This is a genomic window from Brevundimonas albigilva (assembly GCF_023573565.1).
GTDB lineage: Bacteria > Pseudomonadota > Alphaproteobacteria > Caulobacterales > Caulobacteraceae > Brevundimonas > Brevundimonas albigilva.
The window spans coordinates 1,968,529-2,077,430 of sequence record NZ_CP097649.1 but is presented as its reverse complement, the minus strand read 5'-3'; the positions used below and the strand labels follow the sequence as shown (position 1 = coordinate 2,077,430).

The following is a 108,902-nucleotide window of genomic DNA, read 5'->3' as shown; positions in this document are numbered from 1 at the left end:
CCGGGTCTCTGACCGCCTCATGGCGATGGGCGCGACCTCGCACCTGGTCGAGATCGGCGGCGAGCTGAAGGGAAGAGGCGTCAAGCCGGACGCCCAGCCCTGGTGGGCCGAGATCGAGCGGCTAGCGGACAGCCCCGCGCCGCGCACCGTGGTCGCCCTGCACGAACTGGCCGTGGCCACCAGCGGCGACTATCGCCGTGCGTTCGAGCATCAGGGTCGGCTCTATCCGCACACCATCGACGGCTCGACCGGCCAGCCGGTGGACAATGGCCTGGCCTCGGTCAGCGTGCTGCACGCCCAGGCGCTGAGAGCCGACGCCTACGCCACCGCCCTGACCGTCATGGGGCCCTACGACGGGCCCGAGTTCGCGGAAGGCCTCGGCCTGGCGGCGCATTTCGTCCAGCGCACCGACCGGGGACTGGTCGAGCGCATGACCCCGGCCTGGCGCGCCATGATGGACGACGACACGGCGTGACCCTCGATCCTGCCCGCTGGCTGTGGGCGGCCGGCGCGATCCTGCTCTGGCTGGCCCTGATCGCCCTGATCGTCTGGCGCGAAAGACGGGCCAGGGCCCGCGCCCGCGCCCGGTCCGAGGCGATGGCGGGAGACAGCGAGGCCGTTCTGGTCGCCTTCGCCAGCCAGACGGGCTTTGCGGAGGAGCTGGCCTGGATGACGGCCAAGGCCCTGGGACAGGGCGGCGTGGGCGCGCGGGTGCTGTCCTTCTCCGACATGGACATTGAGACGCTGAAGACGGCCGGCCGCGCCTTGCTGATCGTCTCGACCACGGGGGAGGGCGATCCGCCCGACGCCGCCGCGGGCTTCGTGCGCAGGGCGATGGGGTGCAACGCCGACCTGTCCGATCTTCGCTTCGGCCTGTTGGCCCTGGGGGACCGGTCCTACGACCGGTTTTGCGGCTTCGGTCACGCCGTGGACGGGTGGCTGCGGCGATCGGGCGCCGAGCCCCTGTTCGATCCGGTCGAGGTGGACGATGGCGACGCCGGCGCCATCCGCCACTGGCAGCACCAGCTGAACCAGATCGCGGGCGTCGCGTCCGCGCCGGACTGGACGCCGCCGGCCTACGAGCCGTGGCGGCTAGCGTCGCGAACCTTGGTCAATCCGGGTTCGCCAGGCGCTGAGGCCTATCACCTGGCGTTCGAGCCGGCGGGGCCCGCGCCCGATTGGTCGGCCGGCGACATAGCCGAGATCGGGGTCCCGGCTCGCGACGGCCAGCCCGCGCCCGGCGCGCGCGAATACTCCATCGCCTCCCTGCCGGAGGATGGACGGCTGGAGTTGCTGATCCGGCTGATGCGCCGCCCCGACGGCCAGCTCGGCTTGGCGTCGGGGTGGCTGACCCAGACCCTGGCCCTGGGCGACGAGGTCGGGATGCGGGTGCGGGTCAACCGGGGCTTCCACGGCCCCTCGGCCGAGACGCCCCTGATTCTGATCGGCAACGGCACCGGGATCGCGGGCTTGCGCGCACACCTGAAGGCGCGCGCCTCGGCCGGCGCCGGGGCCTGGCTGCTGTTCGGGGAACGGACGCGCGCGCACGACGCCTTCTTCGACGCCGAGCTTCAGGCCTGGCTCGCCTCGGGCGTGCTGACCCGGCTGGATCGAGCCTTTTCGCGGGACGCCGGCGGCGGCCGTTACGTGCAGGACCTGATCTCATCCGCCGCCGCCGACGTCCGCGCCTGGGTCGATCGTGGGGCCGCCGTCTATGTCTGCGGCAGCCTGGAGGGTATGTCGCAGGGGGTGAATTCGGCGTTGCAGCAGGCGCTGGGCGAGGCGCGTCTGCTGGAGCTGCTGGAAACCGGACGTTACCGCCGCGACGTCTATTAGGGTTTTCCACCCCGCCGACACCCTGTCATCAAGGGCGAAGGACGCTGGGAGGTCTGATCATGTTCATGCTCGCCGCCGCCTTGGCTATGGCGTCTCCGGACCCTGCGCCCCCCGGCCATGATCTGGTCTGGGCCGACGAGTTCGATCGCGACGGCGCGCCCGATGCGTCGAAGTGGACCTATGACACGCACGCCAATCGCGGCGGCTGGTACAACAACGAGGCCCAGTACTATTCCGCCGATCGCCTGGAGAACGCGCGGGTCGAGGACGGCGTGCTGGTCATCGAGGCGCGGCGCGAGCGCATGGAGCCGACGCCCGCCGACTGGGGCGGACAGGACTACACCTCGGCGCGGCTGATCTCGACGGCGGGCTGGCGGGGCGGCTTCGTGGAAACCCGCGCCAAGCTGCCGTGCGGACGTGGAAGCTGGCCCGCCATCTGGATGTTGCCCCAGTCGCCCTCGGGCTGGCCCATCGGCGGCGAGATCGACATCATGGAGCACGTCGGCCACCGGCCGGGCGTCGTTCACGCCTCGATCCATACGCAAGCCTACAACCACGTGCGCGGCACCCAGAGCACGGCGACCACCCAGGTCGCGGACGCCTGCGACGCCTTTCATCTCTATCAGGTGCGCTGGACGGCGGACGAGATCGTCTTCCTGATCGACGACGCGCCGATCCACCGCTTCGCCAACGACGGGCGCGGCGATCCGGAAACCTGGCCGTTCGACAAGCCCTTCCACCTGATCCTGAACATCGCCGTCGGCGGCGACTGGGGCGGCGAGGAGGGGGTGGACGACGCCGCCTTCCCGCAGCGGATGGAGGTCGACTACGTCCGCGTCTATCGACCGGCCGACTGATCCAGCCGGTTCAGCAGGTCGCGCGCGAAGTCCGACAGGGTGTCGTCGCGGGCCCCCATGACCACGATCCGGTCGCCGGGGCGGACCATGCTCATGATCCGGTCGCCGCAGGCCGCGCGGTCCGCCAGGGCCTCGGCGTTGCGTCCGGCGGCGCGCACGCCCGAGGCGATATCCTCTGATCCCACGCTGCGATCGGTGGTGCCGCCGTAATAGACGGGCTCGGGCATCACAAGCACGTCGTCGGGCCGCAGCAGGCCGGCGAACCCCTGGATGAACTCTTCCCTCATCAGCTTCAGCGGGCCGAACCCGTGCGGCTGGAACAGGATCAGCAACCGGCCATCGAAGGCGTGCAGCGTCTTCAGCGTGGCGGCGATCTTGTCGGGGTTGTGGGCGAAGTCGTCGATGACGGTGACGTCGCCGGCCGTCCCGACCACCTCCATCCGCCTTCGGATGCCGGCGAAGGTCTCCAGCGCGCGCACGGCCTCGGCCACCGGGACGCCCAGCGCCTGGACCGCGCCGATGGCCGCCAGGGCGTTGGCGACGTTGTGGGCGCCCGGCGCGTTCAGCACGACGTCGAACTCGGTCCAGCCCGCGATCAGTCGGAACTTCATGCCCGCCGGCAGCGGCTCCAGGTCGTGGGCGGACAGGTCGGCCGCCTCTTCGCCCAGGCCGAAGGTGATCGCCTTGCCGGGCGCCAGCGTCTGGGCCAGGGCGGCGGTTTCGGGGTTGTCCAGGTTCAGAACGGCCGTGCGGGCCCGGCCGACGAAGCCGCCGAACAGGTCGCGCAGCTCCTCCATCGACTTGTGGTCCAGCGAGATGTTGGACACCACCGCCACCGTCGGATCGTAGCGGGCGATGGAGCCGTCGGATTCGTCCACCTCGGCCACGAACAGCGCCGGGTCGCCGACCAGGGCGCTGGCGAACGGATGGTCCGCGTCGGCGAAGTTCTTCATCACCGCCCCGTTCATCACGGTCGGCGCCCGACCGGTCTGGTGCAGGATCCAGGCGATCATGCCGGTGATCGTGGACTTGCCGCTGGTGCCCGCCACGCCGACCGAGGTCTCGGCGGCGTTGAACAGTTCGCTTAGCAGCTGGGGGCGGGTCTTGATCGCCGCGCCGACGCGACGGGCTGCGCCGATGTCGGGCACCGTGTCCTCGACCGCTCCGGTGGCCACCACGATCTGGTCGGGCCGCGTCACCCCGGACCCGTCCTGGGGGTGCAGGGTCACGCCGTGCGCGCGCAGCCAGTCGAACTTCTCGGGCGTCCGGCCCTGGTCCAGGGCGCGATCCGAGCCCTCGATCCGTCCGCCGCGCGCCTGGACGATCAGGGCCAGGGGCAGCATCCCCGATCCGCCGATGCCGCAGAAGAAGTAGGAGGCGTCTTGATTCATGGAGGCGAAACCGGGAGGACTGGACCGCGCCTGACTAGCACGGGCGATGCCCGGGGCCAGACGGAACTTGTCATGAAGATCGGCGTCGTCGTCGCCAGTTCGCGCTTTTCCAAGGATCGGGCCAAGGCCGTCGACGCCTGGATGGCCGCCCACTTCCCCGATCGGTCGGTCTCGGTGGTGTTCCATCCGTCCTGCTTTCTGAAGCACGGCCACTTCGCCGGGGACGACGCGGCCCGGGCCGACGCCTTTGTGGACTTCGCCAACGATCCGCGCCTGGACGCCATCTGGTTCGGACGGGGCGGCTACGGCGCCTGCCGCATCGCCGAGGCGGTTCTGCCGCGCCTGACGGCGGTGGCGCGCAAGAAGAAATACATGGGTTATTCCGACGCCGGCAGCCTGTTGGCGATCCTGTACAAGGCCGGCTTTCCCCATCTGGCGCACGGGCCGATGGCGTCCGACGCCATCCGTCACGACGAGACGGCCTATCGCGCCCTCAACTGGTTCCTGCGGGACGATCCCGCCTCGCTGGAGCCGTCCCTGCTCAGCGACCCGCGCCCGGCGGTCGCCTTCAACCTGTCGATCATCGACCAGCTGGTCGGAACCGCGCTGGAGCCGGATCTGAGCGGCCACGTCCTGATGCTGGAGGAGGTGTCGGAGGCGCTCTATCGCGTCGACCGGATGATGTTCCACCTGACCGGTCAGGCCTCGATCCGACGGGTGGCGGGCATCCGTCTGGGGCGCGTCTCCGACGTGACCTTCAACGATCCCGATTTCGGCCAGACGCCCGAAAAGATCGTGCGCTTCTGGTGCGGTCGCGCGGGCATTCCCTATCTGGGCGCCGCCGACATCGGCCACGACGCGGCCAACAAGGTCGTGCCCTTCGGCCGCCGGTGAGCAGGCCTCTCGTTGCGGCGCGGCGCGGCGCGAAAGACACAGTCTCGCCCAATTCCTTGACGGGCCGGCGCATCCCCCTCGACAGCCGCCGCATCGCGACGTCAGATGCAGGTCCGCGAGGCGTTAGGACTTCGTTAGCCAAGGCGTTGGGGGACGCGGCGGCTACGCCTCCGCGATGCGGCGGTTCGTTCGGAGTCGGGGGATGACGGACGAACCGCCTGATCGCCTTCGCTTTCACTGATCCTGCGATGGGGCCGGCGTTCGCTCGCCGGCGGCCGCCACCGTGTCGCTGCTCGAGGATTCCGCGCGCGGCGGCAACAGGGGCGCGGCCCGGCCCTGCGCATCCATGACGGTGCGCCAGGCCTGCCCGGCCTGCATGGCCGCGCGGCCCGCCTGGAAGAGGCGATTCATGTTCTCGCGGCCGAAATCCAGGCTGTCCTCCTCGGTCTCGGGGCCGATCATGGCGACGTTCATGGTCATGCCGTTGACGCGGGCGAACTGCGCCGTATTGGCCAGGTCCGAGCGGGTGATCGCCTTCATCATGGTGTCGAAACTGCGCGCGGCGATCCGCGCCGGGCTGAGCGTCGCGACCTGAAACTTGGGCTCGGGCTTGCCGTTGACGAGCACCCAGATCCGCCCTTCGCCCCGCGCACCCAGATTGTCCGCCAGCAGCAGCGGTTCCGGCGCCACCAGGAAGTTGGCGACCGTGCCCCCGTCGACATGGATTTCGCTGACCTGCCGTCCGTCGTGATCATAGGTCAGCGGCACCGGCGGGAAGGCGCCGGGAATGCTGGCCGAGGCGATCAGCACGTTCACGAACAGCACCCTTGACGCGACATCGTCGCGGCTGGCCAGGGCGCCCATGTCCCACACGATCTGGGTCTGGGTGTCCAGGCTGGTCGTGGCGACATAGAGCCGGCGGCCCTTGGCGTGCTCCGCCGCGACGGCGCGCAACAGCGTCTCGTCGACATTGTCCAGCACCAGGTCGCGCAAGGGGGCCGGATCGAACACGCCCGGCAGGAACAGGGCCAGCAGCCCCCGCGACTTCAACAGACCGTCGGCCTGGCCCCCGGTGTAGGCCTGGGTCAGGGCGGGGTCGAACGATCGTCCGGCGAAGACGAACGGCGCGATCAGGGCGCCGGTCGACACCCCCGTCACCACCTCGAAGGTCGGCGGATCCGGCCAGGCCGTCATCACTCCGGCGCCCCACGCTCCGTTGGCGCCGCCGCCGGACAGGGCCAGCAGGTCGAACCGACCGTCGGCCGGCGCCTGGGCGGCGCGCCGGGTGTCCGCCTCGAACCGCGCCCGGGCCGTGTCGCTGGAGAAGTCGTAGCGATAAGGCGGGCTGGCGGCGGCCAGCTCGGCCTGGGTGAACCCCGGTCGCGGCAGCGTCTGGCAGGCGGCCGCCCCCAGGGCCGCGAGCATGAGGCAGGTCAGGGCGAAGCGGCGCGTTTCCATGCAAGACCTTTGGCCCGGCGCGGATCGCTCGACAAGTCCGCCCGCCGCTGGCGCGCGGCCCGGCCGGGGGCTAAGGATCGGCGGTGCGCTTCGACGAACGCTTCATCGACGAATTGAAGGCCCGCCTTCGCCCGTCCGACGTGATCGGGCGGACGGTGAAGCTCAAGCGCCAGGGGCGCGAGTTCGTCGGCCTGTCGCCCTTCACGAAGGAGAAGTCGCCCAGTTTTTTCGTCAATGACGACAAGGGCTTCTTCCACGACTTCAGCTCGGGCAAGCACGGCGACATCATCTCCTTCCTGCAGGAGACCGAGCGGCTGAGCTTCGTCGAGGCGGTGCAGCGCCTGGCCGGCGAGGCGGGGCTGCAGCTTCCGGCCGAGGATCCCCAGGCGGTCGAGCGCGAGCAGAAGCGCCAGGGCCTGTCGGACTGGATGGACCTGGCCCAGAAGTGGTTCGCCGCCAATCTGCGCCGCACGCCGGGCAAGGCGGCGCGCGAGTACCTGGACAGGCGCGGCCTGCCCGAGGACCAGTGGGAACGCTTCGGCCTGGGCTATGCGCCCAACGATCGCGAGGGGTTGAAGCAGGCGCTGATCCAGCGCGGGGCGCGCCCCGCCGATCTGGTCGAGGCCGGTCTGCTGATCGCGCCCGAGGGCGGCGGCCAGCCCTATGACCGGTTCCGCGACCGGCTGATGTTCCCGATCCTGGACGCGCGCGGGCGGATCGTCAGCTTCGGCGGCCGGGCGATGAATCCCGACGACCGGGCCAAATATCTGAACGGGCCGGAAAGCCCGCTGTTTCACAAGGGCGCGACCCTCTACGGCCTGCCCGAGGCGCGGCGCATCCTGGGCGCCGAGAGCCGCAGCGACCAGGCGATCATCGTGGTCGAGGGCTATATGGACGTCATCGCCTGCCAGCGGGCGGGCCTTCCCGCCGTCGCGCCGATGGGCACGGCCCTGACCGAAGAGCAGATGGAGCGGCTGTGGCGGGTCAGTCATGAACCCGTCCTGTGTTTCGACGGCGACGCGGCCGGCCTGCGCGCCGCCTATCGCGCCATCGAACGGTCGCTGCCGCTGTTGAAGGCCGGGCGGTCGTTCCGCTTCGCCCTGCTGAGCGGCGGACAGGATCCCGACGACATCCTGCGCGAAAAGGGCGCGCCGGCCCTGCGTCAGGCGTTGGGCGAGACCCACGCCTTTTCCGAGGTCCTGTTTCGTCGCGAGCAGGACGCCGAGCTTCTGGACACGCCCGAGCGCAAGGCCGGGTTCAAGGCGCGCCTGCGCCAGGCCGCCCAGGCGATCCAGGATCGCGACCTGGCCGAGCAGTATCGTCGCGACCTGTTCGATCGCTTCGACGCCCTGTTCCCGCGATCTCAACCTCGTGCGCCCTGGACGCCGGGGCAGGGGCGCGGCGGCCGGTTCGGTCCGCCGCCCAAGCAGGGCCAGACGGCCGAGGGCGCCCAGGCGATGCAGTCGCTGATCCGCGCCATCGAACCCGTGCCGGCGGCCCTCGCCCACGGGGCCATCGACGATCCCGAACGGATGGACGACCATCTGGAGGCGATCGCGGCCCACGGATTCGGCGACCGGGGCCTGGACGGGCTGGCGCAGGAGCTGGTCCGATTGCGTCTGTCGGGACAATCCCTTGACTCTGCGGCCATGCGTCGCCATCTGGCGCAATCGGGTCACGATGCCTTAGTGCGCGAGGTCGAGAAGGCGGCGGCGAAGTCCGGCGCGCCATTCCTGGCCGCAAATGCGCCCCTCGCCGAGGCAAGGGTCCGATGGTCGCAGGCGTTCGACGCTTCGACGCGCGTCGCCGCGTTGGAGGACGCCTTGGCCCAGGCGCGCGACGTGCCCGGGCAAGATGAGGCGTTCCGCCGGCTGAAGGCCGAGCGGGATGCGCTTCGCCGTGCGATCAAAGCCGGGACGATATGGGAAGACAACGCGGGCTCGTAACCTTACGGACCGCCGGGCATTGTATTTTCGTCGGGGGGCCTGATCACCGCCTCGACCGGAGACAGACTGAATATGAGCGCACAGACCGAAACGCAGGAAGCCGAAGTCTCGACCGACGGGCCCCTGCTCGATCTGACGGACGCCGGCGTCAAGAAGTTCATCAAGCAGGCCAAGGCCCGCGGCTATGTGACGATGGAGGAGCTGAACAAGGTTCTGCCCTCGGAAGAAGTGACGCCCGACGCCATCGAGGACACGCTGGCGATGCTGTCCGAAATGGGCGTGAACGTGGTGGAGGCCGAGGAGGACGCGCAGGAGCAGCAGTCCACCGACGTCGCCGCCGCCGCCGGAACCGCCGTCGCCGAGACGCCCGCCAAGGCCGCCTATGATCGCACCGACGACCCGGTGCGGATGTATCTGCGCGAGATGGGCTCGGTCGAACTGCTGAGCCGCGAGGGCGAGATCGCCATCGCCAAGCGCATCGAAGCCGGTCGCGACGCCATGATCTCGGGTCTGTGCGAAAGCGCCCTGACGTTCGAGGCCATCATGGTCTGGCGCGACGAGCTCGAGAACAACCGCATCCTGCTGCGCGAGGTCATCGACCTGGACGCCACCTACGGCGTGCTGAACCCCTCGTCCCTGCCGGGCGCCGCCCAGCCCGAGGGCGAAGAGGAAGACGAGCCCGAGGAAAAATCGGCGGAAGACAAGCCGGAGTCGGACGACGAGGACGAGGACGACTTCGACGACGGCGGCGGCATGTCGATCTCGGCGCTGGAGGCGGAGCTGAGGGATGGGGTGATGGAGGTGCTGAACGCCATCGCCGCCGACTTCGGCGAGTTCCGCGGGCTGCAGGACAAGCTGGTGCAGGCGCGGCTGAAGGGCGAGACCCTGAGCGCCAAGGACCAGAAGACCTACGAGGCGCTGACGACGGCCATTTCCGACCGTCTGAAGACGATGAAGCTGAACAACAACCGCATCGAGGCGCTGGTCGAGCAGCTGTATGCGATCAACAAGCGGCTGATCGGCCTGGAAGGCCGGCTGCTGCGCCTGGCCGACAGCTACGGCATCTCGCGGCCCGAGTTCCTGAAGGCCTATTTCGGCGCCGAGCTGGACCCCAACTGGACCGAGAACGTCAAGGACATGGGCGTGCGCTGGACCAAGTTCAGCGAGAACGAGGCCAGCCAGATCGCGACCATTCGCACCGACGTCGCCGCCGTGGCGCTGGAAGCCGGCCTGCCGATCGACGACTATCGCCGCATCGTCCAGACGGTGCAGAAGGGCGAACGCGAGGCGCGCCAGGCCAAGAAGGAGATGGTCGAGGCCAACCTGCGCCTGGTGATCTCCATCGCCAAGAAATACACCAACCGCGGCCTGCAGTTCCTGGACCTGATCCAGGAGGGCAACATCGGCCTGATGAAGGCGGTCGACAAGTTCGAGTACCGCCGCGGCTACAAGTTCTCGACCTACGCCACTTGGTGGATCCGTCAGGCGATCACCCGCTCGATCGCCGACCAGGCGCGGACCATCCGCATTCCGGTGCACATGATCGAGACGATCAACAAGATCGTCCGCACCAGCCGCCAGATGCTGCACGAGATCGGCCGCGAGCCGACGCCGGAGGAACTGGCCGAAAAGCTGGCCATGCCGCTGGAGAAGGTGCGCAAGGTCCTGAAGATCGCCAAGGAGCCGATCAGCCTGGAAACCCCCATCGGGGACGAGGAGGATTCGCACCTGGGCGACTTCATCGAGGACAAGAACGCCGTCCTGCCGATCGACGCCGCCATCCAGTCCAACCTGCGCGAGACCACGACCCGCGTGCTGGCGTCGCTGACGCCGCGCGAGGAGCGGGTGCTGCGGATGCGCTTCGGCATCGGCATGAACACCGATCACACGCTGGAAGAGGTCGGCCAGCAGTTCAGCGTGACCCGCGAACGCATCCGCCAGATCGAGGCCAAGGCGCTGCGCAAGCTGAAGCACCCCAGCCGGAGCCGCAAGCTGCGGTCCTTCCTGGACAGCTGAGACAAGGCAGGGGCGGCTCCGACGGGGCCGCCCCTTCGCTTTCGGCATGAGAGAATTGGACGACGGCGCGGGCACCACTTGGACGACGCAACGACGCCTACGTCCGATTTCGACGACGCGGGCGGCTACGCCGTCGTCATGGAACACTATCGCCTGAAGAAATATCGGGGGCCGGAGGTCTGGGCGCGGGTGCGCGCGGCCTATGAGGGCGGGGAGAGCGGGCCGTCGATCGCGCGCCGGTTCGACGTCGGCCTGTCCAATCTGAGGAAGAAGGCGCGGCTGGAGGGCTGGACCCGAAAGGACATCGCGCAAAAGCTGGATGGCGAACTGGAGCCGGCGCGCGAGACGGCGCCGCCGCCGGTCCCGCAGGGGCCGCCGGTCGATCCGCAGACGGCCGTGGAAACGGCGATGCAGCGCGCCAGCAGCCTGTTGGCGCAAGGACGTGGCGCGGAGGCCCAGACGCTGATCCGCTCGGCCGAGGCCCTGGCCAAGCTGGCGGAGCGCGCCGGAGAGGCCGCCGCCGCCGCCGCGGACCAACCGTCGGAGGAAGAGGCGATCGCGCGATACATGGCCGAGCGCGACGCCGATATCATCGACCAGGCGACGAAGCTGGCCTGGGCGATGCTGATGGACCAGCCGATGGGCGAGGCGGCGCGGTATTCCGCCTTCATGTACCACTGGCGCGCACGGCACCTGGGGCCGGAGGCGACGGCCTGCTATTTCGCCCATGCGGTCGACTGCGGCTGGGCGCGGCGCTATTTCGACGGGGAGGGGCGGTTGCGGCCCCTGCCGGAGCCGATCACGCCCCTGGCGATGATGGTCGATCAGCATCTTCGCCTCAGCGCGGAGCGGGACCAGAATTCCGCGCAAAAGGATCCATACAGCATGGACCTGGACTATCCGGGCCCGATCCGTTTCGCGCCATCGTCGGACGAGCCCGGAATCGGTTAGGCTGGGGCCATGACCGAGCGCGCCTTCGCACCCCGCCCGCCCGCCTTTCGCCTGGCGCAGACCGCCCTGATCCTGGGGCTGGCGGCGGCGCTGACGATGGCGGGGTGCGTGCGGCGCCCGCCGGAGCCGCTGCGGCCCCCGGCCTATCCCTATTCGCAGACGCCCGCGCCGCTGGTGGGCGCGCTGATCGACCGGCCGATCGACGGGGGCACGCAAGGGGCGGTCAAGCGCGCGGGCGCGGACCTGGGCCAGTGCATGGCCCAGCTGACGGCGGCGCGGGTGCGCTTCAGCCCCGTGCCGGATCGCCAGAACACCGCCGCCTGCGGCCTGAGCCAGGGCGGCGTGCTGGGCGCCGACATGGGCACGGTGGCGCGCATGGCGCCCGGCGAGGTGGAGATGACCTGCCAGACGGCGCTGGCGCTGAGCGTCTGGCGGCGGCAGTCGCTGGAGCCGGCGGCGCGCGAGATCCTGGGCTCGGACGTGGTCCAGATCGACCACATGGGCGCCTACGCCTGCCGCAACGTGAATAACGGCGTGGGCTCGAACCGGATCAGCGCCCACGCCCAGGCGGCGGCCCTGGACTTCGCCGGTGTGCGCCTGCGCGACGGACGCCGGATCAGCGTGGCGCGCGACTGGAACGGCGACGGGGCCGAGGCGCGCTTCCTGCGCCGCATCCGCGACGACGCCTGCCGCGTGTTCGGCACGACGCTGAGCCCCGACTACAACGCCGTCCACCACGACCATCTGCACCTGGAAGCGACCGACACCCGCTTCTGCCGCTGAGGCCGGCGCGACATCGCGTCCTTCGCAAATGCGAGATGAGGGTTGAACCCGAGCGGTCGCTCGGCTTTCTAGTCTGTCGGGCGGGGGCGTTCATGACGAGGTCGCGCATGATTCCCCGCCGTCGCGCCGTGCTTCAGGGCCTTGCCGGCCTGGGCGCCGCCTTCGCCCTGCCGCCGGGCCTGGCCCTGGCCCAGGAGGGCGAGGCCTTCAGCTTCGAAACCGTGAAGGCCCTGGCCCGCGACCTGGCCGCGCGCCCTCATGCGCCCCGGCCCGAGGCGGCGGGCGACCTGGACGCCATCACCTATGACGAGGGGTTCCGCGTCGTCTTCGATCCCGAGCGGACGGTGACGATGGGCGCCGACCAAGGCGCCGACTGGGGCCTGCAATTCATGTCGCTGGGCGTGCTGGCGCGACGGGCGGTGGAGATCAATCTGGTCGAGGGCGGCCGCAGCCGTCGGCTGACCTATGATCCCGCCTATTTCATCGTGCCCGAGGACAGTCCGTTCAGGGCCCTGCCGGACGACGTCGGCTTCGCGGGCTTCCGGGCCGTGGCCGGGCCGGGCCGGGCCGAATGGCTGTCGTTCCTGGGCGCCTCCTACTTCCGCTCGCCGGGGCCGTTCGGGCAGTACGGCCTGTCGGCGCGGGGGCTGGCGCTGGACACCTACGCCGAGGGACCGGAGGAGTTTCCCGACTTCACCCGCTTCTGGCTGGGGCCGGACGCCAGCGGGCGGTTGGTGATCCACGCCCTGATGGAGGGGGCGGGCGTCGTCGGCGCCTACCGTTTCGTCAACGATCGGGCGGGGGACGGCCTGGTGCAGGAGGTCGAGGCCATGCTGGTCTTCCGGCGCGGCTACGCCCAGCCGGGGTTCGCGCCCCTGACGAGCATGTTCTGGTACGGCGAGAACACGTCGGGCCCGCGCGAGGACTGGCGGCCCGAGATCCACGACTCGGACGGGCTGGCGATCTGGACGGGGGCGGGGGAGCGCATCTGGCGGCCGCTGTCCAATCCGCCGCGGGTCGTCACCAGCGCCTTCGCCGACGAGAATCCGCGCGGCTTCGGCCTGATCCAGCGCGACCGGGACTACGACAGCTATCAGGACAGCCAGGCGTATTACGACCGGCGGCCCAGCCTGTGGGTCGAGCCGGTCGGCGGCTGGGGCCGGGGGAGCGTGCGGCTGGTCGAGGTTCCGACGCGTAGCGAGACGCTGGACAACATCGTGGCCTTCTGGACGCCCGCCGCGAGACCGGCGGCGGGCCAGACGCGCACCCTGCGCTATCGGTTGACGTGGGACGGGGATGCGCCGGGCCTGGAGACCCTGGCCCGGGTGACGGCGACGCGATCCGGCCGGGCGGGACGGCCCGGCGCCCCGCCTGGAGAGGGGCGGCGCATGGCGGTGGAGTTTCGCGGGGCCGACCTGGCGCGGCTGCGGCCCGAGGACGCGCGGGCGGCCGTGAGCGCGGTGCGCGGCGCCGTGTCCAACATCGAACTGGTCGCCGCCGATCCGACCGAGACCGGCTTTGAGCGCACCTGGCGCCTCATTTTCGACGTGGCGCCGTCATCGGATGAACCGGCGGACGTGAAAGCCTGGCTTCGAACGCGGAACGGGCGGCGTCTCACCGAGACGTGGACGGCTCAGATTTTCGCGGAACGCGCAACCTGAACGGTGTTCGGTCGTTCCGTGGGTCGAGCCTCCCCGCTCCACAGACAATCAGGATCGACCATGGCGTCCGTTTCGGCGGCGCTCCGGGAGGCGGACGTGTCCGCGCCGGACGCCCGCAACCCTCTTTCCGATCTGCCCGCGGCCGCGCCGCTGGCGATGCCGGTGCAGGCGCTGGACCAGCCGCCCGTGCGCGATTTCGGCCGGACGATGGGGCAGCCGTGGGCGCGGCGGGCGGCGCTGATCGCCTTCACCGTGCTGACGACCGTGCTGGCGGTGGTGGTGCTTCATGACGCCTTCAGCGCCGATTTCCTGACGGGCGCCGAGGTGGTGCATCTGGTGCTGTTCGCCAGCCTGTTCGCCTGGACCGCCTTCGCCTTCGCCTCGGCCTTCGCCGGATTCGCGGTCAGCCTGGCGCCGCGCCGGGACGAGGGGACGACCCAGCCGCTGACGGCGCGCACGGCGATCCTGGCCCCGGTCTATAACGAGGCGCCCGGCCCGGTCTTCGCGCGGCTGGAGGCGATGATGCGCGACGTCGAGGCCGAGGGCCTGGCCGACCGCTTCGACCTGTTCATCCTCAGCGACACGCGCGCGCCCATGATCGCCGTGGCCGAGCAGGCGGCGTTCCGCCGGCTGCGCGAGGCCCTGGGCGGCGGCGTGCGGGTCTTCTATCGCCGCCGCGCCGAGAACATCGACCGCAAGGCGGGCAATATCGCCGACTGGGTCCGGACCTGGGGCGGCGCCTATGAGCACATGGTGGTCCTGGACGCCGACAGCCTGATGACCGGCGCCGTGCTGGGCCGTCTGTCGGGCCTGATGCAGGCCGATCCGCGCGCGGGCCTGATCCAGACGGTCCCGGCCGTGATCGGGGCCAGCACCCTGTTCGCGCGGCTGGAGCAGTTCGCCAGCCGCCTGTACGGGCCGATGTTCGCGCGCGGCATGGCCTGGTGGTGCGGCACGGAAGGCAACTATTGGGGCCATAACGCCATCATCCGCGTCCGCGCCTTCGCCGAACGCGCCGGCCTGCCGCACCTGAAGGGGCGAAAGCCCTTTGGCGGCCATATCCTGAGCCACGACTTCGTCGAGGCCGCCCTGATGCGACGCGCGGGGTGGCGGGTGCGGCTGGAGCCGGACCTGGGCGGATCGTGGGAAGAGGGGCCGCCCAGCCTGATCGACCAGATCGTGCGGGACCGCCGCTGGTGCCAGGGCAATCTGCAGCACCTGGGCGTGGTGACGGCGCGCGGGTTGAACCCCGTCAGCCGGTTCCACTTGGTGCGGGGCTTCTCGACCTATCTGGCCGCGCCGATGTGGATCGCGCTGCTGGCGCTGAGCGTCGGGCTGATGGTGTTCCCGGACGAGCTGGCGGGCGCGCGGATCGGCGCGGGCTCGCCGTCGGCGGCCGGCGCCCTGCTGGGCGTCATGGCGGTGTCGGCGGCCTTCCTGATCCTGCCCAAGTTCATGGCCCTGGTCGCGGCGACGGCGCGCGGAGAGCTGGACCGGTTCGGCGGGGCGGACGCGGCGGTCAGGAACATCCTGATCGAGACGGCGCTGTCGACCCTGCTGGCGCCGGCGGCCCAGTTCGCCCAGACGCGGGCGGTCGTGTCGGTGCTCTCGGGCCGGGATTCGGGCTGGGCGCCGCAGCGGCGCGACCTGGACGGCCTGTCCTGGAGCGAGGCCTTCGCCGCCCACCGGGCCGAGTTCGCCTTCGGCCTGGGGCTGGCGGGGCTGTGCCTGGCGCTGAACCCGGCCGCCCTGCTGTGGGCCGCGCCGCCGGCCCTGGGGCTGGCGGGGGCCTTCTGGCTGTCGGCGGTGACGGCGCGGGCGGTCGGCGACGACCTTTTGGCCACGCCCGAGGTGCTGGCGCCCCATCCGGTGATCGTCCAGGCCCAGGCCCTGACCCAGGCGCTGGCCGAGCCGGCGGAGACCCGGACGCCGGCGCCGAGCCGCTTCCTGACGATTCCCCGACCGACGCCAGCCCTGGCGGTCGCCGCCGCTTGATGCGGATCAGGCTTCGAAAACCGTTTCGAAGCCGCCGTAGATCATGCGCTTGCCGTCGAAGGGCATGTCCAGCTCTTGGAAGCGCGGGTCGTCCATCATCTTCGCCTCGAAGGCGTCGGCCGTGGCCTTGTCCGGCCAGACGACCCAGGAGAAGACGACGGTCTCGCCCTCCTCGGCCTTCACCGCCATCCTGAAGTCGGTGAGCTTGCCGGCGGGCAGGTTGTCGCCCCAGGCCTCCACATGGGACAGGACGCCGTATTCCTTGAACAGGGGCGAGGCGGCCCTGGCGCTGGCGATGTAGCGTTCCCTGTCGCTGATCTTGACGGGGGTGACGAAGCCGCTGACGTAGGTCATGACGTTCTCCTTGGCTTGGGGGTCAAAGGTCGGCGACGGCGCGGTCCAGCGCCGCGATGTCGATCTTGCGCATGGTCATCATGGCCCGCATGGCGGCCTCGGCGCGCGCGCGGTTCGGGTCGGTGGTCAGGTCCATCAGCCGGCGCGGGGTGATCTGCCAGGACAGGCCCCAGCGGTCCTTCAGCCAGCCGCAGACGTTTTCCTGGCCGCCGTTCGCGGTCAAGGCGTCCCACAGCCGGTCGGTCTCGGCCTGATCCTCGGTCATGACCATGAAGGAGACGGCTTCGTCGAAGGTGAAGTTCGGCCCGCCGTTCAGGGCCATGTAGCGCCGGCCGGCCAGGGTGAACTGGACCGTCAGCACGCTGTCGGCGGGGCCGGAGGGCGTATCGACGGGCGAGCGGTTGACGGAATCGATGCGGCTGTCGGGCAGCAGGGAGACATAGAGGCGCGCTGCCTCCTCGCCATCGCCGTCGAACCAGAGACAGGGAACGATCTTGTCGGTCATGTCCCTGGCCTCAGGCCGGTTGGTGCTGGTCGGCGGCGAAGGCTTCCGGTCCGGCCGCGACGGCGGCGGCGTCCATCCACATGGTTTCCCAGATGTGGCCGTCCGGGTCGGCGTAGCTGCGCCCGTACATGAACCCATAGTCCTGAACAGCGTTCGGATCGGCCTGACCGCCCGCCTGCGCGGCCTTGCCGACGACCGCATCGACGGCCTCGCGGCTGTCCTCCGACAGGCACAACAGCACCTGGGCCGAGGCGTGGGCGTCCGGGATGGCGCGGTCGGTGAAGCCCTTCCACTTGTCGTGGGTCAGCAGCATCACGTGAATCACGTCCGACAACACCATGCAGGCGGCGGTGTCGTCGCTGAACTTGTCGTTCTTCGTCGCGCCCACGGCCTCGTAAAAGGCGATCGAACGGGCCAGGTCGGCGACGGGCAGGTTGATGAAGATCATCTTGGGCACGGCGTTTCTCCTCTCCTAAGGTTTGCGCACCGTGAGCGTGATGATTATGATAGTCAACCATGAAGTTAGAAAAAGTAACCGCAAAGCCTGGGCGGAAGTATCACGACGCCTGCGGGGCGGCGCACGGGCTGGACCTGATCGGGGAGCGCTGGGCCCTGTTGGTCATGCGCGAGCTGATGTTCGGGCCCCGGCGGTTCGGCGATCTGAAGAAGGACCTGTGCGGCCTGTCGGCCAACGTCCTGACCCAGCGGCTGGAAGGGCTGGAGTCCTCGGGCATCGTGCGTCGCCGCAAGCTGCCGCCGCCGGCCTCGGTCCAGGTCTATGAGCTGACGGACTGGGGGCGGGAGCTGAAGCCCATTTTCGCCCTGCTGGGCCGCTGGGCCGCGCGGTCGCCGATGCACGATCCCACCCTGCCGCTGAGCCCGGTGTCTGTGGTGATGTCGCTGGAGACCATGTTCGACGCGGCCAAGGCCGGCGACGCCCGGTTGGACGTGGGCCTGCGGTTCGGCGACGAGAGCTTTCGCCTTCGCATCGCCGACGGCGGCCTGAGCGCCGAGCGGGCGCAGGCCGACGGCGCAGAGGTGGTGTTCGACACCCAGCCGCCGGTTCTGGCCGGGGCCGTCTATGGCGGGGCGCCGCTGGCCGGGCTGGAGGCGGAGGGCGTGCTGAGGCTGGCCGGGGACCGGAACCTGGCCGAGCGGTTCACGACCTTCTTCGCCCTGCCGCCCAAGGCGTTCTGACGATCCATGTCCGAAAACCGCGAGACATCGTGGGGGCGCGGGCGCATCCTTCCGCCCATGAACTCTTCGCTGGATTTCGAGACCTGCTGGCGCGCCGTCGTGGCGCGCGACGCCCGCTTCGACGGGCGATTCTTCACCGGCGTGACGTCGACGGGAATCTATTGCCGGCCGGTGTGCCCGGCGCGCACGCCCCGGCGCGAGAACGTGACCTTCCACCCCAGCGCGGCGGCGGCCGAGGCCGGGGGCTTTCGCGCCTGCCTGCGCTGCCGCCCGGAGACGGCGCCCGACTTCGCCGGATGGCGCGGCGTCGAAGCGCCGCGCGGCGGGGCCTGGCGGGGATCGTCCAACACCGTCAGCCGCGCCCTGGCCCTGATCGAGGGCGGGGCGCTGGACGGGGGCGACGTCGACGCCCTGGCCGCGCGGCTGGGGGTGGGAGAACGGCAGCTGCGCCGTCTGTTCCGCCAGCACCTGGGGGCCGCCCCCGTCAGCGTGGCCCAGACGCGGCGCGTGCTCCTGGCCAAGCAGCTGATCCACGAGACCGGCCTGTCGATGGCCGAGATCGCCTTGGCCTCGGGCTTCGGCAGCGTGCGGCGGTTCAACGAGACCTTCCAGGGCCTGTACGGACGCCCGCCGTCGGCGCTGCGGCGACGCCGCACGGGGGAGGCAGGGGGAACGATCCGGCTAGGCCTCAGCTACCGCGCCCCCTATGACTGGCCGGCCATGCTGGCGTCGCTGGCCGCCCGGTCGGCCATGCCCGAAACCGTGTCGGGCGACGCCTGGACCCGCATGCTGGCGCCGCAGGTCGATGGCGCGCGCGGCCGGATCTCGGTTCGGCCGGACGCCGGGGCGTCGGAGCGGCTGACCGCCGAGGTCGAGATCGACGCGCTTTGCGCCCTGCCGGGGGTCCTGGCGCGGACGCGGCGGGTGCTGGACCTGGCGGCGGACCCTGTCGCCATCGCCCGCGACCTGTCGACCGATCCGGTCCTGGCCGAGGCGGTGGCCGCCCATCCGGGACGCAGGCCGCCGGGCGAGTGGAGCGACGCGGGCGACGACCCGCCCAGCGACCGTCTGACGACCGACGACCCGATGCTGCGCGCGCGCGCGGAACGCTGGCGGCCCTGGCGGGCCTATGGCGCGCTGTACTGGACCCTGGCCAAGGAGACCCTGAATGCCCAGGCCGCATGACGCCCCCGAAACCTTGACCCTGACCCTGGACCGCGTCGCATCGCCCGTGGGCGAGGTGCTGGTCGTGACCGACGCCGACGGCGCCGTGCGCGCGCTGGACTTTCACGACTTCGAGGACCGGATGCGGCGGCTGCTGCGCCGCCATTACGGCGAGGTCGTCCTGACGCCGGGACGGGCGCCCGAGCCCGTGCGCGCGGCGGTGGCGGCCTATTTCGCCGGCGACCTGGCCGCCTTCGACGCGGTGGAGGTCAGGACCGGCGGCACCGATTTCCAACGCCGGGTGTGGGCGGCGCTGCGCGACATTCCGGCCGGCGAGACCCGCAGCTACGGCCAGCTGGCGGCCGCGATCGGCGCGCCCAAGGCGATGCGGGCCGTGGGCCTGGCCAACGGCGCCAATCCGGTCGGCGTCATCGTGCCCTGTCATCGGGTGATCGGGGCGAGCGGCACGCTGACCGGATACGCCGGCGGTCTGGAGCGCAAGCGGTGGCTGCTGGCGCACGAGGCGGCCGGCCGTCTCTAGAAACCATGACCGCGAAGGCGCATTTGAGGGGCATGAGGCTTCTCCCCGCCGCCCTGCGCTCCGCCCTGGTTCTGACCGTCCTGGCTCTGGCCGCGTGCGCCGCGCCGCATATCCAGCCGCCGCTGACGCCGTCCGCCGGATTCGCCGGGCCGTCGGTTCAGGATCGCGCCCTGGTTATGAGCGACGGCGCGCGCCTGCCGCTGATGCGCTGGACCCCGCGAGAGCGGCCCTGGGCGGTGATCGTGGCCCTGCACGGCATGAACGACCACGCCGCCTCTTTCCGGCTGGCCGGGCCGTGGTGGGCCGAGCAGGGGATCGAGACCTGGGCCTATGACCAGCGCGGGTTCGGCGCCGCCCCCGGCCGCGGCGAATGGGCCGGGCAGGCGCGGATGACCGACGACCTGCGCGAGGCCGTCGCCCTGGCCCGCGCGGCGCATCCCGACGCCCTGATCGCCGTGGTCGGAGAGAGCATGGGCGGATCGGTGGCGGCCGCCGCCTTCGGCTCGGATCGGCCGCCCGACGCGGACCGGGTGGTGCTGCTGGCGCCGGGCGTCTGGGGCTGGACCACGCAAGGCTGGCTGAACAGCGCCGCCCTGAACATCGCCGCGCGGATGGCCGGGTCCAAGGCCGTCGAGCCGCCCCGCTTCATCGCGGACCGCATCCAGGCCTCGTCCAATGTGCTGGAGCTCTACCGCAACGGGCGCGACCCCCAGAGCCTGCTCTCCACGCGGTTCGACACCATCTACGGCCTGGTCGACCTGATGGAGGCCTCGTCGCGGCGGATCGGCCTGATCCGCACGCCCGCCATCCTGATGTACGGCGCCCATGACGAGGTCGTGGAGAAGGGGCCGATGCGCCGGGCGCTGGAGCATATGCCCGCCGACGCGACCCTGCGGACCGCCTGGTATCCGAACGGGTGGCATCTGCTGAACCGGGACCTGGACGCCGAGGCGGTCTATCGCGACGTGGTCGGCTTCCTGCGCGATCCGGCGGGGCCGCTGCCGTCGGGCGCCGGGCCGGTTCTGCCGCATCTCGAAGCCCTGGCGAAACGCTGACGCGAAACGGTCATGCTTGCCCATTACAGGCGAGCGGCCTATCTGCCGGGCAACAAGAATATTACCCAGGGAGCGCCTATCATGGGCATGACGCTGTTCGATTCTCCGTCTTTCGCGAATCATGAGGGCGTGCACGCCTTTTTCGACGAGAAAACCGGTCTCAAGGCGATCGTCGCCGTTCACTCGACCGCGCGCGGTCCGGCCGTCGGCGGCACGCGGATGTGGAACTATGGCTCGGCGGCCGAGGCGCTGGAGGACGTGCTGCGCCTGTCCAGGGGCATGAGCTACAAGAACGCGATCGCCGACCTGGAGATGGGCGGCGGCAAGTCGGTCATCATCGGCGACAGCCGCACCCAGAAGACGCCTGAGCTGTTCCGCGCCTTCGGCCGCGCCGTCGATACGCTGGGCGGAATCTACTACGCCGCCGAGGACGTGGGCGTGTCGGTCGCCGACATCGCCGAGGCGCGCAAGGAGACGACGCGGGTTCTGGGCCTCAAGGACGGGCCGGAAGCGTCGGGCGACCCCAGCCCGGTGACGGCCGAGGGCGTCTATCGCTCGACCCTGGCGGTGGCGCGCCGGCTGTTCAGGCAGGACGACCTGACCGGCCTGACCATCGCCGTCCAGGGCGTCGGGCACGTCGGCGGATACCTGGCCGACAAGCTGGCGGCCGCCGGCGCCAAGCTGGTGATGACCGACGTCAACGCCGCCGTCCTGGCCGAGGTCGCCGCGCGCACGGGGGCCCAGATCGTGGCGCCGGACGCCATCTATGACGTCAAGGCGGACATCTATGCGCCGTGCGCCCTGGGGGCGACGCTGAACCCGCAGACGCTGGAGCAGATCAGCGCCCGGGCGGTGGTCGGCGCGGCCAACAACCAACTGGCGACGCCCGAGATCGGCCGCATCCTGTTCGAGCGCGGCGTGCTGTACGCGCCCGACTATGTCGTCAACGGCGGCGGCATCATCAATGTCGCGGCGGAGATGAACGCCCGCCAGACGCGCGGCGCCTTCGACCCGAACTGGGTGGAGATGAAGCTGGCGCGCCTGATCGAGACCTTCGAGGAAATCCTGGAGCGGTCCGCGGCCGAGACGCGCCCGACGCACGAGATCGCCGACGCCATCGCCGAGGCCCGCATCGCCGGCGCGCGCGAGGACCGCCGCAAGGCGGCCTGAGGCCGTGCGGCCGCGTTGAGGGACGGCGCGTAACCGTCTCTTAACGCGGCGTTTACCATCCGGGCGGCATTTTCTGCCTAGCGGGGTCGTCCGGGTCTTCCGCGAGTATGGGGCGGGGACGCGTGGGCGGTTTCACCGAGGCGTTGAAGAAGTTCGGGATCGGTCGCCTGGCGGCCATTCTCGGCGTCGCCGCGGGCGTGGCGGCGGTGCTGGTCGCCGTCATGCTGCGCATGGGCCAGGCGCCCGACGCCTTGCTCTACTCCAACCTGGACCTGCGCGAGGCCGGCGAGATCACCGCCGCCCTGGACCAGGCGGGCATTAAATATTCGTCCAAGGGCGACGGTTCGACCATCATGGTCAACCGCGACGAGGTCGGCACGGCGCGGATGATGCTGGCCGGCCAGGGGCTGGTGACCTCGGGCTCGGTCGGCTACGAGCTGTTCGACAACCAGTCGGTCCTGGGCCAGACCGAGTTCCAGCAGCAGCTGAACGAGCAGCGCGCCCTGCAGGGCGAACTGGCCCGCACCATCATGTCGATGCGCGGCATCACCGCCGCCCGCGTCCACATCACCATGCCGCGCCGCGAAATGTTCACCGCCGCCGCGGGCGAGCCGACGGCCGCCGTGCTGGTCGGCCTGGGCGGGCGCGACCTGACCGGCGACCAGGTCAACGCCATCCGCAACCTGGTCGCCTCGTCGGTGCCGAACCTGAAGCCCGACCGCGTCACGGTCGCCGACGAGAACAACCGCACCCTGGCCGCCGGCAACGACGGCGGCGAGTTCACCACCGCCTCGGCTCTGGAGGCCAAGAACGCCACCGAGGCGCAGCTGCAGGCGCGCATCAAGGACATCGTTGAGGGCGTCGTCGGCGTGGGCGCTGCGCGCGTTCAGGTCACCGCCGACATCGACCGCAGCCGCTCGACCACCCAGGAGCAGAAGTTCGACCCGGACGGCCAGGTGGTGCGCTCCACCTCCACCAACGGCTCCCAGTCGTCCGACACCACGGGCCAGCCGGACGGCGCGGTGACCGCGACGAACAACATCCCCGGCGGCGCGGCGCCGAACACCACGCCGCTCGGTTCGACCAGCGCCGAGAACACCGAGACCACCAACTACGAAATCTCCAACACCACCACGACCACCACGCGCGAGCCGGGCGAGGTGCGCAAGCTGGCGGTGGCGGTCGCGGTCGACGGCAAGCTGACCCCGGCCGCCGACGGCAAGGGCGAGCCGACCTATGCCCCGCGCACCGCCGAGGAGATCGCCCAGATCAAGGCCCTCGTCGCCGCCGCCGTCGGCATCGACGAGGCGCGCGGCGACAAGATCGAGGTGGTCAACGTTCGCTTCAACCGCGACGCCGGCCTGGCGGGCGACCTGGACGGCGCCGGCGGGATGCTGGACTTCTCCAAGAACGACATCATGCGCGGGATCGAACTGCTGGTGCTGCTGATCACCGGCGTGCTGCTGATCTTCTTCGTGCTGCGCCCGCTGCTGAAGACGGCGACCGGCGGGGCGGGCGTGCCGGCGCTGGCGGGGGCGGACGGCGTGCCGGTGACGCAGCTTCAGACGACCACGGTGATCGGCCCGGACGGCCAGCCCCAGCTGGTCCAGCTGCCGCCGCCCAGCGAGATGGAGCAGAAGATCGACATCGCCCGCATCGAGGGCCAGGTGAAGGCCTCTTCGGTCAAGAAGGTGGCGGACTTCGTCCAGAGCCACCCCGATGAGGCGGCCGGCATCCTGCGGACCTGGGTGGCGGAAGGCTGATGCCCAAGCTCGTCTCCAAGAAGGCCGCGATCGAGGACCCCAACAAGCTGACGGGGCCGGAGAAGGCCGCCGTCATCCTGCTGGCGCTGGGCGAGGAGCACACCGCCCTGTGGGAGCGGCTGGACGACGACGAGGTCAAGGAGATCTCGCAGGCCATGGCCACCCTGGGCAACGTCACCGCCGAGGCGGTCGAGGCCCTGATGATCGAGTTCGTCTCGGGCCTGTCGGGCTCGGGCTCGGTCATGGGCAGCTACGAACAGACCCAGAAGCTGCTCAGCGCCTTCCTGCCCAAGGACCGCGTCGACGGCCTGATGGAGGAAATCCGCGGTCCGGCCGGCCGGACCATGTGGGACAAGCTGGGCAATGTGAACGAGGCGGTCCTCGCCAACTATCTGAAGAACGAATATCCCCAGACGGTCGCCGTGATCCTGTCCAAGGTCCGGTCGGACCACGCCGCGCGGGTGCTGACCAGCCTGCCCGAGGATTTCGCCCTGGAATGCGTCCAGCGGATGCTGCGCATGGAGCCGGTGCAGCGCGAAATCCTGGACAAGATCGAACAGACGCTGCGCACCGAGTTCATGTCCAACCTGGCGCGCACCTCCAAGCGCGACAGCCACGAGATGATGGCCGACATCTTCAACGCCTTCGACCGCCAGACCGAGGCGCGGTTCATCGGCGCCCTGGAGGAACGCAACCGCGAATCGGCCGAGCGCATCCGCGCCCTGATGTTCGTGTTCGAGGACCTGTCCAAGCTGGATCCGGGCGGCGTCCAGACCCTGCTGCGGGCGGTGGAGAAGGATCAGTTGGGCCTGGCGCTGAAGGGCGCCTCGGAAGGGCTGCGCGAGATGTTCTTCTCCAACATGTCCGAACGCGCGTCGAAGATCATGCGCGAGGACATGGAATCCATGGGCCCGGTGCGGCTGAAGGACGTCGACGCCGCCCAGACGGCGATGGTCCAGGTGGCCAAGGACCTGGCGGCCAAGGGGGACATCATGCTGGCCGGCCAGGGCGCCGACGACGAGCTGATCTACTGACATGAACGCCAAGCCCTTCACCTTCGACACCGAGTTCGACGCCGACGGCGAGGTCGTGCGCCCGTCGCAATGGCGGCCCGTCAAGCGCAGCTTTCTGCCGGCCGAGGTGGACGCCCTGGTGGCCCAGGCGCGTCTGGAGGCGCGCGAACAGGCCCTGGCCGAGGTCGAACACGTCCGCGCCCTGGCGCTGAGCCAGATCGCCCAGGCCGCCGGCGCCGCGCTTTCCACCCTCAAGAGCGTGGCCCAGGCCCACCGCGAGCAGTCCGCCGATCTGGCGCTGCAGGCGGCGCGGGCCATCGCCGGCGCGGCCCTGGACCGTTTCCCGCAGGCCCCGCTGAAGGCCGCGCTGGAGCTGCTGGCCCAGGAGGTCGACGCCTCGCCCCGCCTGGTGGTGCGCGGCGCCGGGCTGGACGAGACGGCGCGCGCCATGATCGCCCAGGCCGCCGCCGATTCCGGCTTCACCGGCGCCGTCGCCTTTCGCGACGAAGCGGGGCTGGCCGCGGCCGCCTTCCAGCTGGAGTGGGCCGACGGCCGCGCCGACTACGATCCCGAAGAGGCCGCCCGGCGCGTGGGCGAGGCCCTTTCCGCCGCCCTGGCCGCCGAAGCCGGGCACGCCGAAAATCCCGTCCTGGACAGGAGTGACGTCTGATGGCTTCCGACGATCTGTCGCTTGAGGAATTCACCGATCCCGCCGCCCTGCCGGCGTTGGAGGATCATGGCGAGAAGAGCGCCGCCGACCTGGCCACCGTCTTCGACGTGCCGGTCAACATCTCGGCCGTGCTGGGCAAGTCGCACATGTCGGTGGCGCAGCTGCTGCAGTTGAACAAAGGCTCGGTGCTGGAGCTGGATCGCAAGGTCGGCGAGGCCATCGACATCTTCGTCAACAACCGCCTGGTGGCGCGCGGCGAGGTGGTGGTCGTCGACGACCGCCTGGGCGTGACCATGACGGAAATCATCAAGACCGAGGATGCGGGCGCCTGATCGGCGACCGCGCGAGAGATTAGAGGAGAAGAACGATGCGTCTTCTGGTGGTTGGCAGACTGAGCGGGCAACTGGCCTCGGCGGTGAAGATGGCGATGGCGCACGGCGCCAAGGTCAATCACGTCGAGCGATGCGACCAGGCGACCGACCTGTTGCGACGGGGGCAGGGCGCGGACCTGCTGATGGTCGACTACAAGCTGGACATCGCCAGCCTGATCGGAGCGAACGAGGCCGAGCGGATCAGCGTGCCGGTGGTGGCCTTCGGCATTGACGCGGACGCGCGCGAGGCGGCGGCGGCCATCAAGGCCGGGGCCAAGGAGTTCATCCCCCTGCCGCCCGAGGCCGACCTGATCGCCGCGGTGCTGTCGGCGGTGGCCGACGACGAGAAGCCGATGATCTCGGCCGACCCGTCGATGAAGCACGTCATCCAGCTGGCCGACCAGGTGGCGCGTTCGGAGGCCTCGATTCTGGTCACCGGCGAAAGCGGCGTCGGCAAGGAGGTGATGGCCCGTTACCTGCACGAGAATTCGCGCCGCAAGGACAAGCCCTTCATCAGCGTCAACTGCGCCGCCATTCCGGACAACCTGCTGGAATCGGAGCTGTTCGGCCACGAGAAGGGCGCCTTCACCGGCGCCGTGGCCCGCCGCATCGGCAAGTTCGAGGAGGCCGACGGCGGCACCCTGCTGCTGGACGAGATCAGCGAGATGGACGCCCGGCTGCAGGCCAAGCTGCTGCGCGCCATCCAGGAGCGGGTCATCGACCGGGTCGGCGGCACCAAGCCGGTCAAGGTCGACATCCGCATCATCGCGACCTCGAACCGCGACCTGGCGCGCGCCGTGTCGGAAGGGACCTTCCGCGAGGACCTGCTGTATCGCCTGAACGTCGTGAACCTGCGCCTGCCGTCCCTGCGCGAGCGGCCGGGCGACATCGCCGTGCTGGCCGATCACTTCGTCAAGAAATACGCCGCCGCCAACGGCGTGGCCGCCCGACCGCTGTCGCCCGCCGCCCGCCAGGCGGTCACCGCGCACCGCTGGCCCGGCAACGTCCGCGAGCTGGAGAACGCCATGCACCGCGCGGTGCTTCTGGCGACCGGCGCCGAGATCGACGTGGAGGCCATCCGCCTGCCCGACGGCCGTCCGCTGGCGCTGGACGCCGGTGCGCACGGCGGCTCCGTCGGCGTCGCCTCTCCGGCCCTGGACGCCGGCCCCGCCGCCCGCGCCGCCCAGGCCGCCGACGCCGTGACCCGCAGCTTCGTCGGACAGACGGTGGCGGCGATGGAGAAGACGCTGATCCTGGACACCCTGACCCACTGCCTGGGCAACCGCACCCATGCGGCCAACATCCTGGGCATCTCGATCCGCACGCTTCGCAACAAGCTGAACGAATACGCCGACGAGGGCGCCAGCATCCCCGCGCCGCAAAGCGGCGTCTCGGGCGGGACGCCCGGCGCCGGATACGCCGCCTGAGGATGGCGCGGACGCCGGACCGTCGAGGCCTGCTGGCCGGCGCGGGCGCGCTGGCGCTGGCCGGCTGCTATCGCCGCGAGACCCCCCAGGCGGACGCGCAGCCGCTGGACCTGCATCTGTCGGACCTGGAAGGCCGTCATGGCGGGCGGCTGGGCGTGGCCGCGCTGGACGTCGCCTCGGGCCGCCAGGCCCTGTGGCGCGCCCAGGAGCGCTTTCCCTTCTGCTCGACCTTCAAGGCCTTCCTGGCGGCGGCGACCCTGCAGCGGGTCCAGCGCGGCGAGGAAGACCTGGAACGCCGCGTGCGCGTCACCCGGGCGGACATGATCCCCCATGCGCCGACCACGGGGCCGGCCGTCGGCCGCGACCTGAGCATCCGGCAGTTGATGCAGGCGGCGGTCGAACTGAGCGACAATCCCGCGGCGAACATCCTGATCCGGGAAATGGGCGGAATCGGCGTATGGCGTCAGTGGTGGCCGAGCTTCGGCGACACCACGACCCTGATCTCGCGACTGGAGCCCGAGCTGAACACCGCCCTCGCCGACGATCCGCGCGACACCTGCCTGCCGGCCCAGACCCTGGCCAACATTCGGCTGATGGCGTTCAGCGACCGGCTGAGCCCGGCGCACGACGCCCTGCTGCACGACTGGCTGGTCGCCTCGCCGACCGGGCCGAACCGGCTGAAGGCCGCCGCGCCCCAAGGCTGGACCGTGGCGCACAAGACCGGCACGGGCATGAACGGCACCGCCAACGACATCGGCATGATGACGCCGGTCAGCGGCGCGCCCGTGCTGATGGCGGTCTATCTGACCGGCGCGACCCAGGCGACGGACGACCAGCGCGACGCGGTGATCGCCGACGCCGGACGCCGGGCGCTGGAGGTGCTGGGCCGTGGCTGACGTCCCGCTGATGAAGGACGGCATGGCGCGCCCCACGGGACGCGACGTGCTGGGCTGGCTGAACCGCGGCGAGGTGCTGATGGCGGTCGGCGTGATCGGCGTCATCATGCTGCTGATCCTGCCGGTCCCGAAGATGCTGCTGGACCTGCTGCTGGCGATCTCGCTGGTGTCCAGCGTGCTGATCCTGATGACGGCGGTGATGATGAAGCGCCCGCTGGACTTCGCCATCTTCCCGACCGTGCTGCTGGTCTCGACGCTGTTCCGGCTGGGGCTGAACCTGGCCTCGACGCGGCTGATCCTGACCCACGGGCAAGAGGGTCACGCGGCCGCCGGACAGGTCATCAACGCCTTCGGCCAGCTGATGATGGGCGGCAACTTCATCATCGGCGTGATCATCTTCGCCATCATCCTGGTGGTGAACTTCGTGGTCATCACCAAGGGGTCGACGCGGATCGCCGAGGTGTCGGCGCGCTTCACCCTGGATTCCATGCCGGGCAAGCAGATGGCCATCGACGCCGACCTGTCCTCGGGCCTGATCACCGAGGATCAGGCCAAGCTGCGCCGCAAGGAGCTGGAACAGGAATCGACCTTCTTCGGGGCCATGGACGGCGCCTCGAAATTCGTGCGCGGCGACGCCGTGGCCGGCCTGATCATCACCTTCATCAACGCCATCGGCGGCATCCTGATCGGCACGCTGCAGCACGGCATGCCGGCGATGGACGCGGCCAACACCTATGTGCAGCTGACCATCGGCGACGGCCTGGTGACGCAGGTTCCGGCCATCATCATCTCGATCGCCGCGGGCTTCCTGGTGTCCAAGGCGGGCGTGGAAGGCACGGCGGACAAGGCCCTGGTGACGCAGCTGGCGACCAATCCGGTGTCGCTGGGCGTGGTGTCGGGCGCGGCGGGCCTGATCGGCCTGATCCCCGGAATGCCGCTGATCCCCTTCGCGGCCCTGGCCATCGGTTCGGGCTTCATGGCCTGGCGCTTGGGCCGCGAGCGTCTGAAGCCGCAGCCGACGGCCGAGGAGCTCGACGCCGCCAAGCCGCAGCCCGAGGTCGAGGAGCCCATCAGCAACATCCTGACCATCGACGAGGTCAAGATCGAGCTGGGCTATTCGCTGCTGGCCCTGATCAACGACCTGGAGGGGCGTCGCCTGACCGACCAGATCAAGGCGCTGCGTCGGTCGCTGGCGCAGGAATACGGCTTCGTCATGCCGCAGGTGCGCATCCTGGACAACATGCGGCTGCCGACCCAGGGTTACGCCATCCGCATCAAGGAGATGGACGCCGGGGCGGGGGAGGTGCGGCTGGGCCACCTGATGGCCATGGACCCGGCCGGGCGACAGGTCGAACTGCCCGGCGAGCACATGAAGGAGCCGGCCTTCGGCCTGCCGGCCACCTGGATCGAGGAGGGCCTGCGCGAGGAGGCGACCTTCCGCGGCTACACCATCGTCGATCCCGCCACGGTGCTGACCACCCACCTGACGGAGATCCTGAAGGAGAACATGGCCGAGCTGCTGTCCTACGGCGAGGTCCAGAAGCTGCTCAAGGAATTGGGCCCCGAGCAGCAGAAGCTGGTCGAGGAACTGATCCCGACGGTGGTGACGGTCACGACCCTGCAGCGGGTGCTGCAGTCGCTGCTGCGCGAGAAGGTGTCGATCCGCGACCTGCCGGCGATCCTGGAAGGGCTGGCGGAAGCGGCGCCGCACACCACCAGCGTGACCACCCTGGTGGAGCATGTGCGCGCCCGCCTGGCGCGGCAGCTGTGCTGGCAGCATCAGGGCGGAGACGGCGCCGTGCCGATCGTGACCCTGTCGCCGGAGTGGGAGAACGCCTTCGCCGAAAGCCTGGTGGGCGGGGGCGAGGACAAGCAGCTGGCCATGGCGCCCTCGCGGCTTCAGGACTTCATCCGCGCGGTGCGCGACACCTTCGAACGCATCGCCATGTCGGGCGAGAACGCGGTCCTTCTGACCGGCCCCCAGACCCGTCCCTACGTCCGGTCGATCATCGAGCGGTTCCGCGGCCAGACCGTGGTGATGAGCCAGAACGAAATCCATCCGAAGGCGCGGCTGCGCACCCTGGGGCAGGTCTGAGACGACAATCGCTTTGACGGGGCGTGCGGCCACGCTAAAGCTCCGTTCCCATGGACCTTTCTGTTCGTTCGACCTGGAGCCGCATCGGCGAGTTCCTGCGCACGCCGTCGCTGGCGCGATCCGTGATGGGGTTGCTGGCCGTCGCCTTCTCCCTGCTGCTGGCCGTCAACGTCGTCACCTTCGTCATGAGCCAGCGCACGGCCCAGACGAACGATCAGATCGAGACGGCCCAGGCCATGCGCCGCGACGCCCGCACCGTGCTGATCGCCACCCTTGACGCCGAGACCGCGCAGCGCGGCTTCCTGCTGACCGGACGAAGCGAGTTCCTGCAGCCCTATCGGCAGGCCCAGGAGGTTCTGGGTCCGGCCACGGCGCGGCTGCATCGGGCGGCGATGGACGACCCGTCCCTTTGGCCCTCTGTGCGTCGCATCGAGGAACTGGCCACCACCAAGCAGGCGGAACTCGCCTCGACGCTGCGAATGGCGCGCGAGGGGCGGATCGGGCCGGCCATCCAGGCCGTGCGTTCGGGGCAGGGCAAGGTGGTCATGGACGACCTGCGGGCCGCCGTCGCCGATTTCGACCAGCTCAAGTCCACCCGCATCGCCGCGCGCAGCGAATCGTCGGAGCGGCTGGCGCGGGCCACCGTGGCGGCCAATGTGACGGCGGCCCTGCTGGTGCTGGTGCTGGCCGGCCTGTCCGCCTGGCTGGTGCGGCGCTATGTGATCGAGATCCAGGGCGCGCGGGACCAGCTGAACCAGATGAACGCGGGGCTGGAGGCGACGGTCGAGGAACGCACCGGCGACCTGATCCGCGCCAACGAGGAAATCCAGCGCTTCGCCTATATCGTCAGCCACGACCTGCGCGCGCCGCTGGTCAACGTCATGGGCTACACCTCCGAGCTGGAGCAGGCGGGCAAGGTCATCGACAACGCCATCACCGAGGCCCAGAAGGTCCGCGAGGTCCAGCCCGACGTGGTCATGGCCGTGCGCGAGGACATGCCCGAGGCCATCGGCTTCATCCGCGCCTCGACCGAGAAGATGGACCGGCTGATCAACGCCATCCTCAAGCTGTCGCGCGAAGGGCGGCGTAACCTGTCGCCCGAGACGCTGGACATGACCGCCATGGCCCAGAACATCGCAGACAGCGTCCACCATCAGACCGACGCCTCGGGCGCCAGGATCGTGGTGGAAACGCTGCCCGTGCTGGAAAGCGACCGGCTGTCGATGGAGCAGATCTTCGGCAACCTGATCGACAACGCGGTCAAGTATCTGGATCACGACCGACCCGGAGAGATCGTCGTGTCCGGCCAGGAGGTCCCCGGCGGCTGGACCGTCTATCGGATCGCGGACAACGGGCGGGGCATCGCGCCGCGCGACCACGAACGCATCTTCGAGCTGTTCCGCCGATCGGGGCGCCAGGATCGGACGGGCGAGGGACTGGGCCTGGCCTTCGTGCGCAACAGCGTCCGTCGCCTGGGGGGAACCATCGATGTGGAGTCCGAGCTCGGCAAGGGCTCGACTTTCATCCTGAAATTCCCCAAACGACTGATCGTCTCGGAACCAGGAGCCGCGCTGTGACCCACCCCGTAAAAATCGTCATGGTCGAAGACGACCACGGTCACGCCAAGCTGATCGAGAAGAACATTCGCCGCGCGAACATCAATAACGAAATCAAGCATTTCGATGATGGCGGCTCGGCCCTGGACTATCTTTTCAGCGCCGAGGTGCTGGCCAACGGCCCGCTGCTGATCCTGCTGGACCTGAACCTGCCGGATATGTCGGGAACTGACATTCTGGAGAAGGTGAAATCCGACGACCGTCTGCGTCGCGCGCCGGTCGTGGTGCTGACGACCACGGACGACAAGGTCGAGATCCAACGCTGCTACGACCTGGGCTGCAACGTCTATATCACCAAGCCGGTGGACTATGAATCCTTCGCCGGCGCCATCCGCCAGCTGGGCCTGTTCCTGTCGGTCATGCAGGCTCCGGAGATCGAGTGAGCGAAATTCCGGGCACCATTCGCCTGCTTTACATCGACGATGATCGCGGCTTGTCGCGGCTGGTCGAGAAGGAGCTGGGGCGGCACGGCTACGCCGTCACCTGTGCGTCCGACGGCGACGCGGGACTGGAGCTGCTGCGGGCCGGCGCCTATGACGTCTGCGCGCTGGATCACTACATGCCTGCGCGCGACGGCCTGGACATCCTGCCGGACATCATGGCCCTGCCCGAGCCGCCGCCCGTCGTCTATGTGACGGGCGCGCAGGAGGGCCGCATCGCGGTCGCGGCTCTGCGCGCCGGCGCCGCCGACTATGTCATCAAGGACGTGTCGGAGGACTTCACCTCCCTGCTGCGCGCGGCGCTGGAGGACGCGCTGCTGCGCCGTCGCCTGCAACGCGAGAACGAGGCCGCGCAGGAGGAAATCCGCCTGGCCCGCGACCGGGCGGAGGCCATGCTGCGCGAGGTCAACCATCGGGTCGGCAACTCGCTTCAGCTGGTGTCCAGCTTCATGTCGCTGCAGATGCGGCATGTGTCGGACCAGGGGGCCAAGGACGCGCTGCGCGAGTCCCAGGCCCGGATCGAGGCCGTGGCCCACGTGCACCGTCGCCTCTACACCTCTGGCGACATGAGCCGGGTGGCGATGGACGAATATCTGACGGGGCTGGTGGACGAACTGTCCAAGTCGGTGGGGCCCGACGCCGGGTCGCCGCGCCTGGTCCTGGACGCCGAACCGATGAGCGTGACGACGGACCAGGCCGTGTCGCTGGGCGTGGTCGTGACCGAACTGGTCACCAATGCGGTCAAATACGCCTATGCGCCCGGACAGGGCGGCGAAATCCGCGTGCACCTGAAGTCCGACAGCGACGGCCGCGCCATACTGACGGTCGAGGACGACGGGCCCGGCCTTGGCGACGGCTCGCCCAAGGGCACCGGCCTGGGCGGCAAGATCATCTCCGCCATGGCGTCGGGCCTGCGCTCGGCGGTGGAGTTCGACCCGGGCCACAAGGGCGTGCGCGCGCGCCTGGTCTTCGACCTCTAGCCGCGTTGCGCGTTCTGTCCTGATCATGCTGGAATTCGGCCGTCCCGATCCCGTCCTGGACCACCGCCGGCGCCCCACGGCCTTCGGCCTGGTGCTGCGCGACGGGCTGTTGGCCTGCGCGACGGGCTGTTGGCCTGCGTGAGGGTGGAGCGGGGCGCGCAGAGCTATTTCGACCTGCCGGGCGGCGCCCTGGACGGAGACGAGACCGAGGCCCAGGCCCTGGCGCGCGAGTTCGTCGAGGAGACCGGACTGACCGTGCGCCCCGGCGAGCGGATCGCCGAGGCGGGCCAGTATTTCGTCAAGACCACCGGCGAGGCGGTGAACAATGTCGGCGGCTACTGGACCGCCGACATCGTGTCGGAAGATCCCCAAGCCAAGCAGGAGGCGGATCACACCCTGACCTGGCTGGATCCGACGGTGGCCCTGTCGCGCCTGCGCCACGACGCCCACGCCTGGGCGGTGGCGGCCTGGATGCGCCACGTCAGCTGAGCCGTACGGAACTCCGCGCCCGGGTGATCCGTTCTTTCGGCGCCTCTCTGCGTCATCAGGACGCCGAACAGGACAGGAGAATTCTTATGCCCGATCAAGACCGTATCGAAGGCGCCGGCAAGAACATCGGCGGCAAGATCAAGGAAGCCGCCGGCAAGGTGACCGGCGACGAAAAGCTGAAGGCCGAGGGCCGCGCCGATCAGGTGGAAGGCAAGGTTCAGAACGCCGTCGGCGGCGTGAAGGACAGCCTGCGCGACAACCGCAACTGATCCTCGCGAAACGATTCGAACGCCGCCCGCCTTGTCGCGGGCGGCGTTTTTGCGTGCCTCAGTCCTCGCCGCCCCAAAGCCGCAGCTTCAGGCCCTTCGACTCCAGGCTGTTCGCCGGTCGGCACTCCGAGGTGAAGCCGCCGCGCTCGGGGCGGGGACGACAATCCATCTCCTGGGGCGCGGTGGAGGCGACCGCGTTCCGGCTCCGGTCGCCGCATTGCAGGGCGTAGTCCGAACCGCCGGCGGCGGCCTCGACCATCTGGCAATCGCCGGCCATGCCGCGCGGTCTCAGGGCGTCGGGCAGATCGTCGCCCAGAGCCGCGGCCAGGGCGCTTCTGACCTGGCTCTGGCAGACGTCCAGCGGGGTGTCGCCCGCACCATCGGATTGCAGCGGGCGCGCTCATAGCCGAACGGATCGGTCAGCGCCCATTGCGGAACGGGCGCGCCCTCAGGCCGGGGCGCCGCGACCTCCGCAACCGCGGGCGCGGGAGCGTCCCACGCGATCTCGGGGACCGGCGCGGGGGACTGAAGCATCAGATGGGCGAGGGCGGTGAACAGCATCAGGGACCTCGGCGGCTGGAGCGGCGACCCTAACATGCCCTGTCGGCGCGTCACCCGTCTATCGCGTCACGGACCTAACGCGTCAGCGCCCGCATGGCGCGGTCCAGCCCGTCCAGCGTCAGGGGATACATCCGCTGGTCCATCACCTCGCGCAACAGGCCGACCGAGGCGGTGTAGTCCCAGTATCGCTCCTGGACCGGGTTGAGCCAGACGGACCGGTCCCATTGCTGGCGGGCCCGCTTCATCCAGACGGCGCCGGCCTCCTCGTTCCAGTGCTCCACCGAACCGCCCGGCATGGTGATTTCATAGGGGCTCATGGTCGCATCGCCGACGAAGATGGCCCGCCAGTCGCCGGGATATTTGTGAAGCAGGTCCCAGGTGGGGGTGCGCTCGGCGTGACGCCGGCGATTATCCTTCCAGACGCCTTCGTAGAGGCAGTTGTGGAAATAGAAGAACTCCAGGTTCTTGAACTCGGCGCGGGCGGCGGAAAACAACTCCTCGACGAGCTTGATATGACCGTCCATCGAGCCGCCGACGTCCAGGAACAGCAGGACCTTGATGGTGTTGCGCCGCTCGGGACGCATCCGCACGTCCAGCCAGCCCTGGCGGGCGGTGCCGTCGATCGTGCCGTCGATGTCCAGTTCTTCGGCCGCGCCCTCGCGCGCGAAGCGGCGCAGACGGCGCAGGGCGACCTTGATGTTGCGGGTGCCCAACTCGACCGTGTCGTCCAGGTTCCGGAACTCGCGCTTCTCCCAGACCTTGACGGCGCGCCCGTGCCGGCTGGGGCCGCCAATCCGCACGCCCTCGGGATTGTAGCCGCCGTGGCCGAAGGGGCTGGTCCCGCCCGTGCCGATCCATTTGTTTCCGCCTGAGTGCCGCTCCTTCTGCTCCTCCAGCCGCTGCTTCAGCATCTCCATCAGCGCGTCGAAGCCGCCCAGGGCCTCGATCTGGGCCTTCTCCTCGTCGGAGAGGTATTTCTCGTTCAGCAGCCGCAGCCAGTCCTCGGGGATGTCGGTGGTCAGGTCCTCGCCCGCGCCGACCGATTCCACGCCCTTGAACACCGCGCCGAACACCTGGTCGAAGCGGTCGTAGTGCTTTTCGTCCTTGACCAGGACGGCGCGCGACAGATGGTAGAAGGCCTCGACCCGACGGCCGGCCACGTCGCGATCCAGGGCCTCCATCAGATGGAGCCATTCCTTCATCGACACCGGAACCTTGGCGTCGCGCAGGGCGGTGAAAAAGGGCAGGAGCATCAGCGCTCGTCCAGGCTACGCAGGGCGGCGTCCAATTCCGGCAGGCTCTCGCTCGCGATCAGCCACAAGACGTCGGGCTTGAGCGTCTCATAGCCATGCGCCACGCGATTGCGCAGGCTGATGATGTCCGGCCACGGGATGGTCGGAAGCCGGTTCTTGACCTCGTCGCTGAGAAATCGGGCGCATTCGCCGATCCGCAACAGATTCATGCAGACGGCGTCATAGACCAGCCCCTGCCGCAGAAACCCGTTTCGGCCGTCCAGCGCGACGTAGGTTCGCACACGGTCGGTGGCGTCCAGCATCTCGACAACCAGGTCAGCATCGGCCTCGTCAGACAAGAATCAGGTCTTTCTCGACCTTGGCCCTTACGTGGGGGCGCATGATTTCCCACGAGCAGAATTCCACTGGCTTCTCCAATCGTTCGGAGAGCAGGCGCTCGATCGTCAGGAATCGGATGCCCATTGGCCGGGATAGATCCACCAGGAGATCCACGTCGCTGTCCGGTCCCGCCTCGTCGCGGGCGTAGCTGCCGAACAGGCGCACGTTGACGATGCCCTGCTCTTCGAGCCAGGGCTTCAAGGCGCGCAGCTTTTCCAGAAGGTCGGCGCGGGTCATGGCGCCAATATAGGCTATCCGCGTCGCAAGATGAACTCGTCGTCCAGCCAGGCGCCGACCGGATACTGGTACTCGCCGACCTTCTCGAAGCCGTGGGCGGCGTAGAGCTTCTGCGCCTTCAGATTGCCGCTCCAGACGCCGATCCACAGCGGCCCGGCGCCTTGGGCCTGCATCCAGTCCAGAGAGAGCGACAGCAGCCGCGTCCCCAGGCCCAGGCCCTGGGCGGCGCTGGCCACGTAAAGGCGGCGAAGCTCCATGTCGGCGGCGCCGGCGTCCGGGTGGGGCAGGGTGTTGGGACCCGCGTTGGCGAAGGCCAGCAGCGCGCCGTCCCGTTCCGCCACCCACCAGGCGGCGCCGGGTTCGGCCATCTTTCGCGTGATCGTCGCGGGGTCGAAGCTGGCGTCCAGGAAGGTCGCCAGGTCCCTGGCCGGATAGGGGATGGCGAAGCCGCGCACGAAGGTGTCGATGAAGGTCTGGCGGCCCAAGTCGGCCAGCGCCTGAGCGTCGTTCGGCAGGGCGGGGCGGATCACGGCGTCGGTCATGGTCGGCGGCTCTAGCGCGGTCCCGCGTCGGCGTCACCTCACGGACACGCACGGGCGAGGTTGTATCCGTGCGCGAGGGCGGTTACGACCTTGAGGGGCGCGCTTGCCGGCGATCGCCCGCCTGTAGCGCTTGGGGAGGACTGAGGACGCCAAAGCCTTGAAACCAAAGGCCCGTCCGTTCGCCATGTCATCGCCCGCCCTATCCCTCGATTCGTCCGAAGACGCTGCGCCGGAGGCGGCCCCGAAGGCCGCCGGCCTGCCGATCGCGCTGCGTCCCGGCGGCATCGTGCTGATCCGTCACGGGGAGCCGGCGCTGTCGAGAAAATGCCTGATCACCGCGCGCCAGTACGGCGACTGGTGGGCGCAATACGAGGTCGGCGGCCTGCGCGCCGGCCAGACCCCGCCGGCCGCACTGGTGGCCGCCGCCGAAGGGGCGGGCGCCATCTATGTCTCCACCCGCCAGAGGGCGCAGGAAACCGCCGCCGCGGTCGCCGCGGGCCGCGAGACCATGACCGACGCCCTGTTCATCGAAGCGCCGCTGCCGCCGCCGCCGATCCCGGACTGGATCAGGCTGTCGCCCAAATGGTGGGGCGTGGTGTCGCGGTTCTGGTGGCACGCCTTCAATCATCATGGCGGGCAGGAGACGCGCCGACAGGCCGAGGCCCGCGCCGAACAGGCCGCCCAGGTCCTGATCGCCAGGGCGGCGGGCGGCAAGGACGTGCTGGTCTTCGCCCATGGCTACTTCAACCACATGGTCGGACGGCGGCTGAACGCCGACGGCTGGCGGCTGGTCCAAAACCAGGGCTTCAAATACTGGTCCCAGCGCCGATACGAGCGGCGCTGAACCTTCGTCGCTGTTGAAGCGGGACGCGCCCCCCTCTAGGGTCCGCCCCCATGACCGACGTTGCCCCCCCGTCCGCCGATCTCAGCTTCGAAGAGGCGCTGCAGCGCCTGGAAACCATCGTGTCCCGGCTGGAATCCGGCCAGGCCCCGCTGGAGGAATCCATCGCGCTTTATGAAGAGGGCGCGCGGCTGAAAGCCCATTGCGAGGAGCGGTTGAAGGCGGCCCAGCTGCGCGTCGAAAAGATCGTCGTCGGCCCGGACGGCCAGGCCAGGGGCGTGGAGGCGGCGTCTTTCGAATGACCGGGCAAATCGCCTTCGACGACTTCCTGAAGGTCGACATCCGCATCGGCCAGGTGATCAAGGCCGAGCCGTTTCCCGAGGCGAGGAAGCCGGCCTTCAAGCTGCTGATCGACTTCGGCCCGGAGATCGGGGTGAAGAAGTCGTCGGCCCAGATCACCAAACACTACACCATCGACCAGCTGGAGGGCCGAAAGGTCGCCGCCGTGGTCAACTTCCCGCCGCGCCAGATCGGGCCGGTCATGTCCGAGGTGCTGACCCTGGGCTTTCCCGACGCGGACGGCGAGGTCGTCCTGGTCGGGGTGGACCGCGATCTTCCGCTGGGCGGGCGGCTGTTTTGACGCATCTGGTCGCCGCCAACTCGCCCGAGCAGGCCGTGATCGACCGGGTGGCCGAGGTCGCGGACCTGATGACGGTGGCGCTGGACGAACTGCTGCCGCGCGCGGACGGACCGGAATCGCGCCTGACCGAGGCGATGCGATATGCGGCCCTGGGGCCGGGCAAGCGGCTGCGGCCCTTCTTCGCCCTGGAGGCCGCGCGGCTGTTCGACATCGAGGAACGGCCCGTGCTGCGCGCCGCCTGCGCCCTGGAGTGCGTGCACGCCTACAGCCTGGTCCACGACGACCTGCCGTGCATGGACGACGACGACGTTCGCCGTGGCCGCCCCACCGTCCACCGCGCCTATGACGAGGCGACGGCCGTGCTGGCCGGCGACGCGCTACAGACGGCGGCCTTCGACATCCTGCTGCACGAGGACACCCACGACGATCCGGCGATCCGCTGCCTGCTGGCTGCGCGCCTGTCGGAGGCGTCGGGCGCGCGCGGCATGGCCGGGGGACAGATGATCGACCTGCTGGGCGTGCGCGACGACCTGGGCGGGGTGGCGCGGATGCAGCGGCTGAAGACCGGCGCCCTGTTCGCCTATGCTTTCGAGATCCCGCTCATCATCGCCGACGCCGAGCCGGCGCATCGCCTGGCCCTGATGAACTTCTCCAACGACATCGGCCTGGCCTATCAGATCGTCGACGACCTGCTGGACGCCGAGGGCTCGGCCGAAGAGATGGGCAAGGCGGCCGGCGGCAAGGACGCGGCCCTGGGCAAGACCAACTTCGTCACCCTGCTGGGCCTGGATGAGGCGCGACACAGGGTCACGCACCTGGCCGACCAGGCGCGCGGCCACCTGGACATGTTCGGCGACGACGCCGAAATCCTCAGAGCCAGCGTGGACTTTGTGCTAAAGCGCCGGTCCTGATAGGCAACGTCGCTCGACCTCACGGGTTGACCGATCAAGACTTCGCAAGGTTTCCGCGTCTGATGCCCGACACTCCGCTTCTCGACACCGTCAAGTTTCCCGCCGACATGCGGGGCTTCGGCGTGGCCCAGCTGCAGCAGCTGGCCGACGAGGTGCGCGCCGAGACCATCGACGCGGTGTCCGTCACGGGCGGGCACCTGGGCGCGGGCCTGGGCGTGGTCGAGCTGACGGTCGCGCTGCATCATGTGTTCGAGACGCCCAAGGACATCCTGATCTGGGACGTCGGGCACCAATGCTATCCGCACAAGATCCTGACCGGGCGGCGCGACCGCATCCGCACCCTGCGCCAGGGCGGGGGCCTGTCCGGTTTCACCAAGCGCAGCGAGAGCGAATACGACCCGTTCGGCGCCGCCCACGCCTCGACCTCGATCAGCGCCGCGCTGGGTTTCGCCGCCGCGCGCGACCAGAAGGGCGAGACGAACCGGGTGGTCGCGGTCATCGGCGACGGCTCCATGTCGGCGGGCATGGCCTATGAGGCGATGAACAACGCCGCCGAGGCGACCAGCGGCCAGCTGATGGTCATTCTGAACGACAACGACATGTCGATCGCCCCGCCGGTCGGCGGCATGAGCGCCTATCTGGCCAAGCAGGTCTCGGGCGGCGCCTATCGCAATATCCGCAAGGTCGGGAAGAAGTTCGTCGACCATATGCCGCGCCCCTTCCGCGACGCGGCGCGCAAGGCCGAGGAATATGCGCGCGGCATGATCGTGGGCGGCACCTTCTTCGAGGAACTGGGCTTCTATTACGTCGGGCCGGTCGACGGCCACGACATGGAGAACCTGGTCCCCATCCTGAAGAATGCGGCGGCCATCACCGACCGGCCGGTTCTGGTCCATGTCGTGACGCAGAAGGGCAAGGGCTATGCGCCGGCCGAGTCCAGCGCCGACAAGCTGCACGCCGTGGTGAAGTTCGACGTGGTGTCGGGCAAGCAGGCCAAGGCCATTTCGAACGCCCCCAGCTACACCAAGGTCTTCGGGACCGAACTGATCAAGCGGGCCGAGCGCGACCCGTCCATCGTGGCCATCACCGCCGCCATGCCGTCGGGCACGGGGCTGGACCTGTTCGGCCAGGCCTTCCCGGACCGGACCTATGACGTCGGCATCGCCGAGCAGCACGCCGTGACCTTCGCCGCCGGCCTGGCGGCGGACGGGATGAAGCCGGTCTGCGCCATCTATTCGACCTTCCTGCAGCGCGGCTACGACCAGGTGGTGCACGACGTGGCGATCCAGTCGCTGCCGGTTCGCTTCGCCATGGACCGGGCCGGCCTGGTCGGGGCGGACGGCGCGACCCACGCCGGTTCGTTCGACGTCGGCTTCATGGGGGCGCTGCCGGGCATGGTGCTGATGGCGGCGTCGGACGAGGCCGAACTGGCCGCCATGATCGCCACCAGCCTGGAGATCGACGACCGGCCCAGCGCCTTCCGCTATCCGCGCGGCGACGGCGTGGGCGTGGACATTCCGGACCTGGCCGCGCCGCTGGAGATCGGCCGCGGCCGCATCGTGCGCGAGGGAACCTCGGTCGCCATCCTGAGCCTGGGCACGCGATTGCAGGAATCGCTGAAGGCGGCGGACCTGCTGGCGGCCCGGGGCGTGTCGGCGACGGTGGCGGACGCGCGGTTCGCCAAGCCGCTGGACGCCGACCTGATCCTGCGCCTGGCGCGCGAGCACGAGGCCCTGATCACGGTCGAGGAGGGCGCCATGGGCGGCTTCGGCGCCTTCGTGCTGCAACTGCTGGCCGAAAAGGGTGCGCTGGACGGCGGGCTGAAGGTCCGCACCCTGCACCTGCCCGACATCTTCCAGGACCAGGACAAGCCCGAGGCCATGTATGCGGCCGCGGGCCTGAACGCCGACCAGATCGCCGCCGCCGCCTTCAGCGCCCTGGGCGTCGGCGCGACGCGCGCCGCGCGCGCCTGATCAGCCGTCGATCAGCGGACCCAGGCCCGTCGCCGTGCGGGCGACGCGGTAGCGCTTCACCGTCCGGGTTTCGTAGGGCTTGGCCATGATGGTCGAGACGGCGCGCAGGTCCGCCGTGGCCTGATCCCGGTCCAGCGTCAGCAGGATGAAGCCCTTGGACGACTGGTCGCAGAACTTCACCTCCTGCGGGTTGGCCGCCATCAGGGCCAGGCCCAGCGGCAACCCGCCGACGGCGTCGGCCGGCGAGGGGCTGGAGATGGACGAGGTGCCGAACTCGACCGCCGCGCGGCGGCCTGCGTCGTCGTGCAGCTCGTTGACCCAGAAGGCGTGGCTGTCGCCGGCCAGGACGATCGGCTCCACCCCGGCGGCCTGGAAGGCGGCGTACAGGCGTTCGCGCGCGGCGGGATAGCCGTCCCAGCTGTCCAGGTTGAAGGGCAGGCCCAGCTTGAACAGCTGGATCGAGGCCTCGACCTGGGGGCGGATGTCGGCGGGCAGGCCGGCCAGCAGGCCCGCGACCTGTTCGGGCGGCATCATCTGGTCGATCTGCGGGCCCTTGACGCGGGCGGTGACGACCTGGTTGCCCAGCACCTGCCAGGGACGGCCGGCGGCCCGCGAACGCGCCAGGGTGTCGGTCAGCCAGCGCCGCTGGTCGTCGCCCAGCAGGTCGCGCGAGGGATCCTGGCGACGGGCCTCGAAGGCGGCGACATCGGGCGTTCCCTCGGCCGTCATCGTCAGATCGGCGTAGGACAGCTGTTCGGCGCGGGCGGTCAGGCGCGTCTCGACCATCGCCAGGGTGGCCAGGTCGCCGAAGTCGAAGGCGCGGTTGATCGCCTGCTTCATCGCGCCGGCCTTGGGCTCGCGGATCGGCATCCATTCGTAATAGGCGCGAAGCGCGGCCGCCTTGCGCGCGGCGAAATCGCCCTCGGTCGCGGGTTGGTGGTTCTCGGCCCCCGCGCTCCATGTGTCGTTGGCCACCTCGTGATCGTCCCACACGCAGATGAAGGCGGCGCGGGCGTGGGCGGCCTGCAGGTCGGGGTCGGTCTTGTACTGGGCGTGGCGGGTCCGGTAGTCGGACAGGCTGACGATCTCGTGCGGGGGCTGGGGCGTGCGGCCCAACTGCTGGCCCGCGACCATCCCGTAGTCGTCGGCCTCGGCGCCGTATTCGTAGATGTAGTCGCCCAGATGCACGACGGCGTCCAGCCGCTCCAGCCCGGCGATGGCGTCATAGGCGTTGAACAGGCCGCCGGGATAGAGCTGGCACGACACCACCGCCATGACCACGTCGGGCGTCGCGCCCTCGGGCAGGGTGCGGACGCGGCCCACCGGCGAGATCGCCTCGGCGGCGACGAAGCGGTAGAAATACTCGCTTCCCGGCTCCAGCCCCTGGCCGTCCAGGTCGTGCTTGACGGTGAAGTCGCGTTCCGCGCGGGCGCGCAGGCCCGTGGAGCGGCGCACGATGTCGCCGAAGTCGGCGTCGCGCGCCACCTCCAGGGCGAGGACGACGTCGCCCGCCGCCGGATCGGCGGGGGTGACGCGCGTCCAGAAGATCGCCGAACGGGTGTCGGGATCGCCGCTGGCCACGCCGTGCAGGAAGGCGACCGGCCCGGCCTGGGTGGCGGCCGGCGTGGTGGCGCAGGCGGTGGTCGCGCCCGCGCCCAGCAGGCCCAGGAGACTGCGGCGATCCAGTTTCATCGGTCGTTCCTCAGAGCTTCAGCTTGAAGACGACGCCGTAGGCGGCGGGGCGGCCGGCGATGAAGGTCGGCATGCCCAGGGCGTCGCCGGTGTTGCCGGCGTCCTTGATGTATTCCTCGTCCAGGATGTTCTCGCCGAAGGCTTCGACGCCCCAGTTCCCCATCTCCGGGGCATAGCGGACACGCAGGTTCAGCAGGCCGTAGCTGTCCTGGAACTCGTCCTGGACCAGGTCGGCGACGAAGTTGCCGGTCTGGAGCTCGGGCCGGTCGTTGTCGTCGTCGAAGAACACCTTGGACTGCCAGGTGTAGGTCGGCTGGATTTCGATCGCGCCGCCGGCGACGGGCAGGCGCCATAGGGCGCCGATCGAGGCCATGTTGTCCGGCGACAGGCGGAAGCGGTTGCCGTCGCGCGCGCCGCTCTCGAAGCGCGAGTGGTTGTAGCCATAGGTGGCGAACAGGTCGAAGTCGGGCGTGACGCCAAAGAAGGCCTGGCCCTCGAAGCCGTAGGCCTTGGCCTCGCCGGCGTTGACGGTGATGAAGGCCGTGCCGACCTGCTCGGTGGTCTGGAAGTTCTCGTAGGCGTAGTGGAACACCGCGCCGTCCAGCCGCAGGCGGCCGTCCATCAGGGCGGTCTTGGCGCCGACCTCGTAGCTGTCGACGGTCTCGGCCTCGATGACGTTGAAGGTCGGCGCGCCCAGCGGGGCCGAGGGCGCGCTGACGCTGAGGATTTCGGGACGGCGGCCGCGGGCGTAGTTGGCGTAGAGGCTGGCGTCGTCCGACAGGGCGTAGCGGGCGGTGACGCGCCAGGTCAGGCCGTCGTCGTCGTGGTCCTGGTAGATGAAGTCGCCGTTGTTCGCGGTCGGCTGGGCGGTCAGGCCGAACAGGGGCAGGCCGCTGGCCAGGGGCAGGTTCGCCGCGCCGGGCGTGGCCAGGCCTTGCAGCAGTCGGCCGATCTGGGCCTGGAGGGCGGCGGCGCCGGCCAGGTCGCCGGCCTGGGCCAGGGCCGTCGCGCGCGCGGCCAGGGTCTGGACCGCGATCAGGCCGCCGGCGATCGACCGGCCGTTCTCGACGCGATTGGACAGGCCGGTGGTCTTCTCGTCCTGGGTCCAGCGCAGGCCCGCCGACATCTCGAACCGGTCGGTGAAGCGATAGGTCACGTCGCCGAACAGATCGTAGGAGGTCAGGTCGCTGCTGTTGGTCGAGACCTCGGTGTGGTTGGTCTTGAGGTTGTTCAGCAGGCCGGGGATGAGGGGGGCGGCCGAGCCGGGCAGCAGGCCCGTGAGCACGCCGCCCACCACCCTGGGCAGGGTGGCGACATACGGCAGCTTCAGCCGCTGGTCGCCCAGCGCCGTCGCCAGCTGGATCAGGGCGTACCGCTCGTCGAACTGGGTGGGGGCGCGCTGGTAGCCCTCTTCCTGGAACCAGCCGGCGCCGGCGAAGGCGCTGAGGCGGCCGCCGTTGTCGTAGTTCAGGCGGAACTCCTGGCTCCACTGCTCGCCGTGGGCGTCCTCGGCCGCCGTCAGGATCGGCAGCGACACGCCGTCGGCGTCGAAGGTCTCGTAGGAGTCGAACTGGCGATAGGCGGTGGTCGAGTTCAGGGTCAGGCTGGGCGACAGTTCGATGCGCGCCAGGCCCGTTACGCCCCAGACCTCGCGGTCCAGGCCCAGGCTCTTGCCGCCGTCGAAATCGGCGCCCGGCGTCAGGGCCGCGCCCTCCCAAGGAGCCGCATCGCCCAGCACCGCGCCGGTGGCGGGATCAAACGGGGCATAGGCGATGGACTTGAACGAGGTGCCCGAGGCCTCGTCGGTCTGATAGTTGGCGATCAGGTCGAAGCGCATGGCGTCCGACGGCGTCCAGGCGCCCGACAGGCGGAAGGCCTGGGTCTCGATCGAGTTATAGTCCTCGCCGCCCAGCAGGTTGTCGACATAGCCGTCGCGGGTCTTCATCCGCGTGGCCAGGCGCAGGCCGGCGTTGTCCCCGACCGGCAGGTTCAGCGCGCCCTCGACCATGCGATAGCCTTCGTCGCCGAACTCGGCCTGGGCGTAGGCTTCGGTCCGGCCGGGACGGGCGCGGTTCTGGACCAGGTTGACGGCCCCGATCAGGGCGCCCCGGCCGTAAAGGGTCGACTGCGGCCCCTTGGCGACCTCGATCCGCTCCATGTCGAACAGCTCGACGTAGGAGCCGCGCGACTTGGAGATGGAGACGCCGTCCTGAAACACCGAGACGCGCGGCTCGGCGGTGGCGGCGCCGGAATCGGAGGTGATGCCGCGCATCACGAAGCCCGGATTGTTGGGCGACTGGTTCTGAACCAGGAAGCCGGGCACGAAGGCCGACAGCTGGTCGAATTCCTGCACGCCCAGGTCTTCCAGGAACTGGCCGGAATAGGCGGTCAGGGCGAAGGGAACCTCGATCGGATCCTGCTCGCGCAGCTGGGCGGTGACGACGATCTCGCCCAGTTCGGCGGGCGTTCCGTTCCGGGTCTCGGCATCCTGGGCCAGGGCGGCGGGGGCCAGGCCCATCACGCCGGTCGCGGCCGCCGCGGCCAGCAGTCGAGTCTTCAATCGAATCGCCATGTCTCATCCCCAAGCTTGGCAAGAATGGCGACGACTAACCGCTGGTAATGTCGGGCCGGCGACGGCGCGGCTTCGGACCTGCGACGTTGCCGTGACGGATCGGAGGCGATTGCTCCGTGGGCGGGATTTGTGCGGACAGGGGCGCCGAACCGGGCGATCTCGCCGAGGTTTTTCCGCTACAGGTCGGGAAAACAACACAATCCGAGACGGAACGCGAATCGCGCCCTGCCGTTGTTCGCACATGCAACCGCCCGTTCACCCTGTCAGACCCGCCTCCCGCGCCGACGACTATCGCGTGCGGCCGACGGCCGAGCCGAAGTCGTGGGCGCCGCGCGTGGCCGAGGCGGACTGGACCTGGGATGCGCCGCGCCCGGAGACGCGCCCGGAGACGCGCAACGTCTTCACCCACAACGTCCAGCGTTACAGCCGGCCGGCCCCGTTGGAGACGCCCGAGACAGAGATCGACGCCGAGCCGCAACTGCCCCCGCCGCCGCGCTGGATGCTGGCCATCGCGGGGGCGGCCGTCGCCGCCCTGATGGGCGCGCTGCTGGGCGGCTTCATGCACGTCTGAGGCGTCAGGCCTCTTCCAGCAAGGCCTTGATCGGCGACCAGCCGCGCCGATGGGCGGGGCAGGGCCCCAGGACCTTCAACGCCGCCTGGTGGGCCGGAGCGTTGTAACCCTTGTGGCTGGCGAAGCCATATCCGGGATAGCGCCCGTCCAGCTCGATCATCAGACGGTCGCGCGCGGTCTTGGCCAGGATGGACGCCGCCGCGATCGACAGCGACAGGCCGTCGCCGCCCACCACCGTCTGGATCTCGCACGGCAGCTTGAACCGGTAGTTGCCGTCCACCAGGGCGGCGACCGGCCGGACCGCCAGTTGCTCGATCGCGCGGCACATGGCCAGGCCCGTGGCGTGCAGAATGTTCAACTCGTGGATTTCCTCGACCGAGGCGAAGCCGACGCCCCAGGCGACGGCGCGGGCCTTGATCTCGATCTCCAGGGCTTCGCGGCGGGCGGCGGTCAGGGCCTTGGAGTCGTCGATGCCCGCGGGCAGGTCGTCGGCGTTCAGGATGACGGCCGCCGCCGAGACCGGGCCCGCCCAGGGACCGCGGCCCGCCTCGTCCACGCCGCAGACCGGGCCGGCGACGCGCTGGATCAAGACGGTTTCGAGCGCCAGGGTCGGGAAGGCCCGGGATTTGGCGGGAGACTTAGCCATGCCCCGCCATCGCACGAAGCCGGCCGTGACGGAAGCAGCTGGTCTGGTGATCGTTGACCATGCCGACGGCCTGCATGAAGGCATAGACGATGACAGGGCCGCAGAAGTTGAAGCCGCGCGCCTTCAGGGCCTTGGCCATGGCGACGGATTCCGCTGTCTGGGTCGGCGCCTGGCGATAGTCGCTCCAGTCGTTCTGGATCGGTTGGCCGCCGACGAAGGACCAGAGCCAGTCCGAGAAATCCTCGCCCTCGTCGCGCATCTTCAGCCACACGCGGGCGCCGTTGATCGCGGCCTGGATCTTGGCGCGCGAGCGGATGATGCGGGCGTCGCCAAGCAGCCGCTGGATGTCCGCCTCGTCGTAGCGGGCGACGATCTCGGGGTCGAAGCCGTCGAAGGCGTCGCGCATCCCCTCGCGTTTTCTCAGGATGGTGATCCAGGCCAGCCCCGCCTGGAAGCCGTCAAGCACCAGCTTTTCCCACAGGGCGCGGGCGTCGCGTTCGGGCACGCCCCATTCCCGGTCGTGATAGGCGACATAGAGCGGATCGGTCCCGCACCAGCCGCAGCGGCCTTGCGCGTGTGAGTCGGTCATGGCGCGATGTTGCCGATCTGTTCGCGGGAAGGGAAGCGCGCCTGCGTGCCTAAAGCGGCCGAAGATGGCCGGTCAGTCGCGGACCAGTCCGCCGTCGACGACGAGGTTCTGGCCGGTGACGGCGCGGCTCCAGGGGGAGGCGAAGAACAGGACCGCGTCGGCGAACTCCTCCGGCGTGGTGACGTGGCGCAGAGGGGTCATGCCGGCGATCAGATCGAAGACGGCGTCCGGGGTGGCCGCGCTGGCGTCGGTGGTCCGCAACAGGCCGCCCGACACCATGTTGACGGTGATCCCCGCCGGCCCCAAGTCGGCCGAGGCGGTGCGGGTTAGGCTGAGCAGGGCCGCCTTGGCGGCGGTGTAGTCGTGATAGGGCACGACCGGGTTCTGGAACAGGTTGGTGCCGATGTTCACCACCCGGCCGAAACCGACCGTCATCATGCCGGGCGCGGTCGCCTGGATGACGTTCAGGGCGCCCCGCACCACGGTCGAGAACTGGTTTTCCAGCTCGCGCCAGCCGATGTCGGCCAGCATCGAGCGGGCGTCACCGTTGAAGCTGTAGTCCAGGGCGTTGTTGACGACGGTGGTGACGGGCCCGCCGAAATGCGCCTGGGCCTTTTCGACCATCGCCTGGACGGCGGGGCGGTCGGCGACGTCGGCCTGAAGCGCGATCGCGCGCGCGCCGATCTCGGCGGCCAGGCCCTGGGCCGCCTCGCCGCTGTTGCGCCAGTTGACGACGACGCGGGCGCCTTCGCGGGCGAAGGCGCGGACGGCGGCCGCGCCGACGCCGCGCGCGCCGCCGGTGACGAGGACGATCTGGTCGGCGATGTTCATGGGCGAGGCTCTGTCTTCAGGATCGGTTTTCGGGCGGGGCGAAGGCCTCGGCGCTCATCCAGGCCGGGCGGCGCACGCGCACGGGTCGGCCGTCCACGGTCAGGTCGCCGTCCAGGCGGTCCAGGCGAAGCAGGGCCATGGCCGAGCCGTCGCGCCCGGACAGGACCTGGCCGGCGCGCAGATCGCCCTGCAGGACCTCGGCGCCGAAGAGCGGGGGCGGGCCGTCGAAGTCCAGCGGCGCCATGCGGCTCTTGATCGTTCCGCGCCGCTTCATGCGCGAGGTCGTCTCCTGGCCGACGAAACAGCCCTTGGCGAAGTCGACGCCGTTCAGCAGGTCGAAGTCCGCCTCGATCGGATAGGTCTTGTCGGCGGGGGCGTCGGTCGCCGGATCGGGGACGCCGACGGCCAGGCGATGGGCGTCGTAGTCCGCCTCGGTCGCGTCGGCCGTAGCCTCGCCATAGAAGCGCCCGCCCAGCAGCGGTGTGCGCGGGTCGGCCAGGAAACCGGCGGGCGTTTCGGGCCAGGCGGCGAAGACGGGCCGGTCGTCGGCGGCGATCTGAACCTTGGCGCGCAGCCGATACATCGACAGGCGCTGCAGCAGGGCGTCGCGCCGGTCGGCGGCGACGTCCAGCAGGACGCCGTCCTCCGTTCCGAGGATGAACAGGTCGAACAGCAGCCGGCCCGGCGGGGAGAGCAGGGCGCCGAACCGCAGTTCGCCGGGCGCCAGTCCCTCGACGTCCTGGGTCAGCAGATTGTGCAGGAACGGCCGCGCGTCGGCGCCGGTGACGGCGATCAGAGCGCGGCTGGACAGGCGGGCGACGGGCATGGGCGCTAGATAGGGCCGGGCGGCGAATGTCTCCAGACGGCGCCGCGTGCAAAAATCGGTGTGGAGGGTATGGCGGGGTCGGGTCAGAACATGGTGTTGGCGTGGGCGGCCTGTTCGGGCACGCGTTGCAGCACGTCCCAGTGTTCAACGATGCGGCCGTTCTGGAAGCGGAAGATGTCGATGCCGGCCCAGTCGCTGTCGCCCGGCCATTCCTGGCGGGTGTGCAGAACCACCAGATCGTCCTGGCCCAGGGCGCGGACGATGTGGACGCGCTTGCCGGGATAGTCGCGGGCCATCCGCTCGAAATAGGCGATGAAGCCGTCCTTCCCGTCCGGCACGACCGGATTGTGCTGGACGTAGCGGTCGCCGACATAGGCTTCGACCGCCTCGCGGGGGCGGCTCTGGTTGAACATCAGGTCGTAGAAGGCGCGCGCGGCGCGGATGTTGGCCTCGACGGTCATGGGCGTTGCTCCGGCGCGGAACGTGGAAATGTCCGTGGATGTCACGGGGACGATCCTACCACGGCGCTGCGAAGTCCGTGTCCTCCGTCTCGCCGCCATACGTGCCCTGAATGGCGCCTCAGACCACGGCGTAGCGCGTCTCGAACCCGTCCGGCTGGAAGTCGTGTTCGCCCAGCCGGTCCAGGGCGCGCAGGGTCCGGGCCAGGAAGTCGGCCGGATCGGCGTCTTCGACCGCCGGGCGCAGCCAGCCGGTGACGACAGCGCGGGCCGGATAGGTTCCGACCGGGCCGGGGATGCTGAGCGCCACCTCGACGCCCTCGGCGATCCAGCCCGCGACGGTCGCGAAGAAGTCCATCGAGCCCAGGAAGTCGGACGGGCGCACGACATAGAGGGTGATGACCCCGTCCTCGACCCCGTCGGGGCGGACGATCACGCCGCTGCGGTCGGGGCGCCAGTCGTCCGACAATTCGACCGCGCGCCACAGGCAGAACCAGATGCGGCAGGTCTGGGGGCGCACCTCGTGCACCGAGCAGCCCGCGTCGTTGACGCAATAGGCGCACAGCTGGCCCGTGGGCTTGGCCAGTTCCGGCAGGTCCAGCGGGATGACGCGGCAGCACTCGACGCAGCCGCCGCAGGTCCGACCCGGCAGGAGCGGCAGGCTCAAGTCAGGCCCAGGTCGCGCTCGAGGGCGGCGATGCGGCGGTCCCTGTCGGCGACCATCTCTTCCAGACGCCGCTTTTCCGACGCCATGTCGACCGGCGTTCCGTCCTCGTAGCTGAGGGTCGCGCCCCTGGCGATCAGGTCCAACCGGTGGATGGCGGTGACGCGCTGGTCCCGATAGCGTTCCAGGGCGGCGGTCGCGGCGGTCGCGGCGGGATCGGGGACGGTCTTCATCGCGTCGCTGTATCGCATCTTCGAGACGGTGGAAAAACCCACGCGGGCGCTGAAATCGGTGCGGAATCCCTTTAGTCGTTCATCGGATGATCGGGCGCTTTCCCATCCTGTATATCGCCGAGGCGGACGCCGAGGACGCCGTGCTGTCGTCGGGCGTCCTGGCGCACCTGGTCGAAAGCCTGCCCCAGGCGCGGTTCACCGTGGTCGGGTCCGCCGCCTCGGCGCCGCTGTTCGCCGACACGCCGCGACTGGATCAACTGATGGTTCTGGAGCGCGAGGGCCATTTCGAATGGCTGGCGCTGTGGAACCAGGTGCGGGCGACGAAGTGGGGGCTGGTCGTGGACATGCGCGGTTCGGCCCTGTCGGGCAAGCTGCGGCGACAGAAGCGGGCCGTCCGGGGCGAGGACCCGCCGGGCCTGCACGCGGTCGAGGCGGCCGCGCGCGTGCTGAAGCTGGAGCCGGACGAGACGCCGGCGCCGCGGCTGTATGTCTCGGACGACACGACGGCGCAGGTCGAGACGATGATCCCGACGAGCGGCGGCGACGGGCCCATCCTGGCGGTCGGGCCGGGGGTCGAATGGATGGGCAGGCGCTGGCCGGCCGAACGCTACGCCAAGGTGGCGACCAAGCTGCTGGCCGACGACGGGCCGCTGGCGGGGGGACGGCTGATGATCGTGGGCGAGGAGATCGACCGCGAGGCGGCCCACACCATCCGCTACGCCGTGCCGCGCGCGCGGGTGATCGAGCTGCAGGGCAGGCTGACGCGGCTGCAGACGGTCGCGGCCCTGTCGAAGGCGCGGCTGTATGTCGGGGCGGATTCGATCTGGACCCAGCTGGCGGTGGCGGCGGGCGTGCCTGTCGTCGCCGCCTTCGGGCCGTCGGACGAGGCGACGCGCGGACCCTGGAAGGGCGTGGCGGTGCGCGGACCGCGCAGCTTCGAGGAGTTCCGAAGGCTGGACCCGAACCTGAACCAGGCGATCCAGCACATGATGGACCTGCCGTGGGAGCGGGTGCTGAAGGCGGCGCAGAAGGTGTTGCGGGAGGGGTGACCTTTCCTGCCGTCATCCTCGGGCTTGACCCGAGGATCGAGGGTTCCGCAAGCGCGGTGGAGTCCGGTAGAAAGCAGCCGCCGATGCATCGCCTGTCGCGATGCGGAGGGTCCGATCCTCGAGTCTAGCCCGAGGATGACGGTGATGGATACGAGGATGGTGCGATGACCCAGACCTATGACCTGATCGTGCGCGGCGGCGAGGTGGCCAACCACGCCGGGCGCGGCATGGCCGACGTCGGCGTGATCGACGGCAAGATCGCCTTCATCGGCGACCTGAGCCAGGCCTCGGCCGGCGAGACCTTCGACGCGACCGGCCTGACCGTCCTGCCCGGCGTGATCGACACCCAGGTCCATTTCCGCGAGCCGGGGCTGGAGTGGAAGGAGGACCTGGAGACCGGGTCGCGCGCGGCGGCCCTGGGCGGCGTCGTCGCCGTTTTCGAGATGCCGAACACCAATCCCAACACCACCGACCCGGACACAATGGCGGACAAGCTGGCGCGGGCGAAGGACCGGATGTGGACCGACCACGCCTTCTACATCGGCGGCACCCACGAGAACGCCGACTATCTGGGCGAACTGGAGCGGCTGCCCGGCTGCTGCGGGGTCAAGGTGTTCATGGGCGCCTCGACCGGCGACCTGCTGATCGCCGACGACGACGGGGTTCGCAAGGTGCTGAGCAATGTGCGCCGTCGGGCCACCTTCCACTCTGAGGACGAATACCGGCTGGTCGAGCGGCGCGGTCTGGCCCGCACCGGCGACTGGACCAGCCATCCCGAGGTGCGCGACGCCGAGAGCGCCATCCGTTCGACGCGGCGCCTTGTCGGCCTGGCCCGGGAAACGGGCGCGCGCATCCATGTGCTGCACGTCACGACCAAGGACGAGATGGAATATCTGCGCTTCCACAAGGATGTCGCGACCGTCGAGATCACGCCCCAGCACCTGACGCTGGTGGGGCCGGAAGCCTATGAGCGGCTGGGCAGCTACGCCCAGATGAACCCGCCGATCAGGTCGCAGGACCATGTGGACGCCCTGTGGCTGTGGGGCATGCAGCAGGGCGTGGCCGACGTGCTGGGGTCCGACCACGCGCCGCACACCAAGGAGGAGAAGGCCAAGCCCTATCCCGCGTCTCCGTCCGGGATGCCGGGGGTGCAGACGCTGGTGCCGCTGATGCTGACCCATGTCGCGAACGGCCGGCTGAGCCTGGAGCGGTTCATCGACCTGACCTCGGGCGGGGCGCAGCGGGTGTTCGGCACGGCGAACAAGGGCCGCATGGCCGTCAGTTATGACGCCGATCTGACCATCGTCGATCTGAAGGCCAAGCGGACCATCACGCACGACCAGCAGGCCACGCGCTGCGGCTGGACCCCGTTCGACGGTGTGGAGGCCACCGGCTGGCCGATGGCGACCCTCGTGCGCGGCCGGGTGGTGATGCAGGACGGCGAACTGATCGGATCGGCGCACGGCCGGCCGGTGCGGTTCCAGGAGACGCTGTGAATTCCATGTCGTTCACTGTCGTCATCCTCGGGCTTGATCCGAGGATCGGAAGGGCGACCGCCTCGCGCCTGGGGCGGGCGCACAGCCCGATCTGCGGCCGGTCATCGGGTCAAGCCCGAGGATGACGGGGATGGCGGGGGCGTCGAAACCTCGTCTCGGCCTGATCGGCTTCGGCGCCTTCGGGCGGCTGACGGCTCGATATCTGGCGGCGTCGTTCCAGGTGATCGCCCACGACCCGGCCGCGACGGACGGCGAGGGCGTCGCGACCCTGGCCGACCTGGGGGCGGCGGCCGCCTGTCCGGTCGTGATCCTGGCCGTGCCGGTCGGGGCGCTGGAGGAGACGCTCGCGGCGATCACGCCCCACCTGCAGCCCGACGCCCTGGTGATCGACGTCGGCTCTGTGAAGGTGAAGCCGGCGCGGGCGATGCAGGCCGCCTTGCCGCCTGGCGTGCGGATCGTGGGTACGCACCCATTGTTCGGGCCGCAGAGCGCGCGCGACGGGATCGCGGGGTTCAGGATCGCGGTGTGCGAGGTGCGGGGCGCCAAGGCCGCCCGCCGCGTGGCCGCCTTCTGCCGCCGGGCGCTGACGCTCAAGGTGTTTCAGGTCAGCCCTGAGGATCACGACCGCGAGGCCGCGACGGTGCAGGGGCTGACGCATCTGATCGCGCGGGTGCTGCTGAAGATGGAGCCCCTGCCGACGCGCATGACCACCGCCAGCTTCGAGCGGCTGATGCAGGCGGTGGACATGGTGCGCCACGACAGCCCGGCGGTGTTCCACGCCATCGAACGCGACAATCCCTACGCCGCCGGGGTTCGCGACCGCTTCTTCGCCCTGGCCGAGATGGCGCGGGGGGAGTTGGACGAGGGATAGGCTCAGACCGCCCGCGCGCCGGCCCGCAGCGACAGGCAGTATGCCAGCGTCACCGCCATGCCCGCGATCACCGCGCCGCAGCCGCCGATCAGGGCGACCGGGAAGGGGGCGAAGGCCCACAGGGCGGCGTAGGTCAGGCCGCTGATCGCCATCGACCAGCCGGCGACGCGGTTGACGCGGCGGGCGTGGGCGCTGGGGGCGAAGGTCTTGGGCAGGCGGTTGCCGTACCACGCGATCATCAGGCCGGTCGCGCCCAGGACGATGCGATTGACCGCGTCGCCGCCGAGATAGCCCATGTCGCGCGCCGTCGAGGCGGCCAGGGCCACGGCGATCAGGCCGCCGGCCCAGATCAGGCTGGGGATCAGGTCGTGTCTCATCGAGCGGTCTCCTCCGCGGGCCGGGGCGTTTCCGCGCCGGGTTCGAATGACTGGACGAAGCCCAGCAGCGCCTCTTCGAGCACCGACAGCTTCAGGTGATAGAGGACGGACTTCCCGGCCTTCTCCGCATGGACCAGGTCGGCCTCCTTCAGCACCGCAAAGTGCGCCGACATGGTCGGCTTGGAGACGTCGAACCGGTCGCTGATCTCGCCCGCGCTCATCGGCCCCTGGCGAAGGAGCTGAAGCACCCGGCGACGGGTAGGATCGGAAAGGGCCTTGAATACCGAACTCATGATGTGATGATTAGCTAATCGTCGAAATGAGTCAAGGCCGATGTGGACGTACGCCAGCGCCAGGGAGCATCAGGGGGCGGCGTTCGCCTTGATGAAGGCCGCCACATCCCGCGCCACGCCGGGGGCCAGCGGCAGGTCGGGATCGGCGTAGGTCGCCAGGTTGCCGGCGCGGTCGACGGGGGCGGTCTTGAGGACGTGGTTGACCCCGTCCCACAGTTTCAGGGTCGCGTCCGGATCGGCGGCGGCCAGGGTCTGGGCGTCGACGACGCCGACCTGGATGTCGGTGGTCCCCTGGCCGATGAAGACCGGCCCCTCGTAGGCGGCCAGCAGGGCGGCGGGATCCAGCGGCAGCCACGAGATCAGATAGGGCTGGACCGACGGGCGGAACAGGGCGGCCAGGGCGGCGGGCGGATCGGCGACCGTGCGGCCCGCCTCCAGCTGGGTCAGGGCGTCATAAGCCTGGGTCTTCAGCGGCTCGGGCACGGCGGTCAGCTGTTCGCGCAACACCACCCCCGCCGGGCGCCCGGCGCCCGACAGCAGGACCAGGCCGCAGATCCTGTCGTCGTCGGGGCTCGGGCCGTCCTGCACGGCCTGGAGAGCGACCAGGGCGCCCTCGCTGTGACCGATCAGCCAGGCGCAGGGCTGGTTCGTCAGACGCGCGGCCTGGGCGGCCCAGGCGCGGGCGTCGGCGGCGTAGTCCGAGAAGCGCAGCTTCGTCTCGTCGAAGCCGGCGGCGGCGCTGGCGCCGATCCCGCGCTTGTCGATGCGGACGGTGGCGATCCCTTCGGCGGCCAGTCCCTCGGCCAGCAGGCGATAGGTCGAGGCGCGGATGGCCGGCGCCTGGTTCCCGTCGCGGTCGGTGGGGCCGGAACCGGGCAGGATGACCACGACGGCCGAGGGCGCGCCGTCCGGGCTCAGCAGGGTTCCCGACAGCGGCGCGGGCTGGGCCGGCAGGGTCACGTCGGCGGCGGTCGGTCCGGCCAGCAGGGCGGCTGCGGCGAGCAGGGTCAGCATGATCGAATTCTCCGGCGGTCGAGGCTGGGGTGTCAGAAGGGCTGGCGGTCGGGATCGCTGCGCCAGACGCGCCAGCTTTCGACTATGGGCCAGATCGCCGCGACCAAAATCATCACGACCATGGCGATGGAGGCCGCCGGCTGGGGCGCGATCGGGGCGGCCACGATCAGGCCCAGGCCGATCCAGAAGAACAGCCGTCCGGCCAGGCGGTTGGACCGGTCCCAGGCGAGGCGGCTCTTGTAGCTCCAGGGCGTGCGGACGCCGACGATCGGATTGGGGCCGACACGGCCCAGGCCGCCGCCCACCACAGCCAGGATCAGACCGGTGACGGCCATGGCCCAGCCGATCGCGGGCGGCTGTCCGTTCGTCATGGCGCCGACGGTGAACCACAGGATCAGGCCCGTGACCCCGCCGATGCTGACCAGGGACACCATCTGGCCCATACGCAGGCTGCGCCGGCGGGCGGGGTCCTCCGCCTTCTCGGCGTACCAGCCCATCATGCCGGCGGTGATCGCGGTCATGGCGGCCATGAAGCCGAGCAGCACGGCCAGTTCCGTGCGGTCGCCCCAGCGGTCGGGTTCGCCCCGCGTGTTGAAATGCATCGGATAGGCGACGTCCGGCGCGCGTGTCGCGGCCCACAGCGCCATGGCCAGGATCACCACGGTCATGATCGCGGTGGCGATGTCCAGAAGCGTCAAGCGGCGGGTCGTCATTTGGGCGTCTCCTGCGGTTTGAGCGGGGCGGGGGCGTCGGCGCGGCTTCCAGCGCCGGCGATGTCCATCAGGAAGGCCATGGCCTCCTCGACGGCGGAGATTTCCAGGCGATAGCGGATGGTCTGGCCGTCGCGCTCGGGGCTGACCAGGCCGGCTTCCTTCAGGGCGTTGAGGTGGCCGGTTATGGTGGGCCAGCTCATGTCGAAGGCGGCGGCGATGTCGCCTGACGCCAGCGGGCCCGCGCGCAGCATGGCGATGATGCGACGGCGCACGGGATGCGACAGGGCCTTGAACAGAGTGTTCATAGCGACATCCCTAATTAGGAGAACTGCTAATTACAAGTGGCGGACTCGAACATTCCGGCCTTCCGCCATTGCAAAGCAGTCGCAACGGCGCGTAGAGAGCGCCGTCTCCTCCTCCTCCTGAGAATGCGTTGCAATTCATGGTTCGCTCCTCCCGCCGCCGTTTCGCCTGCGCCGCCAGCCTGCTGGCGCTGACCGTCGCCGCCCCCGCCCTGGCCCAGACCGGCGGTGCGGAGCCCGCCCAGCTGGACGAGATCGTGGTGACCGGATCGCAGGTGCGGCTGCCGGGCGCGGCGGCGGGCGGCCAGGTGGCCACGGGCGGCCGGGTCGGCCTGTTCGGCAATCTGGATGCGATGGACACGCCGTTCGCCTCGACCAGCTACACCGAGAAGCTGGTGCGCGATCAGCAATCGCGCAGCATCGGCGACGTGCTGCAGAACGATCCGGTCGTGCGGGTGTCCAAGGGCTTCGGCAACTTCCAGGAGCTGTACGTCATCCGCGGCTTCCCGGTCTATTCGGACGACATGACCTACAACGGCCTGTACGGCGTGCTGCCGCGCCAGTTCGTGGCCGCCGAACTGGTCGAACGGGTCGAGGTGTTTCATGGCGCCACCGCCTTTCTGAACGGCGCGGCGCCGGGCGGCAGCGGCGTGGGCGGGGCCTTCAACCTGGTGCCCAAGCGGGCGGGATCCCAGCCGCTGACCCGCCTGACCGCCGGCGTGTCGGGCCATGATGAAATCTACGCCGCCGCCGACCTGGCCCGCCGCTTCGGCCAGGACGACGAATGGGGCGCGCGCCTGAACCTGGTCAGCCGCGACGGCGAGGGTTCGGTCGAGGGCGAGGACGGCCAGCTGCGCGTCGTCGGTCTGGGCCTGGATCGCCGGGGCGATCGTGCGCGCTTCTCGGCCGACCTGGGCTGGCAGGACCACCGCATCGACGCCCCGCGTCCGACCGTGACGCCGGCGGGCGCCATCCCGGCCCCGCCGTCGGCCGACGTCGACTTCGCCCAGCCCTGGACCTACACCGACGAGGAACAGCTGTTCGGCGCCGCGCGCGGCGAGTTCGACCTGACCGACGACGTCACCGTCTGGGCGGCCTTCGGCGGCCGGCAGGGCAAGGAGGACAACGTCCTGGCCAATCCGACGGCCCAGGCCGACGGGACCCTGAGCGCCTACCGTTTCGACAATGTGCGCGAGGACACGGTGTGGTCCGGCGACATCGGCGTCCGGGCCGATCTGACCACGGGGCCGGTGGGGCACCGGCTGGTCGCCTCGGCCTCGCAGGTGCAGTCCAAGTCCGAGAACGCCTACGCCTTCTCCGACTTCTCGGGCTTCCCCAGCGATCTGTATAATCCGGTGTTCACGCCCGCGCCCAACCCCGACTTCTTCGTCGGCGGCGACCTGGACGATCCGGGCGTGACCGAGCGGGTCAAGACCTCCTCCGTCGCCGTCGCCGATATGCTGAGCCTGTTCGACGGCCGCCTGCTGGCTACGATCGGCGCCCGCTACCAGGAGATCGAGACCAAGTCCTACGAGTATAATACGGGGGCCGGTCTCTCGTCCTATTCCAGCGATGCGATGACCCCGGCCTTCGCCCTGGTGTACAAGCCGTCCGACGCCATCTCGCTCTACGCCAACTACGCCGAGGCGCTGGTTCCGGGCACGACCGCGCCGGCGGTGGTCAACGGTGTGCGGGTCGTCAACGCCGGAGAGGTGCTCGAGCCCTATCGCGCAGAACAGATGGAAGTCGGCGCCAAGTACGACGCCGGTTCGTTCGGCGGCACGCTGAGCGTCTTCCGCACCACCTTGCCGTCCGCCTATTTCGACGCGGACACGGGCGTCTATAGCGACGGTGGCGAACAGGAAAATCAGGGCGTCGAGCTGACCGTGTTCGGCGAGCTGATCACGGGCCTGCGCCTGATCGGCGGCGCGACGTGGCTGGACACCGAGATCAACCAGGCGCTGAACCCGGCGCTGGAAGGCAAGTCGGCCATCGGCGTGCCGGACTTCCAGATCAACGCCAACGTCGAATGGGACGTGCCGGGGCTGGACGGCCTGACGCTGGAGGGGCGGGCGATCCACACCGGCTCGCAGGCCGCGAGCGCCGACAACACGGTCGAACTGGACAGCTGGACCCGCTTCGACGCGGGCGTCCGCTACGCCTTCGAGGCGGGCGGCAAGCCGCTGACCGTGCGGGCACGGGTCGAGAACGTGGCGGACGAGGACCAATGGGTCGCCGTCGGCGGTTATCCGGGGTCGAACTATCTGACGCTGGGCGCGCCGCGGACCTATCGCCTGTCGGTCTCCGCGGAGTTCTGAGGCGGATGAAGACGCGGACGATCCGCGCCTGGTCCTGGGTTCACAAATGGTCGAGCCTGGTCTCGACCCTGTTCCTGCTGATGTTGTGCCTGACCGGCCTGCCGCTGGTCTTCACCCATGAGCTGGACGAACTGCTGCTGGGCGACCAGGCCGCGACGGGCGATCTGGCCGCGCCGCGGCTGAGCCTGGACCGGGTTCTGGAAATCGCCCTGGCGAAAAGGCCCGGAGAGGTCCCCGCCTTCATGAGCTTCGACGAGGATCGGCCGGTGGTGAACGTCACCAGCATCGATCCCGACGGGCCGGCCGGGCGGTATACGTTCCAGCCGATCGACCAGACCACGGGGGCGGCCGCGCCGCCGGTGGCCGGCCATCCGGTGATGGAGTTCCTGCTGCAGCTGCACACCGACATGTTCCTGGGCCTGCCGGGGATGCTGTTCCTGGGGGCGATGGGGCTGCTGCTGGTGGCGGCGGTGGTGTCGGGCGTGGTGCTCTACGCCCCCTTCATGAGGCGGCTGCCGTTCGGCACGGTGCGGGTGAAGAAGGCCGCGCGGACGCGCTGGCTGGACTATCACAACCTGCTGGGCGTGGTGACGGTCGGCTGGGTGCTGGTGGTGGGGGTGACCGGCGTGGTCAACACCCTGGCGACGCCGATCCTGGCCTATTGGAAGGACACGGCGCTGAAGGAACTGACCGCGGCCTATGATTCGCCGGCGCCGACGGGCGAGCGCAGCTCGCTGGACGCGGCGGTGCAGCGGGCGCGGGCGGCCCTGCCGGGCATGCAGCTGCAGTTCGTGGCCTTTCCCGGCACGGCCTATTCGACCGACCACCACTATGCGGTCTTCTTCCACGGGGACACGCCGCTGACGACGCACATGACGACGCCGGCCCTGATCGACGCGCGGACGGGAGAGCTGGCGGCGGTGGCGCAGATGCCGTGGTATGTAAAGACGCTGTCGCTGTCGCAGCCGCTGCATTTCGGCGACTACGGCGGGATGGCGCTGAAGATCCTGTGGGCGCTGCTGGACCTGGCGACCATCGTCATCCTGGGCTCGGGCCTCTATCTGTGGCTGGTCAAGCGTCGGAGGCCGGCATGAGCCGTCCTCACCGCGCCAATCGAAAGGACCTGAGCCTGTGGGCGGTGTTCCGCGCGCCGATCGTGCTGTTCGTGCTGAGCCTGGCGGGCCTGGTCGGCGCCCTGCTGGAAGACGGCGCCTGGGACTGGATCGGCTCGGCGCTTCTGGCCTCGACCGTCGTGGCGACGGCCTGGGCCCTGGTCAGATCAAGAAGCTGAGCGCGCCTACTGTGTTTGGGCTACTCGGCGTGTCATCCGGTTGGCGATCTCTCGAACGTGGAGACCGGTGCTGGCGCTGTTCGCGCGCGCGGAATACAGGCTTTGCAGATAGGCCTTGTCCCATGATGACAGGCCTTCCGGCCGCGCGTCGGGGTCCGAAAGCAGGTTCAGAATGGTGTCCAGGTGCGCGGTCGATGTGTGGATGTCGATCCGCGCCAAGGAGATCATAGCCAGATAGTCGCCCAGTGCGTGCGGGTTGACTGGACCCAGACGGGATGTGTCGACGATGATCAAGGACCGGGTGATCACTGTTTCATGCGCGGCGCTCAGTCGCCCGCTGTTGGGGTAAAGTCCTATTGGAGCCCGGATTTCAAAAGTGCCTCGGGGACGGCCGATCCGGAACGCCTGCTCTATGCCCGTGGTCTCGCGGGCCATGTACCAGACACGCACTGTTTCCCCTGGCGCGCGAAACGCGGTCAGGGCGCTTTCGGCATTCTGATTGAGGCTGACGTAGAAGGAGAAGGCGGAAGGATGGGCGTCAGCCAGTTCGTTGGCCAGGCGGTCGGAATCGTCGGTGAAAATGACGAGGACGTTCGGAACGCAGCCGGGACCGCCGACGGCTCGTCCGGCGACGTGGGCGGCGGATGCAATCCGGTCGTTGAGCGTCTGGGCGATATCAGCGGGCAGGTTGACCACGCCGGGGCAGATGCGGGTGTCGAAGCGCGCAATCTGGCCTCCACGCTCGTGGACTTCGGACACGTCGGCTACGAAAGCCCGGACCACTTCATTAAGTCTTTGGGCGGTCACCTCCACCGGCGGTAGTTGGGTCGGCTCGGAGCCTTCTTGGGCCGTCGCCGGAGACGACAAGACGATGGCCAACGAAAGCACGCTGGCAACTAGACACCAACAACGGTCAAGTTTGCTCATTGCAATCTGTTCCCTTTGGGAAGATTGCAACTCATGCTAGATAAAATGTCAATCTACGCCCAGCATCGGGGGCGGGCTGCCGCCTAGATCGAGAAGCTGACGCCGCAGCCGCAGCTGGAGGCGGCGTTGGGGTTCTTGACCACGAATTGGGCGCCGGCCAGTTCGTCGACATAGGCGATCTCGGAGCCCTTCAGGAAGGGGATGGAGACCGGGTCGACCAGGGCGGTCTGGCCGTCCGCCTCGATGCGCAGGTCGTCGTCCTCAGCCGTCTCGACCAGGTCGAACCGGTACTGGAATCCCGAGCAGCCGCCGCCGTCCACCGCCACGCGCAGCATCAGCGCCTTGCCCTCGGCCGCGCCCAGTCTGGCCAGGCGCTTGGCGGCGCTGGCGGCCAGGACGATGCCTTCCGGCGCGCGCGGCGCGACCGAGAAGGCGGGTGTGGACGGTTCTGTGGATTGGACGGTGCTCACGCCTGTCTATATGAGGCGGGCGCGGGCGTTCGCAAAGGGCCCGCCTTCAAAGTTGATGACGTGAGCCAGACGCCCAGAGCCGCCTACGCCGAGCTGCCCGAGCTGACGAAGGGCCGCCGCTTCTTCGAGCCGCCCAGCCGCACGCGCACCCCCTTCGCCCGCGACCGCGACCGCATCATCCACGCCACCGCCTTTCGCCGCCTGAAGGAGAAGACCCAGGTCTTCGTGGCGCACGAGGGCGACCACTATCGCACCCGCCTGACCCATTCCCTGGAGGTGGCGCAGATCGCGCGGTCGCTGGCCCACGCGCTGCGGCTGGACGACGACCTGGCCGAGACCGTCGCCCTGGCCCACGACCTGGGTCATCCGCCCTTCGCCCACGCAGGTGAGGACGAGCTGGTCATCCAGATGGCCGAGTTCGGCGGCTTCGACCACAACGTGCAGAGCTTCCGCGTCGTCACGGAGCTGGAGAAGCGCTATCCGCAGTTCGAGGGCCTGAACCTGAGCTGGGAGACGGTCGAGGGCGTCATCAAGCACAATGGCCCTGTGGCGCACCGGCTGGACGAGCCGGCCTGGTCGGTGGTGCGGCCCTATCGGCAGGGCGGGGAGGCGGACTGGGACCTGGGGCTGGGCACCTTCACCTCTCTGGAGGCCCAGTGCGCGGCGATCGCCGACGACATCGCCTACAACAACCACGACGTCGACGACGGGGTGCAGGCGGGGCTGTTCACCCTGCGCGACCTGGATCAGGTGCCGCTGATCGGGCCGATCCTGGCCGAGGTGCGGCGCGACTGGCCCGGCATCGACGAGCGGATGCTGCGGATCGAGGCGGTGCGGCGCATGATCGGGGTGATGGTCGAGGACGTGCTGGCCGAGACGGCCCGGCGGATCGAGGACGACCGGGTCGGCTCGACGGAGGACGTGCGGTTGGCCAAGCGCACGATGGTCGACTTCTCGCGGTCCATGCACGCCGACCTGGCGGTGCTGCGCAAGTTCCTGTTCGAACGGATGTATCGCCACTACCGCGTCAACCGCACGCGAAGCCAGGCGCGGCGGGTATTGTCGCAGCTGTTCGAGCTGTTCATGGCCGAGCCGGAGGTGATGCCGCCGGAATGGGGGGCGCCCGCCATGACGGAGGATCGGACGCGGCGGGCGCGGGCGGTGTGCGACTACATCGCCGGCATGACCGACCGCTACGCCATCGAGGTGCACCAGAAGCTCTTCAGCCTCGACCTGGCGCTCGATCTGTGATTCGAAAGCGCGGGGCGGCGGGTTAGGATGGCGGATCGGCGCACCGATTCGCGCCGGATTGAGACGGCGGAGCGCCCCATGTCCTTCGATGACGACAACCGACCTGGCCGCGGCGCCTATACGCCGCCGACCGACGACGACCTGCCCTTCCGCCGCAACAGTTTCGATCCGCGCGACGGCGGCCGGCGCGTGGGCGGCGGGGGCGGCCGGACGCCGCCCGTGACCCTGATCGTCAGCGCGGCGGTGCTGCTGCTGCTGATCGTGGCCGTGATCTTCTTCTATCGCTCGGGCCTGCGCGCTTCGACCGACGCGCCGCCGGCGGTGGGCCAGCCCGTGGGCGAGATGAAGTCCGCACCGCCCATCGACGCCCAGCCGGTCGATCCGGCCGAGGGCGTTCGGGTCTATCGTGACGAGGCGACCGAGACGACCGACGCGCCGATCACCTTCACCCCGCCGCCGGAAGCGCCCCAGCCGCGTCCCGCCGCGCCGCCCGCATCGGCCCCGACCGGCCAGGGGCTGGCGCCAGCGGCCCCGGCGGCCTCGGCCACGCCTGCGCCGCGGCCCGCCCCGTCCGCCGCCTCGACGCCCGCCGCGCCGGCGCCAGCCCCTGCGCCCGCCGCGGCCGGGGGATCGGCCTCGGTCCAGATCGGGGCGTTCTCCTCCACCGAGATCGCGGATCGGGAATACGCCGCCGTGGCGGGACGCTTCGGCCAATACGCCTCGGGCGCCCAGAAGCGGGTGACGGAGGTGACGACGTCCAGCGGATCGACGCTCTATCGCACCGCCTTCGCGGGCCTGTCGCGCGAGCGGGCGACCGCCTTCTGCAACGCCCTGAAGGCGGCGGGCCGGGACTGCATCGTCCGGTGACGTCGGCCGCCATCTACGGCTGCGCCGGCCATCGGCTGACGGAGGCGGAAAAGGCCTTCTTCGCCGAGGCGCGGCCGTGGGGCTTCATCCTGTTCCGGCGCAACATCGACACGCCGGACCAGGTGCGGGCCCTGACCGACGAGATGCGGGCCGTGCTGGGCGATCCCGACGCGCCCGTCCTGATCGACCAGGAGGGCGGGCGGGTCCAGCGGATGGGCCCGCCGCACTGGCCGAAATACCCCCCGGCCGACGCCTATCTGAAGACGGCGAACGACGTGAACGCCGCGCGGGAGACGGTCCGGCTGGGCGCGCGGCTGATGGCCCGCGATCTGCGAGAGGTCGGCGTCACCGTCGACTGCCTGCCGGTCCTGGACACGCCGGTGCCCGGCGCCCACGACATCATCGGCGACCGCGCCTATGGCCGCGATCCGCAGACGGTCGCCCTCCTGGGCCGGGCGGCGGCGGAAGGGCTGCTGGCCGGGGGCGTGCTGCCCTGCATCAAGCATATGCCCGGGCACGGCCGCGCCTTCGCCGATACGCACAAGGCCCTGCCGACGGTCCATGCCGACCTGGACACGCTGGACGCCTGGGACTTCGCGCCGTTCAAGGCGCTGTCGGACATGCCCATCGGCATGACGGCCCATATCGTCTTCACCGCCATCGACCCGAAGCGCCCGGCCACGCAGTCGAAGGCCGCCATCCGCCTGATCCGCGAGCATCTGGGATTCAAGGGGCTGCTGCTGTCGGACGACCTGGTGATGAACGCCCTGTCCGGCAGTCTGACGCAGAGGGCGCACAAGGCGTTGAAGGCCGGCTGCGACATCGTCATCCACTGGAACGGCGACATGGACGAGATGCGCCAGGTCGCCCAGGGCGTTGGACCGCTGAAGGGCGGGGCGCGTCGCCGCGCCGAGGCCGCCCTGGCCCGGATCGTGCGCACGCCGGAACCGTTGGACCCCGTGGCCGCGCACGACCGCTTCTTCCGCACCGTGGGCGGGCGGCTGGACGCCGCCAAGGGACCGGACGTGGGAGAGGCGCAGACGTGATCCGCACGGCGCGGCCTCAAGTAGCGCAAGGCGCGATAGGCCCAGAAAATGTCTGAAGCGTTTCAGCCCAACCTGGATTTCAACGCCGAGGAGGTCGAGGACCGCGAGGCCTTCGTGGTCGACCTGGACGGATACGAGGGGCCGCTGCACGTGCTGCTGGCCCTGGCGCGGACGCAGAAGGTGGACCTGCTGAAGCTGTCGATCACCCAGCTGGCGGAACAGTATCTGGCCTTCGTGCATGAGGCGCGGCGGCGCAACTTCGCCCTGGCGGCGGACTATCTGGTGATGGCGTCGTGGCTGGCCTATCTGAAGTCGCGCCTGCTGCTGCCGCGCACCGACAAGGGCAAGCCGGAAGAGCCGCCGGCCGAGGAGATGGCCGCCGCCCTGGCGTTCCGCTTGCAGAAGCTGGAGGCGATGAGGAAGGCGGTGGAGCAGCTGATGGCGCGCCCCCAGCTGAAGCGCGACGTCTTCACGCGCGGCGATCCGGAGGCGACGGTGATCGTTCCATCCGACCGCATCGACGCCAGCCTGTATGAACTGATGAGCGCCTATGTGGTCCAGCGCAGGCGCGAGGAAGCCCGGCGATACGCCCCCGGCCAGCGCGTGGAGGCCTTTCCGCTGGAGGCGGCGCGCGACTGGCTGCGCGAGATCATGCCCAGACTGGCCGACTGGACCCCGCTGGATCGGGTCGCGCCGCACCGCCAGGACGAGGACGGCCCCAGTCAGGCCAGCTATACGGCGTCCACCCTTTCGGCCAGTCTGGAACTGGTCAAGGAGGGGGCGATGGACATCCGCCAGGCGCAGGCGTTCGCGGACCTGTATCTGAAGCGGCGCGGGGCAGCCGCTGGAAGTGAGGGGATGAGCGGATATTCTTATGTCTGACCTGTCGTTCCAGCCCGACGAAGCCGAGATCGAGCGGCGCGTGGAGGCCCTGCTGTTCGCCGCCGCCGGGCCGTTGAGCGCCGCCGAGATCGCCGCCCGCCTGCCGGACAACGTCAATGTGGCGCGCGCCCTGTCGGGCCTGCGCGCCCGCTACGAGGGGCGCGGGGTCGAGCTGGAGTGCGTGGCCGACCGCTGGCGGTTCCGCACCGCGCCGGACCTGGCCTTCATGATGACCGAGGAGCGCGAGGAGCCGCGCCGCCTGTCCAAGGCCGGGCTGGAGACCCTGGCCATCATCGCCTACCACCAGCCCGTCACCCGCGCCGAGATCGAGAGCGTGCGCGGCGTCAGCCTGTCGAAGGGCACGCTGGACCTGCTGCTGGAGATGGGGTTCGTGCGCCTGCGGGGGCGGCGGCGCACGCCGGGCCGGCCCGTGACCTACGCCACGACGGACCGCTTCCTGGAGCATTTCGGCCTGGCCACCCTGTACGATCTGCCCGGCGTCCAGGAGATGAAGGCGGCGGGCCTGCTGGACCTGTCGCTGCCGGTCGGTTTCGAGGTCCCGGATCCGACGCGCGCGTCCGAAGCCGACGACGAGGACGGAAGCCTGCCGCTGGAAGACGACGCCCCCGAGTTCGCCCAGGACTTCGTCGGCGAGGACCGCTGAAGCGGTTCAGGCCGTCAGCAGGCGGGGCAGTTTGAAGGTGACGGTCTCGCGCGCGCCGGCGTCCTCGGTGACGACGGCGTCGAAACGGGCGGCGATGGCGTCGACCAGGGCGGCGATCAGGGGTTCGGGCGCCGAGGCCCCGGCGGTGACGCCCACGGCGTCCACCCCCTCGAACCAGGCCCAGTCGACCTGGGAAGCGTCGTCGACCAGCCGGGCGTCGCGGGCGCCGGCGCGCATCGCCACCTCGACCAGCCGGGCCGAGTTGGACGAGTTCTTGGAGCCGACCACCAGCACCAGGTCGCAGCCCTGGCCCAGGGTCTTGACCGCCTCCTGCCGGTTGGTGGTGGCGTAGCAGATGTCTTCCTTGTGCGGATCGGGCAGTTCGGGAAAACGCCGCTTCAGCACCTTCAGTATGCCGGCGGTGTCGTCGACCGACAGGGTGGTCTGGGTGGCGTAGGCCAGGGGCTGGTCGCCGGGACGTTCGAACCGTTCGGCGTCCGCCTCGGTCTCGACCAGGCTGATGGCGCCGTCGGGCAGCTGGCCCATGGTGCCGATCACCTCCGGGTGGCCGGCGTGACCGATCAGGATGATGTGGCGGCCCGCGGCGTGGTGACGCTCGGCCTCGACATGGACCTTGGACACCAAGGGGCAGGTGGCGTCCAGAAACAGCATCTCGCGCGAGCGGGCCGTGGCCGGCACAGACTTGGGCACGCCGTGGGCCGAGAAGACGACCGGCCGGTCGTCGGGGCATTCGTCCAGTTCCTTGACGAAGACCGCGCCCATGGCCTTCAGCCGCTCGACCACATGGCGGTTGTGGACGATCTCGTGGCGCACATAGACCGGGGCGCCGTATTTCTCGATGGCGCGCTCGACGATCTGGATGGCCCGGTCCACCCCGGCGCAGAAGCCGCGCGGCGTCGCCAGGCGCACGGCGATCCGGCGACGTTCGGGGGCGGGGGGCGGCGCATGGACGTTCATGGCGCCAACCTAGTCGTTCCGATGCGGACCCGCCACGGCGGCGGGCCGCGCAAGGGCGGGGATTCTCACATCATCGAGAGCGACGCTTCGCCGCGCCGCGCCTGTGGGTGAAGAAAATCGAATGCAGACAAAGCCTTAAGTCGTGTGTCGCGCGCCTTGACCTATCGGCCGCTCACGATTAGTTTCCGCGCCGAATTCAGACCCGCCCGGACGCACTGTTCGGGCGCTGAGCGCACAGGCCCTGTCCCCTATGACGGAATCGCGTGAAGAGGCGATCAAACGCCTCCAGCAAAGCGCATCCGACCTGGAGGCGCGGACCACGGCGGAGAAATCCGCCGAACTGACCGGCCAGAAGGTGGCCGGGCAGGCCTACAAGATCATCGCCGAGCTGCTCGGCGGCGTCTTCGTGGGACTGGCGTTCGGTTTCGTCGCGGATTGGGTCCTGGGGACTCGTCCGTGGGGTTTGATCGGCGGCGTCCTTCTGGGCTTCGCCTTGTCGATTTACATGGCGCGCCGCACGGCCAACCGGCTGATGGCGCAGGCGAAGGCGCAAGGGACCACGGCTCCGTCCGAACCCTATGTCGAAGCCGGCGAAGACGAGGAACGATAAGGCTCTATGGCCGATCCGATTCATCAGTTTCAGATCCAGAAGGTCATCGACCTTCCCGACGTGACCTTGCCGGTGCTGGGCACGGTGGACCTGGCGATCACCAATTCGCACATCGCCATGACGGCGGCCTTCGTGGCGATCGTCGGCTTCCTGGCCGCCGTGACGTCGAACGCCCAGGTCGTGCCGGGCCGCCTGCAGGCCGCCGGCGAGGGCGTGTTCGGCCTGATCGACAATCTGGCGGACTCCATCATCGGCCACGACGGCCGCAAGTATTTCCCGTTCGTGTTCACGATCTTCCTGCTGATCCTGGGCATGAACCTGCTGGGCCTGTTCCTGACCTTCACGGCGACGTCTCAGCTGGCGATCACCGCCACCTTCGCGCTGATCACCTTCGGCCTGGTGCTGGTCGTGGGCTTCGCCAAGAACGGCCTGGGCTTCTTCAAGCTGTTCTGGCCGATGGGCGCGCCGCTGCTGCTGCGCCCGGTGGTGGGCCTGATCGAGTTCGTTTCCTTCCTGCTGCGGCCGATCACCCTGGCGCTTCGTCTGTTCGGCAACATGCTGGGCGGCCACGTGGCGCTGAAGATCTTCGCCGGCTTCGTCGTGTCGCTGGGCCTTCTGGGCCTGGGCGGCGGCGTGGGCCTGCTGGCCTTCCCGGTGGCGGCCCTGTCGCTGGGCATGGTCGTCGCCCTGACCGCGCTGGAGTTCCTGGTGGCCTTCCTCCAGGCCTTCGTCTTCGCCGTTCTGACCTGCATCTACCTGAACGATGTGGTCAACCTGGACCACGCCCACTAAGGGCCGGTTCAGCCTCTTCACCCCAACCACCAACGACTTAATCTAGGAATACAATCATGGACGCTGAAGCCGCGAAGTACATCGGCGCTGGTCTCGCCACCCTGGGCATGATCGGTTCGGCCCTGGGCGTGGGCAACATCTTCGGCCAGTTCCTGGCCGGCGCCCTGCGCAACCCGTCGGCCGCCGCCGGCCAGGTCGGCAACCTGTTCGTGGGCGCCGCCCTCGCCGAAGCCCTGGGCATCCTGGCCTTCGTGCTCGGCATCCTGATGATCTTCGGCTGATATCAGCCGATACGGCGCGCGGGGTTCGCCCGCGCGCCGCTCATCTGATCCTGCAGTAGACGGTTCATGGCCAGCACCCACACCATCGACGCGGTCCCGCCTTCGGTCGAACGGGACCTGCACGCCGAGACGGCGACGCCCGGCGATCACGGCTCGGGCGGCCTGCCGCAATTCCAGTTCGAGCACTGGGCCGGACAGATCGGCTATCTGCTGATCCTGTTCGCCGTCCTGTATCTGCTGGTGTCCAAGGTCTTCGCGCCGCGCCTGCGCAAGGTGATGGACGAACGGGCCGACACCATTTCCACCGCCGTCGCCACGGCGCGTCAGGTCCAGGCCGAGGCCGCCGACCAGGCCGCCCAGGCCCAGGCCGAGGTGGTCAAGGCCCGCGCCGACGCGCGCGCCACCGCCGCCGCCGCCAAGGCGCGCGTCACCGAAGAGGCCAATGCGCGTCAGGCTGCGGAAGAGGCGGTCGTCAACGCGCGCATCGCCGAGGCCGAGGCCGCCATCGGCAAGACCCGCGACGCCGCCATGTCCAACGTCTCCACCATCGCTTCCGACGCCGCCGCCGCCATGGTGGAGCGGCTGACGGGCAAGGGCGCGACGGCCGCCGAACTGGCCGCCGTCAAGGGAGCCGCCTGATGAACCTGATCTTCGAACACGGCATCTGGGACCTGTCGAACGCAGAGATCTGGGTCGGCGTCGGCCTGTTGATCTTCTTCGGCATACTGATCGCGGCGGGCGTGCCGAAGATGGCCGCCGCCCAGTTGGACGCCAAGGGCGCCAAGATCCAGGCGGACCTGGACGAGGCCGCGCGTCTGCGCGCCGAGGCCGAGGCCATGCTGGCGCAGATCCGCAAGGAGAAGGCCGAGGCCGAGGCCCAGGCCGCGGACCTGCTGGCCGCCGCCGAGGCGGATGCGCGGCGTCTGGAGGCCGAGACCAAGGCCAAGCTGGAAGAGACGCTGGCGCGTCGCCAGAAGCTGGCCGAGAACCGGATCGCCCAGGCGGAGGCCCAGGCCTCGGCCGAGGTCAAGGCCGCCGCCGCCGACCTTGCCGCCAAGGCCGCGGAGGACATCTTGGCGGCCCGGCTGGCCGGCCAGGCCAAGGACCCGCTGCTGGATGCGGCCATCGCCCAGATCGGCGACCGGCTGAACTGATCGACTGGTCCCGAACGACCAAAGGCCCCCGACGGAAACGCCGGGGGCCTTTTTCATGCGCGGTGCGCGACGTCAGTGGGCGGGCGCGCCGCCGATGATCGTGGCCCCGCGCTTCTCGCGCGCGACCAAGCGGGCATAGACATTGCCCAGCACGATGCCGAACACCGCATGGGTGATCAGCAGCCAGGCCACGGTGCCGAAGCCCGCGCCGCTGGAGAAGGTGCGATAGTCGCCCAGCATGAAGACGCCGAGCATCATCACCACCCAGGCGCCGACCGCGAAGACGATGCCCTTGGTCTCGGGCGTGTCGGTGGGCAGGCGGGGGCACAGATAGCCGAACAGCGGCCCCAGGATGAAGACGCCGCTGATCAGATGGATTCCCCATCCGACGGCCATGTTGCCCGGCATGCCGATGATGCTGGCGATGACCCCCTGGAAGGGATCGAACCAGTTGAGGAACATGTTCGGGATTTCGAGCAGCGACGCCGCGATCGTGGCGAAGACGCCGGCGACGAGGCCCTTTTGTACGCGTGACATCATGACCTGAGCGCCTCCCAACGCTTGTTACGGTTCTCTGATAACGCGAAGGGGAGGATACGCCGGTCGGGGGTCGCGCGGGTTCAACTTCCCGTGGTTAGCGGGCGCAGCATGACGCGCGTCGATTTCGCCTAGGCGCGGCGAAAAAGCCTTCTGAAAGAACGGCGAATTCGCTTACGCACGCGCACAAGACGGCGGCGACGACGCAACATCATCTTTTCCGCGCGCAGGGCCTGCTGCCAGAAGACGGGCGCGATCTCGGGCTTTCGACGCATGAGTCGGCGGAACGGATAGACCCACTTCGGCCGGGCGTACTGGGCGCGGATGAATTGACGCTTGGCCCAGAAGGAACTGCGCAGGATCAGCATCAGACCGACCGCGATCACCGGGACGCCGCCGGGGCCCGGCAGCGGCGCGATCAGGATGCCCAACATCACGACCAGCAGGCCGCCGGCCATCAGCGCCCAGCGCCGGGCGGTCCGCAGCAGGCGGCTGCGGGATCGGACGGGCGAGGGCAGGGCGAGGGAGGAAGCGTAGGTCACGAGATACGGCAGGTGGGGAGGAGGGCGTCTTCTGACAACGGCCGCCGCGGCCGCCCGATCCCTTGTCGGGAAAGGAAACGACGGCCGTGGCGACCGCGCCACAGCGGATCAACGCGCGGAGTCGATGGCCGATGCGTGGCGGACAGGTGAAGCTTTGGTCATGGTCGAAAAGAACCGCCGCCCTGTGACCCGGCCGCAACGCGGACGAGGGCTCAGCCGTAGCGAACGCCGGTGAGACGCTCCGACTCGGACCAGAGACGGCGCGCCACCTCTGGATCGCGGGCGGCCGGGTCGACGCGCGCGGGGCCGGGCGGGCCGCGCCATTCGCCAAGCGCCTGCGGGCCGTAATAGCCGCCCGGCGTCGCATCCGGCAGGGTGGCGGCCATCAGGCTGGGCAGGGCGCCGGCCGCCGCCGAATGGGTGAGCAGCGGCAGGAACAGCCGAGCGCCGAACCCGGTCAGGCCGCCGGGGCCGTTCGACATCAGGTCGGTGTTGGCGACGCCGGGGTGGGCGGCGACGCTGGTCAGGCCCCAGCCGTGGGCGTCGCTGCGCCGCTGAAGCTCGACGGCGAACATCAGCATGGCCAGCTTGGACTGCTGATAGACCGGCCACGGGCGGTAGCCGTGCGCATGGTTCAGGTCGTCGAGACGGATGCGGCCGCCGTGGTGGGCCATGCTCGACAGCTGAACCACCCGCGCGCGGCCCGCCGTCAGCAACGGCAGCAGACGCCCCGTCAGGGCGAAATGAGACAGGTAGTTGACGCCGAACTGCCGCTCGAAACCGTCGGCCGTCGTCTCGCGCCGGGGCAGGGCCATAACGCCGGCGTTGTTGACCAGAATGTCGATCGGCCGGCCATCGGCCAGCAGGCGATCGCCGAAGGCGGCGATCGACGCCAAGTCCGCCAGGTCCGCCAGGCCGAAACGCACCTCGGCGTGGGGATGACGGTCGCGGATCATCCGTTCGGCCCTGTCCCCCTTCAGCGGATTTCGCCCCGCCAGCACCACCTCGGCGCCCGCGCCTGCCAGCGCCAGGGCCGTCTCCAGGCCCAATCCACCGGTCGCGCCGGTGACGATGGCCAGGCGGCCCCTCTGGTCGGGAATATCGTCTGTGGTCCAGGTCGCCATCGGTCTATCCTGTCGTTTCGAGAGTCGCCACGGAGGGCGCCGGACTTGCATATCTGCATCCGGTGCAAATATGCAAGAAGTGCAAAACGAAAAACATGCCGACGCCGGCCTGCGCCAGCGCAAGCGCGCGGCGACCCATGCGCGCATCCAGGCCGAGGCGATGCGGCTGTTCCTGGCCAATGGGTTCGAGCCGACGACGCTCGACGAGGTGGCGGCGGCCGCGGGCGTTTCGCGGCGCACGTTGCTGAACTACTTCGGCTCCAAGGAGGAGATCGTCTTCTCCACCAAGGCGGACTTTCCCCGATGGGTGGCCGATGCGGTGGCCGCGCGTCCCGCGGACGAGCCTATGCTGGACATGGTGGAGAACGCCCTGTTCGACCTGGCCGACCGGCATCGGTCGCAGGAGGCGCGGGCGGTGGCGGCGCTGATCGCCGCCACGCCGTCCCTCCGCGCCGGCGACCAGGCCAAGTACGAGGCGGTGGAACGCCTGCTGGCGCTTACGCTGGCGGCGCGCAAGGGCCTGCCGGATGACGATGTCGCCTGTCGCGTCGTCGCGGGCGCGACCGTCAGCATCATCAAGCAGTCCATGGACGCTTGGCTGGCCAACCCCGACCTTCCGCCCGAAACGTTCGGGCGGAAGGCCTTCGCGGCCCTGAGACGGGTCGCCGGATAGGGTCAGGCCGCCTGGTTGGAGCCTTCGGGCGCGGTCCAGCGGAGCACGGGCGAACGGGCGGCGCGGGTCTCGTCCAGACGCCGCAGGGGAGCGTGGAAAGGCGCGCCCTTGAAGCGGTCGACGTCGCCGGCCTTCGCCGCCTGGGCCAGCAGACGCATGGCCTCGATGAAGCGGTCCAGTTCGGCTTTCGACTCCGTCTCTGTCGGTTCGATCAGCATGGCGCCGTGGACGACCAGCGGGAAATACATGGTCATCGGGTGGAAGCCCTCGTCGATCATCGCCTTGGCGAAGTCGAGCGTGGTGATGTCCGTGCCCTTCAGCCATTCGTCGTCGAACAGGGCCTCGTGCATGCAGGGGCCGTCGGGGAAGGCCGGGCTCATCAGGTCCTGAAGGCGGGCCTTGATGTAGTTGGCGTTCAGCACGGCGTCCTCGGCGACCTGGCGCAGGCCGTCCGAACCGTGGCTCATCATGTAGCTGAGGGCGCGGACGTACATGCCCATCTGGCCCTGGAAGGCGCACAGGCGGCCGAAGGCCTGGGCGGCGGCGCCCTCTTCCCGCTCGATCAGGGCGTAGCCATTGTCGTCGTGAACGACCCAGGGGGCGGGCGCAAACGGGGCCAGGGCCTCCGACAGCACCACCGGACCCGCGCCCGGACCGCCGCCGCCGTGAGGCGTCGAGAAGGTCTTGTGCAGGTTGATGTGCATGGCGTCGACGCCCAGGTCGCCGGGGCGCACCCGGCCGACGATGGCGTTGAAGTTGGCGCCGTCGCAGTAGAAGTAGGCGCCCGCCTCGTGCGTCAGGCGGCTGATCTCCAGGATGTCGCGCTCGAACAGGCCGCAGGTGTTGGGGTTCGTCACCATGATGGCGGCCACGTCGTCGCCCAGCTTGGCGGCCAGGTCGGCGACGTCCACGCGGCCGTCGTCGGTCTGGGCCACCTCCACCACCGAATAGCCGACGAAGGCGGCGGTGGCGGGGTTGGTGCCGTGGGCGCTGGTGGGGACCAGGACCTTGCGGCGCTTCTCATGCTGGCCCGAGGCCTCGTGGGCGGCGCGGATGGCCATCAGGCCGCACAGCTCGCCATGCGCGCCGGCCTTGGGTGACAGGGCCACGGCGGGCATGCCGGTCAGGGTCTTCAGCCAGTGGGCCAGGGTGTCCATCAGCTCCAGCGCGCCCTGCACCGTCGACTGCGGCTGCAGCGGGTGAATGTCCGAAAAGCCGGGCAGGCGCGCCATCTTCTCGTTCAGGCGCGGGTTGTGCTTCATCGTGCACGAACCCAGCGGATAGATGGCCAGGTCGATGGCGTGGTTCTTCTGGCTGAGGCGCACATAGTGGCGCATGGCCTCGGGTTCGCTGAGGCCGGGCAGGCCGATCGGATCCTTGCGGACCAGGTCGCCCAGGTCCGAGGCGTCCGTCTTGGGTTCCGGCAGATCGACGCCGGTCTTGCCCCAGCCGTCGCCCTCGAAGATCAGCTTCTCGTCTTGCAGCAGGCCGCGCCCGCCGGTCAGGGTCGGATGCTTGTAGTCGTGATCGACGGCGTTCGGGGCGGTCGGGCGGCCGACGGTGTTCATGGTGCTCATGGTCTGTCTCCCGCTCAGGCCGCCAGCACCTTGGCGAGCGAAGCCGCCAGGAGCTTGATGTCGTGGTCCAGGGTTGTCTCGGTCGCGGCGACCAGCAGGACGTCGTCCATGCCGGCGTCGGGCGCCAGGCGGCTGTAGGGCACGCCCGCCAGGATGTGGTGGCCGGCCAGGGTGTCGACCACCTGGGCCGCGTTCCTGGGCAGGCGGATCGCGAACTCGTTGAAAAAGCGCGGGGTCAGCACCTCGACGCCGGGGATCGCCGCCAGGGCGTCGCGCGTCGCCACGGCCTTCTCGTGGTTCAACAGGGCCAGTTTCCGCAGCCCCGTCTCGCCCAGCAGGCTCATGTGGATGGTGAAGGCCAGGGTGCAGAGCCCTGAGTTGGTGCAGATGTTGGACGTGGCCTTGTCGCGGCGGATGTGCTGCTCGCGCGTCGACAGGGTCAGGACGAAGCCGCGCTCGCCGTCGGCGTCCACGGTCTCGCCGGTCAGGCGGCCGGGCATCTGGCGGATCAGCTTCTCGCGGGTGGCGAACAGGCCGACGTAGGGGCCGCCGAAGTTGAGCGCATTGCCGATCGACTGGCCCTCGGCCGCGACGATGTCGGCCCCCATCTCGCCGGGCGACTTGAGCAGGCCCATGGACACGGCCTCGGTCACCACGACGATCAGCAGGGCGCCGGCGGCGTGAGCGGCCTCGGCGATCCGGGTCACGTCGGTCGCCGTGCCGAAGACGTTAGGGGTCTGGACGACGACGCAGGCGGTGTCGGGACCGATCTGGTCGATGACGGCGGCCTCGGCGTCGACGGCCGGGGCCAGGACCTGGGTCTCGACGCCGACGGCGTGGACCACGGTCTCGGTCGCCTTGACGTAGTGGGGGTGAACGCCGCCCGAGATCACCGCCTTGTTGCGGCGGGTCACGCGCGTCGCCATCAGCACGCCCTCGGCCATGGCGGTGGAGCCGTCGTAGAGGCTGGCGTTGGCGACCGGCATGCCGGTCAGGTTCGCGACCTGGGTCTGGAACTCGTAAAGGTACTGCAGCGTGCCCTGGGCGATTTCCGGCTGGTAGGGGGTGTAGCTGGTCAGGAACTCCGACCGCTGGATCACATGGTCCACGGTCGCCGGGACGTGGTGCTTGTAGGCCCCCGCGCCGCAAAAGAAGGGCACGGCGCCGGCCGTGGCGTTCTTGGCCGCCATGGCCGACAGGGCGCGCTCCACCTCCAGCTCGCCCGCCACGCGCGGCAGGTCCACGGGGCCGTCCAGCCGCGCCGCCTGGGGCACGTCGATGAACAGGTCGTCGATGGAGTCGGCGCCGATGGCGGCGAGCATCGCCGTGCGGTCGTCGGGCGTCAGGGGGAGGTAACGCATCTAATGTTCACATTCCGCTTGTCATCCCGGCCGAAGCGAAGCGGAGAGCCGGGACGGGATGGGCTTTCAATGGTCCGTCCCGGTCGGCCCGAAGGGCTGAACCGGGACAAGGGGAGGGCGGTCGGCGTGTCCCGGATGAGCTGCGCTCTCCGGGACCAGGAAGGCTGGCGGCTCGTCCGCCCCGGCTCTCCGCTTCGCTTCGGCCGGGATGACAAGAGCGCCCTGGGAACTCAGAGGGTCTTCAGGAACTCGTCGTAGGCGGCCTGGTCCATCAGGGCGTCCAGCTCGCCGGCGTCGGAGACCTTGATCCGGGCGAACCAGCCGTCGGCCTCGGGGGCCGAATTGACCGTTTCAGGCGCGGTCGACAGGGCGTCGTTGGCCTCGACCACCTCGCCCGAGACGGGGGCGTAGACGTCCGACGCCGCCTTGACGCTCTCGACCACGGCGAAGCTGTCGCCCTTGGAGACCGTCTTGCCCACCTCGGGCACCTCGACGAACACCACGTCGCCCAGGGCGTCGGCGGCGTGCTTGGAGATGCCGACGGTGGCGATGTCGCCGTCCAGGCTGACCCACTCGTGATCCTTGGTGAACTTCATGGTCTGATCCTTCAGGCCTTGGGTTTGCGATAATAGCGTTGCGCCACGAAGGGCATGTCGACGACCTCGGCCGCGGCGGGCTTGCCGCGCACGACCACCTTGAGCGCCGTGCCCAGCGCGGCGAAGGCGGGCGGCACGTAGCCCATGGCGATGTTCTTGCCCAGGCTGGGCGAGGGGCCGCCCGAGGTGACCTTGCCGATGACGTTGCCGTCGGCGTCGGCGATCTCGGCGCCTTCGCGGGCGGGGGCGCCCTCCTTGACGACCAGGCCGACACGGACGCGGGCGGGGCCGTCAGCCAGCTCCTTCAGGATGCGTTCGGCGCCGTTGAAGTCGCCGCGTTCCTTGCGCGACTTGGACAGGGCGAAGGTCAGGGCGCCCTCGACGGGCGAAGTGGTTGGGTCAATGTCGTGGCCGTGCAGCGGCAGGCCGGCCTCCAGGCGCAGGGAATCGCGGGCGCCCAGGCCGATCGGCTTGACGCGGGCGTCCTCCAGCAGGGTGTTCCAGACGCGTTCGGCCTGGTCCGTCGGGACGGAGATCTCATAGCCGTCCTCGCCCGTGTAGCCCGAGCGGGAGACGAAGCAGTCCACGCCGAACAGGATCAGTCGGGCGCATTCCATGAAGCCCATCTCGGCCAGCACCGGCTCGTGCGCGGCCATGACCTCGGCGGCCTCGGGGCCCTGGATGGCGAGAAGGGCGCGGTCCAGCACCGTGAGCCTCGCGTCGCCTTCGAGGTTGGCGTTCCAGAAGGCGAAGTCCTCGTCCTTGTTGCCGGCGTTGACGACCACGAACAGGCCGTCGTGGTCGGGACGGCCAGCCATGAGGTCGTCGATGATCCCGCCGTCCGCGTTCAGCAGCAAGGAATACTTCTGCTTGCCGGCCTTCAGGATCTGATAGTCGCCGGGAACGAAACGCTCGAACTGAGCGATGGCGTCGTCGCCGGAGATGCGGCACTGGCCCATGTGCGAGACGTCGAACAGGCCCGCGTGCTCGCGGGTCCAGCGATGCTCGGCCAGGACGCCTTCGTACTGGACCGGCATCTCATAGCCGCCGAAGCCGACCATGCGGGCGCCCAGCGCCTTGTGCGCGGCGTTGAGGGGCGTGGTCTTCAGCGTGTCGTCGGTCATTCGGACTCTCGGGGTCGCGGGTGGGAGCGGTCGCCCGCCGGTCTCGCGCCCCCGCTGTCCTGAAGCCTGAGAGATTCCGGCGGTCGGGACCGCCTTGCTCCGTCGGCGCGCCATACGGCGACTTTCCAGCGTCTATCGCGCTTCGCGGTCCTTTTGCCTGAGCGTTTCCGGGGCGGTTGCGCCTTCGGCGTCGAGCCCGGTTCGCCGGCCCCGATCTCTCCCGCGAGAGCGTCCGACCTAAGCCACCGACTCCGGGCGGAAGTCAAGCCGAACGGGCCGGGACTGGAACGACATGGCGCGTGGCGGTTTCCCATGGCGAGACCCCCGCTCGAAACCCAGGACAAACAAAATGTCGATCCTTGACAAGCTGTTCGGCGAATCCGACACGCCGCGCGACCATCCCGCCAAGCCCGACGCGCCGATGAAGAAGGTGCTGGACGAACTGGCGTCCCTGAACCCCAAGCCGATCGAAACCCTGTCGCCGGAAGAGGCGCGCCGGCAGCCGACGCCCACGGACGCCGTGAAATCCCTGCTGCGCAAGGCCGGCAAGGATCCCGCCGACGACCTGGGCGTGAAGACGACCGACATCACCATCCCCGGCGCCGCCGGCCCGCTTCAGGCCCGCATCTACAAGCCGCACGCGCATTCCGAGGACAAGCTGCATCCGGTCGTGGTTTATTTCCACGGCGGCGGCTTCGTGATCGCCGACCTGGACGTCTATGACGGCGGCCCGCGAGGCGTGTCCAAGATGGCCGACGTCATCGTGGTGTCCGTGCATTATCGCCAGGCGCCCGAGCACAAATTCCCCGCAGCGCACGACGACGCCCTGGCGGCCTATCGCTGGGTCCTGGACAACGCCCAGAGCTTCCACGGCGACCCGCAGAAGGTGGCCGTCATGGGCGAGAGCGCGGGCGGGAACCTGGCCATCGGCGTGTCGCTGATGGCGCGGGACGCGGGCCTGCCGGCGCCGGTGCATCAGGTGCTGGTCTATCCGGTCGCGGGCGTGGACATGGACAACGCCTCCTATGTCGAGAACGCCACGGCCAAGCCGCTGAACAAGCCGATGATGCAGTGGTTCGTGAAGCACATCTTCGAGAACGAGGGCGACGCCCAGGACCCGCGCATCAATCTGGTCGAGAACGCCGACCTGATCGGCCTGCCGTCGTCGACGGTGATCTGCGCCGAGATCGACCCGCTGCGCAGCGAAGGCGAACTGCTGGCGGAAAAGCTGGAGCAGGCGGGCGTCGACGTCCGTCAGAAGACCTTCCACGGCTCGACGCACGAGTTCTTCGGCATGGCGCAGGTCCTGCCCGACGCCATGGCGGCCCAGACCTTCGCCGCGCACGAACTGAAGCGCGCCTTCGGCACGGCCATCCTGCCGATCTGATCCGCCACGGCGGAGAGACGGGAGAGGGACGCCCCCGGGCGTCCCTTTTTCGTGCGCGGCGGTTGCCGCCCGGCGGCCGGCCCGCCATGAACGCAAGAACCAACAGCCATACGCAGGATCCGCCATGACCGACCGCATCAGCCTGGACGATCACCTAGGGACGCTGGATGCGCCGGAAGGCCTGAAGACGGTGCTGCGCGTCGTCGCCGGCGCGTGCGTCGACATCCGCAAGGTGGTGGCGGAAGGGGCGCTGGTCGGCGCGCTGGGCGCATCGGGCGCCGTGAATGTCCAGGACGAGGAGCAGAAGAAGCTCGACGTCATCTCAAACGACATCCTGACCGCGGCGCTGCTGGCCTGTCACGCCGTGGCGGGGGTGGCGTCCGAGGAGATGGAGACGGTTCAGCCGGCGGACCACGCGGGCGACTACCTGGCCCTGTTCGACCCGCTGGACGGATCGTCCAATATCGACATCAACGCGCCTGTCGGGACCATCGTCTCGGTGCTGAGGGCGCCGCAGGGGACGCCGACCGAGGCCGACTTCCTGCAGTCCGGCCGCAGCCAGGTCGCGGCCCTCTACGCCCTGTACGGCGCCCAGACGATGTTGGTGCTGACGACGGGTTCGGGCGTGAAGGGCTTCACCTTGTCGGCGGACGGGGAATGGCGGTTGACGCATGACGCCATCGCCGTTTCGCCGGACACGAAGGAGTTCGCGATCAACATGTCGAACCAGCGCCACTGGTCGGAGGCGGTGCAGCGCTATGTCGACGGCGTGCTGAAGGGGGCGGACGGCCCGCGCGGCAAGAACTTCAACATGCGCTGGGTCGCGGCCATGGTGGCCGACGTGCACCGCATCCTGATGCGGGGCGGGGTGTTCCTCTACCCCTGGGACAGGCGCGAACCGGAAAAGCCCGGCAAGCTGCGCCTGATGTACGAGGGCAATCCGATGGCCCTGCTGGTCGAACAGGCCGGGGGCAAGGCCACCACGGACGGGACGCAGGCCATCCTGGACGTGCAACCCGAGCAGCTGCACCAGCGCATCCCGGTGGCGCTGGGTTCGGCCAACGAGATCGACGCCTACGCCGGCGTTTGACCATGAGGATCGGCCCCGACGACGCGCTTCTGGTCATCGACCCGCAGAACGACTTTTGCGAGGGCGGCAGCCTCGCGGTCCAGGGCGGGGCGGGGATCATGCCGGCGATCAACCGGCTGGCGGAGCGGTTCGAGCGGGTTATCGTCACTCAGGACTGGCATACGCCGGACCAGATTTCCTTCGCCTCCAACCATCCGGGCGCGACGCCCTTCACCGAGATCGAGGTCGCCTACGGCCGCCAGATGCTGTGGCCGGACCACTGCATCCAGGGGACGCCGGGCGCCGACTTCCACCCGGACGCGGCGCCGGCCGTGCGCAGGGCGCTCGCCGTCATTCGCAAGGGCTGCAATCCCGCGGTCGACAGCTATTCCGGCTTCTTCGAGAACGACCGCCGGACGCCGACGGGCCTGAGCGGCCTGTTGCGCGAACTCGGGGTCGCCCGCGTCTTCCTGTGCGGCCTGGCCTATGACTACTGCGTCCGCTTCACTGCCGAGGACGCGGTGCGCGAGGGGTTCGAGGCGGCCGTTATCCGCGACGCCAGCCGCGCGATCGCGCCGCAGACCGAGGCGGCGGCTCAGAGCCGTTTCGCAGCCTTGGGCGTGGTCGAGGTTGAAGCGGCCGAACTGCTGAACGCCTTCTAGCCAAGAACCCCGGCTGAACGGGCGTAGGCGTCCACCTCTGCGATCCGCGCCGCCTTGTCGGCCTCGGGCAGGAACGCGCCTTCGAAACTGTTTCGCGCTAACTGGGTGACCTGTTCGTGGGTCAGGCCCACAGCTTCGGCCAGGCGGCTGTAGTTGTCGTTCACATAGCCGCCGAAATAGGACGGGTCGTCCGAGTTCAGGGTGACGTGCAGGCCCCGACGCAGCATCTGGGGCACGGGATGGTTCTTCAGGTCATCGACGACGCACAGCTTCAGGTTCGACAGCGGGCAGACGGTCAGGGTCATCTGCTCGCGCGCCAGCCGTTCGATCAGAGCTTCGTCTTCCATCGAGCGGTTGCCGTGGTCCATCCGGTCGATGTGCAGCAGGTCCAGCGCCTCATGGACATAGGCTGGCGGGCCCTCTTCGCCGGCGTGGGCGCACAGCTTCAGGCCCAGGTCGCGGGCGGCGGCGAAGACGCGCTGAAACTTGGATGGGGGGTGGCCGACCTCGGATGAATCCAGCCCCACGCCGATGAAGTGGTGCAGATAGGGCTTGGCCGCGTCCAGGGTGGCGAAGGCCTCTTCCTCGGTCAGGTGGCGCAGGAAGCTGAGGATCAGCCCGCTGGACACGCCCAACTCGGCCTTGGCCCGATCCATTCCCGCAATCAGGCCCTCGACCACCAAGCCGAAGGGCACGCCGCGGTCGGTGTGGGTCTGGGGATCGAAGAAGATCTCGGCGTGGCGGACGTTGTCGGCGGCGGCGCGCTGGAAGTAGGCGAAGGCCAGGTCCTCGAAGTCTTGCCGCGTCAGCAGGACGGCGGCGCCGGCGTAATAGATGTCCAGGAAGTCCTGCAGGTTCGAGAAGTCGTAGGCCGCGCGCACCGCCTCGACGCTGTCATAGGGGATGGCGACGCCGTTGCGCCGGGCGAGCTCGAACATCAGTTCAGGCTCCAGCGAGCCCTCGATATGGAGGTGAAGCTCGGCCTTGGGCAGGCCGGCGATATAGGCGTCCAGATCGGCGGATGGGGTCATCGGGAACTCGCGAGCGTGGGAGGAACGGCGCGGCGCAGCGCACGTTCAGCAGGGTGCAACAGGAGCATTGTCATGGCTGACAAACAAGACGAGCCGAAGATCAACACCACCCCTGGCGTCATGGGCGACGGCACCGAGGAGCAGAACCTGGGCCAGCCGGGCGATCCCAAGAAGCGGATCACCGAGGACGAGGTGGACGACGCCTTCTCCGAAGACCAAACGTCGGACTGACCGCTACATCCGTTCGGGCGTCTCTATGCCCAGCAGGTCCAGCGCCTTTTCGAGCTGGAGCAGGGCCGCCGCCGACAGGGCCAGGCGCGAACGCCGCGTGGCCTCGTCCGGCGCGACCAGCACCGGGCAGGCGGCGTAGAACTTCGAAAAGGACTGGGCCACGCGATAGGCGTGCTCGGCCACGAGATGCGGCATGCGCTTGTCGTAGGCGTCCGAAGCGGCGGTCGAGAAGGCGTCCAGGGTCCGCGCCAGGTCCCGCTCAGCCGGCTCCGCGATGGCGATCCGGCCGGCGGTCACGTCCTGGTCGGCGGCCTTGCGCAGCAGCGATTTGATGCGGACCGCCTGGTACAGCAGGTAAGGCCCCGTCTTGCCCTCGAAGCTCATGAAGCGGTCGAGGTCGAAAACATAGCTGGTGGTGCGGGCGTTCGACAGGTCCGCGAACTTCAGCGCGGCGATCGCGACCTTGTGGGCGATAGCTTCGAACTCGTCCGCCGGTAGATCGTCGCCCAGCTTGGCGTCATGCAGGCGCTCGCGCGCCTTTTCCGTCGCCTGGTCAATCAGGTCGCGCAGCTTCAGCACGCCGCCCGCGCGGGTCTTGAAGGGCTTGCCGTCCTGGCCGTTCATCGTGCCGAAGCCAAGATGCTCCAGCGACCCCTCCGCGGCGTAGCCGGCCAGATAGGCGGCGCGGAAGACCTGTTCGAAATGCTCGGCCTGGCGTTCGTCGACGACGTAAAGCGCCAGGTCCGGCGCCAACGCCTTCTTGCGGTCAAGGATCGTCGCCAGGTCGGTCGTGCCGTACATGGCCGAGCCTTCGGAGCTGATGACCAGCAGCGGCGGCGGGGACGGCGCCTCGATCACCGAGCCGTCGGCCAGCTTCTTCTTGCGGGTCTCGCCGGGACGGGCGACGTGGACCACCTGGGCGCCGTCGTCCTCGACAAGCAGGCCGGCCGCCTTCAGATGAGCGATCATCTCGTCCATCAGGGGATCGGCGTCGCTTTCGCCGTTCCACAGGTCGAAATCGACCGACAGGTCGCCGTATTCGCGCTTCAGCGCCTCGCGGCTGACGGCCACGAAATGGGACCACAGCGCACGATAGCCCGGCCGTCCGGCCTGCAGCTCGGCGGTGGCCTTGCGGGCGCGGTCGCGAAAGGCGGGGTCTTCCTTGGCCTTTGCGGCGGCCTGGGGATAGAGGCGGTCCAGGTCGGCCAGGGTCACGGGACTGGCGGTCGGGAAGGGGCCGTCGCCCGGAACCATGAAGGCGTCAGCCAGCCCTTCGTCGCCGCATGCGGTGATCAGCAGGCCCATCTGAAAGCCCCAGTCGCCGAAGTGGGCGTCGCCGGTGACGTGGTCGCCGCGGAAGCGGAACAGCCGCTTCAGGCTCTCGCCGATGATGGCGCTGCGCAGGTGGCCGACGTGCATCGGCTTGGCCACGTTCGGGCCGCCGTAGTCGATGACCACCTTGCGCGGATCGGCGACGACGGCCGCGCCGGCGTGGGCCTGATCTGCGGCGACCTCTGCGGCGCGCTGGGCCAGGGCGGCGTCGGAAAGCTTCAGGTTGATGAAGCCCGGTCCGGCCACTTCGACCGAGGCTAGGCGGGGATCGCCGGCCAGACGCGCGGCGACCTTGCCGGCCAGCTCACGCGGATTGGCCTTCAGCGCCTTGGCGGCGGCCAGGGCGCCGTTCGACTGGAAATCGGCCAGGTCGGGGCGGTCGGACGGGGTGACGCGCGCCAGGGCCGTGTCCACGCCTTCGGCGGCGAAGGCGGCGCCGACCGCTTCGCTCAGGACGGTCTTCAGGTCAGGCATCTTACTGGCTCGGCGGCGTCTGCGTCTGGGGCGCGCCGGCGTTCACCCGGAAGCGGCTGCCCGAGCGATTGAACTCGGCCATCTGGGGGGTGACGTCGAAACCGACCAGGACTTCGAAATTCGAACCGCTGGTGCTGACGTCGGCGCGCGGGATGACGATGGTGCGTTCCTCGCGAACCGAGGTCTCGCGCTGACCCTGGAAGTCGACCGGCAGGTCGAAATATTCCTTGGCCAGGACGGCGCTGTTGCGTTCGGTGACGGCGACCCAATAGCGATAGGTCTTGCGGTCGCCGGTCGCCTGGGCGCCGCGGCCCAGATCGAACAGGATCTGCATGTCCAGGCGGATCGGGTCGGATTCGCGATACTCGCAGTCGGCGCTGACGCCCTCGATCTCGCCGGTGTAGCCGACGTTGGCGATGGTCGCCCGGTCGTCGGCCAGCTCGACGTAGCGGGCGGCGTCGTACAGCACCTTCACATAGGGGCAGGGGCCGGCGTTGGCGCGACGCCGCAGCGGGGCGATGCGCGGCGCGCGCGAGCGCTGCTCCGGTTCCGCCTGCTGTCCCGACTGGCGGTCGCGCGGCGACGTCTGGGCCTGGGCGGCGGCGGGGACGAGAGCGGCCGCGACAGACAGGGCGGCCAGGGCGGTAAGGGCGCGACGCATCAGCTTATTTTTCCGACAGCGAACAGGGCGGCGCGCGACGATCGGCGCCCGACCGCGCAACGCTCGTCGCTGATAGCGGCTAAAGCGAGGCGCGGCAAACGGCGGGAGGAGCGGCGGCCCCGCCCGGATGGGATCACAGACCCGGCAGCTTGAAGCCGCCTTCGCGGCGGGGCGAAATGGTGATGCCTTCGCGACCGCCGGTCAGGGCCTGCAGGCGCGCGGCCTCGCTGGCCGGATCGATGGTCTGCTGGCCGTCGGCGGTCTGGCGGACCGTGGCGGCCTGGGTCGAAGCGTCGTCCTTGCGCCAGAACATCACGCGATTGGCCCAGCTTTCGTCCTTGTGGGCGATGTCGCCGAACTCGTCGTCGATGACGTAGCGGGCCAGGGGGTCGGCCTGGTCGGCGCCGGCCTGGGCGACCAGGCCCTGCTCGCCGGGGGTGCGGGTGATGGCCTGGCGCTGACCCAGCAGGATCTGGCGCGCGGCGCTTTCGGGCGCCAGCTCCTGGGGACGGGGCTGGCCGGGGGCCGGCGGGCGCAGGCCGTACTCGGGCGGCACGGTCAGGGGGGCGGTGGAGACGGTGACGAACTCGTCCGGCACGACCTTGGACAGGCCGACGCCCTGGCGGATGCTGCCGCAGGCCGAAAGGGCCAGGGCGGAGGCGGCGAGGGTCAGGACGGCGACGCTGCGATGACGCATGGATTCAGGCTCGACTCGGCTTGCGCGGGCGCCCGGCGGGCGCGGTTCGCAATAGTGAAGACGGGGTGATTACGACTTTTCAGGGGCTGCGCCAACCGGAGCCGCGCGTTCGGACTTCAGGCTGTCGATGATCAGCAGAACGACGCCGATGGTGATGGCGCTGTCGGCGACGTTGAAAACCCACGGGAAGACGCCGGTGCCGGAGAAGTCGATGAAGTCCACGACATAGCCGAAGCGCACGCGGTCGATGACATTTCCCAGCGCGCCGCCCATGACCAGGCCGATCGCCGTGACCAGCAGCCGGCGGTCGGCCTTCAGCGCCCACCAGGCCAGGCCGGCGGAAACCACCAGCGAGAAGATCGTCAGACCCCACCGCGCCTCGCCGCCGCCGAACAGGCCGAAGCTGACGCCGGTGTTCTCGACCCAGCTAAAGTTCAGGATCGGCGGCAGGACCGGGACCTGGCCGACCTCGTGCAGCGAGACGCCGCTGATGATCCAGGCCTTGGTCAACTGATCCAGGACGATGACCGCGAGGGCGAAGCCGTAGGCGGCCAGGGCGAGGCGGGAAATCTTCATTCTGCGCTTTCGACGGGCGACGGAAGAGGCGCGCTTAGCAGGAAGCGGCCGCACGGGGGAGGGGCGAAATCGCCGCCGATCAGAACAGGTCGCCCTGGCCGGACGCCGCCGGGCGCGGTCGTGGCGTGCGCGGGGGGGCGCCGCGGGGCGCTGCGGGCGGGGCCGCCGACGGCGGGTCCGCGTCGACGACCGCCGCGCGGGCGCCGTCGCCGAACACCAGGGACACGGCCTGGCCGGACGACAGGTCCGCGGCCGATGTCACCCAGCGCCCCTCGACATCCTCGACGCGGGCGAAACCGGGTTTGGGGCGGGACGGGTCCAGGCTGGTCAGGGCGCGGGACAGGGCGGTCAGCCGGTCGCGATCGCGAACCAGGCGGCGGTCCACGGCGGGGCGGAAACGCGGCTCAAGCGCGGTCAGTCGGTCGCGCCGGCGCTCGATGACGCGGTCCAGCAGTCCCGGCCCCAGGCGCGCGGCGACGCCGACCAGCCGGTGCCGCTTTTCGGCGGCGTGGCGGGTGAGGGCGGATTCCAACCGGCTGCCGGCGTGGTCCAGCCGCTGCTGCGCCAGGGCCAGCAGGTCCTCGGGCCGCGCCGGAAGGCCGCGCGCGACGGCGCGCAGGCGGGTGCGGCGATCCTCGATCAGCCGCCCGCCCGCCTGGACCAGGCGCCGGTCCAGGTCCGCCACGGCGTAGCGCAGGTCGTTCAGGACCGGCGTCGCCAGTTCCGCCGCGCCCGTCGGCGTCGGCGCGCGCCGGTCCGACACGAAGTCGATCAGGGTGGTGTCCGTCTCGTGCCCGACGGCGGAAATGATCGGGATGGCGGCGGCCGCGACGGTGCGGGCCAGCCCCTCGTCGTTGAAGCACCACAGATCCTCGACCGAGCCGCCGCCGCGCGCGACAATCAGCAGATCGGGACGCGGGACCGAACCGCCGGGCCGCAGGGCGTCGAAGCCGCGAATGGCGGCGGCCACCTGGCCGCAGGCGGCGTCTCCCTGGACCACCACCGGCCAGACGATGACCCGGCAGGGCCAGCGCTCGGCGATCCGGTGCAGGATGTCGCGGATGACCGCCCCGGTCGGGCTGGTGATGACGCCGATGGTGCGGGGGAAGGCGGGAAGGGGTTTCTTGCGCGCCGGGTCGAACAGACCTTCCTCGCGCAGGCGGACCTTCAGCCGTTCAAGCTGAGCCAACAAGGCGCCGGCCCCGGCGGCCTCCATGCTCTCGATCACGATCTGGTAGGAGGACCGGGCCGGGTAGCTGGTGATCTTTCCGGTGACGATGACCTCCAGGCCCGTTTCGGGCTGGACGCCCAGGCCGCGCACGGCGCCCTTCCACACGACGCCGTCGATGGCCGCCTTGTCGTCCTTGAGCGTCAGATAGACGTGGCCCGAGGCATGGCGGTTGACCTTGGAAATCTCGCCACGCAGCCGGACGTGGCCGAAGCGCTCCTCCAGCGTGCGCTTCAGGGCGAAGGACAGATCCGAAATCGACAGGGGCGGATTGTTGTCGCGTGGGGCAGGCGGATCGGCCGGCCCTTCGAACACATAGGAGTCGTCGCTCATGCGCGCACTCTAGCCTGCGTCGATCCGCGCGGGAACGGCTTGGCCGCCTCGCCGTTCGCTCCTTCATGCCCGTCGACCCGCAAGGCACAGATCCCGAGGACCGTTCGCCGCGCGAGCGTGGTCTTCAGCGCCGAAGCGGCGAGGGCGGAGCCATGAGCCCCTGGCTGCTGATCTTCGGCGTCATCCTGTTGGGGGTGGCCGTCTATGTCGTCTCGGCGGTGCTCTGAAAAAGGAAAGAACGAGATATGCAGCGCCTCACATCCCTCGCCGCCGTCCTGTGCCTCGTCGGCGCCGCGGCCTGTTCCGACCGTGACGACGACGTGGTGCAGGCGCCTGCGCCCAACGCCGCCCCGCAACCCGTTTCGGAAACGCGGGCGGACGCCGCGACGACAAGCGCCGCCCTGGCGTTCGGCATGACGCGCGAACAGCTGGAGGACGCGGACCTGCTGTCGGAGGCGAACACCGATCTGGGCGACGTCGAGACGCTGGTGCTGGACGCCCAAGGCCGGCTGACCCACATCGTCGTCGATCTGGAAGGGCCCGGCGACTTGGAGGTCGTGGTTCCCGTCGGCGACCTCTCGTCCGTCGACCGCAACGGCGAAAAGGACCTGACGACGCAGCTGACGCTGGCCCAGCTGCAGGCGCTGCCGGCGTGGACGCCCGGCATGATGCCGACCGGCGCCGCCCAAGCCCCGGCCCGTTAAGCGTTTCCGGCGCTTGACCGGCCGATCCGGGCCGGTCATGTCCGGGGCATGAACATCCTCCTCGTCGGATCGGGCGGGCGCGAACACGCCCTGGCCTGGAAGATCGCCCAGTCGCCGCTGACCACGCGGCTTGTCGCCGCTCCGGGCAATCCCGGCATGGAGGCGCTGTGCGAACTGCGCGCGGTGAAGGCGGACCACGCCGAGGGGCTGGCCGCCCTGGCGCGTGAGATCAAGGCCGATCTGGTCGTCGTCGGGCCCGAGGTCGCCCTGGCCGCGGGCCTGGCCGACCGGCTGGCGGCGCTGGGCGTGCCTTGTTTCGGACCCACCGCCAAGGCGGCGCAGCTGGAAACGTCCAAGGCCTTCTCCAAGGCGTTCTTGGAGCGACACGAGATCCCGACCGCCGGCTATGGCGTCTATGACACGGTGAAAGACGCCAAGGCGGCGCTGGACGTCTTCAAGCCGCCCTATGTCATCAAGGCGGACGGCCTGGCGGCCGGCAAGGGGGTGGCGATCAGCCCCGACCGCCCCGACGCCGAGGCCGAGATCGAGCGGATGCTGGGCGGCCGTTTCGGCGCGGCGGGCGCACGGGTGGTGATCGAGGAGTTCATGGACGGCGAGGAAGGCTCGCTGTTCGCCCTGTGCGACGGCCAGCGGGCCCTGCTGTTCGGCGGGGCGCAGGATCACAAGCGCGCCTTCGACGGCGATCTGGGCCCGAACACCGGGGGGATGGGCGCCTATTCGCCGGCCCCGGTCTTCACGCCCGACCTGGTGCGGCAGGCGAACGACCGCATCGTCCAGCCGACCGTCGCCCGCATGGCCGAGGAAGGGGCGCCCTATCGCGGCGTGCTCTACGCCGGCCTGATGGCCACCCATGACGGCCCCAAGGTGGTGGAGTTCAACGCCCGTTTCGGCGACCCGGAATGCCAGGTGCTGATGATGCGCTTCGCCGGCGACATCGTGCCCTATCTGCTGGCATGCGCGCGCGGCGATGTCTCGGGCCTGCCGGCGCCGAGCTTCAAGCCGCAGACGGTCATCTGCGTCGTCATGGCGGCCAAGGGCTATCCCGACAGCCCGCTGGAAGGCTCGATCATCCGCGGCGCCGAGCAGGATTTCGGCCCTCATGTCCAGGTGTTCCACGCCGGGACCAAGCGGCGCGACGACGGCCAGTTGTGCGCCGCGGGCGGGCGGGTGCTGAACGTCTGCGCCGAGGGCGACGACATCGCCCAGGCGCGCGAGCGGGCCTATGACGCGATCCGCAAGATCGACTGGCCGGGCGGATTCAATCGCACCGACATCGGTTGGCGCGCGCTGGAGCGGGGCTGAGTGGAGCCAGCCGGGACCCTGCAAGGCGGTTTCCGGGTCGCCGCCCTCTACCGGTTCGCCCCGATCGAGAACCGAGAGGCCGTGCGCGATCGCCTGCTTTCGGCCTGCGAAGCGGGCGAGGTGCGGGGCACGCTGCTGGTCGCCCATGAGGGCCTGAACGGAACCATCGCCGGCCCGGCGGCGGGGGTGGACGAGGTTCTGTCCGTCATTCGCGCCATGCCGGGCTTCGCCGATCTGGACGTGAAATTCGCCAGCACGGATGTCGCGCCCTTCCTGCGGCTGAAGGTCCGAATCAAGCGCGAGATCGTGACGATGGGCCAGCCCGACCTGGACCCCGCGCGGCAGGCCGGCGTCTATGTGGCGGCCCAGGACTGGAACGCCCTCATCGCCGATCCCACGACGCTCGTGATCGACACGCGCAACGACTACGAGGGCGACGTCGGCGCCTTCGAGGGGGCCGTCCAGCCCAACACCCGCAGCTTCCGCGACTTTCCCGACTGGTTCCGGGGCGAGGGGCGGGCGCTGTTGCAACAGAGCGGCGCGCGCCGAGTGGCCATGTACTGCACCGGCGGGATCCGCTGCGAGAAGGCGACGGCCTTCCTGAAGGCCGAAGGGGTCGACCAGGTGCATCACCTGGAGGGCGGGATCCTGCGCTATCTGGAGACGGTGGCTAAGGATGACAGCCTGTGGCGCGGCGAATGCTTCGTCTTCGACGAGCGGGTGGCCGTGGGGCACGGCCTGGCCCAGGGGCGCCACACCCTATGCCGGGGATGTCGGATGCCGGTCAGCCCGGCGGGCCGAGCGTCGGCGAACTATGTCGAAGGCGTCTGCTGCGACCGCTGCCACGACACCCGCGACCAGGACCAGCGACAGGGCTACGCCGAGCGTCAGCGTCAGGTCGAGATCGCGCGGTCACGCGGCGCGACGCATCTCGGCGCCCCAGGACCGCAAGCCGATCAGGCCCAGGCGAACAGCAGGCGGCCCTGACCCATGCGCTCGCGCAGGTCGGGCAGATCGGCGTGGGCGACCGAGAAGCAGCCGTAGCTGCGGCCCAGCTTGCCCTCGCGCGCCAGGAAATCCGGGTCGGCGTAGTCGGCGCCGTGGATGATGATGGCGCGCTCGCGGGCCTTGTCATTGGTGTATTCCAGCCCGTCCAGCAGCACGTTCGGCCCCTGCTGCGATCCCCAGCTGGCGCCGGCGGTGGCGTAGGCGCCGACCGAAGACATGTTGGAATCGGGCGTGTTCGAGAAGCGCTGGGCGTAGCCGGTGTGCGACGGATCCGAGCCCCGGCCGTGGCAGGTGCGCAGGACCGTCACCTGGCCGCCTTCCAGATCGACCTCGTAGAGGCGCTCATCGCCCGAGAACTTCTGGAAATCGACCAGATACATCCGGTCGCGCAGCGGCAGGCGGCGGTGATGGATGTCCAGCGCGGCCATGGCGCGCTCCATCAGGTCCTTGCGCACGCGACCGCGTGGATCGAGCGGGGGCGCGGTCAGGTTGGCGGTTTGAATGGCCGGAGCCGGCGCCGCGCTGGGCGCGGCGGTCGGGACTACAGGCGCGGCCTGCGCGGTCACGATGGGGGTGGCCCTGGCGCTGGCGCATCCCGCCAGCATCGCCGATCCGCCAAGGATCAGCCCTCGTCTCGATAGCCGCATGCGACGCCCTCGTTGCGGTTTGTTCTTAGGCGCTATTTGTTTCAAAAGGTTTCTCGGGAGGCAACCTGAGCCTTGGGCCGAAACGCGCCCAGGCGCACGGTGAAGCCATTGATTCGGAGGGGATTCATGAAACGGCTTGGCTTGTTTGCGGCGATGATTGTGGCGGCGGCGACGCCGGCGCTTGCACGTCAAACCCCGTCCAGTCGGCGATTTCCGGCGATCAGACGACGACGTTCCTGGAAGTGGGGCGGCTTTTGGCCGACCCGGAAACCGGCGTTGTGCAGCGCGATAAAACTCTCGTGATCCGCGGGAACCAAGTCGTCGAGACGCGCGACGGGTTCGTCGGCGACGCCTCGCAGGGCCGCGTCGTCGATCTGCGCGAGGCCTTCGTCCTGCCCGGCCTGATCGACAGCCACGTCCACTTGACCGGCCAGCAGAATCCCAATGCGCGCCTGGAGAACGTGACCCAGTCGGACGCCGACCAGGCGATGGTCGGCGCCCGCTACGCCCGGCGCACCCTGATGGCGGGCTTCACCACCGTGGCGGATCTGGGCGCGAGCAATGAGGCGATCTTCGCCCTGCGTGAGGCAGTCCGGCGCGGCGACGTGCCGGGGCCGCGCATCATCGCCGCCGGCTCGGCCGTGTCGATCCACGGCGGTCACGGCGACATCAACGGCTACCGCGAGGACGTCATGCACCTGCTGTCGTCCGAAAGCATCTGTTCGGGGCCCGAGGACTGCATGCGCGCCGTCCGCACCCAGGTGCGGGCCGGGGCCGACATCATCAAGATCACGGCCACGGGCGGCGTCCTGTCCAACACCGCCGCTGGACTGGCCCAGCAGTTCAGCGATCCGGAACTGGCCGCCATCGTCGAGAGCGCCCATCGCATGGGCCGCCAGGTCACCGCCCACGCCCACGGCGTGGACGGCATCAACGCCTTCCTGCGCGCGGGGGGCGATTCCATCGAGCACGGCACCTATCTGGACGACCAGTCGATCCAGCTGTTCAAGCAGCATGACGCCTGGCTGGTGCCCACCCTGCTGGCGGGTGATTTCGTCGCCCGCATCGCCTCGGGGCCGGACAACTTCTTCACGCCGGCTCAGACGGCCAAGGCGCTGGAGGCGGGGCCGAGGATGCTGGACATGGCGCGGCGCGCGCACGAGGGCGGGGTCAGGATCGCCTTCGGCACCGACAGCGGCGTCTCGGCCCACGGCGACAACGCCCAGGAGTTCGCGCTGCTGGTCCGCGCCGGCCTGACCCCGCTGGAGGCTGTCCAGGCCGCCACCGTCGGCGCCGCCGAACATCTGCGCATCTCCGGCGAGGCCGGCAAGATCGCGCCCGGCAGGCCCGCCGACATCGTCGCGGTGGCGGGCGATCCGTTGACGGACGTGACCGAACTGGAGCGGATGCGCTTCGTGATGAAGGGCGGGGTGATCTACCGCGCCGACTGAAGCCTGCCGGTCAGGAAGGCGGTGAAGGTCAGGGCGTCGTCGAAGCGGGCGACGACCGGCCAGGCCGCGATCCTGGCGCGCCAGTCGGCGGGCAGCCGCACCCAGTCCTTCTCGGTGGTGACCAGGCCCGCGTCGAAGGTGGCCGCGCGGTCCTGCAGGAAACGGAGCTGCTCGGGCCGATAGGCGGCGTGGTCCGGAAACGGGACGAAGTCGGCCAGGTCGCAGCCCGCCGCGATCAGCGAGCGCTCGACCTTCCAGGGCTTGGCGATGCCGGCGAAGCCGACCTGCGGACCGGGCGGCGGCGGCGTCTCGGCCGTCAGGCGGGCGGTGAAGACCGGCAGGTCGCCGAACAGGGCGAGCAGTTCGGGATCGGCCGTGTCGACATCCGTCGGCAGCATGATCACCACCGCGTCGGCCCGCGCCAGGCCGGCGGCCAGCGGTTCGCGCATCGGACCGGCCGGGAAGACGGCGCCGTCGCCGAAGGGCCATTCGTCGTCGCGCGTCTCTCCGTCGACGACGATCAGGCTGATCGTCTTCCGGAGCGCCGGGTTCTGGTGCCCGTCGTCCAGCACCAGGGCCTGGGCCCCCGCCGCCACGGCCGCGCGGGCGCCGGCGACGCGGTCGCGCGCGATCCAGGCCGGCGCCCCTTGCGCCAGCATCAGAGGCTCGTCGCCGACCTGGGCGGCCCGATGCAGGGCCGGATCGACGCGAACCGGACCTTCCAGCGATCCGCCGTAGCCGCGCGACAAAGCCTGGGCGTCCAGGCCGCCGCTGCGCAGCAGGCGCAGTATCTCGCGCGCCACCGGCGTCTTTCCCGACCCGCCGACGGTCAGATTGCCGACCGAGATCACGGGACAGCCGGGATCGACCGGCGCGGCGCGGGCGATGCGACGGGCGGTGACGCCGGCCCAGATCCAGCCCAGGGGACGCAGCAAGGCGCGGGAGATGCGCGCGTGGTCGGGCTGGCGGCGATACCACCAGCGGGGCGTGTTCAGCTTCATCGCCGTCGGGCCTCGGCGGGCGGCAGCAGGGCGGACAGACGGCTCCAGAGCAGGTCCAGACCGCCGTTGGCCTCGGCGGCGGCGCGGCGGGCGCGCTCGCCCATGGCCTTGGCCGCATCGGGCGAGGCCAGCAGAGGTCCGAGGACGCCGGGCAGGTCGGACGGCGCGTCCACGACCGCCAGCCCGCCCGCGCGCACCAGGGCTTCGGTGACCGCCGCCCAGTTGGAGGCGTCCGGCCCGGTCACGGCCGGCTTGGCCAGACGCGCCGGCTCCAGCGGATTGTGACCGCCGACGGGGGCCAGGCCCAGGGCGGGGGCGAAGGAGCCGCCCATCACCACCACATCGGCCAGACGCAGGAACAGGCCCATCTCGTTCAGGGTGTCGGCCAGGTAGAGGTCGGTGTCGCCGTCCGGCTGTTCCCCGCGCGAGCGGACGGCCAGGCGATAGCCGTCGCGCCGCAGGGCCGCCTCGATCGCGGGGCCACGCTCCGGATGGCGGGGGGCGAGGATCAGGCAGTTGCGGCCGGGCAGGGCGTCCAGCGCGCGGACGATGGCGGCCTCCTCGGCCTCATGGGTGCTGGCGGCGACGATGACCGGGCGGTCGCCCACGGCGGCGCTGAGGCGGCTGAAGGCGGCCTTGTCGAAGGGCAGGGGATCGCCCGCCAGCTTCAGATTGACCAGGCCGTCGACGCGAGCGCCCATGGCCTCCAGCCGTTCGGCCGAAGCGCGGTCCTGGGGCATGACCAGGTCGAAGGCGCAGGTCACGCGCCGGGCCGAGGCGGGGAAGCGCGCCCATCGCTCGGCGGTGGCCTGGGTCAGGCGCGCGCTGACCAGCGCCAGGGCGACGTCGCGCCGGCGCGCCTCCAGCAGCAGGTTGGGCCAGAGCTCGCTCTCGACGAACACCGCCAGATCCGGCCGCCAGTGGTCCAGGAAGGCGGCGACCACGCCCGGGCCGTCGACGGGGGCGTACTGGTGAATGACGCCGGGCGGCAGGCGGTCCGCCAGGATGCGCGCCGAGGTCACGGTGCCGGAAGTGACCAGAACGGTCACGTCCGGACGCACCGCGCGAAGGCGCGCCACCAGCGGCAGCAGGGACAGGGTCTCGCCCACGCTGACCCCGTGCAGCCAGGCCAGGGGGCCCGGTGGGCGGGCCGCGCCGGCCACGCCCAGGCGTTCATCGACCCTGACGGGATCCTCCTTGCCGCGGGCGGCGCGGGCGTCCAGCAGGCGCGGGGCCAGCGGCTCCAGCAGCCGCGTCGCCAGGCGATAGAGGAGCAGGGGAAGCGGCGTCACGCGGGCGGCCTCACACGCCCAGGCCGGTCAGGGCGTCGGCGCGGGCCTCCACCGCATTCAGCCGCGCGGTCCAGTCGGCGACGACCGCCGCGGGCTCGGCCCCAGCCGGATAGTCGACCCGATCCCAGACGATGGCGCCCTTGCCGAACGGCAGGGGCAGGACGGCGCGGTCCCAGCTGTCCAGGCGTATGGCCGGATGGCAGCTCATGCCGATCAGCAGCACGGGCGCGCCGGACAGCTTGGCCAGCAGGGTGGTCCCCTCGGCCATGACGTTGGCGGGGCCGCGCGGGCCGTCGGGGGTGATGGCCAGGGCGCCGACCTTCAACTGCTTCAGTCCGTCACGCAGGGCCTGCGACCCGCCCTTGGCGCGGTCGGCCTTGTCCTTGTTCGCCGAAGAGCCGCGCACGGCCGGAAAGCCCTGGCGCGCCACGGCCTTGGCGATGAACTCCCCGTCGGCCGAAAGCGAGATCAGCGCCTTGGCCGGTTGGGCGCGGTGAAGCGGCCAGCAGGACGGCGACAAGCCGATGCGCGAATGCCAGAACACGCACAGCACCCCGCCGCCCTGGGCCCAGACCTGTTCGGCGGCGGCCTGGTTCTCGTGCGTCCACCGGATGGTGGCGAAACAGAACCGCATCCATTGCGCCAGGATCCAGGCCAGGGCGGATTGGACGGCCGGGTTGCGCAGCGGCCTCACGCCACGGTCTCCAGGCTGGGCGCTCCGTCCAGCGACTGCTGGCGGGCCAGGCGGGCGTACAGGCCGCCCTGGGCGACCAGATCGTCATGCGCGCCCTGTTCGACCACGCGGCCCCCGTCCAGCACATAGATGCGGTCGGCGTTCCGGACCGTCGACAGGCGGTGGGCGATCATCAGGGTGGCGCGGCCCTGCATCAGCCGCTCCAACGCCGCCTGGACCAGGGCCTCGCTCTCGGTGTCCAGCGCGCTGGTGGCCTCGTCCAGCAACAGAACGGGCGCATCCTTCAGGAAGGCGCGGGCGATGGCGATGCGCTGACGCTGGCCGCCCGACAGGCGCACCCCCGCCTCGCCCGCGCGGGTGTCGTAGCCGTCCGGCAGGCCGACGATGAAGTCGTGGGCCGCGGCCGCGCGGGCCGCCGCCTCGATCTGGTCCTGGGACACATCCGTGCGGCCATAGGCGATGTTGGCGGCGATGGTGTCGTCGAACAGGAAGGGCTCCTGCGTCACCAGGGCGATGTGGTCGCGCAGGTCGGGCAGTTGCAGGTCGCGGATGTCCACGCCGTTCAGGCGGACCGCGCCGCCGGTGACGTCATAGAAGCGCGGCAACAGGCTCAGGATCGTGCTCTTGCCGCCGCCCGAGGGGCCGACCAGGGCCACGGTCTCGCCCGGCGCGATGTGGATGGCGACGTGATCCAGGGTCGGGGCGACGCCTTCGCGCGAGGGGGCGTAGGCGAAGGAGACGTCGTCCAGCACCACCTCGACCGGTCCGGGGGGCAGGGCGGCGGCGTGGCTGGCTTCCCGGATCTCGGGCTGGATGTCCAGGGCGGCGAACAGCCGGCGCGCCGCCGTCAAGCCCTCGCTCATCACGGTGGCCAGATTGGTCACCTGGCGCAGCGACTGACCGGCGGCCAGCAACATGCCGATGAAGGCGGCGAACTCGCCCACGTCCATCACGCCTTGCTGCGCCTGCCATCCGGCATAGGCCATCACCGCGGCGACGACGGAATAGGCCACCAGGTCGCTGGCGGGGCCGGCGAAGGCGCGGGCGTTGGCGCCCTTGATGACGTGGCGCTGGCGGCGGGCGACGACCTGGGCCACGCGCGCCTCTTCGGCGGCCTCGCGGTTCTCGATCTTGATCAGACGGACGCCGTCCAGATTCTCCATCAGGGCGGTGGACAGAGCCTCGCTCTCGGCCATGGCGCCCCTGGCCGCCTTGCGCGTCTTGCGGCCGAAGCGGCGAAGGATCAGGGCGACGGCCGGGATGCCCAGCATCACCACCATCGCCAGCTTCCAGTCGATCCAGAACATGTAGAGGATGACCGCGATCAGGGTCAGGCCGTGCTGGGTGTAGTTGACCACGCCCGAGGTGAAGGCCTCGCGCACCAGGTTGGCGTCATAGAGGACGGTGGAGACGAAGGCTCCCGAATGCTGGGCCCGCAGCCGCGCCAGGTCGGCGCGGATCATGGCCGCGAACAGCCGCACCTGGATGTCGCCGACGATGCCGTGGCCCAGCCGGTTGATCAGCGCCGACTGCCCGGCAGAGGCGAAGGTCCGAACCATGGCCACCGCGACGATGGTGACGGGAATCCACGCCAGGGCCTGGGCGTCGTTCAGACTGACCATATTGAACAGCCGCACCGGCCCCCCGCCGGGCACGAACAGGCCGTTCACCGCCGGTTCCAGCAGGCCCAGCAGCACCGCCGACAGGGCGCCGGCCACGCCCGCGCAGATCATGGCCGTGACGAGCGCCAGCTTGTTGCGGGACAGATAGTCCCGCCAGATCCGGCCCAGCAGGGCGCGCAGCGGCAGGGACTCGGGGGCGGCGGGGACGGTCATCGGCTCTCGGTCGGACGGCTGGCGGTCCAAGTCAACCCGTGGGTGATGACGCGGGCGCTGGGGTTCGCTATGGGCGCGGATATGGGGCGTTTCGATCTTTCCACCAGCATGGGGCGTTTTCGGGCGCACTGGCATTATTTCTGGGCCGACCACGCCTTCCTTCGCCTGGCCTTCTCCAACGCGCACTGGCTGGGGCCGGACCTGGTGCGCACGAACCAGCCGTCGCCGCGCCAGCTGGCGTACTGGAAGAAGAAGGGCGTCCGCACCGTCATCAACCTGCGCGGCCAGCGCGACGAAGGCTATTACTGGCTTGAGCGCGACGCCTGCGAACGGCTGGGCCTGACGATGATCGATGCGCCGCTGGATTCGCGCGACGCGCCGGGACGCGACCGCATCCATCGCGCGCGCGACCTGTTCCGCACGATCCAATATCCCGCGCTGATCCATTGCAAGTCGGGCGCGGACCGGGCCGGAATGATGGCGGTGCTCTACAGGCATTTCCATTTGGGAGAACCGATCTCCCTGGCCATGCGCGAGCTGTCGAAGAAATACCTGCACCACCGCGAGGGGCTGACCGGGGTGCTGGACTTCACGCTGGAGAAGTATGTGCGCGAGGTGGAGCCTCGGGGCGTGTCCTTCATCGACTGGGTGGACAGCGACGCCTATGATCCCAAGGCGATCCGGGCCGAGTTCAAGGCCGGCTGGTGGGGCACCCTGCTGACGGAACGCCTGCTGCGCCGCGAATAGGGCGTCAGCCCCACGGGCCCGACGACGGCCGATCGTCGGTTCCGCCGTCCCGCGCCTGCTCGGCGTCGCGCCGGGCCTTGCGCTGGGCCTCCCAGCGCTTGAACCAGCGTCGATAACGGATCTGGCCGCGCAGATTGACCATGAACAGCGCCAGCACGCACAGCAGGCTGACGAGCTGGAATATCTGTTGGCCGTCGAGGTTCATGTGCAACGCCCTTTCGCCGCCGGCGGTCGGCCGGCGCTGGATCGCGGCAGGCAAGCGCGCGGGGCGGGGCGGACGTTCCGCCCCGCAACCATCAGCCCTCGCCGCGCGGGTCGATCAGCTTGTGGGCGTGCAGGATGAAGTAGCGCATATGGGCGTTGTCCACCGTGGCCTGGGCGCGCGCCTTCCAGGCCTTCTTGGCCTCGTCGTAGCTGCCGTAGGCGCCCACGAACTCGACCTGGGACAGGTCGCGGAACACCGGCTCGTGCAGATGGCGCAGTTCGCCGCCGATGACGAGGTGAAGCAGTTGCGGCGTCTCTTTGACTTCGGCCATGACGGGATCCTTGAAGGGGGAGGGCGTTAGCGCGGCGGAATAGGCGTTAAGGCCGACAGGATCAACCGAGGACCGGGTGACGGGCGCAACGAAGGCCGTCGACCTTGGTGGAAACCGGCCTTTTTGTTTCCCATCAGGCTAGGCCCGCCTTCTTCAGCGTCTTCCAGGCCTTGATAACCCGCTGCAGTTTCGCCTCGGCGCCGCGATCGCCGCCGTTGGTGTCGGGGTGGAACCGCTTCAGCATCTCGTGATAGCGCGCCTTGACCGCCGCCTTGTCGGCGCCGGGGTCCAGGTCCAGGTCCGCCAGGGCCGCGCGCTCCAGCTTCCCGATGCGCCGATCCTCGGCCGGCGCCGCCGTCGCCTGGTCGCCGCGGCGTCCGAACAGGCCGAAGCTGTCGCGCCAGGAGCCCGAGCCGCCGGTGTTGGCCGTTCCCATCTTGGCGGCGAAGGCCGCCGCTTCGCGGCTCAGCTTGCCGGCCTTCATCTCCCAGGTCGGGCGGCCGCCGGTCATCGCCTCGTTCTCCTGGGCGGCGCGGATCTCGCCTTCGCTCATGCCGGCGTAGAAGTTCCAGCCCTTGTTGTATTCGCCGGCGTGGACCTGGCAGAATTCGTAGAAGTCGTTCAGCCGCTCGCGCGACTTGGGCGCCCTGGCGGTCGCGGCCTTGCGGCAGTCGGGCCACTGGCACGGCTTTTCGCCCGGCTTCAGGTGCAGGACGTCGGCCTGGGCGGCCTCTTCCTCGGGCTTGGGCGGCTTCACGCGAATGTCGGTGAAGCGCGGCTTGTATTGAAAGGAAGCGGACATCAGCCGAAGTGTAGTCCCGAATTGGACGCCATCAAGGAAACGATCATGTCTGACGGCCCCGTCGCCGCGAAAATCCGGGAAAAGCTGACGGCGGCCCTGTCGCCGCAGCGGCTGGAACTGGAGGACGACAGCTGGCGCCACGCCGGCCACCATCATGAAGGCGGCATGGACGCGCGGCCGGGCGGCGAGAGCCACTTCAATCTGGTGATCGTTTCGGACGATTTCGAGGGGCGGTCGCGCGTGGAGCGCCAGCGCATGGTCAACGGCCTGCTGAAGGACGAGATGGCCGGCCCGGTCCACGCCCTGTCGATCAAGGCCTTGACGCCATCGGAAGCGGCGCACAGCGCCTGATTGCGCAAAAGATCAGCGTTCACTTCGTCTTAGAACCTTCGTTTTAGCGTCACGCGACCAAACAGAACGTGGGGGACGGCTGCATGGTGGAATCCGACGGCGTCGCGAAGCCGATGACCGCTGATCAGCACGCGGGCGACGCCGCCCAGGCCCTGACGGCGATCCTGCAGACGCAGTATCTGCGCTATCTGATCATCGCCAGCTGGGCGCTGGGCCTGCTCGGCGTGGTGCCGTGGTGGCAGGCCCTGCTGTGGTTCGGGGGCACGGTCGGCGCCGGGGCCGTTCGCGGCGCGTTCGAGCGACGCATGGCCGAGCGGGTCGACGGCGGCTGGGGGTTCGTCTTCCCGACCGTGGCCACCGTCACCACCGGCGCCTGGGCCGTCGCGCCGTTGCTGGCGTGGTTTTCCGGGGCGCCGTTCGGCCAGCCCCTGGCCGTGGCGCTGGTGGTGTCGGGCTATGTGCTGGTCTTCGCCCAGCTTCGCAGCTCGCCCCGCCAGGCCGTGATCATTTCCTCGCCCTACGGCGCGGCTTCGATCGTCATGTTGCTGAGCCTGATCGGCCAGCCGGAGTTCTGGTCCCTGCTGCTGGTGCTGCCGTTCACGGCCGCCGGGCTGTTCGTGCTGGTGACCATGACCATGCTGCGCGAGGAGCGAATCCGGGCCTTCCAGGCGCACCAGGCGCATCTGATCGAAGAGCTGGAAAGCGCTCGCGACAAGGCCAACGCCGCGAACGACGCCAAGTCCAATTTCCTGGGCGTCATCTCCCACGAGCTGCGCACGCCGATGAACGGCGTGTTGGGCGCGGCCCAGCTGCTCAGCGCCACACGGCTGGAGACGACCCAGCGGGAGTATCTGTCGATCATCCGCAACTCGGGCGACAACCTGCTGAGCCTTCTCAACGACATCCTCGACATGACCAAGATCGAGGCCGGCAAGATGACCTTCGAGATCGTCGACGTCGTGATCGAGGACCTTCACAAGCGCATCACCGGGCCGTTCGAGGCCCAGGCCGAGGCCAAGGGGCTGGGCTTCGTCTCGACCTTCGAGGGCGAGGTGCCGATGGTGGTTCGCGGCGATCCCCTGCGCGTCTGCCAGGTGGTCCAGAACCTGCTGTCCAACGCGGTCAAGTTCACCGATACGGGAGAAATCCGCTACGTGGTGCGCGGCGAGCGCATTTCAGACCAGCGCGCGCGGTTCGAGTTCCAGGTGACCGACAGCGGCGCCGGAATCGCGCCGGCGGATCTGGAGCGGCTGTTCCAGCCCTTCACCCAGGTGGACGCCTCCTCGACGCGCCGGTTCGGCGGCACGGGTCTGGGTCTGACGATCTCGCGCCGCATGGCCAACATCATGGGCGGCGACATCACGGTGACGTCGCGCCTGGGCCAGGGATCAGCCTTCACCTTCGCGGTCGAGGCCGAGGTGGTCGAATGGGCCCGGCCGGCGCCGGCCGAGGAAATCCACGCCGAGGTCGAGGGCGTCGCCTCCCTGCGGGTGCTGGTGGTCGAGGACCATCCCGTGAACCGCATGATCCTGGAGGCGTGGATGAGTTCCGCCGCGCACGTCACCGTCACGGCCGAAAACGGCGAACTGGCTGTGAAGGCGGCCTCCGAACAGCCGTTCGACCTGATCGTCATGGACGTGAACATGCCGGTGATGGACGGCCTTACGGCGACGCGGTTGATCCGCGAGGGCGGACTGAACGCCGACACGCCGATCGTCGTCCTATCCGCCTCGGCCCGCAGCGAGGACCACGAAGCGGGCCTGCAGGCCGGCGCCGACGCCTATCTGAACAAGCCGATCGACTTCGCCGCCCTGGCGAACGTGATCGGCCGCGTCCCCGGCGGGCGGGAAGCCGTGGCCGGCCTGTCGTCGGCGTTGGCGCAGTCGGTCGCCGCCTGAGACGACGACCCGGCGAATACGCACGCCTTCGGGGGAAACCTGAGCGGCGTTTCCCGTTGTCCCCTCGGCGACGCTTTCGACGCCGATGACGGATCACCATGCGCGCCTTCGCCGAGCTTCTGGATCGCCTGTCCCTGACGGCGTCGCGCAACGCCAAGCTGGTGCTGGTGCGCGACTATCTGAAGGCGACGCCTGATCCGGACCGCGGATGGGCGCTGGCCGCCCTGACCGGCGACCTGACGTTTACGGCGGCCAAGCCGGCCCTGATCCGCAAGGCGGTGGAGGGACGGGTCGACCCGGTGCTGTTCGGCTGGTCCTACGACTATGTCGGCGACCTAGCCGAGACGGTGGCCCTGCTGTGGCCGTCGCCCGCGGACTATCGCCCCAACCGCGAACCGGAACTGGCCGAGGTGGTGGATGCGCTGTTGCGCGCCAAGCGCGGCGAGGTTCAGCTGCTCATCGAGGGCTGGCTGGACGCGTTGAAACCCAAGGGGCGCTGGGCGCTGCTGAAACTGGTCACGGGCGGCCTGCGGATCGGTCTGTCGGCCCGGCTGGCCAAGACCGCGGCGGCCATGATCCGGCCCGCCGCGATCGCGCAGCCGCCCGACCCTGAAGGCGACGAGGCGCAGACGGCCCTGACGGCTGTGGACGTTTCGGACATCGAGGAGGTCTGGCACGCGGTCGATCCGCCCTACGCCGACCTGTTCGCCTGGCTGGAGGGGCGGGCCGAACGGCCCAGTCCCGATGCGCCGGGACGTTTCCGGCCGGTGATGCTGGCGGTCGCCATCGACGAGGCGGTCGATTTTCCCAAGCTTTCGCCCGCCGACTACGCCGCCGAATGGAAGTGGGACGGCATCCGGGTCCAGGCGGTGCGGGAGGGCGGCGTCGCGCGCCTCTATTCCCGCACCGGCGACGAGATTTCCGCCGCCTTTCCCGACGTGATGGAGGGGCTGGACTTCGACGGCGCGATCGACGGCGAGCTGCTGGTGCTGCGCGACGGGCGGCCCGCGCCGTTCGGGGATCTGCAGCAGCGGCTGAACCGCAAGGCGGTGGACGCCAAGTTGATGGCCGCCCACCCGGCCGGCGTCCTGGCCTACGATCTGCTGGCCTGGAACGGCGAGGATCTGCGCGCGCTTCCGCTGGCCGAGCGGCGGGCCAGGCTGGAGGCCCTGGTGGACGCCCACCCCGGCGATCGGCTGCGGCTGTCGCCGCTGGTCGACTACGCCAGCTGGGAGGCCCTGGGTCGTCTAAGGGCCGATCCCCCGGTCGGCGCGGCCGCCGAGGGCCTGATGCTGAAGCGATGGGACAGCCCCTATCTGGCGGGTCGTCCGAAGGGGCCCTGGTTCAAGTGGAAGCGCGACCCGCACGTCATCGACGCCGTGCTGATGTACGCCCAGCGCGGCCACGGAAAGCGGTCCAGCTTCTATTCCGACTACACCTTCGGCGTCTGGACTGACGAGGGAGCGCTGACCCCGGTGGGCAAGGCCTATTTCGGTTTCACCGACGAGGAGCTGAAGCAGTTGGACAAGTTCGTGCGCGACCATACCGTCGACCGCTTCGGACCTGTTCGCTCAGTTCGGGCCGAGCGCGACTTCGGCCTGGTGCTGGAGATCGCTTTCGAGGGCCTGCAACGCTCCAGCCGGCACAAGTCGGGGGTCGCCATGCGCTTTCCGCGCGTCAGCCGAATCCGTTGGGACAAGCCCGCGCGCGAAGCCAACACGCTGGACGACGTGATGGATCTTCTGGACGCCATCGAGAGCGGCGGGGGGCGCATCGCCGTCGCGAGCGGGTGACCGACCACGCCGGGCCGCCCCCGCCCGTCGTCAGGACGAGAAGCGGGCGGCCAGCCAGTAGCCGCCCAGCGCGGCCGTGGTCGTCAGGACGACGCCCCAGGCGAGGTCGATCAGGGTGATGTGGGTCGGCCAGACCCGCAGGGTGGCCTGGTTGGTCAGGTCGTAGGTCGCATAGGCCACCAGTCCGAGCACGGCGCCCATGCCCGCCGCACGCAGGGCGGACCCTTCCCGCAGCGCCGGCAGGACCGCCACCACGACCACGCCGAAGACATAGATCAGGTAGAAGGCGACGGCGGCGCGCATGTTGGGGCGGGCCGCCATCAGTTCCCCGATCGCGGGCTGATACAGCCGCGGCGCCATCAGCGTCAGCCAGATGGCGTCCAGCACCCCCATGGTCAGCCCGCTTCCGAGATAGGCCAGCAGATAGCGCATGACAGTCTCCTTCAGACGGCGCGCAGACGATAATGGCTGACGCCCCATTCGCGACCGCCGGCGTCGCCGAACAGGCCGGCGGTGGCCAGATAGAAGCGCCGCCAGCGCCGGGTCCACAGCCGGGCCTGGTCGCCATAGACGTCGCGCATGATGCGGGCCACGGCCTCGGGCTGGGCGTCCATCGCGGCCAGCCAGTCCAGCGCGGTCCGCTGATAGTGGGCGCCGCTCCAGCGCCAGTCCTGTTCGACCTCGAACAGGTCGGAATATTGCCGCATCAGGCCATGGCTGGGCATCACCCCGCCGGTGAAGAAGTGCTGGGCGATGAAATCGGAAGGGTCCGACGCCTCGAAGCGATAGGGGGTCGTCCGGTGCGCGAAGACGTGGATGAACATCGCGCCCTCCGGCGTCAGCCACCGGCGCGCGCGGGTCAGCAGGGCGCGCCAGTTGGCCATGTGCTCGAACATCTCGACCGAGACGATGCGGTCGAAACGACGGTCGATGTCAAAGTCATTCATGTCGCGCGTCAGGACGGTCAGGTTCGACAGGCCGCGCTCGCGCGCCTGTCCCTCTATGAAGGCGCGTTGACCGGCCGAGTTGGACACCGCCGTGATGGTCGATGCGGGGTAGCGCTCGGCCATCCACAGCGACAGCGAGCCCCAGCCGCAGCCAAGTTCGAGAACGTGCTGACCATCCGCGAGGCCGGCGTGCTGGGCGGTCTCAGCCAGCGCCGCTTCCTCGGCCTGCGCCAGGCTTTCGGTTCCGGCGGGGTACAGGCAACACGAGTATTTCAGGCGCGGCCCCAGGCAGATGCGGAAGAACTCGGCCGGGAGCTCGTAGTGCTGGGCGTTGGCGGCCTCGACGTGCTCGGCGATCACGCGTCCGGCCATTTCCCGCGCGAAGCGGGCGTCGGCGTCGGGCGTCTCTTGAAGTCCCTTGCGCGCGCCCGCCACCAGGGCGGCGATGGCGGGCCGGACGATGAAATCCGGCGCGGGGGCGTCCTGGGCGGATCGCAGAAGGGCGGATAAGGGCATGACGCCTCCGGTCAGCGGGCCTTGGGCGGAAGGGGGAAGAAGCGGGACACGCGCTGCTGGTAGGCGCGATACGCCTGCGGTCGCGACTTCAGCAGCTGCGCCTCCAGCATCGGCACGCCGCTGACGTGATTGAGCAGCCACCACATCATCGCCGGCGCCATCAGCGACAGCCAGCCGAACGGGTGATCAAGGCTCAGCGCCATCACCGGCCACGCCAGCCAGACGGTCCATTCGAAGAAATAGTTGGGATGCCGCGACCAGGCCCACAGGCCCGTATCGGCGACCTTGCCCTTGTTGGAGGGCTCGCGACGGAAGGCGGCCATCTGGCGGTCCGCCAGCGCTTCCCCGCCGACCGCGATCAGCACGATCAGGGCCGCCAGGGCGTCGCGCCACCCCAGATCGGCGTTTGGGCGGATGGCGGCGGCCCGCAGCGACACGGCCAGAACCGCCACGGTCGCCGCCTGTATCATCAGAAACGCCCAGGCCTTGAAACCCCATCCGCCCCATTGCATCTTGAAGCGCTCATACCGGGGATCCGGCGTGTCCGAGCGAGCGGTGCGCACCGCGATGTAGCCGCCCAGCCGAAGCGCCCATAGGCCGATCAGCACAGCGACAAGCCGCTGGCGCGCGTCGATCGCGTCGGTCGCCGGCCACAGCGCGGCCAAGGCCCCGATGGCGCCGATCGACAGGGCCCACACCACATCGGTCCAGCCGCCGTCGCCGGCGAAGCGCACGATCACCCAGGCGATGGACAGGGCGATGACGGCCAGGACGGCGCAGACGACGATGACCAGCATGATCCCTCCCGGCGTTCGTGGTCTCTACGAAGGAAGGCGGCCCCCGGATGCGCCCCTAGAGGCGGATGAACGGCTGGATCAGCCGCCCCAGCCAGCCGTCGAGCAGAATCTGCCCGTCCAGCGCGGCCACGCACAGGCAGGCCTCGTCGGAGACGACGCGCGGCTGGTGCAGGGTGTGCTGATCCGCCTCCTCCAGGTCGCCCCTGTCGAACCGCTCGTCGTCGGTGGCGTAGGCGCCGGACAGGACGCACGTCAGTTCCACGCCGCCGTGCGTGTGGCGCGGCATCACCCGGCCAGGCTGGATTTCCAGCAGAATGACGCGGCAAGCGCCGTCGCGCGGCCCCAGAACGTCGCGCACGCGCACGCCCGGTCCCATCCATCGCCACGGGCCCAGCGCGTGGCGGCGAAGCGGCTCGGGCAACTGCGGCATGTCGTTCAGCGGCAAGGCGGGCTCGACCGTCCCCGCATCGGTCTCGGCCCGGGCCATCACGCGCGCTAGGGCGTCGGCGGGGAGGGGTTCAGGCGGTATGTCCTCCAACAGGCGCCCGCCGACGGCCTCGAGCCGGCGCGCGAAGGCTCCGGCCTGGGGCCGCATCCACAGGTGCGTGGCGACCACCAGGGCCTCTGGCGAACTCAGCGCTCCGGCCGCATAGGCCAGAAGGCGATCGTCGGAAACGGAATGGCGCATCGGGGTCATTCTAGTCCCCTCAGCGGTTCGAGCGCGATACGAAGCTTGATCATGGCCTTGCGAATGCGGGATTTGACGGTTCCCAGGGGAAGGTCGAGATGGCGGGCGATTTCGGAATGAGCGGCGCCCTGAAAGAAGGCCAGGCGCAGCACCTCGATATGGTCGGGCGACAGTCGCCGCATGGCCTCGGTCAGACGCGCCGCCTCTTCGGCGCCTGACAGAAGGTCATCCGGGCGATCGGGCTCGTCAGGCAGAAGACTGAGATCGGCGACGGGCAAGGGGCGGGATTCCTTGCGCAGCACGTCCAACCGACGGTTTCGGGCGATGGTGAATATCCACGTCGCCGCACTGGCGCGGCTGGGGTCGAACAGATCGGCCTTCCGCCAGACCGTCAGCATCGCGTCCTGGGCGAAGTCCTCGGCGGCGCCGGCCGGGGCGCCCGCGTGCATCAGATAGGCCTTCAGGCGAGGGGCGAAATATTCGAACAGACGGGCGAAGGCCTCTCGGTCGCGGCAGATCGCGACCGCCTGGATCAGTCGGCCGTTCTCGTCCCCCGCTGCGTGATCAGGGCTCATTGGGCGGCGTACCGATGATAGGGCGACCGTCTCATGCATGGTCCTTTTACGCGGGCGGAACGTCGGCGGATGACAGCATCCGAACCTCCCGGCGCGACGTATCGAAGCCTAAAGTCAAGCCGGAGTCTTCATGCCGATCGCCCACCGCCCCGAAAACACGACCCGGCCGTTGCGGATCGCGGTCGTGGGGTCGGGCATATCGGCCCTGTCGTGCGCCTGGCTGTTGGCCCGTCGCCACAAGGTGGTGGTCTATGAACAGGCCGACCGCCTGGGCGGTCATACCAATACGGTGGACGTTCAGGGGCCCGCCGGGACCACGCCCGTGGACACCGGCTTCATCGTCTTCAACGATGCGACCTATCCCAATCTGGTGGCGATGTTCGATCACCTTGGGGTCGCCAGCCGTGCGACCGACATGTCGTTCGCGGTCTCGCTGGACGAAGGCCGGTTCGAATATGCGGCGCCGGCCCTGTTCGCCCAGAGGCGCAACGCCTTTCGGCCGCGCTTCTGGACCATGCTGCGGGAAATCCTGCGCTTCTATCGAGACGCGCCGGCGCAGTTGGCGACGCTGTCGGACGCCAGTCTGACCCTGGGCGACTATCTGAAGCGCGAAGGCTTCAGCGAAGCCTTCAGGGACGACCATCTGTTGCCGATGGCCGCGGCCATCTGGTCGTCTCCGGCGCACACCCTGATGGACTATCCGGCGGAATCCTTCATCCGTTTTTGCGGCAACCACGGCCTGTTGAAGCTGACCGGCCGGCCGGTATGGCGCACCGTCCAGGGCGGCGCCCGGGCCTACGTCTCTCGTCTGGCGCAGGACTTGGGCGAGGACATCCGGCTGGCCAACGGCGCGGTCGAGGTGCGGCGCATCGACGGGCAGGTCGAGGTGCTGGACAGCCAGGGGCGCAAGGACCGCTTCGACCACGTCGTGATCGGCGCCCACGCCGACCAGGCGCTGGCGATGCTGGCCCAGCCGACCGAAGCGGAGCGCGCGCTGCTCGGCGCCTTCCGCTACAGCCGCAACCTGACGGTCCTGCATTCCGACGCGGGCCTGATGCCGCGTCGCCGACGCGCCTGGGCGGCCTGGAACTACATCGGCGTCGAGGGCGGACTGTGCGTCAGTTACTGGATGAACCGGCTGCAGGGCCTGTCGGGTCCCGACCTGTTCGTCACGCTGAACCCGCCGCGCCCCCCGCGCCCGGAAACGCTGTTGCGAACGGAAGTCTACGAGCACCCGATCTTCGACCCGGCCGCGATCCGCGCGCAGAAGGCGCTTTGGACCCTGCAGGGGCAGGGCGGCGTCTGGTACTGCGGCGCCCATTTCGGCGCCGGCTTCCACGAGGACGGCCTCCAGTCGGGTCTGGCGGTGGCCGAACAGCTCGGCGGCGTGCGCCGTCCTTGGTCCGTCGAGAACGAGAGCGGACGCATCAACGTCATCCCCAGCCATGCGGGGCTGGAGCGCGTGGCGTGAACTCGGCCCTGTATCACGGCGAGGTGACGCACAGGCGCCTTCGTCCTCGCGAACACAGGCTGCGCTATCGGGTGTTCTGGCTGCTGCTCGACCTGGCCGAACTGGACCAGATTGATGCGCGGTTGCGGCTTCTGTCGCGCAATCGCTTCAACCTGCTGGGATTCCATGACCGGGATCATGGCGACGGATCGCCCACGCCCCTTCGCGATCAGGTCCTGGGACGCCTCCGCCAAGCGGGCGTCGACATCGGCGGCGGCGCCGTGCGGCTGCTGACCATGCCCCGCGTTCTGGGCTACGTCTTCAATCCGATCAGTCTTTACTACTGCCACGCCGCCGACGGGCGGCTGGCGGCGGTGATCTACGAGGTCTCCAGCACCTTCGGCGAAAGACACGCCTACGTTCTGCCCGTCGACGCCGAGGCGGCGGGGGCCGGGGCGTTCCGCCAGGAGGCGCGAAAGGCGCTGCACGTCTCGCCCTTCATGGGGATGGACATGCGCTATGCGTTTCGGGGGCGCGCCCCGGACGATCACATGGCCCTGAAGATCGACGGGACGGATCGCGACGGCCTGCTGATCACCGCCGCGATGACCGGGCGCCGCCACGCCCTAACGGACAGCGCGATCCTCCGCGTCGTCCTGGCCATGCCGCTGCTGACCCTTAAGGTGGTGGCCGCCATCCACTGGGAAGCGCTGAAGCTTTGGCTCAAGCGCGTCCCCCTCCATCCCGCGCCGTCCCCGGACAGGG

General features: G+C 69.7%; 119 protein-coding genes and 1 riboswitch (2 of these 120 only partly in view). Of the genes, 65 read left to right on the top strand and 54 right to left on the bottom strand.

The window, feature by feature from the left end:
• The 3 genes in view from M8231_RS10415 to M8231_RS10405 are tightly spaced (at most 59 nt apart) and all read left to right on the top strand, a layout consistent with a single transcriptional unit that may run on beyond the window.
• Positions 1–475, top strand: the end of a protein-coding gene (locus M8231_RS10415) for an FAD:protein FMN transferase (protein WP_250201428.1). The gene continues 623 nt to the left of window position 1, outside the view; 475 of the gene's 1,098 nt are visible here — the last part of the coding sequence; its start codon lies off the left edge, out of view; the stop codon is at positions 473–475.
• Positions 472–1,836 (top strand): sulfite reductase subunit alpha, encoded by a 1,365-nt coding sequence (locus M8231_RS10410; RefSeq protein WP_250201427.1) that lies wholly within the window; start codon positions 472–474, stop codon positions 1,834–1,836. Before M8231_RS10415 ends, M8231_RS10410 begins: the two co-directional genes overlap by 4 nt.
• A 59-nt stretch (positions 1,837–1,895) precedes the next feature.
• Positions 1,896–2,693 carry a glycoside hydrolase family 16 protein gene (locus M8231_RS10405; RefSeq protein WP_250201426.1) on the top strand — a complete coding sequence of 266 codons (798 nt, stop codon included), beginning with the start codon at positions 1,896–1,898 and terminating at the stop codon, positions 2,691–2,693.
• Here M8231_RS10405 and M8231_RS10400 read toward each other — a convergent pair.
• Positions 2,675–4,084, bottom strand: coding sequence for a UDP-N-acetylmuramate--L-alanine ligase (locus tag M8231_RS10400; RefSeq protein WP_249750030.1), 1,410 nt, complete (start codon positions 4,082–4,084; stop codon positions 2,675–2,677). The two genes, M8231_RS10405 and M8231_RS10400, sit on opposite strands and share 19 nt — an antisense overlap.
• Positions 4,085–4,156: 72 nt before the next feature.
• Between M8231_RS10400 and M8231_RS10395 the strand changes: the two genes are divergently transcribed.
• A complete protein-coding gene (locus M8231_RS10395; protein ID WP_249750031.1) occupies positions 4,157–4,978 on the top strand; it encodes an LD-carboxypeptidase in 822 nt (273 codons plus the stop codon).
• 234 nt (positions 4,979–5,212) lie between these two features.
• Here the strand turns inward: M8231_RS10395 and M8231_RS10390 are convergent, their stop codons facing one another.
• Positions 5,213–6,436, bottom strand: coding sequence for a patatin-like phospholipase family protein (locus M8231_RS10390; protein WP_250201425.1), 1,224 nt, complete (start codon positions 6,434–6,436; stop codon positions 5,213–5,215).
• Between the two features lie 83 nt (positions 6,437–6,519).
• Between M8231_RS10390 and dnaG the strand changes: the two genes are divergently transcribed.
• The 6 genes from dnaG to mdoH all read left to right on the top strand — a co-directional run bounded on the left by dnaG (position 6,520) and on the right by mdoH (position 15,788).
• Positions 6,520–8,382, top strand: a complete 1,863-nt coding sequence (gene dnaG / locus M8231_RS10385) for a DNA primase (RefSeq protein ID WP_249750034.1) — start codon at positions 6,520–6,522, stop codon at positions 8,380–8,382.
• A 72-nt stretch (positions 8,383–8,454) separates the two neighbouring features.
• On the top strand, positions 8,455–10,398 hold the full coding sequence (gene rpoD / locus M8231_RS10380; RefSeq protein ID WP_249750035.1) for an RNA polymerase sigma factor RpoD: 1,944 nt from the start codon (positions 8,455–8,457) through the stop codon (positions 10,396–10,398).
• A gap of 78 nt (positions 10,399–10,476) precedes the next feature.
• Positions 10,477–11,349: a hypothetical protein gene (locus M8231_RS10375; RefSeq protein WP_250201424.1), complete on the top strand. Its 873-nt coding sequence runs from the start codon at positions 10,477–10,479 to the stop codon at positions 11,347–11,349.
• 9 nt (positions 11,350–11,358) lie between these two features.
• Positions 11,359–12,132 (top strand): extensin family protein, encoded by a 774-nt coding sequence (locus tag M8231_RS10370; protein ID WP_249750037.1) that lies wholly within the window; start codon positions 11,359–11,361, stop codon positions 12,130–12,132.
• A gap of 107 nt (positions 12,133–12,239) precedes the next feature.
• Entirely contained in the window at positions 12,240–13,793 is a 1,554-nt protein-coding gene (locus tag M8231_RS10365) for an OpgD/OpgG family glucan biosynthesis protein (protein WP_250201423.1), read from the top strand.
• A 60-nt stretch (positions 13,794–13,853) separates the two neighbouring features.
• Positions 13,854–15,788, top strand: a complete 1,935-nt coding sequence (mdoH, locus tag M8231_RS10360; protein ID WP_250201422.1) for a glucans biosynthesis glucosyltransferase MdoH — start codon at positions 13,854–13,856, stop codon at positions 15,786–15,788.
• Between the two features lie 6 nt (positions 15,789–15,794).
• Here the strand turns inward: mdoH and M8231_RS10355 are convergent, their stop codons facing one another.
• The 3 genes from M8231_RS10355 to M8231_RS10345 are packed head-to-tail and all read right to left on the bottom strand — an operon-like array spanning position 15,795 to position 17,095.
• Complete coding sequence (locus tag M8231_RS10355) at positions 15,795–16,142, bottom strand: DUF1428 domain-containing protein (RefSeq protein WP_249750040.1); 348 nt, start codon at positions 16,140–16,142, stop codon at positions 15,795–15,797.
• 22 nt (positions 16,143–16,164) lie between these two features.
• Positions 16,165–16,647, bottom strand: a complete 483-nt coding sequence (locus M8231_RS10350; protein WP_249750041.1) for a VOC family protein — start codon at positions 16,645–16,647, stop codon at positions 16,165–16,167.
• Between the two features lie 10 nt (positions 16,648–16,657).
• A complete protein-coding gene (locus M8231_RS10345) occupies positions 16,658–17,095 on the bottom strand; it encodes a VOC family protein (protein WP_249751968.1) in 438 nt (145 codons plus the stop codon).
• A gap of 68 nt (positions 17,096–17,163) precedes the next feature.
• Here M8231_RS10345 and M8231_RS10340 point away from each other — a divergent pair, with 68 nt between their 5' ends.
• From M8231_RS10340 to M8231_RS10260, 17 genes are all read left to right on the top strand, one after another.
• The gene (locus M8231_RS10340) at positions 17,164–17,844 is read left to right on the top strand and encodes a winged helix-turn-helix transcriptional regulator (RefSeq protein ID WP_249750042.1); all 681 of its coding nucleotides are present in this window, start codon (positions 17,164–17,166) and stop codon (positions 17,842–17,844) included.
• A 57-nt stretch (positions 17,845–17,901) separates the two neighbouring features.
• The gene (locus M8231_RS10335) at positions 17,902–19,029 is read left to right on the top strand and encodes a bifunctional transcriptional activator/DNA repair enzyme AdaA (protein ID WP_250201421.1); all 1,128 of its coding nucleotides are present in this window, start codon (positions 17,902–17,904) and stop codon (positions 19,027–19,029) included.
• The gene (locus M8231_RS10330; RefSeq protein ID WP_249750045.1) at positions 19,013–19,549 is read left to right on the top strand and encodes a methylated-DNA--[protein]-cysteine S-methyltransferase; all 537 of its coding nucleotides are present in this window, start codon (positions 19,013–19,015) and stop codon (positions 19,547–19,549) included. Before M8231_RS10335 ends, M8231_RS10330 begins: the two co-directional genes overlap by 17 nt.
• A gap of 32 nt (positions 19,550–19,581) precedes the next feature.
• Positions 19,582–20,604 carry an alpha/beta fold hydrolase gene (locus M8231_RS10325; RefSeq protein WP_249750046.1) on the top strand — a complete coding sequence of 341 codons (1,023 nt, stop codon included), beginning with the start codon at positions 19,582–19,584 and terminating at the stop codon, positions 20,602–20,604.
• 87 nt (positions 20,605–20,691) lie between these two features.
• Positions 20,692–21,774 (top strand): Glu/Leu/Phe/Val family dehydrogenase, encoded by a 1,083-nt coding sequence (locus M8231_RS10320; protein ID WP_250202607.1) that lies wholly within the window; start codon positions 20,692–20,694, stop codon positions 21,772–21,774.
• Positions 21,775–21,896: 122 nt separating this feature from the next.
• Positions 21,897–23,537 (top strand): flagellar basal-body MS-ring/collar protein FliF, encoded by a 1,641-nt coding sequence (gene fliF / locus M8231_RS10315; RefSeq protein WP_250201420.1) that lies wholly within the window; start codon positions 21,897–21,899, stop codon positions 23,535–23,537.
• Positions 23,537–24,571 carry a flagellar motor switch protein FliG gene (gene fliG, locus M8231_RS10310; RefSeq protein WP_249750048.1) on the top strand — a complete coding sequence of 345 codons (1,035 nt, stop codon included), beginning with the start codon at positions 23,537–23,539 and terminating at the stop codon, positions 24,569–24,571. Before fliF ends, fliG begins: the two co-directional genes overlap by 1 nt.
• Position 24,572: 1 nt before the next feature.
• Positions 24,573–25,220, top strand: coding sequence for a FliH/SctL family protein (locus M8231_RS10305; protein ID WP_249750049.1), 648 nt, complete (start codon positions 24,573–24,575; stop codon positions 25,218–25,220).
• Positions 25,220–25,552, top strand: coding sequence for a flagellar motor switch protein FliN (fliN, locus tag M8231_RS10300; RefSeq protein ID WP_250201419.1), 333 nt, complete (start codon positions 25,220–25,222; stop codon positions 25,550–25,552). The genes M8231_RS10305 and fliN overlap by 1 nt, the downstream gene beginning before the upstream one ends.
• A gap of 35 nt (positions 25,553–25,587) precedes the next feature.
• Entirely contained in the window at positions 25,588–27,018 is a 1,431-nt protein-coding gene (gene flbD, locus M8231_RS10295) for a sigma-54-dependent transcriptional regulator FlbD (RefSeq protein ID WP_249750050.1), read from the top strand.
• Positions 27,019–27,020: 2 nt separating this feature from the next.
• Positions 27,021–27,914, top strand: coding sequence for a class A beta-lactamase (gene bla, locus M8231_RS10290; RefSeq protein ID WP_250201418.1), 894 nt, complete (start codon positions 27,021–27,023; stop codon positions 27,912–27,914).
• A 10-nt stretch (positions 27,915–27,924) separates the two neighbouring features.
• On the top strand, positions 27,925–30,009 hold the full coding sequence (gene flhA, locus M8231_RS10285; protein WP_250202606.1) for a flagellar biosynthesis protein FlhA: 2,085 nt from the start codon (positions 27,925–27,927) through the stop codon (positions 30,007–30,009).
• Between the two features lie 50 nt (positions 30,010–30,059).
• Positions 30,060–31,586 carry a sensor histidine kinase gene (locus tag M8231_RS10280; protein WP_249750052.1) on the top strand — a complete coding sequence of 509 codons (1,527 nt, stop codon included), beginning with the start codon at positions 30,060–30,062 and terminating at the stop codon, positions 31,584–31,586.
• Between the two features lie 20 nt (positions 31,587–31,606).
• Positions 31,607–32,008 carry a response regulator gene (locus M8231_RS10275; protein WP_283843868.1) on the top strand — a complete coding sequence of 134 codons (402 nt, stop codon included), beginning with the start codon at positions 31,607–31,609 and terminating at the stop codon, positions 32,006–32,008.
• Positions 32,005–33,045: a sensor histidine kinase gene (locus M8231_RS10270; RefSeq protein ID WP_249750054.1), complete on the top strand. Its 1,041-nt coding sequence runs from the start codon at positions 32,005–32,007 to the stop codon at positions 33,043–33,045. The genes M8231_RS10275 and M8231_RS10270 overlap by 4 nt, the downstream gene beginning before the upstream one ends.
• Before the next feature lie 138 nt (positions 33,046–33,183).
• Positions 33,184–33,534: an NUDIX domain-containing protein gene (locus tag M8231_RS10265; RefSeq protein ID WP_348521894.1), complete on the top strand. Its 351-nt coding sequence runs from the start codon at positions 33,184–33,186 to the stop codon at positions 33,532–33,534.
• A gap of 86 nt (positions 33,535–33,620) precedes the next feature.
• Positions 33,621–33,803 carry a CsbD family protein gene (locus tag M8231_RS10260; protein ID WP_249750056.1) on the top strand — a complete coding sequence of 61 codons (183 nt, stop codon included), beginning with the start codon at positions 33,621–33,623 and terminating at the stop codon, positions 33,801–33,803.
• A gap of 58 nt (positions 33,804–33,861) precedes the next feature.
• On the opposite strand, the gene M8231_RS10255 is transcribed toward M8231_RS10260, so the two are convergent.
• The 6 genes from M8231_RS10255 to M8231_RS10230 all read right to left on the bottom strand — a co-directional run bounded on the left by M8231_RS10255 (position 33,862) and on the right by M8231_RS10230 (position 36,774).
• Positions 33,862–34,080 (bottom strand): hypothetical protein, encoded by a 219-nt coding sequence (locus M8231_RS10255; RefSeq protein ID WP_250201417.1) that lies wholly within the window; start codon positions 34,078–34,080, stop codon positions 33,862–33,864.
• An 11-nt stretch (positions 34,081–34,091) separates the two neighbouring features.
• The gene (locus M8231_RS10250; protein ID WP_250201416.1) at positions 34,092–34,364 is read right to left on the bottom strand and encodes a hypothetical protein; all 273 of its coding nucleotides are present in this window, start codon (positions 34,362–34,364) and stop codon (positions 34,092–34,094) included.
• A gap of 74 nt (positions 34,365–34,438) precedes the next feature.
• Positions 34,439–35,617 (bottom strand): vWA domain-containing protein, encoded by a 1,179-nt coding sequence (locus M8231_RS10245; protein WP_249750058.1) that lies wholly within the window; start codon positions 35,615–35,617, stop codon positions 34,439–34,441.
• The gene (locus tag M8231_RS10240; RefSeq protein ID WP_250201415.1) at positions 35,617–35,955 is read right to left on the bottom strand and encodes a HepT-like ribonuclease domain-containing protein; all 339 of its coding nucleotides are present in this window, start codon (positions 35,953–35,955) and stop codon (positions 35,617–35,619) included. The genes M8231_RS10245 and M8231_RS10240 overlap by 1 nt, the downstream gene beginning before the upstream one ends.
• Positions 35,948–36,232, bottom strand: coding sequence for a nucleotidyltransferase family protein (locus tag M8231_RS10235; RefSeq protein WP_249750060.1), 285 nt, complete (start codon positions 36,230–36,232; stop codon positions 35,948–35,950). The genes M8231_RS10240 and M8231_RS10235 overlap by 8 nt, the downstream gene beginning before the upstream one ends.
• A 14-nt stretch (positions 36,233–36,246) precedes the next feature.
• Positions 36,247–36,774 carry a GNAT family N-acetyltransferase gene (locus tag M8231_RS10230; protein ID WP_250201414.1) on the bottom strand — a complete coding sequence of 176 codons (528 nt, stop codon included), beginning with the start codon at positions 36,772–36,774 and terminating at the stop codon, positions 36,247–36,249.
• A 184-nt stretch (positions 36,775–36,958) separates the two neighbouring features.
• Between M8231_RS10230 and M8231_RS10225 the strand changes: the two genes are divergently transcribed.
• The 5 genes from M8231_RS10225 to dxs all read left to right on the top strand — a co-directional run bounded on the left by M8231_RS10225 (position 36,959) and on the right by dxs (position 41,139).
• Positions 36,959–37,618 (top strand): histidine phosphatase family protein, encoded by a 660-nt coding sequence (locus M8231_RS10225; protein ID WP_250201413.1) that lies wholly within the window; start codon positions 36,959–36,961, stop codon positions 37,616–37,618.
• Positions 37,619–37,668: 50 nt separating this feature from the next.
• A complete protein-coding gene (locus M8231_RS10220; RefSeq protein ID WP_249750061.1) occupies positions 37,669–37,917 on the top strand; it encodes an exodeoxyribonuclease VII small subunit in 249 nt (82 codons plus the stop codon).
• Positions 37,914–38,255: a tRNA-binding protein gene (locus M8231_RS10215; RefSeq protein WP_249750062.1), complete on the top strand. Its 342-nt coding sequence runs from the start codon at positions 37,914–37,916 to the stop codon at positions 38,253–38,255. The genes M8231_RS10220 and M8231_RS10215 overlap by 4 nt, the downstream gene beginning before the upstream one ends.
• 68 nt (positions 38,256–38,323) lie before the next feature.
• Positions 38,324–39,166 (top strand): polyprenyl synthetase family protein, encoded by an 843-nt coding sequence (locus M8231_RS10210; RefSeq protein WP_249751971.1) that lies wholly within the window; start codon positions 38,324–38,326, stop codon positions 39,164–39,166.
• Positions 39,167–39,225: 59 nt separating this feature from the next.
• Entirely contained in the window at positions 39,226–41,139 is a 1,914-nt protein-coding gene (gene dxs / locus M8231_RS10205) for a 1-deoxy-D-xylulose-5-phosphate synthase (RefSeq protein WP_249751972.1), read from the top strand.
• On the opposite strand, the gene M8231_RS10200 is transcribed toward dxs, so the two are convergent.
• Both M8231_RS10200 and M8231_RS10195 read right to left on the bottom strand, forming a co-directional pair.
• Positions 41,140–42,831: an alkaline phosphatase D family protein gene (locus M8231_RS10200; RefSeq protein WP_250201412.1), complete on the bottom strand. Its 1,692-nt coding sequence runs from the start codon at positions 42,829–42,831 to the stop codon at positions 41,140–41,142.
• A 10-nt stretch (positions 42,832–42,841) separates the two neighbouring features.
• Positions 42,842–45,403 (bottom strand): TonB-dependent receptor, encoded by a 2,562-nt coding sequence (locus tag M8231_RS10195; RefSeq protein ID WP_249750064.1) that lies wholly within the window; start codon positions 45,401–45,403, stop codon positions 42,842–42,844.
• Between the two features lie 241 nt (positions 45,404–45,644).
• On the opposite strand from M8231_RS10195, the gene M8231_RS10190 reads away from it, so the two are divergent.
• Complete coding sequence (locus M8231_RS10190) at positions 45,645–45,974, top strand: hypothetical protein (protein ID WP_250201411.1); 330 nt, start codon at positions 45,645–45,647, stop codon at positions 45,972–45,974.
• Positions 45,975–45,978: 4 nt separating this feature from the next.
• On the opposite strand, the gene rnhB is transcribed toward M8231_RS10190, so the two are convergent.
• From rnhB to M8231_RS10155, 7 genes are all read right to left on the bottom strand, one after another.
• Positions 45,979–46,620: a ribonuclease HII gene (rnhB, locus tag M8231_RS10185; protein ID WP_249750066.1), complete on the bottom strand. Its 642-nt coding sequence runs from the start codon at positions 46,618–46,620 to the stop codon at positions 45,979–45,981.
• On the bottom strand, positions 46,613–47,209 hold the full coding sequence (locus tag M8231_RS10180; protein ID WP_250201410.1) for a DNA-3-methyladenine glycosylase I: 597 nt from the start codon (positions 47,207–47,209) through the stop codon (positions 46,613–46,615). The genes rnhB and M8231_RS10180 overlap by 8 nt, the downstream gene beginning before the upstream one ends.
• Before the next feature lie 72 nt (positions 47,210–47,281).
• Positions 47,282–48,040 (bottom strand): 3-oxoacyl-ACP reductase, encoded by a 759-nt coding sequence (locus M8231_RS10175; RefSeq protein WP_249750067.1) that lies wholly within the window; start codon positions 48,038–48,040, stop codon positions 47,282–47,284.
• Positions 48,041–48,056: 16 nt separating this feature from the next.
• Positions 48,057–48,866, bottom strand: coding sequence for a CAF17-like 4Fe-4S cluster assembly/insertion protein YgfZ (ygfZ, locus tag M8231_RS10170; protein WP_249750068.1), 810 nt, complete (start codon positions 48,864–48,866; stop codon positions 48,057–48,059).
• Between the two features lie 83 nt (positions 48,867–48,949).
• Positions 48,950–49,327: a nuclear transport factor 2 family protein gene (locus M8231_RS10165; protein ID WP_250201409.1), complete on the bottom strand. Its 378-nt coding sequence runs from the start codon at positions 49,325–49,327 to the stop codon at positions 48,950–48,952.
• Between the two features lie 118 nt (positions 49,328–49,445).
• Positions 49,446–49,991 carry a hypothetical protein gene (locus M8231_RS10160; RefSeq protein WP_250201408.1) on the bottom strand — a complete coding sequence of 182 codons (546 nt, stop codon included), beginning with the start codon at positions 49,989–49,991 and terminating at the stop codon, positions 49,446–49,448.
• Positions 49,988–50,221, bottom strand: a complete 234-nt coding sequence (locus M8231_RS10155; RefSeq protein WP_249750071.1) for a hypothetical protein — start codon at positions 50,219–50,221, stop codon at positions 49,988–49,990. Before M8231_RS10155 ends, M8231_RS10160 begins: the two co-directional genes overlap by 4 nt.
• An 86-nt stretch (positions 50,222–50,307) precedes the next feature.
• Here M8231_RS10155 and M8231_RS10150 point away from each other — a divergent pair, with 86 nt between their 5' ends.
• The 3 genes from M8231_RS10150 to M8231_RS10140 all read left to right on the top strand — a co-directional run bounded on the left by M8231_RS10150 (position 50,308) and on the right by M8231_RS10140 (position 53,637).
• Complete coding sequence (locus M8231_RS10150; protein WP_249750072.1) at positions 50,308–51,270, top strand: glycosyltransferase family 9 protein; 963 nt, start codon at positions 50,308–50,310, stop codon at positions 51,268–51,270.
• Between the two features lie 164 nt (positions 51,271–51,434).
• Positions 51,435–52,766 carry a dihydroorotase gene (locus M8231_RS10145; protein WP_250201407.1) on the top strand — a complete coding sequence of 444 codons (1,332 nt, stop codon included), beginning with the start codon at positions 51,435–51,437 and terminating at the stop codon, positions 52,764–52,766.
• A 130-nt stretch (positions 52,767–52,896) separates the two neighbouring features.
• Positions 52,897–53,637 (top strand): prephenate dehydrogenase/arogenate dehydrogenase family protein, encoded by a 741-nt coding sequence (locus tag M8231_RS10140; RefSeq protein ID WP_249750074.1) that lies wholly within the window; start codon positions 52,897–52,899, stop codon positions 53,635–53,637.
• Between the two features lie 2 nt (positions 53,638–53,639).
• Here M8231_RS10140 and M8231_RS10135 read toward each other — a convergent pair whose 3' ends face one another.
• The 5 genes from M8231_RS10135 to M8231_RS10115 all read right to left on the bottom strand — a co-directional run bounded on the left by M8231_RS10135 (position 53,640) and on the right by M8231_RS10115 (position 56,339).
• Positions 53,640–54,014 carry an ammonium transporter gene (locus M8231_RS10135; protein ID WP_249750075.1) on the bottom strand — a complete coding sequence of 125 codons (375 nt, stop codon included), beginning with the start codon at positions 54,012–54,014 and terminating at the stop codon, positions 53,640–53,642.
• Entirely contained in the window at positions 54,011–54,307 is a 297-nt protein-coding gene (locus M8231_RS10130; RefSeq protein WP_249750076.1) for an autorepressor SdpR family transcription factor, read from the bottom strand. The genes M8231_RS10135 and M8231_RS10130 overlap by 4 nt, the downstream gene beginning before the upstream one ends.
• A gap of 69 nt (positions 54,308–54,376) precedes the next feature.
• Positions 54,377–55,321 carry an alpha/beta hydrolase gene (locus M8231_RS10125; protein WP_249750077.1) on the bottom strand — a complete coding sequence of 315 codons (945 nt, stop codon included), beginning with the start codon at positions 55,319–55,321 and terminating at the stop codon, positions 54,377–54,379.
• Between the two features lie 32 nt (positions 55,322–55,353).
• Positions 55,354–56,034 carry an SdpI family protein gene (locus tag M8231_RS10120; RefSeq protein ID WP_249750078.1) on the bottom strand — a complete coding sequence of 227 codons (681 nt, stop codon included), beginning with the start codon at positions 56,032–56,034 and terminating at the stop codon, positions 55,354–55,356.
• A complete protein-coding gene (locus M8231_RS10115) occupies positions 56,031–56,339 on the bottom strand; it encodes a metalloregulator ArsR/SmtB family transcription factor (protein WP_249750079.1) in 309 nt (102 codons plus the stop codon). Before M8231_RS10115 ends, M8231_RS10120 begins: the two co-directional genes overlap by 4 nt.
• 137 nt (positions 56,340–56,476) lie before the next feature.
• On the opposite strand from M8231_RS10115, the gene M8231_RS10110 reads away from it, so the two are divergent.
• The 3 genes from M8231_RS10110 to M8231_RS10100 are packed head-to-tail and all read left to right on the top strand — an operon-like array spanning position 56,477 to position 59,945.
• A complete protein-coding gene (locus tag M8231_RS10110) occupies positions 56,477–58,654 on the top strand; it encodes a TonB-dependent receptor (RefSeq protein WP_250201406.1) in 2,178 nt (725 codons plus the stop codon).
• Entirely contained in the window at positions 58,564–59,748 is a 1,185-nt protein-coding gene (locus M8231_RS10105) for a PepSY-associated TM helix domain-containing protein (RefSeq protein WP_250201405.1), read from the top strand. Before M8231_RS10110 ends, M8231_RS10105 begins: the two co-directional genes overlap by 91 nt.
• Positions 59,745–59,945, top strand: coding sequence for a hypothetical protein (locus tag M8231_RS10100; RefSeq protein ID WP_249750081.1), 201 nt, complete (start codon positions 59,745–59,747; stop codon positions 59,943–59,945). The genes M8231_RS10105 and M8231_RS10100 overlap by 4 nt, the downstream gene beginning before the upstream one ends.
• Before the next feature lie 6 nt (positions 59,946–59,951).
• Here the strand turns inward: M8231_RS10100 and M8231_RS10095 are convergent, their stop codons facing one another.
• Together M8231_RS10095 and erpA are read right to left on the bottom strand one after the other, a co-directional pair.
• Positions 59,952–60,872, bottom strand: coding sequence for a hypothetical protein (locus M8231_RS10095; protein ID WP_249750082.1), 921 nt, complete (start codon positions 60,870–60,872; stop codon positions 59,952–59,954).
• A gap of 83 nt (positions 60,873–60,955) precedes the next feature.
• Positions 60,956–61,273 carry an iron-sulfur cluster insertion protein ErpA gene (gene erpA / locus M8231_RS10090; protein WP_249751973.1) on the bottom strand — a complete coding sequence of 106 codons (318 nt, stop codon included), beginning with the start codon at positions 61,271–61,273 and terminating at the stop codon, positions 60,956–60,958.
• Between the two features lie 129 nt (positions 61,274–61,402).
• On the opposite strand from erpA, the gene M8231_RS10085 reads away from it, so the two are divergent.
• From M8231_RS10085 to scpB, 5 genes are all read left to right on the top strand, one after another.
• Positions 61,403–62,593 carry a deoxyguanosinetriphosphate triphosphohydrolase gene (locus M8231_RS10085; RefSeq protein ID WP_250201404.1) on the top strand — a complete coding sequence of 397 codons (1,191 nt, stop codon included), beginning with the start codon at positions 61,403–61,405 and terminating at the stop codon, positions 62,591–62,593.
• A gap of 78 nt (positions 62,594–62,671) precedes the next feature.
• A complete protein-coding gene (locus M8231_RS10080; RefSeq protein ID WP_249750083.1) occupies positions 62,672–63,460 on the top strand; it encodes an SPOR domain-containing protein in 789 nt (262 codons plus the stop codon).
• A complete protein-coding gene (gene nagZ / locus M8231_RS10075) occupies positions 63,457–64,506 on the top strand; it encodes a beta-N-acetylhexosaminidase (protein WP_249750084.1) in 1,050 nt (349 codons plus the stop codon). Before M8231_RS10080 ends, nagZ begins: the two co-directional genes overlap by 4 nt.
• Before the next feature lie 48 nt (positions 64,507–64,554).
• Positions 64,555–65,388: a segregation and condensation protein A gene (locus M8231_RS10070; RefSeq protein WP_249750085.1), complete on the top strand. Its 834-nt coding sequence runs from the start codon at positions 64,555–64,557 to the stop codon at positions 65,386–65,388.
• Positions 65,381–66,052 carry an SMC-Scp complex subunit ScpB gene (gene scpB / locus M8231_RS10065; protein ID WP_250201403.1) on the top strand — a complete coding sequence of 224 codons (672 nt, stop codon included), beginning with the start codon at positions 65,381–65,383 and terminating at the stop codon, positions 66,050–66,052. Before M8231_RS10070 ends, scpB begins: the two co-directional genes overlap by 8 nt.
• Positions 66,053–66,058: 6 nt before the next feature.
• Here scpB and ispH read toward each other — a convergent pair whose 3' ends face one another.
• Positions 66,059–67,030, bottom strand: a complete 972-nt coding sequence (gene ispH / locus M8231_RS10060; protein WP_250201402.1) for a 4-hydroxy-3-methylbut-2-enyl diphosphate reductase — start codon at positions 67,028–67,030, stop codon at positions 66,059–66,061.
• Positions 67,031–67,280: 250 nt separating this feature from the next.
• On the opposite strand from ispH, the gene M8231_RS10055 reads away from it, so the two are divergent.
• From M8231_RS10055 to M8231_RS10035, 5 genes are all read left to right on the top strand, one after another.
• Positions 67,281–67,640: an AtpZ/AtpI family protein gene (locus M8231_RS10055; RefSeq protein WP_250201401.1), complete on the top strand. Its 360-nt coding sequence runs from the start codon at positions 67,281–67,283 to the stop codon at positions 67,638–67,640.
• A gap of 6 nt (positions 67,641–67,646) precedes the next feature.
• Positions 67,647–68,432 carry a F0F1 ATP synthase subunit A gene (locus tag M8231_RS10050; protein WP_249750088.1) on the top strand — a complete coding sequence of 262 codons (786 nt, stop codon included), beginning with the start codon at positions 67,647–67,649 and terminating at the stop codon, positions 68,430–68,432.
• Between the two features lie 56 nt (positions 68,433–68,488).
• Positions 68,489–68,713: a F0F1 ATP synthase subunit C gene (locus M8231_RS10045; RefSeq protein WP_008261286.1), complete on the top strand. Its 225-nt coding sequence runs from the start codon at positions 68,489–68,491 to the stop codon at positions 68,711–68,713.
• A 66-nt stretch (positions 68,714–68,779) separates the two neighbouring features.
• Positions 68,780–69,352, top strand: coding sequence for a F0F1 ATP synthase subunit B family protein (locus M8231_RS10040; RefSeq protein ID WP_250201400.1), 573 nt, complete (start codon positions 68,780–68,782; stop codon positions 69,350–69,352).
• Positions 69,352–69,867, top strand: a complete 516-nt coding sequence (locus M8231_RS10035) for a F0F1 ATP synthase subunit B (RefSeq protein WP_249750090.1) — start codon at positions 69,352–69,354, stop codon at positions 69,865–69,867. Before M8231_RS10040 ends, M8231_RS10035 begins: the two co-directional genes overlap by 1 nt.
• 72 nt (positions 69,868–69,939) lie before the next feature.
• On the opposite strand, the gene M8231_RS10030 is transcribed toward M8231_RS10035, so the two are convergent.
• The 3 genes from M8231_RS10030 to M8231_RS10020 form a co-directional block, all read right to left on the bottom strand.
• A complete protein-coding gene (locus M8231_RS10030) occupies positions 69,940–70,407 on the bottom strand; it encodes a DUF6789 family protein (RefSeq protein WP_249750091.1) in 468 nt (155 codons plus the stop codon).
• Between the two features lie 128 nt (positions 70,408–70,535).
• Positions 70,536–70,862: a hypothetical protein gene (locus M8231_RS10025; RefSeq protein ID WP_250201399.1), complete on the bottom strand. Its 327-nt coding sequence runs from the start codon at positions 70,860–70,862 to the stop codon at positions 70,536–70,538.
• A 296-nt stretch (positions 70,863–71,158) separates the two neighbouring features.
• The gene (locus M8231_RS10020) at positions 71,159–72,070 is read right to left on the bottom strand and encodes an SDR family oxidoreductase (RefSeq protein ID WP_250201398.1); all 912 of its coding nucleotides are present in this window, start codon (positions 72,068–72,070) and stop codon (positions 71,159–71,161) included.
• Between the two features lie 70 nt (positions 72,071–72,140).
• On the opposite strand from M8231_RS10020, the gene M8231_RS10015 reads away from it, so the two are divergent.
• A complete protein-coding gene (locus tag M8231_RS10015; RefSeq protein ID WP_249750094.1) occupies positions 72,141–72,743 on the top strand; it encodes a TetR/AcrR family transcriptional regulator in 603 nt (200 codons plus the stop codon).
• Between the two features lie 2 nt (positions 72,744–72,745).
• On the opposite strand, the gene gcvPB is transcribed toward M8231_RS10015, so the two are convergent.
• From gcvPB to gcvT, 4 genes are all read right to left on the bottom strand, one after another.
• Positions 72,746–74,320: an aminomethyl-transferring glycine dehydrogenase subunit GcvPB gene (gcvPB, locus tag M8231_RS10010; protein ID WP_250201397.1), complete on the bottom strand. Its 1,575-nt coding sequence runs from the start codon at positions 74,318–74,320 to the stop codon at positions 72,746–72,748.
• Between the two features lie 14 nt (positions 74,321–74,334).
• Complete coding sequence (gene gcvPA / locus M8231_RS10005; RefSeq protein ID WP_250201396.1) at positions 74,335–75,681, bottom strand: aminomethyl-transferring glycine dehydrogenase subunit GcvPA; 1,347 nt, start codon at positions 75,679–75,681, stop codon at positions 74,335–74,337.
• A gap of 230 nt (positions 75,682–75,911) precedes the next feature.
• Entirely contained in the window at positions 75,912–76,277 is a 366-nt protein-coding gene (gcvH, locus tag M8231_RS10000) for a glycine cleavage system protein GcvH (RefSeq protein ID WP_249750095.1), read from the bottom strand.
• 11 nt (positions 76,278–76,288) lie between these two features.
• On the bottom strand, positions 76,289–77,401 hold the full coding sequence (gene gcvT, locus M8231_RS09995) for a glycine cleavage system aminomethyltransferase GcvT (protein ID WP_250201395.1): 1,113 nt from the start codon (positions 77,399–77,401) through the stop codon (positions 76,289–76,291).
• Positions 77,402–77,445: 44 nt separating this feature from the next.
• A riboswitch (glycine riboswitch) is annotated at positions 77,446–77,540 on the bottom strand.
• Positions 77,541–77,750: 210 nt separating this feature from the next.
• Here gcvT and M8231_RS09990 point away from each other — a divergent pair.
• The 3 genes from M8231_RS09990 (at position 77,751) to pncA (ending at position 80,519) form a co-directional block, all read left to right on the top strand.
• Complete coding sequence (locus M8231_RS09990) at positions 77,751–78,788, top strand: alpha/beta hydrolase (RefSeq protein WP_250201394.1); 1,038 nt, start codon at positions 77,751–77,753, stop codon at positions 78,786–78,788.
• Between the two features lie 124 nt (positions 78,789–78,912).
• Positions 78,913–79,878, top strand: coding sequence for a class 1 fructose-bisphosphatase (locus M8231_RS09985; protein ID WP_249750097.1), 966 nt, complete (start codon positions 78,913–78,915; stop codon positions 79,876–79,878).
• A 2-nt stretch (positions 79,879–79,880) separates the two neighbouring features.
• Positions 79,881–80,519: a bifunctional nicotinamidase/pyrazinamidase gene (gene pncA / locus M8231_RS09980; protein ID WP_249750098.1), complete on the top strand. Its 639-nt coding sequence runs from the start codon at positions 79,881–79,883 to the stop codon at positions 80,517–80,519.
• Here the strand turns inward: pncA and M8231_RS09975 are convergent.
• A complete protein-coding gene (locus M8231_RS09975; RefSeq protein WP_250201393.1) occupies positions 80,516–81,550 on the bottom strand; it encodes an adenosine deaminase in 1,035 nt (344 codons plus the stop codon). The two genes, pncA and M8231_RS09975, sit on opposite strands and share 4 nt — an antisense overlap.
• Positions 81,551–81,622: 72 nt before the next feature.
• Here M8231_RS09975 and M8231_RS09970 point away from each other — a divergent pair, with 72 nt between their 5' ends.
• Entirely contained in the window at positions 81,623–81,781 is a 159-nt protein-coding gene (locus tag M8231_RS09970; RefSeq protein ID WP_249750099.1) for a hypothetical protein, read from the top strand.
• Positions 81,782–81,784: 3 nt separating this feature from the next.
• Here M8231_RS09970 and argS read toward each other — a convergent pair whose 3' ends face one another.
• From argS to xseA, 5 genes are all read right to left on the bottom strand, one after another.
• Positions 81,785–83,587, bottom strand: coding sequence for an arginine--tRNA ligase (gene argS, locus M8231_RS09965; RefSeq protein ID WP_249750100.1), 1,803 nt, complete (start codon positions 83,585–83,587; stop codon positions 81,785–81,787).
• 1 nt (position 83,588) lies between these two features.
• Complete coding sequence (locus tag M8231_RS09960) at positions 83,589–84,248, bottom strand: Tat pathway signal sequence domain protein (RefSeq protein ID WP_249750101.1); 660 nt, start codon at positions 84,246–84,248, stop codon at positions 83,589–83,591.
• Between the two features lie 133 nt (positions 84,249–84,381).
• The gene (locus M8231_RS09955; protein WP_249750102.1) at positions 84,382–84,945 is read right to left on the bottom strand and encodes a DUF3035 domain-containing protein; all 564 of its coding nucleotides are present in this window, start codon (positions 84,943–84,945) and stop codon (positions 84,382–84,384) included.
• 69 nt (positions 84,946–85,014) lie between these two features.
• Entirely contained in the window at positions 85,015–85,521 is a 507-nt protein-coding gene (lspA, locus tag M8231_RS09950) for a signal peptidase II (RefSeq protein ID WP_249750103.1), read from the bottom strand.
• Between the two features lie 79 nt (positions 85,522–85,600).
• The gene (gene xseA / locus M8231_RS09945; RefSeq protein ID WP_250201392.1) at positions 85,601–87,082 is read right to left on the bottom strand and encodes an exodeoxyribonuclease VII large subunit; all 1,482 of its coding nucleotides are present in this window, start codon (positions 87,080–87,082) and stop codon (positions 85,601–85,603) included.
• A gap of 65 nt (positions 87,083–87,147) precedes the next feature.
• Between xseA and M8231_RS09940 the strand changes: the two genes are divergently transcribed.
• From M8231_RS09940 to trhO, 4 genes are read left to right on the top strand one after another with little or no spacing between them, the layout of a single operon-like run.
• The gene (locus M8231_RS09940; RefSeq protein ID WP_249750104.1) at positions 87,148–87,309 is read left to right on the top strand and encodes a hypothetical protein; all 162 of its coding nucleotides are present in this window, start codon (positions 87,148–87,150) and stop codon (positions 87,307–87,309) included.
• 18 nt (positions 87,310–87,327) lie between these two features.
• Entirely contained in the window at positions 87,328–87,786 is a 459-nt protein-coding gene (locus M8231_RS09935; protein ID WP_249750105.1) for a hypothetical protein, read from the top strand.
• A gap of 48 nt (positions 87,787–87,834) precedes the next feature.
• Positions 87,835–89,109 (top strand): phosphoribosylamine--glycine ligase, encoded by a 1,275-nt coding sequence (gene purD, locus M8231_RS09930; RefSeq protein ID WP_249750106.1) that lies wholly within the window; start codon positions 87,835–87,837, stop codon positions 89,107–89,109.
• Positions 89,110–90,096 (top strand): oxygen-dependent tRNA uridine(34) hydroxylase TrhO, encoded by a 987-nt coding sequence (gene trhO / locus M8231_RS09925; protein WP_250201391.1) that lies wholly within the window; start codon positions 89,110–89,112, stop codon positions 90,094–90,096.
• Here trhO and M8231_RS09920 read toward each other — a convergent pair.
• A complete protein-coding gene (locus M8231_RS09920) occupies positions 90,066–90,764 on the bottom strand; it encodes a murein L,D-transpeptidase catalytic domain family protein (RefSeq protein ID WP_250201390.1) in 699 nt (232 codons plus the stop codon). The two genes, trhO and M8231_RS09920, sit on opposite strands and share 31 nt — an antisense overlap.
• A gap of 299 nt (positions 90,765–91,063) precedes the next feature.
• Between M8231_RS09920 and M8231_RS09915 the strand changes: the two genes are divergently transcribed.
• Positions 91,064–92,215: a metal-dependent hydrolase family protein gene (locus tag M8231_RS09915; RefSeq protein WP_250201389.1), complete on the top strand. Its 1,152-nt coding sequence runs from the start codon at positions 91,064–91,066 to the stop codon at positions 92,213–92,215.
• Here the strand turns inward: M8231_RS09915 and lpxK are convergent.
• Genes lpxK through M8231_RS09895 form a run of 4 tightly spaced genes read right to left on the bottom strand, consistent with a single transcriptional unit; the run spans position 92,200 to position 97,037 of the window.
• Positions 92,200–93,216, bottom strand: a complete 1,017-nt coding sequence (lpxK, locus tag M8231_RS09910; RefSeq protein ID WP_249750108.1) for a tetraacyldisaccharide 4'-kinase — start codon at positions 93,214–93,216, stop codon at positions 92,200–92,202. The genes M8231_RS09915 and lpxK overlap by 16 nt on opposite strands.
• Positions 93,213–94,508: a 3-deoxy-D-manno-octulosonic acid transferase gene (locus M8231_RS09905; protein WP_250201388.1), complete on the bottom strand. Its 1,296-nt coding sequence runs from the start codon at positions 94,506–94,508 to the stop codon at positions 93,213–93,215. The genes lpxK and M8231_RS09905 overlap by 4 nt, the downstream gene beginning before the upstream one ends.
• 10 nt (positions 94,509–94,518) lie before the next feature.
• Positions 94,519–95,202 carry a lysophospholipid acyltransferase family protein gene (locus M8231_RS09900; protein WP_249750111.1) on the bottom strand — a complete coding sequence of 228 codons (684 nt, stop codon included), beginning with the start codon at positions 95,200–95,202 and terminating at the stop codon, positions 94,519–94,521.
• Positions 95,199–97,037, bottom strand: coding sequence for an ABC transporter ATP-binding protein (locus M8231_RS09895; protein ID WP_249750112.1), 1,839 nt, complete (start codon positions 97,035–97,037; stop codon positions 95,199–95,201). Before M8231_RS09895 ends, M8231_RS09900 begins: the two co-directional genes overlap by 4 nt.
• A gap of 81 nt (positions 97,038–97,118) precedes the next feature.
• Here M8231_RS09895 and M8231_RS09890 point away from each other — a divergent pair, with 81 nt between their 5' ends.
• Positions 97,119–97,784, top strand: a complete 666-nt coding sequence (locus tag M8231_RS09890) for a protein tyrosine phosphatase family protein (RefSeq protein WP_249750113.1) — start codon at positions 97,119–97,121, stop codon at positions 97,782–97,784.
• Between the two features lie 4 nt (positions 97,785–97,788).
• On the opposite strand, the gene M8231_RS09885 is transcribed toward M8231_RS09890, so the two are convergent.
• The 3 genes from M8231_RS09885 to M8231_RS09875 all read right to left on the bottom strand — a co-directional run bounded on the left by M8231_RS09885 (position 97,789) and on the right by M8231_RS09875 (position 99,122).
• Positions 97,789–97,989 carry a hypothetical protein gene (locus M8231_RS09885; protein WP_249750114.1) on the bottom strand — a complete coding sequence of 67 codons (201 nt, stop codon included), beginning with the start codon at positions 97,987–97,989 and terminating at the stop codon, positions 97,789–97,791.
• A gap of 91 nt (positions 97,990–98,080) precedes the next feature.
• Positions 98,081–98,320, bottom strand: a complete 240-nt coding sequence (locus tag M8231_RS09880) for a DUF4170 domain-containing protein (protein WP_249750115.1) — start codon at positions 98,318–98,320, stop codon at positions 98,081–98,083.
• A gap of 133 nt (positions 98,321–98,453) precedes the next feature.
• Positions 98,454–99,122, bottom strand: a complete 669-nt coding sequence (locus M8231_RS09875) for a J domain-containing protein (protein WP_249750116.1) — start codon at positions 99,120–99,122, stop codon at positions 98,454–98,456.
• Positions 99,123–99,167: 45 nt separating this feature from the next.
• On the opposite strand from M8231_RS09875, the gene M8231_RS09870 reads away from it, so the two are divergent.
• The 3 genes from M8231_RS09870 (at position 99,168) to M8231_RS09860 (ending at position 103,164) form a co-directional block, all read left to right on the top strand.
• Positions 99,168–99,473 (top strand): BolA family protein, encoded by a 306-nt coding sequence (locus M8231_RS09870; protein ID WP_249750117.1) that lies wholly within the window; start codon positions 99,168–99,170, stop codon positions 99,471–99,473.
• 83 nt (positions 99,474–99,556) lie between these two features.
• The gene (locus tag M8231_RS09865; protein ID WP_250201387.1) at positions 99,557–101,371 is read left to right on the top strand and encodes an ATP-binding protein; all 1,815 of its coding nucleotides are present in this window, start codon (positions 99,557–99,559) and stop codon (positions 101,369–101,371) included.
• Between the two features lie 98 nt (positions 101,372–101,469).
• Positions 101,470–103,164 carry a cisplatin damage response ATP-dependent DNA ligase gene (locus M8231_RS09860; RefSeq protein WP_250201386.1) on the top strand — a complete coding sequence of 565 codons (1,695 nt, stop codon included), beginning with the start codon at positions 101,470–101,472 and terminating at the stop codon, positions 103,162–103,164.
• Between the two features lie 30 nt (positions 103,165–103,194).
• Here the strand turns inward: M8231_RS09860 and M8231_RS09855 are convergent, their stop codons facing one another.
• Genes M8231_RS09855 through M8231_RS09835 form a run of 5 tightly spaced genes read right to left on the bottom strand, consistent with a single transcriptional unit; the run spans position 103,195 to position 106,687 of the window.
• Complete coding sequence (locus tag M8231_RS09855; RefSeq protein WP_250201385.1) at positions 103,195–103,596, bottom strand: DUF2177 family protein; 402 nt, start codon at positions 103,594–103,596, stop codon at positions 103,195–103,197.
• A gap of 11 nt (positions 103,597–103,607) precedes the next feature.
• On the bottom strand, positions 103,608–104,627 hold the full coding sequence (locus tag M8231_RS09850; protein ID WP_250201384.1) for an SAM-dependent methyltransferase: 1,020 nt from the start codon (positions 104,625–104,627) through the stop codon (positions 103,608–103,610).
• Positions 104,628–104,638: 11 nt separating this feature from the next.
• Entirely contained in the window at positions 104,639–105,424 is a 786-nt protein-coding gene (locus M8231_RS09845; RefSeq protein WP_250201383.1) for a DUF1295 domain-containing protein, read from the bottom strand.
• 55 nt (positions 105,425–105,479) lie between these two features.
• Positions 105,480–106,121, bottom strand: a complete 642-nt coding sequence (chrR, locus tag M8231_RS09840; RefSeq protein WP_249750121.1) for a cadmium/peroxide/UV radiation responsive anti-sigma factor ChrR — start codon at positions 106,119–106,121, stop codon at positions 105,480–105,482.
• On the bottom strand, positions 106,118–106,687 hold the full coding sequence (locus M8231_RS09835; RefSeq protein WP_250201382.1) for a sigma-70 family RNA polymerase sigma factor: 570 nt from the start codon (positions 106,685–106,687) through the stop codon (positions 106,118–106,120). Before M8231_RS09835 ends, chrR begins: the two co-directional genes overlap by 4 nt.
• 130 nt (positions 106,688–106,817) lie before the next feature.
• Between M8231_RS09835 and M8231_RS09830 the strand changes: the two genes are divergently transcribed.
• Both M8231_RS09830 and M8231_RS09825 read left to right on the top strand, forming a co-directional pair.
• On the top strand, positions 106,818–108,158 hold the full coding sequence (locus tag M8231_RS09830) for an NAD(P)/FAD-dependent oxidoreductase (RefSeq protein ID WP_249750122.1): 1,341 nt from the start codon (positions 106,818–106,820) through the stop codon (positions 108,156–108,158).
• Positions 108,155–108,902, top strand: partial view of a DUF1365 domain-containing protein gene (locus M8231_RS09825; protein ID WP_249750123.1) — the 5' portion only. 14 nt of this gene lie beyond the right edge of the window; the window shows 748 of its 762 coding nt (coding positions 1–748); the start codon lies at positions 108,155–108,157; its stop codon lies off the right edge, out of view. Before M8231_RS09830 ends, M8231_RS09825 begins: the two co-directional genes overlap by 4 nt.

Excerpts from the sequence above, each read along its gene's own strand:
- scpB (WP_250201403.1), top strand. The coding sequence starts at position 65,381 with ATGTCTGACCTGTCGTTCCAGCCCGACGAAGCCGAGATCGAGCGGCGC.
- M8231_RS10115 (WP_249750079.1), bottom strand. The coding sequence starts at position 56,339 with ATGAACACTCTGTTCAAGGCCCTGTCGCATCCCGTGCGCCGTCGCATC.
- M8231_RS10230 (WP_250201414.1), bottom strand. The coding sequence starts at position 36,774 with ATGACCGACGCCGTGATCCGCCCCGCCCTGCCGAACGACGCTCAGGCG.
- M8231_RS10020 (WP_250201398.1), bottom strand. The coding sequence starts at position 72,070 with ATGGCGACCTGGACCACAGACGATATTCCCGACCAGAGGGGCCGCCTG.
- M8231_RS09855 (WP_250201385.1), bottom strand. The coding sequence starts at position 103,596 with ATGCGCTATCTGCTGGCCTATCTCGGAAGCGGGCTGACCATGGGGGTG.
- M8231_RS10030 (WP_249750091.1), bottom strand. The coding sequence starts at position 70,407 with ATGATGTCACGCGTACAAAAGGGCCTCGTCGCCGGCGTCTTCGCCACG.
- M8231_RS10105 (WP_250201405.1), top strand. The coding sequence starts at position 58,564 with ATGGGTCGCCGTCGGCGGTTATCCGGGGTCGAACTATCTGACGCTGGG.
- argS (WP_249750100.1), bottom strand. The coding sequence starts at position 83,587 with ATGCCTGACCTGAAGACCGTCCTGAGCGAAGCGGTCGGCGCCGCCTTC.
- M8231_RS10365 (WP_250201423.1), top strand. The coding sequence starts at position 12,240 with ATGATTCCCCGCCGTCGCGCCGTGCTTCAGGGCCTTGCCGGCCTGGGC.
- M8231_RS09865 (WP_250201387.1), top strand. The coding sequence starts at position 99,557 with ATGGTGGAATCCGACGGCGTCGCGAAGCCGATGACCGCTGATCAGCAC.
- M8231_RS10095 (WP_249750082.1), bottom strand. The coding sequence starts at position 60,872 with ATGAGCAAACTTGACCGTTGTTGGTGTCTAGTTGCCAGCGTGCTTTCG.
- M8231_RS10050 (WP_249750088.1), top strand. The coding sequence starts at position 67,647 with ATGGCCGATCCGATTCATCAGTTTCAGATCCAGAAGGTCATCGACCTT.
- M8231_RS10040 (WP_250201400.1), top strand. The coding sequence starts at position 68,780 with ATGGCCAGCACCCACACCATCGACGCGGTCCCGCCTTCGGTCGAACGG.
- gcvT (WP_250201395.1), bottom strand. The coding sequence starts at position 77,401 with ATGACCGACGACACGCTGAAGACCACGCCCCTCAACGCCGCGCACAAG.
- M8231_RS10280 (WP_249750052.1), top strand. The coding sequence starts at position 30,060 with ATGGACCTTTCTGTTCGTTCGACCTGGAGCCGCATCGGCGAGTTCCTG.
- M8231_RS09875 (WP_249750116.1), bottom strand. The coding sequence starts at position 99,122 with ATGTCCGCTTCCTTTCAATACAAGCCGCGCTTCACCGACATTCGCGTG.
- M8231_RS10140 (WP_249750074.1), top strand. The coding sequence starts at position 52,897 with ATGGCGGGGGCGTCGAAACCTCGTCTCGGCCTGATCGGCTTCGGCGCC.
- fliN (WP_250201419.1), top strand. The coding sequence starts at position 25,220 with ATGGCTTCCGACGATCTGTCGCTTGAGGAATTCACCGATCCCGCCGCC.
- flhA (WP_250202606.1), top strand. The coding sequence starts at position 27,925 with ATGAAGGACGGCATGGCGCGCCCCACGGGACGCGACGTGCTGGGCTGG.
- M8231_RS09830 (WP_249750122.1), top strand. The coding sequence starts at position 106,818 with ATGCCGATCGCCCACCGCCCCGAAAACACGACCCGGCCGTTGCGGATC.
- M8231_RS10235 (WP_249750060.1), bottom strand. The coding sequence starts at position 36,232 with ATGACCCGCGCCGACCTTCTGGAAAAGCTGCGCGCCTTGAAGCCCTGG.
- M8231_RS09990 (WP_250201394.1), top strand. The coding sequence starts at position 77,751 with ATGTCGATCCTTGACAAGCTGTTCGGCGAATCCGACACGCCGCGCGAC.
- M8231_RS10155 (WP_249750071.1), bottom strand. The coding sequence starts at position 50,221 with ATGAAGACCGTCCCCGATCCCGCCGCGACCGCCGCGACCGCCGCCCTG.
- M8231_RS10250 (WP_250201416.1), bottom strand. The coding sequence starts at position 34,364 with ATGCTGTTCACCGCCCTCGCCCATCTGATGCTTCAGTCCCCCGCGCCG.
- lspA (WP_249750103.1), bottom strand. The coding sequence starts at position 85,521 with ATGAAGATTTCCCGCCTCGCCCTGGCCGCCTACGGCTTCGCCCTCGCG.
- M8231_RS10400 (WP_249750030.1), bottom strand. The coding sequence starts at position 4,084 with ATGAATCAAGACGCCTCCTACTTCTTCTGCGGCATCGGCGGATCGGGG.
- M8231_RS09870 (WP_249750117.1), top strand. The coding sequence starts at position 99,168 with ATGTCTGACGGCCCCGTCGCCGCGAAAATCCGGGAAAAGCTGACGGCG.
- gcvH (WP_249750095.1), bottom strand. The coding sequence starts at position 76,277 with ATGAAGTTCACCAAGGATCACGAGTGGGTCAGCCTGGACGGCGACATC.
- M8231_RS10355 (WP_249750040.1), bottom strand. The coding sequence starts at position 16,142 with ATGACCTACGTCAGCGGCTTCGTCACCCCCGTCAAGATCAGCGACAGG.
- purD (WP_249750106.1), top strand. The coding sequence starts at position 87,835 with ATGAACATCCTCCTCGTCGGATCGGGCGGGCGCGAACACGCCCTGGCC.
- chrR (WP_249750121.1), bottom strand. The coding sequence starts at position 106,121 with ATGACCCCGATGCGCCATTCCGTTTCCGACGATCGCCTTCTGGCCTAT.
- M8231_RS10255 (WP_250201417.1), bottom strand. The coding sequence starts at position 34,080 with ATGGCCGGCGATTGCCAGATGGTCGAGGCCGCCGCCGGCGGTTCGGAC.
- M8231_RS10110 (WP_250201406.1), top strand. The coding sequence starts at position 56,477 with ATGGTTCGCTCCTCCCGCCGCCGTTTCGCCTGCGCCGCCAGCCTGCTG.
- M8231_RS10190 (WP_250201411.1), top strand. The coding sequence starts at position 45,645 with ATGCAACCGCCCGTTCACCCTGTCAGACCCGCCTCCCGCGCCGACGAC.
- gcvPA (WP_250201396.1), bottom strand. The coding sequence starts at position 75,681 with ATGCGTTACCTCCCCCTGACGCCCGACGACCGCACGGCGATGCTCGCC.
- rnhB (WP_249750066.1), bottom strand. The coding sequence starts at position 46,620 with ATGGCTAAGTCTCCCGCCAAATCCCGGGCCTTCCCGACCCTGGCGCTC.
- M8231_RS09895 (WP_249750112.1), bottom strand. The coding sequence starts at position 97,037 with ATGACCGTCCCCGCCGCCCCCGAGTCCCTGCCGCTGCGCGCCCTGCTG.
- M8231_RS10260 (WP_249750056.1), top strand. The coding sequence starts at position 33,621 with ATGCCCGATCAAGACCGTATCGAAGGCGCCGGCAAGAACATCGGCGGC.
- M8231_RS10305 (WP_249750049.1), top strand. The coding sequence starts at position 24,573 with ATGAACGCCAAGCCCTTCACCTTCGACACCGAGTTCGACGCCGACGGC.
- M8231_RS10195 (WP_249750064.1), bottom strand. The coding sequence starts at position 45,403 with ATGGCGATTCGATTGAAGACTCGACTGCTGGCCGCGGCGGCCGCGACC.
- M8231_RS10325 (WP_249750046.1), top strand. The coding sequence starts at position 19,582 with ATGAGGCTTCTCCCCGCCGCCCTGCGCTCCGCCCTGGTTCTGACCGTC.
- pncA (WP_249750098.1), top strand. The coding sequence starts at position 79,881 with ATGAGGATCGGCCCCGACGACGCGCTTCTGGTCATCGACCCGCAGAAC.
- M8231_RS10210 (WP_249751971.1), top strand. The coding sequence starts at position 38,324 with ATGACGGTGGCGCTGGACGAACTGCTGCCGCGCGCGGACGGACCGGAA.
- M8231_RS10055 (WP_250201401.1), top strand. The coding sequence starts at position 67,281 with ATGACGGAATCGCGTGAAGAGGCGATCAAACGCCTCCAGCAAAGCGCA.
- M8231_RS10100 (WP_249750081.1), top strand. The coding sequence starts at position 59,745 with ATGAGCCGTCCTCACCGCGCCAATCGAAAGGACCTGAGCCTGTGGGCG.
- M8231_RS10150 (WP_249750072.1), top strand. The coding sequence starts at position 50,308 with ATGATCGGGCGCTTTCCCATCCTGTATATCGCCGAGGCGGACGCCGAG.
- M8231_RS09935 (WP_249750105.1), top strand. The coding sequence starts at position 87,328 with ATGCAGCGCCTCACATCCCTCGCCGCCGTCCTGTGCCTCGTCGGCGCC.
- gcvPB (WP_250201397.1), bottom strand. The coding sequence starts at position 74,320 with ATGAGCACCATGAACACCGTCGGCCGCCCGACCGCCCCGAACGCCGTC.
- M8231_RS10045 (WP_008261286.1), top strand. The coding sequence starts at position 68,489 with ATGGACGCTGAAGCCGCGAAGTACATCGGCGCTGGTCTCGCCACCCTG.
- M8231_RS10130 (WP_249750076.1), bottom strand. The coding sequence starts at position 54,307 with ATGAGTTCGGTATTCAAGGCCCTTTCCGATCCTACCCGTCGCCGGGTG.
- M8231_RS10035 (WP_249750090.1), top strand. The coding sequence starts at position 69,352 with ATGAACCTGATCTTCGAACACGGCATCTGGGACCTGTCGAACGCAGAG.
- M8231_RS10025 (WP_250201399.1), bottom strand. The coding sequence starts at position 70,862 with ATGGCCGGCGGCCTGCTGGTCGTGATGTTGGGCATCCTGATCGCGCCG.
- ygfZ (WP_249750068.1), bottom strand. The coding sequence starts at position 48,866 with ATGCCCGTCGCCCGCCTGTCCAGCCGCGCTCTGATCGCCGTCACCGGC.
- M8231_RS10320 (WP_250202607.1), top strand. The coding sequence starts at position 20,692 with ATGACGCTGTTCGATTCTCCGTCTTTCGCGAATCATGAGGGCGTGCAC.
- M8231_RS10175 (WP_249750067.1), bottom strand. The coding sequence starts at position 48,040 with ATGAACATCGCCGACCAGATCGTCCTCGTCACCGGCGGCGCGCGCGGC.
- M8231_RS09985 (WP_249750097.1), top strand. The coding sequence starts at position 78,913 with ATGACCGACCGCATCAGCCTGGACGATCACCTAGGGACGCTGGATGCG.
- M8231_RS09835 (WP_250201382.1), bottom strand. The coding sequence starts at position 106,687 with ATGAGCCCTGATCACGCAGCGGGGGACGAGAACGGCCGACTGATCCAG.
- M8231_RS09960 (WP_249750101.1), bottom strand. The coding sequence starts at position 84,248 with ATGCGTCGCGCCCTTACCGCCCTGGCCGCCCTGTCTGTCGCGGCCGCT.
- M8231_RS09845 (WP_250201383.1), bottom strand. The coding sequence starts at position 105,424 with ATGCTGGTCATCGTCGTCTGCGCCGTCCTGGCCGTCATCGCCCTGTCC.
- M8231_RS10225 (WP_250201413.1), top strand. The coding sequence starts at position 36,959 with ATGTCATCGCCCGCCCTATCCCTCGATTCGTCCGAAGACGCTGCGCCG.
- fliG (WP_249750048.1), top strand. The coding sequence starts at position 23,537 with ATGCCCAAGCTCGTCTCCAAGAAGGCCGCGATCGAGGACCCCAACAAG.
- M8231_RS09850 (WP_250201384.1), bottom strand. The coding sequence starts at position 104,627 with ATGCCCTTATCCGCCCTTCTGCGATCCGCCCAGGACGCCCCCGCGCCG.
- M8231_RS10135 (WP_249750075.1), bottom strand. The coding sequence starts at position 54,014 with ATGAGACACGACCTGATCCCCAGCCTGATCTGGGCCGGCGGCCTGATC.
- M8231_RS10405 (WP_250201426.1), top strand. The coding sequence starts at position 1,896 with ATGTTCATGCTCGCCGCCGCCTTGGCTATGGCGTCTCCGGACCCTGCG.
- mdoH (WP_250201422.1), top strand. The coding sequence starts at position 13,854 with ATGGCGTCCGTTTCGGCGGCGCTCCGGGAGGCGGACGTGTCCGCGCCG.
- M8231_RS10370 (WP_249750037.1), top strand. The coding sequence starts at position 11,359 with ATGACCGAGCGCGCCTTCGCACCCCGCCCGCCCGCCTTTCGCCTGGCG.
- M8231_RS10390 (WP_250201425.1), bottom strand. The coding sequence starts at position 6,436 with ATGGAAACGCGCCGCTTCGCCCTGACCTGCCTCATGCTCGCGGCCCTG.
- M8231_RS10395 (WP_249750031.1), top strand. The coding sequence starts at position 4,157 with ATGAAGATCGGCGTCGTCGTCGCCAGTTCGCGCTTTTCCAAGGATCGG.
- M8231_RS09975 (WP_250201393.1), bottom strand. The coding sequence starts at position 81,550 with ATGACCCCATCCGCCGATCTGGACGCCTATATCGCCGGCCTGCCCAAG.
- M8231_RS10080 (WP_249750083.1), top strand. The coding sequence starts at position 62,672 with ATGTCCTTCGATGACGACAACCGACCTGGCCGCGGCGCCTATACGCCG.
- M8231_RS10145 (WP_250201407.1), top strand. The coding sequence starts at position 51,435 with ATGACCCAGACCTATGACCTGATCGTGCGCGGCGGCGAGGTGGCCAAC.
- M8231_RS09885 (WP_249750114.1), bottom strand. The coding sequence starts at position 97,989 with ATGAACCTCGACGGCCAACAGATATTCCAGCTCGTCAGCCTGCTGTGC.
- M8231_RS10180 (WP_250201410.1), bottom strand. The coding sequence starts at position 47,209 with ATGACCGACTCACACGCGCAAGGCCGCTGCGGCTGGTGCGGGACCGAT.
- M8231_RS10350 (WP_249750041.1), bottom strand. The coding sequence starts at position 16,647 with ATGACCGACAAGATCGTTCCCTGTCTCTGGTTCGACGGCGATGGCGAG.
- M8231_RS10200 (WP_250201412.1), bottom strand. The coding sequence starts at position 42,831 with ATGAAACTGGATCGCCGCAGTCTCCTGGGCCTGCTGGGCGCGGGCGCG.
- bla (WP_250201418.1), top strand. The coding sequence starts at position 27,021 with ATGGCGCGGACGCCGGACCGTCGAGGCCTGCTGGCCGGCGCGGGCGCG.
- M8231_RS09920 (WP_250201390.1), bottom strand. The coding sequence starts at position 90,764 with ATGCGGCTATCGAGACGAGGGCTGATCCTTGGCGGATCGGCGATGCTG.
- flbD (WP_249750050.1), top strand. The coding sequence starts at position 25,588 with ATGCGTCTTCTGGTGGTTGGCAGACTGAGCGGGCAACTGGCCTCGGCG.
- rpoD (WP_249750035.1), top strand. The coding sequence starts at position 8,455 with ATGAGCGCACAGACCGAAACGCAGGAAGCCGAAGTCTCGACCGACGGG.
- M8231_RS09880 (WP_249750115.1), bottom strand. The coding sequence starts at position 98,320 with ATGGCCGAAGTCAAAGAGACGCCGCAACTGCTTCACCTCGTCATCGGC.
- M8231_RS10220 (WP_249750061.1), top strand. The coding sequence starts at position 37,669 with ATGACCGACGTTGCCCCCCCGTCCGCCGATCTCAGCTTCGAAGAGGCG.
- ispH (WP_250201402.1), bottom strand. The coding sequence starts at position 67,030 with ATGAACGTCCATGCGCCGCCCCCCGCCCCCGAACGTCGCCGGATCGCC.
- M8231_RS09860 (WP_250201386.1), top strand. The coding sequence starts at position 101,470 with ATGCGCGCCTTCGCCGAGCTTCTGGATCGCCTGTCCCTGACGGCGTCG.
- M8231_RS09890 (WP_249750113.1), top strand. The coding sequence starts at position 97,119 with ATGGGGCGTTTCGATCTTTCCACCAGCATGGGGCGTTTTCGGGCGCAC.
- M8231_RS10345 (WP_249751968.1), bottom strand. The coding sequence starts at position 17,095 with ATGATCTTCATCAACCTGCCCGTCGCCGACCTGGCCCGTTCGATCGCC.
- M8231_RS10245 (WP_249750058.1), bottom strand. The coding sequence starts at position 35,617 with ATGCTCCTGCCCTTTTTCACCGCCCTGCGCGACGCCAAGGTTCCGGTG.
- M8231_RS10215 (WP_249750062.1), top strand. The coding sequence starts at position 37,914 with ATGACCGGGCAAATCGCCTTCGACGACTTCCTGAAGGTCGACATCCGC.
- M8231_RS09955 (WP_249750102.1), bottom strand. The coding sequence starts at position 84,945 with ATGCGTCATCGCAGCGTCGCCGTCCTGACCCTCGCCGCCTCCGCCCTG.
- M8231_RS09970 (WP_249750099.1), top strand. The coding sequence starts at position 81,623 with ATGGCTGACAAACAAGACGAGCCGAAGATCAACACCACCCCTGGCGTC.
- M8231_RS10165 (WP_250201409.1), bottom strand. The coding sequence starts at position 49,327 with ATGACCGTCGAGGCCAACATCCGCGCCGCGCGCGCCTTCTACGACCTG.
- M8231_RS10070 (WP_249750085.1), top strand. The coding sequence starts at position 64,555 with ATGTCTGAAGCGTTTCAGCCCAACCTGGATTTCAACGCCGAGGAGGTC.
- M8231_RS10125 (WP_249750077.1), bottom strand. The coding sequence starts at position 55,321 with ATGCTGACCCTGCTCGCCGCAGCCGCCCTGCTGGCCGGACCGACCGCC.
- M8231_RS09940 (WP_249750104.1), top strand. The coding sequence starts at position 87,148 with ATGCCCGTCGACCCGCAAGGCACAGATCCCGAGGACCGTTCGCCGCGC.
- M8231_RS10340 (WP_249750042.1), top strand. The coding sequence starts at position 17,164 with ATGAAGTTAGAAAAAGTAACCGCAAAGCCTGGGCGGAAGTATCACGAC.
- M8231_RS10275 (WP_283843868.1), top strand. The coding sequence starts at position 31,607 with ATGGTCGAAGACGACCACGGTCACGCCAAGCTGATCGAGAAGAACATT.
- xseA (WP_250201392.1), bottom strand. The coding sequence starts at position 87,082 with ATGAGCGACGACTCCTATGTGTTCGAAGGGCCGGCCGATCCGCCTGCC.
- M8231_RS10015 (WP_249750094.1), top strand. The coding sequence starts at position 72,141 with ATGCAAGAAGTGCAAAACGAAAAACATGCCGACGCCGGCCTGCGCCAG.
- M8231_RS10330 (WP_249750045.1), top strand. The coding sequence starts at position 19,013 with ATGCCCAGGCCGCATGACGCCCCCGAAACCTTGACCCTGACCCTGGAC.
- M8231_RS10335 (WP_250201421.1), top strand. The coding sequence starts at position 17,902 with ATGAACTCTTCGCTGGATTTCGAGACCTGCTGGCGCGCCGTCGTGGCG.
- lpxK (WP_249750108.1), bottom strand. The coding sequence starts at position 93,216 with ATGAAGCTGAACACGCCCCGCTGGTGGTATCGCCGCCAGCCCGACCAC.
- M8231_RS10120 (WP_249750078.1), bottom strand. The coding sequence starts at position 56,034 with ATGACGACCCGCCGCTTGACGCTTCTGGACATCGCCACCGCGATCATG.